The following is a 114,155-nucleotide window of genomic DNA, read 5'->3' on the forward strand; positions in this document are numbered from 1 at the left end:
GCACCGTGAGGGCCGAGGGAGCATCGCAGCGAGCGCCGGCGAGCGAGGAGCGGATCGAGGCCGGTCCTCACGCCCTGGGCAGCTGGGCATGAGCGACTTCTCCGTCACCGTCGTCGGCGTCGGCGCCGACGGCTGGGACGGCCTCTCCCCGGTCGCCCGCCGGGTGATCTCGGGGGCCGAGGTGCTGCGCGGCAGCGCTCGCCAGCTGGCGCTGCTGCCCGCGGACGTCGTCGCCGAGCGGGTGCCCTGGCCCTCGCCGATGGCGCCCGCCCTGGCCGCCTTGCCCGAGGCGCACCCGGGCCGGCGGGTGGTCGTGCTCGCCAGCGGCGACCCGATGCTCTCCGGCGTCGGCACCTCGCTGGTCCGGCTGTTCGGCGCCGACGCCGTGGACGTCGTGCCGCACCCGTCGTCGGTGACCCTGGCCTGCGCCCGGCTGGGCTGGGCGGTGGAGGGGGCGACGGTGGTCTCCGTGGTCGGCCGGCCGGTGTCGCTGGTCCTCCCGCACGCCACGCCCGGGCGGCGGCTGCTGGTGCTGGGCTCGGACACCGGGACGCCGGCGGAGCTCGCCGCCCTGCTCGCCGGGGCCGGGTACGGCGCCAGCCGGCTCACCGCCCTGGCCGAGCTCGGCGGCCCCGCCGAGCGCCGGTTCACCGGCACCGCGGCCGACTGGCCCCACCCGGAGACCGACCCGCTCGTGCTCACCGCCGTCGAGGTCGTCGCCGACCCCGGCACCGTGCCGCTGCCGACCGTGCCGGGCCTGCCGGACGACGCCTACTCCTCCGACGGTCAGCTGACCAAGCGCGACGTCCGGGCGGTGACGCTCTCCCGGCTGGCCCCGCTGCCTGGCCGGCTGCTCTGGGACGTCGGCGCGGGCGCCGGCTCGATCGGCATCGAGTGGATGCGGGTGCACCCCTCCTGCCGGGCGATCGCGGTGGAGTCCGACCCCGTGCGGGCCCAGCGGATCGGCCGGAACGCCGGCCGGCTCGGGGTGCCCGACCTGCAGGTGGTCGAGGGCGAGGCGCCCGACGCACTGCTCGGGCTGTCGCAGCCGGACGCCGTCTTCGTCGGGGGCGGGGCGACCACGCCGCTGCTGCTGGACACCGTCTGGGAGGCCCTCGCCCCGGGGGGCCGGCTGGTGGTCAACGCGGTCACGGTGCAGAGCGAGGCCGTGCTCGCCGAGTGGCACGGCCGCTGCGGCGGCTCGCTGACCCGGCTGTCGGTCGCCCAGGCCGAGCCGGTCGGCGGCTTCACCGGCTGGAAGCCCGCCATGCCCGTGACGATCTGGAGCGTGACCCGATGACCGTCCACTTCATCGGCGCCGGGCCCGGTGCCGCCGACCTCGTCACGGTGCGGGCCGCGCGGCTGATCGCATCGTCCCCGGTCTGCCTCTACGCCGGCGCGCTCGTGCCCCGCGAGCTGCTGGACACCGCACCGCCGGGGGCCCGGCTGGTCGACACCGCGGACCTCGACCTGGACCAGATCACCGCGGAACTGGTCGCCGCGCACGAGGCCGGGCTGGACGTCGCGCGGCTGCACTCCGGCGACCCCTCGGTGTACAGCGCCATGGCCGAGCAGATGCGCCGGCTGGACGCGGCCGGGGTGCCCTACGACGTCGTCCCCGGGGTGCCCGCGTTCGCAGCGGCGGCCGCGTCGCTGAAGCGCGAGCTGACGGTGCCGGGGGTGGCGCAGACCGTCGTCCTCACCCGGACGTCGGCGCGGTCGACGCCGATGCCACCGGGGGAGACCCTCGCCGCCTACGCGGCGACCGGCGCGACCCTGGTGCTGCACCTGGCCGTGCAGCGGATGGACGACCTCGCCCCGGAGCTGGCCGCGCACTACGGCGCGGACTGTCCGGTGGCGGTGGTGGCCAAGGCCAGCCGGGACGACGAGCTGGTGCTGCGCGGCACGCTCGCCGACATCGCCCAGCAGGTGAGCGACGCCGGGGTGCGGCGGACGGCGGTGGTGATCGTCGGCCGGGTGCTGGCCGCCGAGCAGTTCCTGGACAGCCACCTCTACTCGACCACCCGGACCCGATGAGCTCAGGCGCGGCCGACGATGGTGCCGGCGCGGTCGATCACCACGACGTCGACCTCGACCGGGGCGCCGAGCAGCACGCCCTCCGCCGTCCGGCGGGCGCCCGCGGCCACCAGGTCGCCCAGCGGGAACCCGGCGGCGGTGCACTGGTGCAGCGCGTCCAGCGCGGTGTTCGCCTCCCGCACGCCCTCGACCAGCTCCGGTGCGGCGCCGGCCTCGGCGACCAGGGTGGCCAGTGCGGTGAACGACACCTGCGACCGGGCCGAGTGCAGGTCCAGGTGCCCCTCGGCGAGCTTGGCCAGCTTGCCGATTCCCCCGGCCACGGTCAGCCGGGGCACGGGGTGGCGGCGCAGGTACTTCAGCACCGCGCCGGCGAAGTCGCCCATGTCCAGCAGCGCGTCCTCGGGCAGGCCGTGGAGCTCCTGGGCCACCCGCTCGCTGGTCGACCCGGTGCACCCGGCGACGTGCTCACGCCCGGCGGCGCGGGCCACGTCGATGCCGCGGCGGATGGAGTCGATCCAGGACGAGCACGAGTAGGGGACGACGACCCCCGTCGTCCCGAGGATCGACAGGCCGCCGAGGATGCCCAGCCGCGGGTTCCAGGTCTTGCGGGCCAGCTCGGCGCCGTTCTCCACCGACACCTCGACCACGACGTCCCCGCTGCCGCCGTGCCGCTGCGCGACCGCGGCCACGTGTTCGCGGATGAACTGGCGGGGCATCGGGTTGATCGCCGGCTCGCCGACGGCCAGCGGCAGGCCTGGCTTGGTCACCGTGCCCACGCCCTCGCCGGCCCGGAACAGCACGCCGCTGCCCGGTTCTCCGCGGGTGACCCGGGCGCTCACCAGCGCGCCGTGGGTCACGTCGGGGTCGTCGCCGGCGTCCTTCACGATGCTCGCGCTCGCCTCGTCGCCGGCCAGGTGCTCCTTCGCGAGCGCGAAGGTCGGGTGCCTGTCGTTGGGCAGGTCGATCGAGACCGGGTCCGGGAACTCGCCGGTCAGCAGCGCGGTGTAGGCCGCGGTGGTGGCCGCGGTCGCGCAGGCGCCCGTCGTCCAGCCGTGCCGCAGCCCTGCGCTGCCGTCCCTGCTCACGGGACCATCCTCCACCGCGATCGACCGACGACCCGTCGACGCCTCGCTCGCCGGGCAGGCGTGCACGACCCGACACTCGGCGACGGGGGAACGACGTGACCGGTCAGGTGCTCCTCCTCGGGGGCACGGGGGAGGCCCGGCGGCTGGCTGCCGCGCTGGTCGCTGCGGGTGTCGACGTGCTGTCCTCGCTGGCGGGACGGGTCGTCGACCCGGTGCTGCCGCCCGGCGCCGTGCGGATCGGCGGGTTCGGTGGCGCCGACGGGCTGACCGCCTGGCTGGCCGAGCACCGGCCGCGGGCGGTGGTCGACGCCACCCATCCGTTCGCCGCGCAGATCACCGCCTCGGCCGCGGTCGCCGCGGCCGCGCAGGGGACCCCGCTGCTGCGGCTGCAGCGGCCCGGCTGGACGGCGCAGCCCGGGGACCGCTGGCGACATGTCGACTCGTTGGCCGCGGCGGCCGAGGCGGTGGCCGGGTACCGCAGCGTCTTCCTCACCACCGGCCGGCAGGGCGTCGGTGCGTTCGCCGCGCTGCCGGGCCGGGTGCTGGTCCGCTCGGTCGACCCGCCGGACGAGCCGCTGCCGGCCGGGGCGACCCTGCTGCTGGACCGCGGGCCGTTCAGCCTGGCCGACGAGCTGGCGCTGCTCCGCGAGCACGACGTGGACGTCGTCGTCACCAAGGACTCCGGCGGTGCCCTGACCGAGGCCAAGCTCGTCGCCGCCCGCCAACTCGGCCTCCCGGTCGTGCTGGTGCGCCGGCCACCGCTGCCGGCGGGAGTGCCGACCGTGGGGACCGTCGAGGAGGCGGTCGCCTGGCTGGACGAGCGGCTCAGGCCAGCGGGCTCGGGCTCCGCTGGAACGCCCAGGCCGTGAGCCAGACGGTGCCGACCGCCAGGACGAGCGACTCGGGGACGTGGGCGGCCATGTTCCCGGCGTCGCCGATCCATGCCTGCGCGAAGCCGGCGACGAACACGGCGGCGGCCACGACCACCGGCCACCGCGCCCCGCCGGCGCGGGCGTGCAGCAGCGTCGCCACCACCAGCAGGCCGCCGACCACGTGCAGCGCGATCGCGCCGGCGCCGTGCGCGTCCATCGCGTCGGCCTCGGACATGAGCTGCCCCGCCGTCCCGAACTGCCAGAGCAGCACCACCACGGAGACCACCGCCGTAGCCCGGACGGCTTGGATCGACCCGGCCTCGCGAGCGACGGGGGGCACGGGCTGGGTCCGGGTCATCACGAGGTCCCTCCAGAGGAGAACTACTTGAAAGCTCATACAAGCAGGTCCGGTGGCGATGGGGAAGGGGGCGGCCGACTGGTGCTCTTCGACCTCGACGGCACCCTGGTCGACTCGTCCCCGGGCATCTGGGCCTCGATCCGGGTCGCCGCGACCGAGCTCGGCTTGCCGGAACCGACCACCGACCAGCTGCGGTCGATGGTCGGGCCGCCGCTGTGGGAGGGGTTCGCCGGCGCCTTCGGCATCGGTGGGGACGACGTCGACCGGGCGGTGGCCGCCTACCGCGCGCACTACACGGCCGGGGCGATGCTGGCGGCGCCGGTCTACCCGGGCATCGCGCAGCTGCTGTCGGGGCTCCGGGCCGACGGCGCCACGCTGGCCGTGGCGACCAGCAAGCCCGAGCCGTTCGCGCTGCGCATCCTGGCGCACGTGGGGCTGTTGCCGGAGTTCGCGAGCGTGCACGGCGCCACGCTGGACGGCGCCGTGCGGCACAAGGAACAGGTGGTCGCCGCGGCGCTGGCCGCCCACCCGGACGGCGACCGGCCGGTGCTGATCGGCGACCGGTCGCACGACGTGCTCGGTGCCCGGGTGCACGGCCTGCCCTGCATCGGCGCCGGCTGGGGGCCGGCCCCGGCCGGTGAGCTCGCCGGCGCCGGCGCAGCAGCGATCGCCGCCACCCCGGCCGACGTCCGGGCGGCGCTCGCCAGCATCTGAGCCGCCGTGGGCTGCCGGCGTGGCAGGAAGACCGTCCGCGGCAGCGCGGCCGCTGCGGCTGAGGGAGGACTCGGCGGAGCTGCCGGGCACCGACCGCCGCTGGTCCAGCGTCGCCATCGCCGCGGCGTCGGTCTCCGGCGTCCTGTCCCTCGGGCACGGACAGCCCCGGTGGCCGCACCACGTGCTGGGGATCGCGGTGCTCACCCGGTCCGCCGGGCCTCCCGCCACGGACCGTCGGACCCACGGTGCACAGTGGGAGGCGACGGGGGTGGTGCGCAGTGCTGGGAGAACCGCGGGCGGTCGACCTCGACCCGCTCGACCTGGAGAGCGCGCTGCTGCGCGCTGCGGTCGGTGACTACGCGGCCGAGGCGGCGGTGCTGCTGCTGGCCGACTCCGGCCACTGGCTGCCCCGGTTGCAGGTGGCCGGCCTGATCGCCATCGCGCTCGACGCCGACGCGGCCGACGGTGGGCCGTGGGCGGCCGTCCAGTGGGCCGACCTGGACGGCGCGCTCCGGTCGGGCGTGATCGGCGGCAGCGGCGGGCAGCTGCGGCTCCTGCGGGCGGCGGCGAGCCTCGCTGAGGGCCAGCCGCTCGACCTGGCCGACCTGACCGCGGGGCTCGACCGCGAGGAGCTGGTCCTCCTGCTGGCTGCCCTGTCCCATGCGGCCGGCAGCCACGAGCACGACGACGGGGACGGCGCCTCGGCCGGCCCGGTCGTGCCCTGGCCGCTGCGCGACTGACCGGGCCTCAGCCGGCCGAGGGGTGGGCGGTCGGCGTCCCGGGCAAGATCCCCGGCATGACCACCCCGCTCGGGCTGCCCGATGCCCTGCAGCAGCTGCGCGACCGGGTCGCGGCGGCACCGCTCGGCCTGGCAGTCCCGGGCCGGGACGCTGCCGCCCGCACCGCCCGCTCGGTCGTCGACCAGGTCGACGACTACCTGCTGCCCCGGCTGCGCGACCTGGATGCCCCGCTGCTCACCGTGGTCGGTGGCTCGACCGGCGCCGGCAAGTCCACCCTGGTCAACAGCGTGCTGGGCACCCGGGTCACCACCCCCGGCGTGCTCCGCCCGACGACCCGCGCCCCGGTGCTCGTCTGCGCCCCCGCCGACCGGGCTGCGTTCGCCGGTGACCGCGTGCTGCCCGGGCTGACCCGCACCACCGGCGGGGAGGCCGGCCCCGGCGGGCTTCAGCTCGTCGTCTCCGAGGCGCTGCCGGCCGGGCTCGCCCTGGTCGACGCCCCGGACGTCGACTCGGTGGTCGAGGCGAACCGAGACCTGGCCGGGCAGCTGCTGGCCGCGGCCGACCTGTGGGTCTTCGTGACGACGGCGGCCCGCTACGCCGACGCCGTCCCCTGGGACCTGCTGCGCACGGCTCAGGAGCGGGGGACGGCGCTGGCCATCGTGCTGGACCGGGTGCCGCCCGAGGCGGTGGTCGAGGTCGCCGACGACCTGGCCGGGATGCTGCGCCGGGCCCGGTTGGAGGGCGCCCGGCTGTTCGTGATCGAGGAGCGCCCGCTGGCCGACGGGTTCCTGCCCGAGGACCAGGTCGCGCCGCTGCGCGAGTGGCTGCACGCGCTCGCCGCCGACGCCGAGCAGCGGGCCGCGGTCATCCGGCAGACCCTGGCCGGCGCGCTGGGGAGCCTGCACGACCGGGTCGACGTCGTCGTCGCCGGCGTCGGCGAGCAGGCGGTCGCCGCCGAGGCGCTGCAGGCCGCCGCGGACGCCTCCTACGCCCGGGCGCGGGCGGCCGTCCACGAGGCGGTCGGCAACGGCAGCCTGCTGCGCGGGGAGGTGCTCGCCCGCTGGCAGGAGTTCGTCGGCACGGGGGAGTGGATGCGCAGCCTGCAGGGGCACGTGGGCCGGCTGCGCGACCGGGTCACCGCCGCCTTCACCGGCCGCAACAACCCCGCCGACGACCTGGCCGGGGCCCTGGAGTCCGGGGTCGAGCTGCTGTTGCGGGCCGAGGCCGACCGGGCCGCGGAGAAGACGGTCATCAGCTGGCGCACCCTGCCCGGCGGGATCGACCTGCTCGACGGCCGGGAGATCGAGCTGGACGGCGTCTCGCCGTCCTTCGCGGGCGCCTCCGCCGACGAGGTGCGCGACTGGCAGGGCACCGTGCTGGAGCTGGTGCGCAGCGAGGGTGCGGGCAAGCGGTCGCGGGCGCGGCTGCTGTCCTGGGGGGTCAACGGCGCGGGCGCGGTGGTGATGGTCGCCGTCTTCGCCTCCACCGCCGGGTTGTCCGGTGCCGAGGTGGCCATCGCCGGTGGCACGACCGCGGTGGGCCAGCGGGTCCTGGAGGCGGTGTTCGGGGACGCTGCGGTGCGCGAGCTGGCCGCCCGGGCCCGGGCCGACCTCGACGCCCGCGCCGACCGGCTGCTGCACGCCGAGCAGCGGCGCTTCGACGTGCTGCTCGCCGACGCCGCCCCGGCGCCGGGCGCCGACGCCGAGCTCCGGTCGGCCGCGCAGACGCTGGCTGCCGCCCAGGGAGCGGGCGCGTGAGGCTCGGGCGGCGCGGCGAGCTGTCCCTGACCGACCGGCTGGCTGCGCTGCGCGAGGCGGTCGAGGTCGCCGAGGAGCGGCTGGAGGTGCCCGAGGTGGCCAGCGCCCGCACGCTGCTGGCCAAGGCCGGCGCCCGGGAGGCGCTCGGTGACGCCACCGTCGTGGCGCTCGCCGGGGCGACCGGCAGCGGGAAGTCCACCCTCTTCAACGCGCTCAGCGGCAGCGAGGTGAGCACCCCGGGCGTGCGCCGTCCGACGACCGGGGTGGCGCACGCCAGCGTGTGGGGCCCGGACGGCGCGGACCGGCTGCTCGACTGGCTGCAGGTCCCCCGCCGGCACCGGGTCGAGGCGGGTGACGCCGCGCTCGACGGGCTGGTGCTGCTCGACCTGCCCGACCACGACAGCGTCCGGTTGGAGAACCGGCTGGAGGTCGACCGGCTGGTGGAGCTGGTCGACGTGCTCGTGTGGGTGCTCGACCCGCAGAAGTACGCCGACGCGGCGGTGCACTCGCAGTACCTGGCGCCGCTGGCCGGGCACGCGGGCGTGCTGGTCGTGGTGCTGAACCAGGTCGACCGGCTCGACGAGCCAGCTGCCCGCGCCTGCCTGGCCGACCTGCGCGGGCTGCTGGACCGGGAGGGCCTGGGGGCGACCCCAGTGCTGCCCACCGCGGCCCGCACCGGCGCCGGCCTGCCCGAGCTGCGGGCCGAGCTGGGCCGCCGGGTCGCCGCGCGCCGGGCCGCCACCGACCGGCTGGCCGCCGACGCCCGCGCCGCAGCCGGTGCGCTCGCCCAGCACTGCGCGCCCGACGCCGGCCCCGACCGCAGCCGGGACCCCGACGAGTGGGCGGGGCTGACCGAGGCGCTCGCCGACGCCGCGGGCGTGCCGGCCGTGGTCGGTGCCGTGGAGCGCTCGGCCCGCCGCCGCGGTGCCGCGCACACCGGGTGGCCGGTGCTGCGCTGGACGGGCAAGCTCCGGGCCGACCCGCTGGGCCGGCTGCACCTGGGCAACGAGGCGGCGCGCAGCTCGCTGCCCCCGGCCGGCGCCGTGCAGCAGGCCGCGCTGGTCGCGGCGCTGCGCCGGGCACGGGACGCCGCCGGGCAGGGGCTGCCGCAGGCCTGGCGGGACGAGCTGCGCCGCACCGCCGAGTTCTCCGAGGAGCGGCTGGCCGACCGGCTGGACCGGGCGGTCACCGGCACCGACCTCGGCCCGGACCGCACGCCGCTGTGGCAGCGGGCCGTCGGCGGGCTGCAGTGGCTGCTCGTGCTGACCGCGCTGGCCGGCGCGCTCTGGCTGCTCGGACTGGTCGGCCTGGGGCTGCTCCAGCTGGACGACGTCGTCCCGCTGCCCCGGGTGGAGGGCATCCCGCTGCCGACGCTGCTGTTGGCCGGCGGCCTGCTCGCCGGGCTGTTGCTGGCGCTGCTGGCCCGGCCCCTGGTGCACGCCGGCGCGCGGAGACGAGCCAGACAGGTGCGGCGGCGACTGCTGGACCGGGTCGGTGAGGTGACCGACGAGGAGGTGGTCGGGCCGCTCACCGAGGCCCGCGAGGACCACTCCCGGTTCTGCGCGGCGGTGACCCGCGCCGGCAGCTGAACCGGGGTCCTCCGAGTGCTTGTGCTCTGCTCACCAGGGGTGAGCAGAGCACGAGCACTCGGCACCAGGCTCAGTCGAGCGCGGCGGCGGGAGCCCGGTGAGCGGGCTCCGGGACGGCGGCGGGACGGCGGGCGTGCAGGGTGAGGCCGCCCACCGCCAGCAGGGCCAGCACGATGACCGCGACGCCGTAGACCTGCGCCGTCCGCTCCAGGCCGACGTGCCCGGCCGCCACCCCCGCGGCGATCGCCGGCACGCTGAACGCGAGGTAGCTGACGGTGAAGACCGCGGACAGCAGGGCGGCCCGCTGGCCGGGGGCCACGCCCTGGGTGACGGTGGCCATCGCACCCAGGAAGGCGGTGCCGAAGCCGAAGCCGGAGACGACCGCCGCGACGAAGAACAGCGACAGGGAGCCGGTGGTCAGCGCGGTCACGGTGCCGGCCACCCCGACGGCGAAGACCAGGGCGCCGATGACCATCGACCGGGCGGGCGCGACGGTGCGCATCGAGAGCGACCCGACCAGGCCGGTGCCGTTGAGCGCGAGGATGACCAGGCTGCCGACGACGTGGTCCTGCACGTCGAAGACGCCGGCCACCAGCGACGGGCCGAGCGAGGCGTAGAGCCCGCCCAGCGCCCAGGTGGCGACCAGGCAGGGCAGGACGACGACGAATGCGCGGCGCTGCGAGGCCGGCACCTGCACGCTGGGCCGCAGCGACCGCGCCGCGCCGGGCAGCCGGGGGGAGGACTCCGGCAGGAACACCCAGACCCCGGCGGCGGCGGCCACGCACAGCACCGTGAGGACGCCGAAGACCCAGCTGGTCGGCGCGGGCAGGAACTCGACCGCCAGCCCGGCGCTCACCGCGCCGACGGAGAGCCCCACCGCGGGGGACGCCGAGTTGACCAGGGCACCCAGCGGCCGGTCCGGGCGCTGCAGGTCCAGCAGCGCCGCGCCGAACGCGCCGGTCAGCGCCCCGGTGGCCAGCCCCTGGACGATGCGGGCGAGCAGCAGCCACCCGACCCCGTCGGCGGTCAGGAACAGCACCATCGAGACGGCCTCGAGCAGCAGCGCGGCGGCGAGCACCGGGCGGCGCCCCACGTGGTCCGACAGCGCCCCGACCACCAGCAGCGACAGCAGCAGGGCGAAGGCGTAGACGCCGAAGACGACGGTGATCAGGCCCGAGCCGAAGCCGAACTCCTCCGCGTAGACCCGGTAGAGCGGCGAGGGCACCCCGGACGCGGCCAGCATCAGGGTCAGCAGCACCGCCACCGACCAGAAGGCGGCGGGGCGGGAGAGCTCACGGCGCGGCACGAACCGGTGCAAGCCGCAACGAGCCGGTCGTGTTCCCACCGTCACGCGGTGAGCCGGCCGTCCGAGGTCGCCGTGAGCACAGGCAGCACGGTCCACTCGCCGCAGCCGGGCCCGTTCGGCCGGGTCACCTCGGTGTCGACCGGTGCACTGACCGACCACAGCCGTGTGCCGGCCGGGTCGCGCAGTGTCAGGGAGACCTGCACCTTCTCGACGTCCGGGATCTCCCGTTCCCACCAGACGCCCTGGGACGAGCGCGGGTCCGCGCCGACCTCCACGCCGGTGCACTCGTCGTCCAGGCAGACCTCCGCCGTCGTCCCGGCGGGCAGGTCCAGCGCGCTGGTGTCGACGGCGACGACGGTGAGCGCCGCCATCTCGGTGCACCCCTGCGGCTGGCCGGCGCAGCCGGCGAGCGCCGCCACCAGGAGCACGAGGACGGCGCGCATCAGGTCATCCGGGGTAGCGGCGGGAGGTGTAGACCTGGCCGGACGGCGTCACCCGGGTCTGGGTGGAGCCGACCATGACCAGGCAGCGCATGTCGACCGTGTCGGGGTCGAACTCGCCGAGGGTGGTCACGGTGACCGACTCCTCTGCACCGCCGACGTCCCGGCCGATGACGACCACGGTCTCCGGCTTCTTGACCTCCAGCAGCGCCTGGTGCGCCTCGCCCAGCTGGTGCGGGCGCGCCTTGGAACGTGGGTTGTACAGCGCGAGCACCAGGTCGGCGGCGGCCGCGTGCCGCAGCCGGTCCAGCACGACGTCCCACGGCTTGAGGACGTCGGACAGCGAGATGATCGCGAAGTCGTGCCCGAGCGGTGCTCCCACCCGGGAGGCGACCGCCTGCGCCGCGGTGAGCCCGGGCAGCACCCGGACCTCGACGTCGGCGAACTCCGGCTGGGCCGCCACCTCGAGCACCGCGGCGGCCATCGCGAACACGCCGGGGTCGCCGCTGGAGACGACCGCCACCCGCCGTCCGGACTGCGCCAGCCGCAGCGCCGCCGCCGCCCGCTCCGCCTCCACCCGGTTGTCGCTGGGGTGCCGGGTCTGCCGGGGGTTGACCTCCACCCGGTCCAGGTAGGGGCCGTAGCCGACCAGGTCGTCCGCGCGGGCCAGCGCCTCGGCGGCCTCCGGGGTCGTCCAGCTGCGCTGCCCGGGGCCCAGGCCGACGACCACGACCTCGCCGCGCCGGGGCCCGTCGTCCTCGGCCCGTTCGGGGTGGTTGCCCGGCCCGGTGAGCTCGCTGGGCAGCAGGGCGAGGGAGAAGTAGGGGACGGTGGCCGGGTCGACGTCGGCGAGCGGTTCGACCCGCTGCCGGTCGGTGGTGGCCCGCTCCACGTACCAGGCGCGGTCGAGCACGCCGGCGGCGTCGAACGCCTCCCGGACGTTGGCGAAGGTGCGGCCCAGCTTCAGCACCGCGGCCGAGTCGGTGGTCGACAGCCACTCGGCGAGCTCGTCGGCGGGCAGCGTGCCGGGCAGCACGGTGAGCACCTCGTCCCGCTCCACCAGCGGCCGGCCGAGCACCGCGGCGGCGCCGCTGACGCTCGTGACGCCGGGGACGACCTCGGTGGGGTACCGGTGGGCCAGCCGCTTGTGCATGTGCATGTACGAGCCGTAGAAGAACGGGTCGCCCTCGGCGAGGACGACGACGTCCCGGCCGGCGTCCAGGTGCGCGGCCAGCCGGGCGGCGGCGGCCTCGTAGAACTCGTCGATCGCCCCCTGGTAGCCGCCGGGGTGGTCGGTGGTCTCGGTGGTCACCGGGTAGACCAGCAGCTCCTCGACCTGGCCCTCGCGCAGGTACGGCGCGGCCAGCCCGCGGGCGACCGAGCGGCCGTGCTGGGCGGCGTGGAAGGCGACGACGTCGGCCGCGCCGATCAGCCGGGCGGCCTTGACCGTGACCAGCTCGGGGTCCCCGGGCCCCAGCCCGACCCCGTACAGCCGCCCGGTCACCGGTGCGCCCCGTCCACCAGGATGGCCATTGTGGTGGTCATTCGGTGTTCCCCGCGGTCGCCGTCCGCTCCGCTCCTCGCTCGTCCCTCGCTGCGATGCTCACTCCCGGCGCCGCTCACTCCTGGGCGCTCGCGATCGCGTTGACCGCGGCGGCGGTGATGGCGCTGCCGCCCCGGCGGCCGCGGACGGCGAGGAACTCCAGGTCGGTGGCCGCCAGCGCCTCCTTGGACTCGACCGCACCGATGAAGCCCACCGGGATGCCGATGACGGCGGCTGGTCGCGGGGCCCCGTCGCGGACCATCTCCAGCAGGTGGAAGAGCGCGGTGGGGGCGTTGCCGATCGCGACGACGGCCCCGTCCAGCCGGTCACCCCACAGGTGCATCGCCGCGGCGGTGCGGGTGGTGCCCATCTCCCGGGCCAGGTCGGGGGTGCGCGGGTCGTTGAGGGTGCAGACGACCTCGTTGAACGCCGGCAGTCGCTTGCGGGTCACCCCGGAGGCGACCATCGTGGCGTCGCACAGCACCGGGGCGCCGGACTCCAACGCCTTGCGGCCGGCCCGGACGACGTCGGGGGAGAAGGCCACGTCGGCGGCCAGGTCGACCTGACCGCAGGCGTGGATCATCCGGACCGCGACCTGGGCGACGTCCTCGGGAAGGCCGGACAGGTCGGCCTCGGCGCGGATCATGGCGAAGGACTGCCGGTAGATCTCGGCGCCGTCGTGCTCGTAGGAGTACATCAGTCCTCTTCGATCCGGATGTCGTAGCCGGACGGCGTCGCGACGACGTCGACGACCCCGCCCTGCGGTCGGCCGCAGCGGCGCTCGCAGCCGGCCCAGTGCTGTCGGGCGCCGCCGGCGGGCAGCGTCCGGGTGGAGACGGCGGTGACGGCGTCGGCGCGGACGTCAGCGAGCGACTTGGCGCAGCCCGGGCGGCCGGCGCAGGTGGTCACCTGCAGCCAGGGACTCGCCTCGTCGAACACCATGCCGGTGCGGAACAGGTCGACGGCGGCGTCGTCCACGGCGTCCTCGGCGAGGTCGGGCACGACCACGCTGCGCCACGGGGTCAGCTGCACCTCGGCGGCGAACCGGGCGAGGAGGTCGGCCTGGTCGGCGGTCAGCCGGCCCAGCGGGACGACGCCGATCAACGCCGTCCGGCCGTCGAGCTGCGTCTCCGCCCCGACCGGCCCCACGACCGGCGCCCCCGGCACCTCCACCGAGGGGCCAGAGTCGCGACTTCGGCCCCTGAGGCGGGCGGCGACGCGGGCGGGGCCGTCGGCGAGCTCGGTCAGGCGCCAGGCGGTCGAGCCCTGGGCCGTGCGCTCCGCGAGGAAGGCGCGGGTGGCGTCCAGGGCCCGCGCGACCGCGGCGTCCGGAGTGCAGCGCAGGCCGGAGTCCACGCCGCCGAGCAGTAGGGCCACCGAGTCGGCGGAGCGGGCCAGCAGGCCGACGTCCCCGCCGAGACCGGCGACGTCGCCCCGCCCGTCGTCCAGGGTCAGCAGGAAGCGGCCGGGCAGCTCGGCCAGCGTCGGGTCGGCGCAGAGCCCGGCGTCGAAGGCGCCGACCCACGGCCGGACGTCGACGTGTCCGCCTGTGGTGCGCCCGGACAGGGTGCTCGCCAGCACGTTGCGCACCCGCTCGTGCGTGGCGCTGGGCAGCAGGCCGGCGGCGGCCAGCCGGTCGCCGAGCTCTGCCTCCGCGCCGGCCGGCAGCCCGCGCAGTTGCACGTTGCCCCGGCTGGTCAGCTCCAGGTGCCCGTCACCGAGCTCCCGGGCCGCCGCCCCCAGCGCCTGCAGCTGCCCCGCGCCGATCGCCCCGCCCGGCACCCGGACCCGGGCCAGCCCGCCGTCGGCGGCGGCGTGGGTCTGCAGCGCGCCGGGGCAGGCGTCGGCGCGCTCGCGTGGAGCGGAGAGGGAGGTCGCGGGGAGAGACATGGCGTCCGCGAGGCTACTTCCCGACGGCCCCGCCGCACCGGGGCCGTCGCGCCGGCCCCGCCCGGTCAGGTCAGCGACGTCCGGTCGAAGGACATCCAGACCCGCCGACGGTCGGCCCGGGTGCGCACCTTCGCCATCGCGTCCACCCGGCGCTGCTGCTCGGCGGTGGCGCGGTGCTCGACGACGGCGAGCTCGGCCTCCCGCATGTCGTGCTCGGCCGCCGCCTCCGCCGAGGTCTGCGGCAGCTGCGGGTCGAGGTCCTCGGGGGAGACCTCCGGACCGGTGTCCTCCCGGTAGGGGCTGTCGGCCGGCAGGTTGCCGCTGACCCGGCCGTAGGCGCCCAGCGTCAGCAGCACCAGGCCGGCGCAGATGGAGAAGATGACGTTGGCCATCGAGAACGCCAGCAGGTTGAGGTCGCTCTCCAGCACCGCCAGGTTGGCCAGCGCCGAGATCAGGAACAGGATGCCGAGCAGCAGCATCGTGTTCGACGCGGCACGGGGTCCGAGGAACGCGGTGACCACCAGCACCAGCGCGGTGACCACCGAGATCGTCGAGAGCAGGCCGTTGGAGGACAGGCCGGCCACCTCGCCGCCGTCGGTGGAGAAGTAGGCCAGCCCGTCGGCGAAGCCGAGCAGGCCGAAGGTGAGCAGGATCAGGGCCACGACCACCGCGCCGACGCGCTGCACGGTGTAGACCACCGACCCGCCACCCTCGTCGGTCTGGTTCGCGTCGTCCGACCGGTTCGGCCGACGGTGTCGCAGGTTCTCGCGTACGCCCATGGGTTGCCTCCGTCGTGTGGATGACCAGACGTCGGTGCTTCGTCGGCGACTGCCCGGGCGGATGCGCGGAGTGCGCGACACGCGGGGAAGAGCCGTGGGGGCGGCGCTGTTGCGGGGCGGTGGAAGGAGCGTCATGACCCAGCCGTACGAGATCGACCTGCACTCGGAGTACCTGCGCGCGGACCTCTTCTTCGCGATGGGACAGCCCGCGGAGGCCGCGCGCGTCCTGGAGGCGGTGCTCGCCGCCGAGCCGGAGAACCAGGCCGCGCTGGAGCTGCTGGCCCGCAGCTACTTCGGTTCGGCCCAGCTGAGCCGCGCGGAGGAGGCGCTGGCCCGGCTGGTGGAGCTGGCCCCGGCCAACGGGTGGGCCCGCCGTGCACTGGCCCGCACCCTGGAGCGGCAGAACCGCGGGGCGGACGCCGCCGTCCACCACCGCGTGGCCGACGCCCTCGGCGCCGGGTGACCGACGCTCACTGAGCTCGTCGTCCGGCGGGTGCTCCCGGTCAGGAGCACCCGCCGGAGCGACGGGTCAGCGGTCCTCGACCGAGGGCGGCGGGGTCGCGTTGGTGCCGTCGACGCCCGTGGTGGCGGCGGTGCTGCCGGTCGACGGGGTGGGCTCGATGCCCCGCTCGGCGACCGGCAGGAGGGCCCCGTCGGCCAACCGCTCGCGGTAGCCGAAGAGCTCCCGCTTCACCACCCGGCTCAGGATGTAGAGGCCGATGATGTTCGGCAGCGACATCAGGAAGATCATGCTGTCGGAGAAGCCGATCACCGCGTCGAGGGTCGAGGAGGCCCCGATGACGACGAAGATGCAGAAGATCAGCTTCCAGGTCCGGTCAACGAACATCGACTCGCCGAACAGGTAGGTCGATGCCTTGAGCCCGTAGTAGCTCCAGGCGAGCATCGTGGAGTAGGCGAAGAGGATCACCGCGATCGCCAGCACGATCGGGAACCAGTCCGCCACCGTCTCGAAGGCGGCCGAGGTCGTCTCCACGCCCGGGGCACTGGCCTCGTCCGCCCAGGTGCCGGTGATCACGATGGCCAGCGCGGTCATCGTGCAGATGACCACGGTGTCGATGAAGGGCTCGAGGACGGCGACGTGGCCCTCGGTCGCCGGCTCGTTCGTCTTCACCGCGGAGTGGGCGATCGCAGCCGACCCCAGCCCGGCCTCGTTGCTGAACGCCGCCCGCCGGAAGCCCTGGATGAGCACGCCGACGACGCCGCCGAACCCGGCCTCGGGGCTGAACGCCGTCCGGAGGATCTCCCAGAGTGCATCGGGGATCTGGGTGAAGTTGGCGAACAGCACGGAGAGGCACGCGATGACGTAGAAGACGGCCATGAACGGGACGAGCTTGTCGGTGACGCGGGCGATGCTCCGGATCCCGCCGATGATCACCGCGCCGACCAGGATCGCGAGCACCAGGCCGAAGACCGCGCCGGCCGCCCCGAACCCGAGCCAGCCGTCCTCGCCGCCGGTCACCGACTGGGCCTGGGCGAAGGCCTGGTTGGACTGGAACATGTTCCCGCCGCCGACGGCCCCACCCAGGGTGAAGATGCAGAACAGCACCGCGAGGACCTTGCCCAGCGTGCCCTTGCCCTTCTCCTTCAGCCCCTGGCTCAGGTAGTACATGGGGCCACCGGAGACCCGGCCGTCGGGGTACACCCGGCGGTACTTGACGCCGAGGGTGCACTCGACGCCCTTGGTGCACATGCCGACCAGGCCGGCGATGATCATCCAGAACGTCGCCCCCGGTCCGCCGAGGGAGATCGCCACCGCGACCCCGGCGATGTTCCCGAGGCCCACCGTCCCGGAGACGGCGGTCGCCAGCGCCTGGAAGTGGGTCACCTCCCCGGCGTCGTTCGGGTCGTCGTACTTCCCCTTGATCAGCTGGATCGCGTGGCCGAAGGCCCGGAACTGGAAGCCCTTCAGGTAGATGGTGAAGAAGATCCCGGCCAGGACGAGCCAGACCACGATCAGCGGCAGCACGACGCCTTCGTCGATGAAGTTCAGCGGCACGCTGTAGAAGACGATCCCGACGATGAAGTCCGAGATCGGCGCGAAGACGTCGTTGACCTGCTCGTCGAACGTGGCGGCCTGCAGGGAGGAGAGCGACGTGTTCACGGGACCACCAGGACCGGGATCGGGGAGAGTTGGATGAGGCTGCTCGGGGTGGACCCGAACAGCAGCGTGCGGACCCGGCTCTGACCGACGCGGCCGACGATGATCCAGGCGGCGTCCTGTTCGCGGGCCAGGGAGACGAGCGTCTCGGCGGGGTGGCCGTGCCGGACGACGCCCTCGACGGTCAGGTCGCCGGCGGCCGACAGCCGGGCGACCGCCGGGTCGAGCACCCGCTCGCGCGCCGACTTCGCCTCGCGTTCCTTGTCGATCGTGCGGCGTTCGTTCTCCTCCGCCGTGGAGAACGAGTAGGGCGACCAGGGGACGACGCAGGCGAGCACCAGGCGCAGGTCGTGTCTGCGCGCCGCGTCGGCCGCGGCATCAGCCGCTCGCCCGCTCGCCTCGCTTCCGTCGAGCCCCACGATGATCGATGCGGACATTGGGTGACCCCCAGCCGTCGCGGACGTTGCGGGAAAGCTAGTGCCAAGGAACGCCGTACCGCCAGACGGAACAGGGCTTCACCGTCCGAGCTGTGATGTGCTGGTGACCGCACGGCCGGCGTCCTGACCGGCTGGCCGCGCCGAATGCCCGCCCCGACTCGAGCACCTGCTCGGCCAGGAGAGCCCCATGGACCACCGCACCGTCCGCCGCACGCTGCTCGCCCTCCCGCTGTCGATCGCCCTGTCACTCCCGCTCGCCGCTTGCGGGAGCGACGAACCGGCGGAGTCGGCCGAAGTGGCGGTCGAGGAGGTGGCGGCCGAGATCTCCACCGACCTGAGCGTGCGCCCCGAGGTGTCGGCGTCGGACGCTCAGGTGCCGACCGAGCTCCTGCTCGAGGACGTCGTCGTCGGGGACGGTGCCGAGGCCACCGAGGGCGCCACCGCGCAGGTCAAGTACGTCGGCGCCTTCTACGAGACCGGCGAGGAGTTCGACGCGTCCTGGGACCAGGGGGAGGACTACACGCTGCCGGTCCCCCTCGGTGCGGGCCGGGTCATCCCCGGCTTCGAGCAGGGCATCGAGGGCATGCAGGTCGGCGGCCGGCGGGTCATCGCCATCCCCAGCGAGCTCGCCTACGGCGACCAGCCCCCGCCGGGCATCCCCGCCGGCGCCGACCTGGTCTTCGTCGTCGACCTCGTCTCGGTGGACTGACCCGGGACCCGGTGGTCGCCGATCCGCACCACCGCCCCGGTTCGGGGCGCTGGTGGGCCCGCGGGCTGCTGGCCGGCTACCTGGCCCTCGGCGCCTTCGTGACGCTGCGGCCCACCCCGATGGGCCGGTTCTCCGGCCCGATCACCCGTGCGGTGGTGGAGGTCACCGGCCTCCCCTGGTCGGTGGCCGTCCCGCTGGTCGAGCGGGGCGGCAACGTGCTGCTGTTCGTCCCGCTGGCGGTGTTGCTGTGCTGGTCGCTGCCCCGATGGCCCCGGTGGGTGGTCTGGTCGACGTGCGTGGCCGGGTCGGTGGGCATCGAGCTCGTCCAGGCGCTGTTCCTGCCGGCGCGCTACCCGTCCCTGGTCGACATCGGGACCAACAGCACCGGTGCCGCGATCGGCGTCGGGCTGCACTGGCTGCTCACCCGCCGTCGCTGAGCGATGGGTCGACGAGACCACGTGCACGACGGGCACCGGCACGCCGAGCACGACGGCCACTACGACGAGCACTGAGCCTGCGGGTCAGTAGCGGTACCACTCGGGCAGCCGGGTGCGCCGGTCCACCCGCAGGGTGACGAGTTGCCGGCCGTCGGAGGTGAGGGCCTCGGCGGTCGGTGGCTGCTTGCCGCCCCAGACCACCACCAGGTGACCGTGCCGGGGCACCGGGATCTCCCGCCCGCTGACGACGACCCGGTCGACCGCGGAACTCGCGCGCAGCACGGCCTGCGAGACGTGGCGGGCGCCCCAGGGCATCGACCGCCCGGCGTTCCGCAGCGTCGAACCCCCGCCGGTCCGGATCAGGTGGCCGCCCAGGGCCGCCGCCCCGGGGCGGTCGGTCAGGTCCTCCTCATCGAGGCTGCTCCCGCCGCCACCGAGCACTGCCCACTCCTGCCCCCGTCGCGCGAGGGCCCAGGTCTCCGCGGCCACGTGGCCGACGCTGCGGCGGGCGAAGAGCGTGCAGGCGACGTCTCCCTCGACGTCCACCGCCAGGGGGACGAACCGGCGGCGTCGGCTCAGCCGGGGCGGGGCCTCCGGCACGCCCTGCTCGATGAGCGCGATGCTCTCCGCGAGCGGGTCGTAGGCCACCGCCGCAGGCTAGGCGCCGGCTGATCGGGCGGAAGGGGATCCGGTCGGTGCCGTATCGCTCGTTCTGCGGACCGCCCGCCGGCACCTACCGCAGCGACGGGAGCACGCCGTGGACCGTCACGTGGCCAGCACCGCCTCGAGGACCTCCCGGCGCAGGAACGCCAGCCGCGCCCGCTTGGTGGGCAGCTGCACCTCCGGACCGAGCTCGAAGCCCGTCCGGCGCAGCCGCTCCAGGGCGACCTCGTTCCCGGCGTCGGGCTCGACGACGACGCGCCGTATGGTCGGGTCCGTGAGCGCGACCGCCCCGAGGGCGGCGGCGAGCCGGAGGGTGAACCCCGGCTCCGGGGTCGTCGCGGGGGCCAGCAGCACGTGGATCCCGAGGTCGCCGGGTTCGACGGCGTACACCTCGCCCACCGGGTCGGCGGCCGGCTGGTAGGTCTGCAGCAGCCCGACGGGCCGGTCGTCCACGGACACCAGCCAGGCGTGGTGGGTGTCCAGCGAGTCGACGTAGGCGTAGATGTCGCGCACCTGCTCCTCGGTGTGGTCGGTCATCCCCCAGAACCGGGCGCGCTCCTCCCGCACCCAGGAGTGCACGAGCGGGGCGTCGCGGTCGGGGTCCAGGCGGCGCACCTCGAGGGTGCGGCCGTCCCCGAAGGGGTGGGTGCCCTCGGCGAGGCGGGCATCGGTCACGGGATCTCCTCCGGTCGGGCGGGTGGGACGGGGACGAGGTCGGCGGATGGGACGGGGATCAGGGAGCCGCGGGCCCAGAGCGGCGTCTGGTCCTCGGCGTGCGGGCCGGGGACACCGTCGGCGCCCAGCGGGACCACCCAGCGGCTGGCGTCGCGGTCGGCCAGGTCCCAGACGTAGCGGGCCACCGGTCCGCGCAGGCACAGGTCGGTGAGCCCGGGCAGGCTCGCGGTCGCCAGGACGCAGTCGGTGTCCCCGGCCAGCGGCAAGCCGTCGGCGGGCCGGACGACGGTCTCCTCCCAGCCGGTGCCGTCGAGGGAGTGCACGGTCCGCAGCCGGTGCGTCGCCCCCCAGTCCGGCGCATGCGTGGTCGCGGCGTCGGCGAGGGCGTCGCGGACCAGCGCGTCGACGTCGACGCCGTGCCGCGGGAGGACGTCGAGCAGTCGCCCCAGCGCCGTCCCGACCCGTTCCACGGGGGAGAGCCACGGGGCCAGCACCTCAGGGGCGCCGGTCGGGTGGTGCAGCGGGGCGAGCAGCGGCAGGTCCAGGACCCGCCGGACCAGGGCGCTGCGCCAGGCGGCGAAGGCCCCGGCGCCGTGGCTGCGGGCGTCCATCCGGCGGTCCCAGGCCAGCAGCTCCGCGCGCAGCCGGGCGGCGGGGGTGCCCGTCGCGGGGGCGGTGGCCCGGCGGAGGGCGTCGAGCAGCCCGGTGGCGGGGGAGGCGGTGTCGACCAGCAGCTCGGCGAGGTCGTCGACCCGCAGGCCGGTGCGCTCGCCGACGAGGGCGCGGAGCCGGGCGGCGCGGTGCGGTGCGGCGAAGACGGTGCCGTACGGGACGACGTCCGGGCGCGCGTCGTTGGCGGTCACCGCGACGCCGTCCCACGGTGCGCCGTCGGAGACGCGCAACCCCGTCGGGGGCGGGCAGGCGCCGCGCCAGGTGTGCGCGCGGTCCCACGCCGGGACCGGGTGCCAGCGGTTGCCGGCCGCCCGGTCGGGCACCCGGCCGGCGACCAGCTGGCGCACGTCGCCGGTGGTGTCAGCGACCAGCACGCTGTTCACCGGCTCGACCCACGAGGTGAGGGCGGCCTCGACGTCCCCGGCGGTCCGCGCGCGCAGCAGCCGCGGGAGCGCCTCGAAACCGAGGCTGGCGTCCACCCGGCTCGGTGCCCGCAGGCTCAGCGCCTCGGGCTCCTCGCCCCCGGACCAGGACGGCACGACCACCGGTCCCCGGGCGGTCTCCACGGTCTCCACGGTCACCGGCTCGCCGTCGCGGACGGCGAGCCGGACCGTCGCCGTCTCGGCCGGCTCCCAGCCGTCCGGCCCGAGGGCCAGCAGCCGGTCGCCGTCGCGGCGCAGCCGCTCCCGGTAGAGATCCTGGTGCACGGCCATCGCGTTGGTCACCGCCCAGGCCACCGTGCCGGTGTGGCCGAAGTGCGCGACCCCCGGGACGCCGGGGAAGGCGAGCCCCACCACGTCGAGGGCCGCAGGGCCGTCCACCACCAGGCGCACCTGCTGGTAGACGCCGGGGCGTTCCAGCAGCCGGTGCGGGTCGCCGGCGACGATCGGGAGCCCGGAGGCCGTCCGGGACCCGGCCACCGCGACCGCGTTGCTGCCGTCCGGCGGCCCCAGGCCGAGCGCGGCGGCGAGGTCGGGTCCGAGCCGGGGCCCGAAGGACCGCAGCAGGTGCCCGCGCCAGACCGTCGTCCCCAGCGACCCGAACAGCACGTGGTGGACCAGGAAGATGCCCAGCGGGGTCCACGGCTGCCAGCCGCCGTGCCCACCCCGGGGCAGGCCGAGGGCCTGCAGCTCCGGTGACCGTGCGGCGCCCTCGGCCAGGCCCTCGTGCACGCCCGCCACGTAGGCGGCGACCCACCGCCGGGTCGCCGGGTCCAGCGCGTCGTGGCAGCGGCGGGCGGTGTCGTCGAGCCGGGCGCGGGCGGCGAAGGTGTCCCAGGGCAGCCCGGTGGCGCCGACGTGCGCGGCCAGCGTCGCCTCGCTCCGCCAGCGCTCGACCTCCAGCTGCCACGCGCGGTCGACGGCGGTGACCCGCCCCTGCGCCCAGGCGAGGTCGTCGAGCGACCCGGCCCGCACCGTCGGCACGCCCCACGGGTCCCGGGTCACCCCGGCCGGGGCGGTCACCGGTGCGGGGCCGGTGCGTGCGGCGCGACCGGGTTGGCCAGCGTGCCGGCGTACTGGAGGGAGGACGCCTGGTCGGCCAGGTCGACCATCTGGAGCGTGTTCCGCAGCTGCAGCCGGTTCAGGCAGGAGTGCTGGAACTCCGGGGTGAAGAGGTCGAAGCGCCGGTGCAGGTCGGGGTGGGCGTCCCGGTGCGCCAGCAGGCAGTCGGCGACGCAGCGCCAGACCTCGTCGGCGGGCAGCAGCCCGTCGGCGTCCAGCACGCCGGCGAGGTAGCGCAGGAACCCGTCGAAGACGTCGGTGAAGACCGACAGCAGGCGCACGTCGTCGTCGTAGGCCACGCGCACCCGCTCGACGCCCGGGGGCAGCGGCCGGTCCCCGAAGACGGCGACCTCCTCCCCGACGTCCTTCATCAGGACCCGGGTCGGGACCGAGTCGCGCAGCACGAGGATGACGTTCTCCCCGTGCGGCATGAAGGCGAGGTCCTGGGCGAGCAGGCAGTGCACGACCGGGCGGAGGTAGGCGTCGAGGTAGCGCCGCAGCCAGGTGCGCGGGTCCAGGCCCGAGTCGGTGACGAGACCGCCCACCAGCGAGCGGCCCTCGGCGTCCCGGTGCAGCAGCGCCGCCATGGTCATCGCCCGCTCGTCCGGTGCCAGCCGCGGCACCGGGCTCTCCCGCCACAGCGCCGCGACCATCCGCTGGTACGGCGAGCGCAGCCCGCGGGCGGCCATCCGGTGGTAGGCGTCGCCGGTGTAGCCGACCGAGGCCAGCTCGCGCAGCACGCCGAACCCGCTGGCCACCAGCTCGGGGTCACCGGTGACGACCTCGGCGACCCAGTCGTTGATCGCCGGGGTCGCCCGCATGTAGGCCGGCGAGAGCCCGCGCAGGAAGCCCATGTTCTGGATCGCCAGCGCCGTCTTGACGTAGTGCCGGTCGGGGCGGTCGAGGTCGAAGAACGTCCGGATCGACTGCTGGGCCTGGTACCGGTCCTCGCTCTGCCCCACCGGCACGAGGTCGCGCCGGCCGACGTCGGCGGCGAAGGTGACCGCCAGCCGGTGGTCCCACTGCCACGGGTGCACCGGCAGGTAGATGAAGTCGGCCGGGTCCAACCCCAGCGACCGCAGCCGGCCGGCGAAGCGCGCGAGCAGTTCCTCGCCGAGCTGCCCGGCGTAGAGCTGCTGCTCGTCGACGCCGTCGCCGCAGGCGAGGTGGGTGTGCTCCCGGCGCGCCGCCAGCCAGACCAGCCGGACCGGGGCCCCCGCCTCGGGGGCGTAGGCGGCGGCGTCGGCCAGCCCGAAGCCGATCCGCCCGTTGTTGGCCACGAACGCCGGGTGCCCCTCGGTCATCGACCGCTCGACGGCCTGCAGGTCGGCGCGGGCCAGCTCCCCGGCGTCGGTGCGGCGGTGGTGCAGCTTCCACGCCGCCCCGGCGAGGGTCGCGCTGACCTCCTCCAGGTAGGTGCCCAGCAGCTGGTCGGGGATGCCGAGGTCGTGCTGCAGCTCGTCGACGAGGGCCAGCGCGTCCAGCGGTGCGTCGGCGCCGTCGACCGTGCGGGTGACCGAGGCCGGGTCGACGTCCCAGTGCTCGAGCGGCAGCACCCGCGCGGCGAACCGGTACCGGACCCCGGGGGCGGTCCGCAGTGACCACCGGGTCCGCCTGAGGTCGTCGGCCGGGCCGCCGTCCGCCTCGGGGGTGACGAGCCGCTCGTGGCTGAACTCCGACAGCGCCTTGGTGACGACGTGCCGGTGCGCCCGGGCCATCGCCACCGGCTCGAGGTGTTCGGCGCCGAGCGGGACGGCGTCCGCCGATGTCAGCTCGGTCGTGGACGCGGTCATGCCAGCACCCCGCCCAGCTCGCTCGCCGCGAAGGACGCCGGCGTGCAGGTGCTCACGGCCGCCGTCTTGTGCCCCAGGTCGACCAGGCCGCGCTCGACGAACCCCGCCGCCCGGTTCTTGGCCCTGATCGCGGCGTTGCGCGCGTCCGGCTCGACGACGACCCGGCGCGCACCCGGGCGGTCCAGGGCGAAGCACACGACCGCCGCCATCACCGCCGAGGTCAGGCCGCGGACGGGCGGGGCGCCCTCGGCCGGCGGGGCGACGAGGACGTGCATGCCGACGTCGCCGGGCTCGGCCGCCCAGACGCCGACCAGCTCCCGGTGGCGGGGGTCGTAGGTCTCGGCGAGGAACGCCGGGGTCCCGTCGACCCGGCCCAGCCACGCGTCGTGGTGCGGGTCGACGGTGATCGCGGCGTAGGCGCTGCGGACCGCTGCCGGCGCGGCGCCCTGCATCAGCCAGTAGACCGAGCGCGGGTGGGTGACCCAGGAGTGCAGCAGGTCCAGGTCGCGGTCGACGTCCAGCGGTTCCAGCGTCAGCACCCCGACGGTCGTGCGGACCGACCAGGAGGGCGCGGCCGGGGCGGCGCTCATCGGAGGGCTCCGGTGGCCGCCAGCCCCGCCGGGTCCGGGGTCGCGCCGTCGTCGTCCTGGAGCTCCACGCCGAACTCCTGGTAGGCGATGTGCTGCTCGACCGGGTAGACCTCGCGGCCGCACATCGCGTTGAGGATCACCGAGTTCCGGTACGGGCCCATGCCCAGGTCGGGCGCGGTGAGGCTGTGGGTGTGCTCCTCCGCGTTCTGCACGAAGACCTCCCGGCCGGTGGTGTCCACCGCGTAGTCCAGCGCCACGTCGTACCGGCCCCGCGCGTCCCAGCGGATCCGGTCACGGACCGGGTCGAGGAACGCCGGCACCCGGGATCGGTAGCCGGTCGCCAGGACCAGTCCCTGGGTCGGGCGGGTGACCGTGCGCCCCTGCTCGGCGTGGTGCAGCCGCAGCTCGTAGCGCCGCTGCTCGGCGTCCCAGCGGGCGCCGACCACCTCGACGCCGGTGTGCAGCGACGAGGGCACCTCGCCGCGCCGTCCCGTGCGGTAGAGGGTGTCGTAGATGGCGTCCACCAGGGTGCCGCTGATGCCCTTGTAGAGGTGGCGCTGCTCCCGGGCGAGGGCGTCACGGCGCCCCATCGGCAGGGCGTGGTGGTACCGGGCGTACTCCGGCGAGGTCATCTCCAGGGTCAGCTTCGTGTACTCCATCGGGAAGAACCGGGGCGAACGGGTGAGCCAGTCGACCCGGTACCCGAGCCGGTCGGCGTCGGTGAGCAGGTCGAGGTACACCTCCGCCGCGCTCTGCCCGCTGCCCACGACCGTCACGTGCCCGAGGGTCTGCAGCTCCTCCTTGTGCTCCAGGTAGCGCGAGCTGTGCCAGGCCGGGCCGGGCAGGTCGCGCACCGGCTCGGGGACCCACGGCGCCGTCCCGACGCCGAGGACCAGCCGCCGGCCCAGGTGCACCTCCGGCTCACCCGAGCGGACGTCGCGGGCGTGCACCCGGTAGACGCCCGCGGCGGCGTCGTGCTCGACCCGCTCGACGCGCCGGCCCCACCGCAGCCCGGGCACCCGCTCGGCGACCCAGCGGCAGTAGGCGTCGTACTCCGCGCGCAGCGGGTGGAAGTCCTCGCGGATGTAGAAGGGGTAGAGCCGGCCGGTCGCCTTCAGGTGCGCCAGGAAGGAGTACGGCGAGGTCGGGTCGGCCATGGTCACCAGGTCGGCGAGGAACGGGACCTGGAGCGTGGTGCCCTCGATCATCATCCCGGGGTGCCAGGAGAACTCCTCGTGCTCGTCGAGGAAGACGCCGGACAGGTCGGGCACCGGGGCGGTGAGCGCGGCCAGGCCGAGGTTGAACGGCCCGATCCCGATGGCGACGAAGTCGTGCACGGGGTCGGTGCTCACGGGTGTGGCGCTCATGCCCGGGCCTGCCCGCCGGCCAGCACCAGCGCTGCGGGCGCCTCTGCTGACTCCGCGAGCAGGTCCGCACCGGCCGCCCGCACCAGGTCGATCACCGCGCGGACGTCGGCCCGGGTGGTCGCCGGGTTCAGCAGGGTCAGCTTCAGCCACGGGCGCCCGTCGACGACGGTGCGCGCGACGACCGCCTCCCCCTCGTCGAACAGCCGCTCGCGGATGCCGGCGACCAGCCGGTCGGCGGCGGCCGGGTCGAGCGGGCCGTCCGGGCCGGTGGGGCGGTGCCGGAACAGGACGGTGCTCAGCGTCGGTTCGCTGTGCACCTCGATGTCCGGGTCGACGCACAGGTCCTCGTGGACCTGGACGGCCAGGTCCAGGCACGCGTCGAAGGCCGCACCGATCGCGTCGGCCCCCATGGCGCGCAGCGTCACCCACAGCTTGAGCGCGTCGAAGCGCCGGGTGGTCTGCAGGCTGCGGTCGACCTGGTTCGGCGCCCGCTCGCCGCGCGGGTTGAGGTAGGCGGCGTGGTGGGTGACGTGCCGCAGCGTGGCGGCGTCGCGCACCAGCACCGCCGAGGACGCCACCGGCTGGAAGAAGGTCTTGTGGAAGTCCACGGTCACCGAGTCGGCGCGCTCGATGCCGTCGAGCAGGTGCCGCCGGCGGCGGGACACCAGCAGCCCGCCGCCGTACGCGGCGTCGACGTGCAGCCACGCGCCGATCTCCGCGCAGACGTCGGCCACCGCGGGGAGCGGGTCGATCCGGCCGAGGTCGGTCGTGCCGGCGGTGACGGACACCGCCATGACGACGTCGCCGGCGGCGCGGACCCCCGCGGCGACCTGCCTCAGCGCGGCCGGGTCCATCCGGTGCCGGGCGTCGGTGGCCACCGGCAGCACCGCGTCGGCGCCGAGCCCGAGCAGGCGCGCGGCCTTGCCGACGCTGAAGTGCGCCTGGTCGGTGGCGAGGACCCGCAGCCGGGCGCCGGGGGCCAGCACGCCGCCCGGCAGCGCGGCCAGCGCCTCGTCGCGGGCCAGCAGCAACGCGTGCAGGTTGGACTGGGTGCCGCCGCTGGTGAACACGCCGTCGGCGTCGGGGCCCAGGCCCGCGCGGCCGGCGGCCCAGGCGATCAACCGGCGCTCGATGAGGGTGGCCGTCGTCGACTGGTCGTAGGTGTCGACCGAGGTGTTGACCGCGGAGGCGAGCAGGTCGGCCGCCAGGGCCGGGATCGCGACCGGGCAGTTGAGGTGGGCCACGTAGCCGGGCTCGTGGAACCAGACCGCATGCTCGAGGTAGAGCCGGGAGGTCTCCTTGAGGGCGGAGAACGTGTCGCCGAGGGGCGCCTCGAGGTCGACGCCGGCCACGAGCTCCTCGAGGTCCTGCTGCGGCGCCCCCGACCGGGGGCGGCGGACGACCCGCACGCGGTCGGTCAGCGCGCCCAGCGCGGCGGTGACGACCGCGGCGTAGTGGTCGACCGTCGACCCCGAGAACAGGTGTGCGGTCGGCGTGTGCTCCGTCACGAACGAGCCCCTTCGTAGGTTAGCCTCCCCTAAACACGGCGGACGGTACACGGGGCTCGGACCCGGTGCGCGGGGGTCCTGCCGGGGTGACGGCGAGAGGGACGAGCGATGCAGCACGGCTGGGAGGGCGTGGTCCTCAAGGCGATGCGCGGTAAGGACTTCGTCCTCACCGTGAGCGGGAACGAGCAGGTCAGCGAGCAGTACCAGCGGGTCCGGGTCTCCGACGGCGGGCTGCTCGCCGCCTGCCCGCCGCACCCCGCGATGTGGGTCCGGCTGTGGTTCTCCCACGACGGGCGCCCCCACCAGCGGGCCTACACGCTCGTCGACCCCGACCCGGTGGCGGGCACCTTCGACCTCGAGTTCGCCCTGCACGACGGCCCGGCCGCGCACTGGTCCGTCGCGGTGCAGCCCGGCAGCACCATCGAGGCGACGGTGCAGGGCACCCGCGAGGCCCAGCCACCGTCGGCGACCCGGGTGGTGCACCTCGTCGGTGACCCGGCGTCCCTGCCGGCGGTGAACTCGCTGTTGGACGCCCACCCGACGACGCCGGCGCGGGTCTGGCTCGAGGCCGGCCACCCGGCCGACCGCGACCTCCCCGTGCGCGCCCGGGCCGGGCACGAGGTGGTGTGGGTCGACCGCGACGGCGCCGCCCCCGGAGAGGCGCTGCAGGCCGCCGTGACGGGTGCCTGGGCCGCGGAGGCGGCAGCCGACCCGGCGCAGGACTGGTTCTGGGTGGCCTGCGAGGCCGCCGCCACCCGGGCGCTGACCCGGCACCTGCGTCGCGAGCTCGGCGTCGGCAAGGACCGCGTGTCCTCGCTCGCCTACTGGCGCACGACGTGACCGCCCCGTCCACACCCGCCGTCGCCGAGACGTCGCCGGTGGCGGCGGGCCGACCGCCGTGGGCGCTGCTGACGACCCTGTGGGTCACCCAGTACGTCGGCATCGGCTTCCTCACCGTCGGGCTGGTCGCGATCCTGCGGGCCGACGGCGTCTCCCTCGCCGACCTCTCGCTCATCTCGCTGCTCGGTCTCGCCTGGCCGCTCAAGCTCCTCTGGGCACCGCTGCTGGACCGGTACGGGTCCCGGCGGCTCGGGCACCACCGCTCCTGGTTGCTGGCCCTGCAGAGCGGCATGGTCCTCGCGCTCCTCGCGCTGCTGCCGTTCGAGGACCCGGCCGCCTCGCTCGGCCCGCTCGTCGTCGTCTGCGCCGTCTACGTGCTGCTGTCGGCGACCCAGGACGTGGCGGCCGACGCCCTGGCCGTGCGGCTGCTGCGCCCGCAGGACCGCGGGCTGGGCAACGGCGTGCAGGTGGGCGCCAGCTACCTGGGCACCGTGCTCGGCGGCGGTCTCTGCGTGCTGGTGTACGACCGCGCGGGATGGACCGCGGCGGTGCTGCTGCTCGCGGCCCTCACCGTGGTCGCGCTCGCGGTGGTGCTCCGGTTCCGTGAGCCGGCCCGCGACCCGCGGCCACCGGGCAACGCCGCCTGGGGCGCGTTGATCGGGGTGTTCCGCCGCCCCGGCGTGCCGGTGTGGGCGCTGGGCGTCGTGCCCCTCGTCTACGGGGGCGCGGCCGGGGTGTACGCCCTGCCCAGCGCCGCGCTGGTCGACGCCGGGTGGTCGCTCACCCGCATCGGCGTGGTCACCGGCGTCGTGATCAGCGTGCCCGCGGCGCTGGCCGGCCCGCTCGCGGGGTGGCTGGTCCGCCGCTGGGGCCGGGCCGCGGTGCTCGTCGGCGGCGGTGCCGCCCTGGCGGTCTCCACGGCCGGGCTGGTCCCGCTGCTCCTCGGGTCGGCGCCGCTGGTCGGCACGGTCGTGGCGCTCAGCGGCTTCCTCGTCGCCTACACCGCGCTCAACGTCGTGGTCTACACGGTGAGCATGGACCTCTCCCGCCCGGCCACGGCGGGCACCGACTTCACCACGCTCACCACGGTCCCGCTGCTCGCCTCCTTCCTCACCGCCTCCGCCGCGCTCGCCACGGCGGCGCTGGTCGGGTACGTCGCCTCGGCGGCCGTGTGGTGCGGGGTCACCCTGCTCGGGGTCGCCCTGGGCGTGCGGTGGTTGCGAGCCGCACCGCTCCGGTGACCACTGCCCCCAGCGAGCGGCCTGCCCTCCCGCCCCGGCGGTTGCCGCTGCTCGCGGTGGAGGCGGCGACGCTGCTCTCCGGCACGGCCAACGGGGTCACCGCCGTCGTCCTGCCGTGGCTGGTCCTCGAGCGCGGCGGCGGCGCGGCCGGCGCCGGTCTGGTCGCCGCCGGGACGGCGCTGCCGCTGGTGCTCACCGCGGTGCTCGCGGGCGTCGTCGTCGACCGGGTCGGCCGACGCCGGGTGTCGGTGGTCTCCGACGTCGTCTCCGCGGCGGCGGTCGCCGCCATCCCGCTGCTGGAGCTGGCCACGGGCGGGCTCGGGCTGGGGACGGTCGTCGCGCTGGCCGCCCTCGGGGCACTGCTCGACCCGGCCGGGGTGACCGCGCGCGAGGCGATGCTCCCGGAGGCCGCGGCGGCCGCCCGGCTCCCGCTCTCCCGGGTCAACGGCGTCCACGAGGCGGTGTGGGGGTCGGCGTTCTTCATCGGGCCGGCGATCGGGGGCGTGCTGATCGGCCTCGTCGGCACGGTCCCGGCGCTGTGGGCCACGACGGTCGCCTTCGTGCTGTCGGCCGTCGTCGTCGCCCTCGTCCGGGTCCCCGGCGGGGGGCGGCCGGACCCCCGGGCGGAGTCCTCCGGCAGCGCGGTCCGGCGGGTCCTCACCGACACCGCCGAGGGGATCGCGGTGCTCCGCCGGGACCGGCTCGTGCTGTGCGCCGCCGCGGTCGCCGTCCTCGTCTCGGCGACCTACCTGCCGATCTCGGCGGTGCTGCTGCCGGTGCTGTTCGAGCAGCAGGGCGCCCCCGGCCGGCTCGGTCTCCTGCTGCTGGTGATGAGCGGCGGCTGGGTGCTCGGCAGCCTGCTCCAGGGCGCGCTGGGCCACCTGGTGCCCCGCAGCGTCGTGCTCCGGGTGGCCACCGTGGGGGCGTCCCTGGCGCTCGTCCCGTTCGTGGCCCTGCCGCCCTACCCGGTCCTGCTCGGCTGCGGTGCGCTCGCCGGGCTGCTGTTCGGCCCGATCAACCCGCTGGTCAACCTGGCGTTCCAGCGGCGGGTGCCGCCGCACCTGCGCGGGCGGGTGCTGGGGATCGTCGCCTCCGGCGCCTACGCCGCGGGGCCGGTCGGCCACGTCGCGGCCGGCGTGCTGGTCGACTCCACCGGGTTGCGCACGGCCTTCGCGGTGTTCGTCGGCGCCGTCGTCCTCGCCGCCCTGTCGGCGCTGGCGATGCGTCCGCTCCGGGAGCTCGACGACCTGCCGGACGGGGAGGGGACGCCGGTGCCCGGGCCGCCGCCCGCCGGGACCGGACCAGTGCTGCCCGGGCCCCGGGAGCCCGCAGCCCGGTAGCGTCACCGGCACATCACGGCAGTGCGCGAGGAAGCCGGTGCGAACCCGGCGCGGTCCCGCCACTGTGAGCCTCGGCGTCGACGACGCGGAGGCGAGCCAGACACTCCGGCTGCCGTGCTCGACGACCCGGGGCGCGGACCCCGAGGGAGGCACCATCGTGAGCTCACGCACCTTCACCCTGCTCTCCACCTCCGACACCGACCTGCTGTCGGCCCGCTCCAGCGCGGTCGAGTGGCGGCTGGGCAACCCGTCCCGGCTCGGTGCCGAGGGGATGGTGCAGCTCGCCGCCGGCAGCGACCTCGTGGTCGTCCGGATCCTCGGCGTCCGCCGGCAGTACGAGGAGGTGCTCGCCCCGCTGCTCGCCGGGCCGGCGCCGGTCGTCGTCCTCGGCGGGGAGAACGTGCCCGACGCCGAGCTGATGGAGCTCTCCACCGTCCCGATGGGCGTGGCCACCGAGGCGCACGGCTACCTGGCGCAGGGCGGCCCGGACAACCTCGAGCAGCTGCACCGCTTCCTCGGCGACACCGTGCTGCTGGACGGCGAGGGCTTCGAGCCGCCGTCGGTCGCGCCGGAGTGGGGCGTGCTGGAGCGGGAGTCGCGGGGGAGTGGGCCGACCGTCGCCGTCCTCTACTACCGGGCGCACCACCTCTCCGGGAACACCGGCTTCGTCGAGGCGCTGTGCACCGCGATCGAGGACGCCGGCGGCCGTGCGCTGCCGGTGTTCACCGCGTCGCTGCGCACCGTCGAGCCGGGCCTGGTGGAGGTGCTGCGCACCGCTGACGCGCTGGTCGTCACCGTGCTCGCGGCCGGCGGCTCCAAGCCGGCCACCGCGCAGGCCGGCGGGGACGACGGCGCCTGGGACGTCGGCGAGCTGGCGAAGCTCGACGTCCCGGTGATCCAGGGGCTGTGCCTGACGTCGAGCCGTGCCCACTGGGCGGCCAACGACGACGGGCTCTCCCCGCTCGACGTCGGCAACCAGGTCGCGATCCCGGAGTTCGACGGCCGGCTGATCAGCGTGCCGTTCTCCTTCAAGGAGGTCGACGCCGACGGCCTGACCTCCTACGTCGCCGACCCCGAGCGGGCCGCCCGGGTCGCCGGCACCGCCGTGGCGCACGCCCGGCTGCGGCACACCCCGCCGGCCGAGCGCCGGATCGTGGTGATGCTGTCGGCCTACCCGACCAAGCACGCCCGGATCGGCAACGCCGTCGGCCTGGACACCCCGGCCTCGGTGGTCCGGCTGCTGGCCGCGATGCACGGCCAGGGCTACGACATCGGCCCGTTCGACGGCGAGGGCGCGCTGCCCGGCGTCGCCGAGCTGGACGGCGACGCGCTGGTGCACGCGCTGATCGCCGCCGGCGGGCAGGACGAGAACTGGCTCACCGAGGAGCAGCTGTCCGGCAACCCGGTGCGGATCTCGGCCGCCGAGTACCGCAAGCACTTCGACACCCTCCCCGCCGAGCTGCGCGAGGCGATGGTCGAGCACTGGGGCGAGGCGCCGGGGTCGCTGTTCGTCGACGACGACCACATCGTCTTCGCCGCGCTGCGCGCCGGGAACGTCGTGGTCATGGTCCAGCCGCCGCGCGGCTTCGGGGAGAACCCGATCGCGATCTACCACGACCCGGACCTGCCGCCGTCCCACCACTACCTCGCCGCCTACTGGTGGCTGCGGTCGGGTCGGGATGCTGGAGGATTCGGCGCGCACGCGATGGTGCACGTGGGCAAGCACGGCAACCTGGAGTGGCTGCCCGGCAAGACCGTGGGGATGTCGGCCGGCTGCGGCACCGACGCCGCGATCGGGGACCTGCCGCTGGTCTACCCGTTCCTGGTCAACGACCCGGGCGAGGGCACCCAGGCCAAGCGCCGGGCGCACGCCACCCTCGTCGACCACATGGTGCCGCCGATGGCCCGCGCCGACTCCTACGGCGACATCGCCCGGCTGGAGCAGCTGCTCGACGAGCACGCCAACATCGCCGCGATGGACCCGGCGAAGCTGCCCGCCGTCCGGCAGCAGATCTGGACCCTGCTGCAGGCCGCCAAGCTGGACCACGACCTGGGCCTGAACGAGCGGCCCGAGGACGACCACTTCGACGAGATGATCCTGCACGTCGACGGCTGGCTGTGCGAGATCAAGGACTCCCAGATCCGCGACGGGCTGCACGTGCTCGGGACCCCGCCGTCCGGCCAGAACCGGGTCGACCTGGTGCTGGCCATGCTGCGGGCCCGGCAGATCTGGGGCGGCGCCGTGGCGCTGCCCGGGCTGCGGCAGGCGCTCGGGCTGACCGAGGACGGCACCGCCGGGCTGAAGGAGACCGACCGGGTCGAGGCGCAGGCCGAGGCCCTGGTGTCCGGGATGGAGACCCGCGGCTGGACGGCGTCGGCCGTCGCCGACGTGGTCAGCGGCGTGCTGGGTGCGAACGACGACGAGGTGACCGCGGTCCTGCGGTTCGCCGTCGACGAGGTCGTGCCCCGGCTGGAGCGCACCACCGACGAGCTGGACATGACGCTGCACGCCCTCGACGGCGGCTACGTGCCGGCCGGGCCATCGGGCTCGCCGCTGCGCGGACTGGTCAACGTGCTGCCGACCGGCCGGAACTTCTACTCCGTCGACCCCCGGGCGATCCCCTCCCGGCTGGCCTGGGAGACCGGTTCGGCGATGGCCGAGTCGCTGGTCGACCGCTACCGCGCCGACCACGACGGGCAGTTCCCGCCCTCGGTGGGGCTCTCGGTGTGGGGCACGTCGGCGATGCGGACGGCGGGGGACGACGTCGCCGAGATCCTGGCGCTGCTCGGCGTCCGCCCGGTCTGGGACGACGCATCTCGGCGGGTCACCGGCCTGGAGCCGATCGACCTGGCCGAGCTGGGCCGCCCGCGGATCGACGTGACCGTGCGGATCAGCGGGTTCTTCCGCGACGCCTTCCCGCACGTGGTGACCATGCTGGACGACGCCGTCCGGCTGGTCGCCGAGCTGGACGAGGCCGCCGAGGCCAACTACGTGAAGGCGCACGCCGACGCCGACACCGCCACGCACGGCGACCGGCGGCGGGCGACCACCCGGGTGTTCGGCTCCAAGCCCGGCGCCTACGGGGCCGGCCTGCTGTCGCTGATCGACTCCCGCAACTGGCGCGGGGACGCCGACCTCGCCGAGGTCTACGCGGTGTGGGGCGGCTACGCCTACGGCCGGGACCTCGACGGCGTGCAGGCGCGCCCGGACATGGAGGCCGCGTACAAGCGGATCGCGGTGGCGGCGAAGAACATCGACACCCGCGAGCACGACATCGCCGACTCCGACGACTACTTCCAGTACCACGGCGGCATGGTCGCCACGGTCCGCGCGCTGACCGGCTCCTCCCCGGAGGCCTACATCGGCGACTCGACCCGGCCGGAGCAGGTCAAGACCCGCTCGCTGGTGGAGGAGACCTCCCGGGTGTTCCGCGCCCGGGTGGTCAACCCCAAGTGGCTGGCCGCGATGCGCCGGCACGGCTACAAGGGCGCCTTCGAGCTCGCCGCGACGGTCGACTACCTGTTCGGCTACGACGCCACGACCGGCGTCGTCGCCGACTGGATGTACGAGAAGCTCGCCCAGACCTACGTGCTCGACCCGGAGAACCGGGAGTTCATGGAGAAGTCGAACCCCTGGGCGCTGCACGGCATCGCCGAGCGGCTGCTGGAGGCGGTCGACCGGAAGATGTGGGCAGAGCCCGACCCCGCGCTGCTGGCCGAGCTGCAGCAGGCCTACCTGGACACCGAGGGGGACCTGGAGGGCGGGGAGACCCCGGCCCAGCAACCGGTCTGAGCGCTGGTCGGCTGGTACGGGACCGGGGAGCTAGTGCTCTGCTCACTGGTGGTGAGCAGAGCACTAGCTCCCCGATGTACACCCGGCAGCCCGACGCCGATGAGTTCCGCCGGATCACGGAGTCTTCTGCTGCATGGCGACGACTCTGTTGGCGATCGGCACGCGCAAGGGGCTCTGGCTCGCGACGAGTGAGGACCGGCGCGACTGGTCGCTGTCCGCACCGCACTTCCTGATGACCGAGGTGCCGAGCATCGGCATCGACACCCGCGACGGGCGCCGCCGGCTGATGGTGGGCGTCCGGTCGGAGCACTTCGGGCCGACGGTCCTGCACTCCGACGACCTGGGCGAGACCTGGGACGAACCGGCCGGCGGCGCGATCGGCTTCCCGGCGGACACCGGCGCCGCCGTCGAGCGGATCTGGCAGCTGCAGCCGGACTCCGCCGACCGGCCCGGTGTGGTCTGGGCCGGCTGCGAGCCGATCTCGGTCTGGCGCTCGGACGACGGCGGGGAGTCCTTCGCACTGTGCCGCGGGCTCTGGGACCACCCGCACCGCGCTGAGTGGGGCGCCGGCTACGGCGGGGCGGCGGCGCACTCCGTCGTCCCCGGGCCCGAGGGCACGGTGCACGTCGCGATGAGCACCGGCGGCGTCTACCGGACGCGGGACGGCGGGGGCTCGTGGCAGCCGCGCAACTCCGGCATCTCCGCGTACTTCATGCCCGGGCCGGCGCCGGAGTTCGGGCAGTGCGTGCACAAGATCGCCCGGGACGCCGCCGATCCGCGGCGGCTGTATGCGCAGAACCACCACGGCGTGTACCGGTCCGACGACGACGGCGACTCGTGGACGTCGATCGCCGACGGGCTGCCGTCCGACTTCGGGTTCGCGATGCTCGCCGATCCGCGCCGGGGCGGGCGGATCTGGGTGGTCCCGCTGGTCGCCGACGGAGAGCGGATCCCGCCGGGCGGCGAGCTGGCCGTGCACCGCAGCGACGACGCCGGTGCGACCTGGCGCCGGCTGGCCACCGGGCTGCCCACGCACGAGTACAACGCCGTGCTCCGGGACGCCGCCGCGGTCGACGCCGGGGACCCGGTGGGCGTCTACGTCGGCACCCGCGGGGGCGAGGTGTACGCCAGTGCGGACGAGGGGGAGTCGTTCCGTACCGTCGCCTCCCACCTGCCCGACGTGCTCTGCGTGCGGGCGGCGGTGCTGCCGTGACCGTCCGGGTGCTGTTGCCGCGGCTGCTGGCCGACTGCACCGGCGGCCGGACGTCGATGTCGCTGGACCTGCCCGAGGACGGGACCGTCCGGGCCCTGCTGGACGTCCTGGCCGCCGAGCACCCGGTGTTCGACCGCCGGGTGCGGGACGAGACCGGCGCGCTGCGCCGGCACGTCAACGTCTACGTCGACGGGGAGGAGGTCCGGCGGCTGGCCGGCCTGGTCACCCCGGTACCGGCCGGGGCGGAGGTGATGGTCGTGCAGTCCGTGGCCGGTGGCTGAAGGCGACGACCCGCCGGACTCCGGGCGAACCGCCGGTTGCGGGTTGGCGACGCTGGTCACACCCCCGCCATGAGCATCCTCGGCAAGCTGATGGGAACCGCAGGGAAGGCCTCTGGACGGGGCGCACGTGGTGGACGCGCGGCCACCCGGGGCACCGCGGGTCGGCGCCGGGCCGGGGGCGGGAGGCGGCGAGGCCGGGCTGCCTCGCCTGCCGCCTCCGGCGGCCTGAGCCGGGTCCTCGGCTCGCTCACCCGTCGCCGGTGACCGCGCTCAGCTGAGCAGGATGGCGGCGGCGAGCAGGGTGACCGCCGCCGTCACCTCGCCCATGGCGCCCATGACGTCGCCGTTGACCCCGCCCAGCCGGGTGCGGGCCCGGGAGAACAGGGCCTCGGACGACCCCAGCCCGGCGGCGACGGCGGCGACCAGCCCGAGGGCGGCGACGGGGCCGCCCCGGCCGACGAGCAGCCCGCCCCCGGCGGCGAGCGCAGCGGTGACCAGCGCCGCACCGGCCAGCCAGCCCGGGGAGACGGTGCCGGCCACCGCCCGGCCCAGCGACGACCCCTGCGCGATCGGCACCCCCCGCAGGCCGGTGCGGGCCATCGCCACCCGGGCTGCGACGGCGGCCACCGGCAGGGCCAGCCAGCCGCCGTCCAGAGTGAGCAGGTGCGCCAGGCAGCCGACCTGCAGCAGCACGGTGAGCACGAGCGTGACGACGCCGAAGGGGCCGACGTCCCCGGCGCGCATCACCGCCAGCGCCTTCTCCCGCCCACGCAGCGGACCCAGCCCGTCGGCGGTGTCGGCCAGCCCGTCCAGGTGCAGCCCGCGGGTCAGCGCGGCCAGCACGGCGATCGCGAGCACCGCGCCGACCAGCGGGCTGACGGAGCGGCCGGCGGCCCAAGCGACTGCGGCCGCCGCGGTCCCCAGGACCAGGCCGACCAGCGGCGCCCAGGGCAGCACGCCCTGGGCCGAGGTCGCTGCCGGCACCCGCAGGCTGGTCAGCAGGGCGAAGGACTCCGCCGGCCCGGTCCAGGGGCGGCGGGTCGCCGGCTGGTCCGGGGAGCTCATCGCAACCGCTGGGGCAGCCCGGCGACCACGAACCAGACCTCGTCGGCGGTCGCGGCCAGCCGCTGGTTCACCGTGCCCAGGGTGTCCCGGAACAGCCGGCCGGCCCGGGTCTCGGGCACCACGCCGAGGCCGACCTCGTCGCTGACCGCCACCACGTGCGCCGACGTCATCACCCAGCTGTCGACCAGCGCGTCGCAGCGCCGGGCGAGCCGGTCGCGGGCCGCTGCGGCGTCCGTCAGGGAGCCGGCGGCATGGGCGCCGGTCGCGTCGACGGCGTCCCAGACTCCGGTCTGGTCCATCAGCGCGGCCACCCAGGTGGTCACGCTGTCGACCAGCACCGCCCCGGAGCGCAGCAGCTCCGAGGGCGCGGTGGTCTCCACCGTCGTCCACCCGGCCGGGCGGCGGGCGCGGTGGGTGGCGACCCGGGCCGACCACTCGGCGTCGGCCTCGTCGACGACGGAGGTGGCCAGGTAGGTGACCTCCGCCCAGTCCGCCAGCAGCTGCTCGGCGTGCACCGACTTGCCCGAGCGGGAGCCGCCGAGCACGAGCACCCTGGTCACGTCAGCACCAGCTTCGTGACCGTGCCGTTGTGCGGGGTGACCGCCGGCATCCGGTCCGGCCCGAGACCGGCCACCACCGCCTGCAGGGCCCGGATGGTGTCCCCGTGGGTGACCAGCGCGACGACCTGGGCCGGCGGGTCGGCGCGCAGCCGGTCGAGGTAGCCGGCGACCCGGGCGTGCAGCTGGGCGAGGCTCTCCCCGCCCTCGGCCGACCAGTGCGGGTCGCTCCAGTCGACGACGTCCCACAGCTCGCGGGAGGGCCGCCCCTCGAGCACTCCGTAGCCCTGTTCGCGCAAGGCCGGGGTGGTGCTGAGCGGCAACCCGGTGGCGACGGCGCAGTGCTCGGCGGTCTGCACGGCACGGTGCAGGTCGCTGGAGAGGAGGGCGCCGGGGCCACCGCCGTCCCGGGTGAGCGCGGCGAGCTCGGCGGCGGCCTGCGCCGCCTGCTGGTGGCCGAGCCCGGTCAGCGGCACGTGGGCGGTCTGCCCCTGCATCAGGCCGGCGGCGTTCCACTCGCTCTGACCGTGGCGGACGAGCAGCAGGGTCAGCGGTCCGGCCATCGTGCCCAGCCTAGGCGGCGGGCCGGCAGCTGCCCTCCGAGGGCCGATCCTGGTCAGGAACGTACAAGCCGGTGGGCTTGCGGAGGAGGGATGGTGGCGGGATGACGACACCCGCCCCGGTGAACCTGACCGCCGCCCTGGCCACCTTCGATGAGGTCTACAGCCCACGCATCGTGGCCCGGGTCAACGACTACGACGTCCGGATCGCGCACACGGCGGGCGAGCACGTCTGGCACGTGCACGAGGCCACCGACGAGTTCTTCCTCGTCCTGGACGGCCGGTTCGACGTGGCGCTGCGCGACCCCGACGGCACCGAGACCACGGTGCGGTTGCACCGGGGCGACACGTTCGTGGTGCCGCGCGGCACCGAGCACAAGCCGTCCTCGCCCGGCGGCGCGATCCTGATGTTCGAGCCGACCGGCACGGTGACCACCGGGGACACCGACGTCACCGTCCCCGCGCACGTGGACCGGACCGCCGGCCACCAGCTCTGAGCGACGGTGGGCGGTCGATGACCAGCGGGGCGCGGCTCGTACCGTCGCAGGCGTGACGATCCCGCTCCGCCCCGGCGCCGGCCGGGCCCCCCGGCCCGCGGCCCGCCCGACCGGCCCCGACCCGCTCGCGCCGCTGCTGGACCTGCCCGGCGTCGCCGCGGCGGCCGAGGAGGCGCGCGCCGCGGTCGACCGGCTGCTGGGCCACAAGGTGCTGCGCCGGGAGTCCGCCGGGGTGAGCGCGGAGTCGGCGCTGCGCGGTGCCCGGGCGTCGGCTGCCCTGCAGGGCGTGGACCGGTCGCTGGCGGACCTGCGCGCCGGTGAGGTCACCGACCCGGTCGTGCAGGGCGCGCTGCGGGTCTCGGTGGGCCTCGGCTCGATGGTGGAGACCTGGGAGCGGGCGCCCGGGCAGGTGCTCGCCCGGCTGCACGTCCTCGCCGCCACCGACCTCGCCGAGCCGGCGGACCTGGGCCGCCCCAGCGGTGCGGCCGGTCCGCGGCTGGGCGGGCTGTTCTCGCTCATCACCGGCGCGACGGCGGTACCGGCGGTCGTGGTGGCCGGGGTGGTGCACGGCGAGCTGGCAGCGCTCGCCCCCTTCGGCGTGCAGGACGGCGTGGTCGCCCGCGCCGCCGGCCGGCTGGTCATCATCAGCCGGGGCCTGGACCGCAAGGCGGTCTCGGTGCCCGAGGTCGGGTTCGCCGAACTCGGCCGGGACGCCTACGACACCGCCCTGGAGGGCTACCGCACCGGCGGCCCGGCGGGGGTGGCCGGCTGGCTCGTGCACTGTTGCCGCGCCACCGAGCACGGCGCCACCGAGGGCCTGGCGATCTGCGAGAGCCTGCTCCGCGGCTGAGCGCGGGCGCCGCCCGGCGCCGCCGTGCCAGCACGACCAGACTGGGCGGATGCGCTTCCTCGAGGTCGACGGTCTGGGACAGGTCAGCCGGGTCGGACTGGGCACCTGGCAGTTCGGCTCGCGGGAGTGGGGCTACGGCGACGAGTACGCCGTGGGCGCGGCGCGCGACATCGTCCGGCGGGCCCGGGAGCTCGGGGTCACGCTCTTCGACACCGCCGAGGTGTACGGCTTCGGCCGCAGCGAGAAGATCCTCGCCGAGGCGCTCGGGGCCGACCGGGCCGAGGTGGTCGTGGCCAGCAAGGTCCTCCCGGTGGCGCCGTTCCCCGCGGTCGTCCGCAACCGCGCGACCGCGAGCGCCCGCCGGCTGCAGCTGGACCGGATCCCGCTCTACCAGGTGCACCAGGCCAACCCGCTGGTGCCGGACTCGGTGATCATGCCGGGCATGCGGGCCCTCCTCGACGAGGGCGTGATCGGGGCCGTCGGGGTCTCCAACTACTCGCTGGCGCGCTGGCAGGCGGCCGACCGCGCGCTGGGCAGCCCGGTGGTGAGCAACCAGGTGCAGTTCTCCTTGGCGCACGCCGGGCCGCTGGCGGACCTGGTGCCCTTCGCCGAGCGCGAGAACCGGGTGGTCATCGCCTACAGCCCGCTCGCCCAGGGCCTGCTGGGCGGCAGGTACTCGGCGGAGAACCGACCCGGGGGCGTCCGGGCGATGAACCCGCTCTTCGGCACCGAGAACCTGCGCCGGGCCGAGCCGCTCCTCCAACTCCTCCGGGACGTGGCCGCCGCACACCAGGCGAAGCCGGCGCAGGTGGCGCTGGCCTGGCTCCTCGGCCTGCCGCAGGTGGTCGTGATCCCGGGGGCGTCCAGCGTCGAGCAGCTGGAGTCCAACGTGGCGGCCGCCGAGTTGGAGCTGACGCCGGAGGAGCAGCGGGCGCTGACCACCGCGGCGCAGGACTTCCAGCCGGTCTCCACCGGCCGCACGGTCCTGGACCAGGTGCGCGAGAAGGTCGCCGAGGTGCGCAGCCGCGTCGGCGGCTGAGCAGCCGGCAGTGGCCGAGCCGGCGGTCAGGCGCCGCGGCGCCGACGGCGAACGGTGGGGGACACCACGACCGGAGCCGCGAGCGTGCTGCCGGCAGCTGGGAGGGCGCGCAGCGTGCGCCGCCGGGCGTACCAGGCCAGCCCGGCCATGGCGGCCCCGACGCCGACCGCGGCGCTGGTGACCACCGGCGTCCGGGCGCCGGCGAACCGCGAGCGCAGGGTGACCGGGCGGGTGAACTCCAGCACCGGCCAGCCGCGCTCGACGGCGGCCTTGCGCAGTCCCTTGTCGGGGTTGACGGCGGTGGGGTGCCCGACCGCCGCCAGCATCGGCAGGTCGGTGACCGAGTCGCTGTAGGCCCAGCAGTCGGCCAGGTCCCAGCCCTTCTCGGCGGCCACCTCGCGCATCGCGGCGGCCTTGTTCTCGCCGTAGGCGTAGAAGTCGATCTCGCCGGTGTACTTCCCGTCGACGGTGACCATCCGGGTGGCGACGACGCGGTCCACCCCGAGCATCTCGCCGATCGGCTCGACCATCTCCGCACCGCTGCTGGAGACGATGACGATCTCCCGGCCGGCCGCCTGGTGCGCCTCGATCAGGTCGGCCGCCTCGGCGTAGACCAGCGGGTCGACGATCCCGTGCAGGGTCTCGCGGACGATCTCGTGCACGACGGCGACGTCCCACCCCGTGGTCATCGCGGTGATCTGGCTCCGCATCCGCTCCATCTGGTCGGCGTCCGCGCCGGCCAGGGAGAAGACGAACTGCGCGTAGGCGCCCTTGAGGACGGCTCGCCGGTTGATCAGCCCACCCTGGAAGAACGGTCGTCCGAAGGCCAACGTGCTGGACTTCGCGATGACCGTCTTGTCCAGGTCGAAGAACGCCGCAGCGCGGGTCACATCGCACACGGTAAGGGGATCGGCAGTCCGGGGGGTCGGGCGCACCGTCGTCCACACCCGGAGGGGTCGTCCACAGATGCCGTCCGGGGCTGGGCCGGGGTCGGCCGGCCCGCTGGGCTGGGCAGGTGTCTGCTGCCTCGCGCGCCCTCGGCTCCGCGCCCCCTGCCCCCGCCCACCCACTGGTCCTGAGCACCGACCCCGACCTGCTGGACGACCTGCTCCGGCTGCTCGCCGCCGCCGGTGCGACCGCCGAGCTGGCCACCGGGGGAGGTGCACTCCGCCGCGCCCACCGGGACGCGCCGCTGGTGCTCCTCGGCGCCGAGGTGCTGGGCAGTGCGCCGGTGCGGGCGCTGCCGCGGCGCCCGGGTCTGCTGGTCGTCGCCACCGGCGAACCCGCGGCCGAGGTGTGGCCGGCGGCCGTCGAGCTCGGCGCCGAACGGGTGGTGGTGCTGCCCCGGGACGAGGCCTGGCTGGTGGAGCGGGTGGCTGCGGCGGTGCAGGCGCCCGCCCGGCCGGGGTGGCTGACCGTGATCGGCGGCGCCTGCGGTGGTGCCGGGGCGAGCACCCTGGCGACGGCGCTCGCGGTGGCCGCCGGAGGTGCCGTCGACGGCGGGGTGCTGCTGGTGGACGGCGACGGCTGGGGCGCGGGGCTGGACCTGCTGCTCGGAGCCGAGCGGGAGCCCGGTCTGCGCTGGCCCGAGCTGGTCGGGGTGAGCGGACGGGTGGCCGGCCCGGCGCTCGCCGCCGCGCTGCCCGAGGCCGCCGGGGTGGCGGTGCTGTCCGCCTCCCGGGAGGACCCGCAGGAGCCGCCGGCCGAGGCGCTGCTCGCCGTCTGCGCCGGTGCCCGGGCCAGCGGGTGCGCCGTCGTGCTCGACCTGCCCGTCCGGAGCCCGGCCGCCGAGGCGCTGCTCGCCGAGGCCGACCTCGGTGTCCTGCTCGTCCCGGCCCGGCTGCGGGCGGGGGCCGCCGCCCGCGCCCTCCTGGAGGGCGACCCGCGGCCCTGGTCGGCGGCGCTCGTGGTCAGCCGGCCCGTCCCCGGCGGGCTCAGCCGCGGCCAGGTGGCCGACGTGGTCGGCCGGCCGGTCTTCGCCGAGCTCGCCGCCGACCGGTCGGCAGCGCCCCGGAGCGAACGGGGCGAACCCCCGTCCGTGGCCGCCCGGTCCCCGCTCGGTGGGCTCAGCCGGCTGATCCTCGCCGAACTGGCCGGGCGGGCGGCGTGACCGCGGGGTCGGCGCCACCGCTGGTGGAGCGGGTGCGCGCCCGGCTGGCCACCGGCGTCGGCGCCCCCAGCCCGGCGGCCGTGGCGGCCCTGGTCCGGGAGGAGTCCGGCGGCCTGCTGGGCGACCGCGGGGTGCTCGACGCCGTCCGGGCCGCCACCGACGAGCTCGCCGGGGCCGGCGTCCTGGAACCGCTGCTGCGCACCCGCGGGGTCACCGACGTGCTGGTCAACGGGCCGGACGAGGTGTGGGTCGACCGCGGCGAGGGCCTGGAGCCGGTCGACGTGCGGTTCCCGGACGAGGCCGCCGTCCGCGGGCTCGCGGTCCGCTTGGCCGCCGCTGCCGGCCGCCGGCTCGACGACGCCGCGCCGTGGGTCGACGCCGGTCTGCCCGACGGCACCCGGCTGCACGCCGTCCTGCCGCCGGTGTCGGGGTCGGGTACCTGCCTGTCCCTGCGGGTGCTTCGCCGGGCGGTGCTCTCCTTCGCCGACCTCTCCGCCCGGGGCGCCCTGCCCGGCGCCAGCGCCGACCTGCTCGCCGCCGCCGTCCGGGCGCGGCTGGCGTTCCTGGTCACCGGCGGCACGGGCACCGGGAAGACGACGGTGCTCGCCGCGCTGCTCGGGCTGGTCGACCCCGGGGAACGCCTGGTGCTCTGCGAGGACGCACCGGAGCTGACCCCGCAGCACCCGCACGTCGTCCGGCTGCTCACCCGGCCGCCCAACGTCGAGGCCGCCGGTGCGGTCACGCTGCGCGACCTGGTGCGGCAGGCCCTGCGGATGCGGCCGGACCGGCTGGTGGTCGGGGAGGTCCGCGGGGCCGAGGTGGTCGACCTGCTCGCCGCCCTGAACACCGGCCACGACGGCGGCTGCGGCACCGTGCACGTGAACCGGGCAGCGGACCTGCCGGCCCGGCTGGAGGCCCTCGGCGGTGCGGCCGGCCTGGGCCGGGCCGCGGTGCACAGCCAGGCGGCGGCCGCGCTCGCGCTCGTCGTGCACCTGCGGCGGAGCCCGGCGGGGCGGGGCGTGGCCGAGCTGGGCGTCGTCCGGCGACAGGGGGAGCTGATCGAGGTGGCCGCCGGGTGGCGGGCCGACGGCGGCCCCACCCCGGCGCGCGGGGAGCTGGCCGACCTGCTCGGCGTGCGGGTGCCCGGATGAGCCCGGTGCTGCTGCTCCTGGGGGCAGCGCTGCTGGCCTGGCCCTCCGGTGCCGCCGCCCGGTCGCGGCGGCTCGCGGTGCAGCGGCGCGGCGGGGTGCGCCCGGACCTCCGTGCCCTGGCCGGGGGCGCCGGGGGGCCGTGGGTGCTCACGCTGGCGGGCGGGGGAGCCGCGGCGCTGCTGTCCACCCCGGTCGTGGCCGCGCTCGCGGCCGTCTGCGGTGCCGTCGCCGGCCGAGCCCTCCAGGCGCGAGGCCGGACGGCCGCCGCCGACCGGCGGATCCGGGCTCTCGTGGAGGCCCTCGGCGTGCTGGCCGCGGAGGTGCGCGCCGGGCGGCCGCTCCGGGAGGCGGCCGCGGCTGCGGTCGGCGGCTGCCCGGACCCCGGCACGGCGCGGGCGCTCGAGCCGGTCCTGCGGCTGGGCGCCCCGCCGGCGGGGGAGGCGGACGACGAGTCGAGTCGTGCGCTCGTGCGGATCGCGGCCGCGGTGCGGCTGAGCACCCGCACCGGGTGCTCGCTGGCCGGCGTGGTCACCGCCGTCGAGGACGACCTGCGGGCCCGGCTGCGGGTCGGCGAAGAGCTGCGCTCGGCGGTCGCCGGACCGCGGGCCAGCGCCACCGTGCTCGCCGGGCTCCCGTTGCTCGGCCTGCTGATGGGCAGCGGGGTGGGCGCCGACCCGTGGCGGGTGCTCACCACCACCGCCGCCGGGACGGCGCTCCTGGTGCTGGGCGTGGCCCTGGAACTGGCCGGTCTGACCTGGTCGGCCCGGCTGGTCCGGCGGGCGGTGGCCCGATGAGCGGTGGCGCGGTGGACGCCGCCCTGCCGGTCCTGGTCCTGGCCGGAGCGGTCCTGCTGTGGGTGCCGCCCGCGGCCGGCCGCCGGGACCGGGTGCGGTCCGTGCTGGCCGCTCCGGGTGAGTCCGCTCGGTCCTGGCCGAGCCGCCGGGCGACCGGCCCGCCGGGGACGGCGCGACGGCGGGTGGAGGCGGGCCTGGGTGGGCTGGCGGCCTTCCTGGTGCTCGGGGCCGGGCTGCCGGCCGCGCTCGTCGGACTGGGCGTGGCCGCCGGGCTGGACCGGCTGCTCCGGCGGTCCGGTGCGCCACCGCCCGAGGCCGACTCCCTCGCCCGGGACCTGCCGGTGGCCTGCGACCTGCTGGCCGTCTGCCTGGCGGCCGGCACCCCGGTCGGCGCCGCCGTCACAGCCGTCGGGGAGTCGGTGCCGGGTCCGCTCGGCGACCGGCTGGCCGAGGTGGGCGCGCTGTACCGGCTGGGCGCCGCCCCGCGCCGGGCCTGGGCCGGTGCGCCGCCGCCGGTCGACGCGCTGGCCCGCACGGTGGTGCGGGCCGGGGAGTCGGGGTCGGCCGTCGTCCCGGCCCTGCAGCGGCTGGCCGCCGACCTCCGCAGCGCCGGCCGCAGCCGTACCGAGGCCGCGGTGCAGCAGGCGGGGGTCTGGGTGCTGGCGCCGCTGGGGCTGTGTTTCCTGCCGGCCTTCCTGTGCCTGGGCGTCGTCCCGATGGTGCTGGGCATCGCCGGCGACGTCTTCGGTTGAGGAGCTCGGGGCCGGTGCCGGTCGGTGTCCACAACGGCGGGTGCCCTCCACAACCTGGCTGCGGTGGCCGGCGAGCGGCCCTGCCGACAGCAGTCTCGGGTGGACGGACCGGCAGGCGGTCCGGTGGAGGAGGGGACATGGACCAGCAGTCGCAGGTCGACGAGCGAGACGGCCGGCCGGTCGCACGGGCCCGGACGTGGGCTGCGACCCACGTGTCGGACGAGCAGGGGATGAGCACCGCGGAGTACGCCGTCGGCACGGTGGCCGCCTGCGCGTTCGCCGCCGTGCTCTACCAGGTGGTCACCGGTGGGTCGGTGGTCGCGGCGCTGGGCGAGCTCGTCCAGACCGCGCTCGCCACGCTCACCTGAGTCGACGTGTCGACAGCCGACCGCGGCCGGCGGGCCGGTGTCTCCCGGGAGGCCGGGATGGTGACCGCGGAGACGGCCGTGGTGCTGCCCGTGCTCCTGCTGGTGCTGGCCGCTGCGGTCTCGGCGGTCGTCGTGGTCGGCGCCCAGCTGCGCTGTGTGGACGCCGCCCGGGAGGGGGCTCGGGCGGCGGCCCGCGGTGAGCCGGTGGCCACGGTGCACGAGCTGGCGGCGCAAGCCGCCCCCGACGGTGCGACGACGGAGCTGGACGTGGGGGAGACGGTGCGCGTGACCGTCGCGGCGACGGTCGAACCGCTCGGGCCACTGCCCTGGCGCGTCGAGGTCTCGGCGACGGCGACGGGGCTGCGCGAACCGGCAGCGGGTGGCTCGCCGTGACCGGCCGCCAGCCGGACGACGGTGAGCGCGGCTCCGCCACGGTCTGGATGGTCGCTCTGGCGGGGCTGCTGGCCCTGGTCGGTGTGGCCACCCTCCTCGTCGGCGCCGCCGTCGTGGCCCGGCACCGTGCCACCTCGGCCGCCGACCTCGCGGCCCTGGCCGCCGCCGGCCGGGCCGTGCTGGGCGACCCGGCGGCCTGCGCGGTCGCCGAGGAGGTCGCTGCGGCGAACAGCGCGACGCTCGACTCCTGTCAGGTCGGTGCGGGTGCCGTGGTCGAGCTGCACCTGCACGTCCCCGTGCGGCTGGGGCCGCTCGGCGTCCTCGACGCCCCCGCCCGGGCCCGCGCCGGCCCGGCGCCGCCGGGGACCGGGTCAGAAGACGAGGTCGTCGGGGTCGGGACCGGCCCCCGCCTCGGTGGCGGGCTCGGCCTCCGTCGTGGTGGGGGTGCTGGCGCCGAAGAGGGCGGGCCGGAGCGCCGGCCGCCGGGTCACCTCCAGCTCCTCGGCCGTCAGCTCCGGGGCGTGCGCGAGTTCATCGAGGACGACGTCGAGCACCCGGACCGCGCCGGCCTTGTCCAGCGGGTCGTTGCCGTTGCCGCACTTGGGCGACTGCACGCACGACGGGCAGCCGGACTCGCACTCGCAGCTGGCCACCGTCGCCCGGGTGGCCTGCAGCCAGTCCCGGAGCACCGCGTACCCCCGCTCGGCGAAGCCGGCGCCACCCGGGTGGCCGTCGTAGACGACGATCGTCGCCGCGCCGGTGTCCGGGTGCAGGGCGGTGGAGACCCCGCCGAGGTCCCAGCGGTCGCAGGTGGCCAGCAGCGGGAGCAGGCCGATCGCGGCGTGCTCGGCGGCGTGCAGCGAGCCGGGCAGCGCGGCGTCGTCGACGTCGGCGCGGTCGATCGCCCGCTCGTCCAGCGTCAGCCACACCGCCCGGGTGCGCAGCTGGCGGGGCGGCAGGTCCAGCGGGAACTCGGCGAGCACCTCGCCGGTGCCCAGCCGCCGCCGCTGGTAGGCGACGACCTGGTTGGTGACGTCCACGACGCCGGTGTGCGCGGTGACGGTGCCCAGCGGGCGAGTGCGGTCGGTGGCGACGATCGACAGGTCGACGGTGTCGCGGGCCACCGTCGTCCACTCCGGGCTCTCCGGGTGCACCACGGCGCACGCGTCCTCGACGTCGAGCTCGTCGACCACGTAGGTCTCGCCGCGGTGCACGTAGAGCGCGCCGGTGTGCACGGTCGCGTGCGAGGCGTCGCCGTCGACGGTGCCCAGCAGCCGGCCGGTCGCGCCCTCGATGATCGACACCGGCGCGGCACCGCTGCCGCGGATGTCCACGTCCGGCCGGCCCCGTCCGGCCCAGTACCAGCCGGTGGGGCGGCTGCGCAGCAGCCCCTCGGCCACCAGCTCCCCGACCTGCGCCTCGGCCACGTCGCCGCCGAAGTCGGCCAGGTCGGCATGGGTGAGGGGCAGCTCGGCGGCGGCGCAGCACAGCTGCGGCCCCAGCACGTAGGGGTTGGCCGGGTCGGTGACGGTCGCCTCGACGGGCCGGCCGAACACCGCGCGCGGGTGGTGGGCCAGGTAGTGGTCGAGCGGGTCGTCCCGGGCGACGAACACGACCAGCGACTCGCGCTGGGCCCGTCCGGCCCGGCCGGCCTGCTGCCACATCGAGGCCAGGGTGCCCGGGTAGCCGGCGAGCACGACGGCGTCGAGCCCGGCGATGTCGATCCCGAGCTCGAGGGCGTTCGTGGTCGCCACGCCCAGCAGGTCGCCGGTCGACAGGGCCCGTTCCAGCTCCCGGCGCTCCTCGGGCAGGTACCCCCCGCGGTAGGAGTCCACCCGGGACACCAGGTCCGCCCGGCCGCGGGACCGCAGGATCACCCGCGCCTGCTCGGCGACGGACTCCGCGCCGCGGCGGGAGCGCACGAACGCCAGCGTGCGGGCGTTCTGCTCGACCAGGTCGGCCAGCAGCCCGGCCGCATCGGCTGCCGCCGACCGGCGCAGGGGAGCGCCGTGCTCACCGGTCCGCTCGGTCAGCGGTGGCTCCCAGAGCGCGAAGGTCGCGCCCGGACGCGGCGAGCCGTCCTCGGTCACCGCCGTCACCGGGGCACCGACCAGCCGGCCGGCGGCCAGCGCGGGGTCCGCCACGGTCGCCGACGCCAGGACGAACACCGGGTCGGCGCCGTAGCGGCGGCAGATGCGCCGCAGCCGGCGCAGCACGTGCCCGACGTGCGAGCCGAAGACGCCCCGGTAGGCGTGGCACTCGTCCACGACCACGTAGGCGACCCGGCGCAGCGTGCTGGACCACTTCTGGTGGGCCGGGAGCACGCCGCGGTGCAGCATGTCCGGGTTGGTCACGATCCAGCGCGAGTGCCGCCGCACCCACTCGCGCTCCTCCATCGGGGTGTCGCCGTCGTAGGCCGCCGGTCGCACCGAGGGGTCGGCCAGGGCAGCGACGGAGGCCAGCTGGTCCCGGGCGAGCGCCTTGGTGGGGGCGAGGTAGAGGACGCACGCCCGCGGGTCGTCGGCGAGCGCGGTCAGCGCGGGCAGCTGATAGGCCAGGGACTTCCCCGACGCCGTCCCGGTGGCGACGACGACGTGGCTGCCGGCCCGGGCCAGCTCGGCCGCCTCGACCTGGTGGCTGAACGGCGCCGGCACCCCGCGCTCGGCCAGCCGGTCCCGCAGCGGTGCGCCGACCCAGTCCGGCCACGCCGCCAGCCGGCTGGGGCGGGCCGGCAGCCGGTGGACGTGGGTCACGGGGTCGTCGTCGGCATCGGTGCCGGACAGCAGGGCCTCGAGCAGGTCGGTGCCGGGCAGTGCTCCACCGGCCGGGTCGGGCGCCGGCTCCGGTGGCACGTCCGCCGATCGCCGGACGGAGCGCAGGGACGTCACCACCCCACTGTCACACCGGCGCGCAAGCCGCTGCCGGGACAGCGGGCCGAATGACGCTGAGTGTGAACGGGATCACATCGGGGTCTGGCGGCGGGCCCACCTCCTGCGGCACAGTGCGTCCCACGCCGGGCCCTCCCGAGCGAGAGCCCGGGGGCGGCTGGCCGGTGCGCGCCCCGCCTCGCCTCGGAGGAACACATGCCCGACGCCGACCTGTCCGGAGGAGACCTCGCCCTGGTGGCGATCGCTCTCCTCATCTCCCTCGCCGCCCTCGGCTTCGCCGCCTGGCTGGTCCGCGCCGTCCTGGCCGCAGATCAGGGCACGGCGTCGATGCAGGAGATCGCGAAGGCGATCCAGGAGGGCGCCGGGGCCTACCTGAGACGGCAGTACCGGACCCTGGCCGTGTTCGCCGTCATCGTCTTCGGGTTGCTGCTCCTGCTCCCGGTCGCCGAGGGCGGGCTGGGCACCCGGTTGGGTCGCGCGGCCTTCTTCCTCGTCGGTGCCGGGTTCTCCGCCGCGGTCGGGTTCATCGGGATGACCCTGGCCACCCGCGGCAACGTCCGGGTGGCGGCCGCCGCGGCCGCCGGCGGGCACCGGCCGGCCTTCCGCATCGCGTTCCGCACCGGCGGCGTCTGCGGGATGATCACCGTCGGGCTGGGGCTGTTCGGGGCCTCGCTGGCCCTGCTGCTCTTCCAGGAGACCGCCCCGATCGTGCTGGAGGGGTTCGGCTTCGGCGGGGCGCTGCTGGCGATGTTCATGCGCGTCGGCGGCGGCATCTTCACCAAGGCCGCCGACGTCGGTGCCGACCTGGTCGGCAAGGTCGAGGCCGGCATCCCGGAGGACGACCCGCGCAACGCGGCGACGATCGCGGACAACGTCGGGGACAACGTCGGCGACTGCGCCGGCATGGCCGCCGACCTCTTCGAGTCGTACGCGGTGACGCTGGTGGCCGCGCTGATCCTCGGCCAGATCTTCTTCGGTCCCGTGGGGATGGTGTTCCCGCTGGTGGTGGCCGCGATCGGGGTGATCGCCTCCGTGGTCGGCATCCTGGCCAGCAACCCCGGCAGCAACGACCGGAACTGGATGGTGCCGATCAACCGCGGCTTCTTCGTCTCCGCCGCCGTCTCCCTGGTGCTGGTCGCGGCGGCGGCGTTCACCATCCTGCCGACGATCTCCGACGGTCTGGACATCGCGGTCAGCCCGCAGGTCCTCGGCTTCCTCTCCGTGCTCATCGGCATCGTGCTGGCCGCCGCGATCCAGCAGCTCACCGGCTACTTCACCGAGACCTCCCGTCGACCCGTCCGCGACGTCGGCCGCAGCTCGCTCACCGGCCCGGCCACGGTGATCCTCTCCGGCATCTCCCTGGGCCTGGAATCGGCGGTCTACGCGGCGCTGCTCATCGGCACCGCCGTCTACGGCGCCTTCCTCATCGGCGGCGCCGCGGCGCTGTACGCGGTCGCGCTGGCCGGCTGTGGGCTGCTCACCACCGCCGGGGTGATCGTCTCGATGGACACCTTCGGCCCGGTGAGCGACAACGCGCAGGGCATCGCGGAGATGTCCGGGGACATCGACGCCGAGGGCGCCCAGGTGCTCACCGACCTGGACGCGGTCGGCAACACCACCAAGGCGATCACCAAGGGCATCGCGATCGCCACCGCCGTGCTGGCGGCCACCGCCCTGTTCGGCTCCTACAACGCCAGCCTGATCGTCGCGCTGGACGAGGCCGGGTCAGACCTCGGGAACGCGCTCACCCTGGTCTCCCCGAACAACGTCGTCGGCGCCGTCGTCGGCGCCGCCGTCGTCTTCCTCTTCTCCGGGCTGGCGATCAACGCGGTGTCGCGTGCCGCCGGCCGGGTCGTGTTCGAGGTGCGCGAGCAGTTCCGCACGCACCCCGGGATCATGGACTACAGCGAGCGCCCCGACTACAGCCGTGTGGTCGACATCTGCACCCGGGACTCGCTGCGGGAACTGACCACCCCGGGCCTGCTCGCCGTCCTGGCGCCGGTCGCGGTCGGCTTCGGGCTCGGGTTCGGCCCGCTGGCCGCCTACCTGGTCGGTGCGATCGCCACCGGGACCCTGATGGCGGTGTTCCTGGCCAACTCCGGCGGAGCCTGGGACAACGCCAAGAAGATGGTCGAGGACGGCGCGCACGGCGGGAAGGGCAGCCCGGCGCACGAGGCGACCATCATCGGCGACACCGTGGGCGACCCGTTCAAGGACACCGCCGGCCCGGCCATCAACCCGTTGCTCAAGGTGATGAACCTGGTGGCGCTGCTCATCGCCCCGGCCGTCGTCGGACTGTCCGTCGGCGAGGGCGCCAACACCGCGCTGCGGCTGGCGATCGCCATCGGTGCGGTCCTGGTGATCGTGGTGGCCGTCGTGGTCAGCAAGCGGCGTTCCAGCGTCGTGGGCGACGAGAGCGGCAGCGAGTCGGAGACGCTCACCTCGGAGGCGTACTGACCGGCTGCCCCGGCGGGTTGTGGAGAGCGGCACCGGGTGTGGACGACGGCACCCGGGAGGTGTGCCGAGCTCCCTAGCGTCCCTCCCGCCGGTCCCGCCCGGGGCCGTGGTCCGCCGCCGGGAGGCACGTGTGTCCGATCTGATCGACGTCCACCTGGATGCCCTCGGGGCACTGCTCGGTGAGCTGACCGCACTCGGCGCAGACCTCGGCGAGGACGCCCAGCTGTGCGCCTCGGCGGGGCGGGCGCTGGGCACCGCGCTGGAGGGGGAGGCAGGGGAGTCGGCAGCCGCGACCGGCGCGGCGTGGACCGACCTGGTCACCACGCTGGCCGCGCGCACCCTGGCCGTCGCCGCCACCCTGGCGGCCGCGCTGGAGTCCTACCGGGCGATCGACGTCGGCCTGGCCGGGCAGCTCGGTGGCGACGGCGCCGGGCAGCTCGGTGGCGGTGCCGGCGGTGGCCGGGTCCGGGTGCCGCGGTGACGACGACGGCAGTCGTCGCCGGCTGGGACGTCCCGCAGCTGCGGGGAGCGGTGGTCACCCTCGGGGTGCTGACCGATCGACTGGAGCCCTGGCGGGGGAGGCTGGACGAGCTGGGTCGTCAGCTCGGGGCCGCGGGGTCCTGGTCGGGTCCGGCCGGCACGGCGGCCGCGGCGGCGCTCGTCGAGCTCTCCACGATCACCTCCGGCGTCGGTGGGGCGCTGGCCGCCTCGCTGGCCGACCTGACCGGGCTGTCCGCCGCGGCGGACGAGGCGCAGGAACTGGCCGCCGAGGCCCTGGCGGTCGCCGCCGCCGGCGGGGTGGGTCTGGACGGCGCCGGTCGGGCGGTCGGGGTCCCCGCCCCACCCCACCCGGCCATGGCACCGGACCAGCTGGCCGACGTGGAGGCCGCCCGCGGCGCCGCAGTGCTCGCCGAGGAGAGAGCCGAGGAGGCCCGTGTCGCGGCGGCCCGGGCGGTGGCGTGCGCCGCAGCTGCCCTGGAGCCGCTGCGCCGGCTCGGTGCGGTCGCCGTCCCGGTGCCGGACCGCGTCGCCGACCTGGTGGACCGGTTGCGGCCGGTGCGGGCGCCACAGGTCCCGGTCACCGCGGACCCCCAGGGCGCCGCGGCCTGGTGGGCCGGTCTGACGGCGGCCGGGCAGCTGCAGGCGATCGACGGGCAGCCGGGTGCGGTCGGCGCCCTGGACGGTCTGCCGGCCTGGGCCCGCGACCGGGCGAACCGGGGGAACCTGGCCGCGGCGCTGCAGCACCTCCCGCCGGGGTCGGTCGGCCACGACACCGCCCGCGTCGTGCAGCGCACCCTGACCGGGCTGGTGGACGCCGGCTCCGTGGCGCAGCTCCTCCAGTTCGACCCCGTCACCGGCCTGGTGGCGCTGTCCGTCGGCGACCTGGACACCGCTGCCGCCGTGGGTGTCCTGGTCCCGGGGGTCGAGACCACGGTCGGCGACGACCTGCCCGGTCTGGTCGGTGACGCCCGGGACGTCGCGGCGGCCGCTGCGGTGGCTGCCCCGGGCCTGGCCGTGGCGACGGTCGCCTGGCTGGGCTACCGGACACCCCGGTGGTTCACCTCGGTCTCCGGGCACACCTCCCGGCGCGGGGGCCGCGACCTGGACGGTGCGCTGGACGGGCTGGCCGCCAGTCGTGCTGCCCGGGCCGCCGGGCCGGCACCGCGGACGACCGTGCTGGCGCACAGCTACGGGACGGTCGTCACCGGGGAGGCGGCGCGAGCGCCGGGACGGCTGGCCGCGGACGCCGTCGTCCTGCTGGGCAGCCCCGGGACGGGCACGGGCACCGCGGCGGGGCTGGAGGTGGCGGAGGTCTACGGCGCCTGGTCGGCGGCCGACCCGATCGCCTGGTCCGGCTGGTACGGAGCCGGCCCGTTCGACACGAGGTTCGGCGACGTCCCCCTGCCGACCGAGCCGACCCAGGGACACACCCAGTACTACGACCGCGACCGCCCGACCCTGGCCGCCGTCGGCGCGGTCGTCGCCGGCCCGTGGGCGCCGCGATGACCTGCGGATCGGTGCCGGGAACAGTGAGCGACGTCATCCGTTGGAGGTGGACCAGCCGGGGCGTTCCGGTTCACCGCTCGGCCTCCTGGTCCGGTCGTGGCCTACCGTGGCGTCGCCGAGCGGGTACAGCTCGCTCTGCCCCGTGCGCCGCCGGGTCCTCCCCGGTGAATGCACCAGCACCCTCGACAGGAGCACCGTGCCGCCCACCAAGACCACGAAGTCAGCCACCAGCACCGGCGACCGCGCGCCGCGCAAGCGTGCCGTCGCGGCCGGAGGCAAGCCGCTGGTCATCGTGGAGTCGCCGACCAAGGCGAACAAGATCGCTGGGTACCTCGGCAGTGACTACGTCGTCGAGGCCAGCGTCGGGCACATCCGTGACCTCCCGCGCAACGCCGCCGACGTGCCCGCCGCACACAAGGGCGAGTCCTGGGCCCGGCTCGGTGTCGACGTCGACCACGGCTTCGCCCCGCTCTACGTGGTCAGCCCGGACCGGCGGCAGCAGGTGACCCGGTTGAAGCAGCTGGTCAAGGAAGCCAGCGAGATCTACCTCGCCACCGATGAGGACCGCGAGGGCGAGGCCATCGCCTGGCACCTGATCGACACGCTCAAGCCGACCGTGCCGATCCGCCGGATGGTGTTCCACGAGATCACCCGCGAGGCGATCGCCCGCGCCGTGGCGAACCCGCGGGAGCTCGACACCGCGCTGGTCGACGCCCAGGAGACCCGCCGGATCCTCGACCGGCTCTACGGCTACGAGGTCTCCCCGGTGCTGTGGAAGAAGGTCCTCCCCAAGCTGTCGGCCGGCCGGGTGCAGTCGGTCGCCACCCGCATCGTCGTGGAGCGCGAGCGCGCCCGGATGCGGTTCACCGCCGCGGACTACTGGAGCCTCGACGGCGTCTTCGAGGTCGCCGAACGGCGCGCCGCGACCGACGCGGGGGAGCCGACCACCCTGCGGGCCCGGCTGGTGACCGTGGACGACAGCCGGGTCGCCACCGGCCGCGACTTCGACGCCGACACCGGCACCGTGACCAGCGACGTCGTCCACCTGGACGAGGCCGGTGCCCGCGGCCTGGCGGCACGCCTGGAGGGCCGGCCGGTCGCGGTCAGCCGGGTCGACGAGCGGGACTACACCCGCAAGCCCTACGCCCCCTTCATCACCTCCAGCCTGCAGATGGAGGCCGGCCGGAAGCTCGGCTGGTCCTCCGCCCAGGTCATGCGGGTTGCCCAGCGGCTCTACGAGAACGGCCACATCACCTACATGCGGACCGACTCGACCAACCTGTCGAACGAGGCGATCACCGCCGCCCGCCGGCAGGCCGCCGAGCTGTACGGCGACGCCTACGTGCCGGCGGAGCCGCGCCGGTACGACAAGAAGGCCAAGGGCGCCCAGGAGGCGCACGAGGCGATCCGCCCGGCCGGTGACTCCTTCCGCACCCCCGGGCAGCTGGCCGGCCAGCTGGCCCGCGACGAGTTCCGGCTCTACGAGCTGATCTGGCAGCGCACCATCGCCTCGCAGATGGCCAACGCCGTCGGCAAGACGCTGAGCATCCGGCTCGCCGGCAGCTCGAGCACGGGTGAGGCCGTCGAGTTCACCGCCTCCGGGCGGACGATCACCTTCCCCGGGTTCCTGCGGGCCTACGTCGAGGGCAAGGACGAGGGCTCCGGCAACGAGGACGAGGCCGACGACAGCGAGCGCCGGCTGCCGCGCGTCGAGCAGGGGCAGCGGCTGGACACCCGGGAGCTGGACCCCAAGGGGCACACCACCAGCCCGCCGGCGCGCTACACCGAGCCGAGCCTCACCGCCCGCCTCCAGGAGCTGGAGATCGGCCGGCCCTCGACGTACGCGTCGATCATGCAGACGATCCAGGACCGGGGGTACGTCTGGAAGAAGGGCTCGGCGCTGGTCCCGTCCTTCGTCGCCTTCGCCGTGGTGAACCTGCTCGAGCAGCACTTCGCTCAGCTGGTCGACTACGACTTCACCGCGTCGCTGGAACGCGAGCTCGACGAGATCGCCGCCGGGCAGCTGGGCCGGGTCGACTGGCTCACCGAGTTCTACTTCGGTGGCGAGGGCCGGCACGCCGGCGGCATCGGTGCCTCCGGTGGGCTGAAGTCCGTCGTCGGCCAGCGGCTGGAGGAGATCGACGCCCGCGGCGTCAACTCCATCCCGTTGCGGGCGGTGGCGCCCGACGGCGAGCCCGTGGTCGTGCGGGTCGGCCGGTACGGCCCCTACCTGCAGGCCGGCGGCGAGGACGGCGCGCGGGTGAGCCTCCCCGAGGACATCGCGCCCGACGAGCTGACGACCGAGCGCGTCACCGAGCTGCTGAACGCCCCCTCCTCGGACCGGGAGCTGGGCACCGATCCGGAGTCCGGTTTCCCGGTGGCGGTGAAGGCTGGCCGCTACGGCCCCTACGTCACCACGGTGGTGCCCGAGGGCAGCAAGGAGACCTCGCGGACCGCCAGCCTGTTCAAGACGATGACGCCGGAGACCGTCACCCTGGAGCAGGCGCTGCAGCTGCTCACCCTGCCGCGCACCATCGGCAAGGACGCCGAGGGGGCGGAGATCCAGGCGCTCAACGGCCGGTACGGGCCCTACATCAAGAAGGGCACCGACTCGCGCTCGCTGGAGAGCGAGGACGCGCTCTTCACGATCACCCTCGACGAGGCGCTGGCGATCTTCGCGCAGCCCAAGCAGCGGGGCCGGGCTGCGGCCAAGGCGCCGCTCAAGGAGCTGGGCGCGGACCCGGTCAGCCAGGGGCAGGTCACGGTGCGCGAGGGCCGCTTCGGCCCCTACGTCACCGACGGTGAGGTCAACGCCAGCCTGCGCAAGGGCGACGAGGTCGAGACGATCACCCTGGAGCGGGCGGCCGAGCTGCTCGCCGACCGCCGTGAGCGGGCGCCGGTGAAGAAGAAGGCGGCCAAGAAGACCGCTGCGAAGAAGGCGCCGGCGAAGAAGGCCACCGCCAAGAAGGCCACCGCGAAGAAGACGACGGCGAAGAAGACGGCCGCCGAGCCGGCACAGGCCACCACCGAGGTCGAGGAGCGGGTCCCGGCCGGCAGCTGACGGGGCCGGACGGGCAGGCCGGAGGGAGGCCGGGTGGAGGGCTGGGATCAGCGGCGGACGTCGTTCGGTGCGGTCGCGGCCGACTACGCCGCCCTCCGGCCCACCTACCCGGCCGACGTGGTCGGGTTCCTGCTCGGCGGCGCCCCACGCCGGGTGCTGGACCTGGGGGCCGGGACCGGCCTGCTCACCGACCGGCTGGTGGCCGCCGGGCACGAGGTGGTCGCCGTCGACCTGTCCGGGGAGATGCTGGCGCAGCTGCGCGAGCGGTTGCCCGGGGTGCGGGTGGCCACCGGGGGAGCGGAGTCGATCCCGCTGCCCGACGCCGACGTGGACGCGGTCGTCGCCGGGCAGGCCGCGCACTGGTTCGACGTCGCCCCCGCAGCTGCCGAGCTGCGCCGGGTGCTCCGGCCGGGCGGGGTGGTCGGCCTGGTCTGGAACACCCGGGACGAGCGGGTGCCATGGGTCCGCGCCCTCGGTGAGCTGCTCGCCGACGAGGCACGCGACCACGAGGCCGACCAGACGGTGGTGGCCCGGTTCGCTGCCGAGCTGCCCGCCGAGGTGGAGGTCCTCGACTCCGCCGTCGCCCAGCGGCTGACGCACGACCAGGTCGTCCGCGGCATCGGCACCCGCAGCTACGTCGCGACGATGGACGGCGCCCGGCGGGTGGAGTTCCTCGGCCGGGTCCGGGAACTGCTGTCCACCCACCCCGACACCCGCGGCCGCACCCAGCTCGAGCTGCCGTACACCACCCGCGCCCACCGGCTCTCCCCGCGCTGAGCCCAGCACGCGAGCGGGTCGGACAGCCGGGGGCGCGCGGCCCGGACGAGTCGTCGACCGGACGGATTCGTCGGTCCGGACCGGTACGGTGACCACGCCGAGGCCATGACACGGCCATGTCCCGCGGCGCTCCGGTGCCGCCACACCCCGGGGGTCCCCGATCAGCTCCGACCCGACGGGTCACCGTCCCGCGGACGACCCGTCCGCCGACCGGCCGTCCCCCGATGGCCCGCTGGCCGCACCCGGCGGGGGCCTCGACGACACCACCGGCGACGGCACCACGGGCGACGGCACCACGGGCGACGGCGTCGCCGGCCCCGCCCCCGTGGCCCCAGGCGACGGCCTGCCGCCCGCCGGGGTGCCGACCCCGGAGGACGCCGCGACCCTGCCACTGGCCGGGCTGGCCGACGGACTCCCGGCAGACGGACCGCAGCCCTCCGGCGCCGAGGCCCCGTCCGAGGACGCAGGCCGGGACGGCGCGGACCTCGACGAGTCGGCGCAGGCCGGTGCGGGCGAGGTCGGGCTGATGGCCCGGATCCGGGCGGTGCTCCGGGTCCGCGACTTCCGCAAGCTGTGGCTGTCGATGTCGCTGTCCAGCTTCGGCGACTGGCTCGGCCTGCTGGCGATCACCGCGACCGCCACCACGCTGGTCGACGGCTACATGGCCAGCAACCTGGCACTCAGCGGCGTCCTGCTCTTCCGGCTGCTGCCGGCGCTCGTGCTCGGGCCGCTGGCCGGGGTCTTCGCCGACCGGTTCGACCGGCGCAAGACGATGGTGGTCACCGACCTGTTCCGGTTCGGCCTGTTCGCCTCGATCCCGGTGGTCGACAACCTGGTCTGGCTGTTCATCGCGCAGTTCCTGATCGAGGTGGTCAGCCTCTTCTGGACCCCGGCCAAGGACGCCGCCGTCCCGAACATGCTCCGCAAGGACCAGTTGGAGCCGGCCAACCAGTTGTCGCTGGTCACCACCTACGGGATCACCCCGGTGCTCGCCGGTGGCGTCTACGCGGTGCTGAACACCTCGGGTGGCCGGCTGAGCCAGTTGTTCCCCGGGCTGGACCAGATCGCCCTCGCCCTGTACTTGAACGCGCTGACCTTCCTGGTCGCGGCCGTCGTCATCTGGAACCTCCCCTCGATCAGCGGTCGCCGGGCCACCCGGCCCGAGGTGCCGCAGGAGAGCTTCCTCGGCTCGCTGAAGGCCGGCTTCTCCTTCGCCGGGCACACCCGCCTGGTCCGCGGGCTGATCCTCGGGATCGCCGGGGCCTTCGCCGCTGCCGGTGCGATCATCGCGACCGGGCAGTTCTACGTGAACGCCCTGGGCGGGGGGCAGGCGGCCTACGGGCTGCTGTTCGGGGCCGTCTTCGTCGGCCTCGGTCTGGGCATCGCCGTGGGCCCCAGCATCGCCCACGACCTCGCCCGGGAGCGGATCTTCGGGGTGGCCATCGTCGGCGCCGGGATCGCCGTGCTGTTCATGTCGTGGATCGCCACCTTGTGGGTGGCGCTGCTGCTGGTCGTGTTGATGGGCTTCTTCGCCGGCATCGCCTACCTGGCCGGCTTCACCCTCCTCGGCACCGAGGTCGACGACGCGATCCGCGGCCGCACGTTCGCGATCGTCCAGTCCCTCGTCCGCGCCTCGTTGATCCTCTCCCTCGCGACGGTGCCGATCGGCGTGGGCGTGATCGGTCAGAACCAGGTCGACGTCGGCATCCTGACGCTGGCGGTCACCGGGGAGCGGGTCATGCTGTTCGTCGCCGGCCTGCTGGCCGTGGGCGTCGGCGTGGTCGCCTACCGGCAGATGGACGACGGCCGCCCGGTGCCGCTGCTGGCCGACGTGGTGACCGCACTGCGCCGGGACACCACCGCACGCCGCCGGCTGGCCGGCGGTGGGGTGTTCATCGCCTTCGAGGGCGGTGAGGGGGCCGGCAAGTCGACGCAGGTGCGCCGCCTGCAGGAGTGGCTGACGGGGGAGGGCCTGGTCGCCCGGACCACGCGCGAACCGGGCGGGACGGCGCTGGGTGGGAAGGTCCGGGCGCTGCTGCTGGACCCGGCCAGCGCCGGGCTGTCGCCGCGGGCCGAGGCGCTCATGTACGCCGCCGACCGCGCGCAGCACGTGCACGACGTCCTCCGCCCGGCACTGGACGCCGGCGAGGTGGTGATCACCGACCGGTTCGTGGACAGCTCGCTGGCCTACCAGGGCGCCGGCCGCACGATCCCGATGGACGACGTCCGCTCGATCTCCCGCTGGGCCACCCAGGGGCTACGGCCCGACCTCACCCTGCTGCTGGACCTGCCACCCGAGGTCGGCCTGGCCCGGGCCCGGGGGCGGGCCGCCGCCGACCGGCTGGAGTCGGAGTCGCTGGACTTCCACCAGCGGGTCCGCCGGACGTTCCTCGCCCTGGCCGAGGCGGAGCCCGACCGCTACCTGGTGCTCGACGCCCGCCGGTCGCCGGAGGAGATCGCCGCCGCCATCCGCACCCGGGTGAGCGTGCTGCTGGAGGGCCTGCCGCTGCAGCAGCTCCCGGCCGACGTGCCGGTGCCGCACAGCCGACGCGGCAGCGACCACGTCCAGACGGGGCCGACCCCTCAGTTGCACCCTTGAAGGACCCCGTCCTCCGCACCCCTCGCAGGCTCGGGGCGAGCCTCTGGACGGGGCCGGGACCGGCTGAGAGAGGATGGGCGACGTGACGGTCGGTGGGGTGTGGGCCGACGTGGTGGGGCAGCCGGCCGTGGTGGCCGAGCTGCAGGCCGCGGTGGCCCAGCCGGCGGCGATGACGCACGCCTGGCTGTTCACCGGGCCGCCCGGCTCCGGTCGCTCGGTCGCCGCCAGGGCCTTCGCTGCCGCGCTGCAGTGCCCGGCCGGCGGCGACGGCACCTGCCACGCCTGCCGCACCGTGCTGGCCGGCAGCCACGCCGACGTGCACCGGGTGGTGCCCGAGGGGCTGTCCATCGGGGTCGCCGAGGTGCGGCAGATCGTCCGCACCGCGGGCCGGGCGCCGTCGCAGGGGCGCTGGCAGATCGTGGTCGTCGAGGACGCCGACCGGATGACCGAGCAGGCCTCCAACACGGTGCTCAAGATGCTGGAGGAGCCGCCGCCGCGGACGGTCTTCCTGCTCTGCGCGCCCTCGCTGCACCCCGACGACGTGCCGGTCACCATCCGCTCCCGTTGCCGGGTGGTGGCCCTGCGCACCCCGCGGATCGAGGCGGTCACCGAGGTGCTGGTCCGCCGGGACGGCATCGACCCGGCTCTGGCCGCCTGGTCGGCGGCGGCCGCCGGCGGGCACGTCGGCCGGGCCCGGCACCTCGCCCGGGACGAGTCGGCCCGGCTGGCCCGCAAGGCGGTGCTGGACATCCCGCTGTCGCTGGTCTCACTGGCGGCCTGCCTGCACGCCGCCGACGACCTGGTCGGGACGGCCAAGGACGAGTCGGACAAGACCGTCGCCGAGGTCGACGCGGTCGAGACCGACGCCGTCAAGGCCAGCCTGGGCGTGGGCGCGCGCGGGCCGGGGGTCGCTGCGGCCAGTCGCGGGGCCGGGCAGCTCAAGGAGCTGGAGACACGGCAGAAGCGGCGGGCCACCCGGATCGGCCGGGACTCCCTGGACCGAGCGCTGGTCGACCTGGCGGCGCTCTACCGGGACGCGCTGGTGATCAGCTCGGCGGGCGGCCCGCCCGGGGAGCTGACGCTGCCGCTCGCCCACCCCGACCGTCGGGCGGACGCCGTCGAGCTGGCCCGCCGGATCGGCGCCGAGGGTGCGCTGCGCCGGATCGACGCCGTGCTCGCCGCACGCACGGCGCTGGAGCAGAACGTGAAGCCGCAGATCGCCGTGGAGGCGCTGACGGTCGCGCTCCGGCTGCCGGCCTGATCCGCGCCGCCACATCGCAGGGGCATCGCAGGACGAGCGCGGCGGTGCCGTAAGCTCACTCGCGCAGTCCGCCGCCTTAGCTCAGTCGGTAGAGCATCTCACTCGTAATGAGAAGGTCGTCGGTTCGATTCCGACAGGCGGCTCTCCCACCTCCCTCTCCCCGCCTCGGCCGGCGCACGTGTCGTGCGCTGCTGCGGGACGCCACCGTCGCCCGCCGTTCGGTGGATGTGGAACGGCGGCGCACCCGATGGGTGCGCCGCCGTCTGGTCGGGTGCGTGTTCGGCGAGGTCCGCCGGTGGGGTCAGTGCTGCCGGGGGGTGTCGATGGCGCGCTGCCGGGAGGCCTCGATCTCGGCCTCGGCCTCGGCGCGCCCGACCCACTCGGCGCCCTCGACCGACTTGCCCGGCTCGAGGTCCTTGTAGGTCTCGAAGAAGTGCTGGATCTCCAGCCGGTCGAACTCCGAGACGTCGTTGATGTCCTGCAGGTGGGCCATCCGGGGGTCGGTCGCCGGGACGGTGAGGACCTTGTCGTCCCCACCCGCCTCGTCGGTCATCCGGAACATGCCGATCGCCCGGCAGGTGATGAGGCACCCGGGGAACGTCGGTTCTTCCAGGAGCACCAGGGCATCGAGCGGGTCACCGTCCATTCCGAGCGTCTCCTCGATGTACCCGTAGTCGGCGGGGTACCGGGTCGAGGTGAACAGCATCCGGTCCAGGCGGATGCGTCCGGTGGCGTGGTCCAGCTCGTACTTGTTCCGCTGGCCCTTGGGGATCTCTACCGTCACGTCGAACTGCACGCCGATAGTGTGGCGTACGACCGTCCGTCCCGTCGGCGGAGGTCACTCCAGGGGGTGGGGGAGATCTCGTCGAGTCCGGGTGCAGAGCAGCCTGGGGTGCCTGCGGGCGACCCGGAGGTGCCGCCCTCGGCGGCTGACGGCGGCGACGGGACGACGCCCGATCCGTCGGTCCCGGCCGACGCGGCGCCCGCCGCGACCACCCCGGACGCCGCCGCGGGTCCGGCGGCGGAACCGGCACGGCCGGTGCGGGAGCCGGCCGAGCAGGGACCCCAGGCGGCCACGGCCCCGGTCGAGCAGGCTCCCGAGCCGCCGGCCACCGAGGAGCCGCCCCCGGAGGCGGCCGGCGAGGCTGCCGAGGCGCGCCGCGCCGCCGCGGAGCAGGCAGCTGCCGACCTGGCCGCGGTGAAGAGGTGGGCGGCCGAGCGGGCTGCCGCCGAGCGCGCAGCCGCCGAGGAGGCCGAGCGCGCTGCGGCCGCCCAGGCGGAGCTCGACCAGGCCGACGTCGAAGGTGCCCGGGCCGAGCAGGCTGCCGCCGACCTCGCCGCCGTCCGGGAGTGGGCGGCCCAGCAGGCCGCCGCGGCGCGGGCCGCCGAGGACCACGCTGCCGCCGAACGGGCCGTGGCCGACCAGGCAGAGGCGGCGCGCGCCGAGGCCGAGCGCGCGACGGTCGAGCGCGCGGAGGCCGACCGCGTGGCCGCCGAGCAGGTCGAGGCGGGTCGGCTGGCGGCAGAACGAGCGGCCGCTGAGGAGGCCGACGGGCAGCGGGCCGCCGCGGCTGCGGCGATGGCCGCCGAGCGCACGGCCATCGAGCACGAGACGGCCGAGCGAGCCGCGACCGCGCGCGCCGCAGCAGCCGAGCGCGCCGCGGTCGAGCGCAGGGCGGTGGCCGAGCGGGCCGCGGCAGCAGAGCGCGCGGCGGCCGAGCGCGCGGCGGCCGAGCGCGCGGCGGCTGAGCGCGCGGCGGGAGAGCGCGCGGCGGGAGAGCGCGCGGCAGTCGAGCGCGAGGACCTGGCGCGGGCACAGGCCGAGCGGGTGACCGGTCGCCGGGCGGCCCCCGAACGCGCTGCCCCTGCGGCGGGCGCGACCGCGGTCACCTCCGGCCGGCGGGCGGGGTCCGGCGCTGGGAGCAGTGGCCGGCTGGTGAAGGTCCTGGTCGCCGCCGTCCTCGCCCTCGTCCTGGTCGCGGCCGGGGTGGTGCTGGCCCTCGACCTGACCGGCGGCGACTCCCCGGTGGCCGTGGACGCCGAGCAGGTGCCCGACGCCGTCCTGCCCGACCTCACCGAGCCAGGCCCGGTGCTCACCCCGCTCTCCGCGGAGGCGCCGGTGCCCGACCCGGCGGCGCTCGCGGCCGTGCTCACCCCGCTCCTCGGGTCCCCGGCGTTCGGCAGCGGTCTGTCCGCACAGGTCGTCGACGTGGCCACCGGGCAGGTGCTCTTCGACCGGGACGCGGCCGACCCGGGCACGCCGGCCTCCACAGCGAAGCTGCTCACCGCCCTCGCCGCGCTCACCACCCTGGAGCCCACCGACACCCTGACGACCACCGTGGTGGCCGGCAGCACGCCGGGGGAGGTCGTCCTGGTGGGCGGGGGCGACCCGACCCTGTCGACGACCGCGCCCTCGGTCGACTACCCCGGTGCGGCGACCATCGCCGACCTGGCCGCCCAGGTCCAGCAGGCGCTCGGTGGTCAGCCGGTGACCAGCGTCGTCGTCGACAACTCGTTGTTCAGCGGCCCGCTCACCGCCCAGGGCTGGGGGGCCGACGACGCACCGTCGACCTACGCCGCCCCGGTGACCGCCACCGCCGTCGACGGCGCCCGGCAGACTCCCGGCCGCACCCCCCGCAGCGGGTCGCCGGGCACCGACGCCGGTGCCGCACTGGCCGCGGCGCTGGGCGCCCCGGACGCGGCCGTCAGCCTCGGTGCCGCACCGGCCCGCGCACGCACGCTGGCCAGCGTCGAGTCCGCGCCCGTCGCCCGGCTGGTCGAGCAGGCGCTCACCGCGTCGGACAACCTGCTGGCCGAGTCGCTGGCCCGGCACGTGGCCATCGCCCGGGGGCTGCCGGCCACCTTCCAGGGCGCCGGGCAGGCGATCGGCGCCGCGCTGGCCGAGGCGGGTCTGGACACCACCGGGCTCGCCCTCTCCGACGCCAGCGGTCTGTCCCGCGACGACCGGGTGCCCGCCCGGCTCCTGGTCGACGTCGTCCAGGCCGCCGCGGACGGGAGCGTCCCCGACGCCGACGTGCTGCTCTCCGGCCTCCCGGTCGCCGGGTACGACGGCACCCTGACCGACCGCGCGGTCGCCGGCCAGGGCATCCCCGGGTCGGTGCGGGCCAAGACCGGCACGCTGCTGGGCGTGAACGACCTGGCGGGCACGGTGCAGACCGCAGACGGCCGGCTGCTGGCGTTCGCCATCCTGGCCGACGGGGCCACCGGGAGCCTGGAGGACACCGAGACCGCACTGGACGTCGTGGCGGCCGCGCTGGCCGGCTGCGGCTGCCGCTGACGGCGGCGGGCCGGAGGGTGCTGCCGGGTACGGTGAGGCGATGAGCCGCTCCTCGTCCCTGGTCGACTGGGACCTCGCCGGCCGCACCGCCCGTCGCCTGGTCGGGGCCGGCCCGGAGACCTCCCGGGAGGAGGCGGCGGGCGTCGTCGCGGAGCTGCACCGCGCGGCCGCGACCGCCGTCGCGCACGTCGAGGCGCTCACCGGGCTGCGCCCGGTCCCCGGCGGCCCGGAGCCCACGGTGGCGGTCGTCGACCGGCCCGGCTGGATCGACTCGAACACCATGGGCATGGCCGCCCTGCTCGACCCGCTCGCCGACCGGCTGCAGGCGGCGCAGGGCACCACGCCGGGGCCGCTGGCCACCGCGATCGGCTCGCGGGCGACCGGGGTGCAGGCCGGCGGGGTGCTGGCCTTCCTCTGCACCCGCGTGCTGGGCCAGTACGAGGTGTTCGGCAGCGGCGGCCGGCTGCTGCTGGTGGCGCCCAACATCGTCGAGACCGAGCGCCGGCTCGGCGTCGACCCCACGGACTTCCGGCTGTGGGTCTGCCTGCACGAGGTCACCCACCAGCTGCAGTTCACCGCCGTGCCGTGGCTGCGTGGCCACCTCGAGGCGCAGATCGCCGCCTTCGCCGAGGCGACCGACCTGACCCCGGACGTGCTGCGCGAGCGGCTCACCGACGTGCTGCGCAGCCTCACCGACGTCGTCCGCGGCACCGGTGCCGACGACGACGCCCCGCAGGGCCTGATGGCGCTCATCCGGGACCCCGAGCAGCGCGCCGTGCTGGACCGGGTCACCGCGGTGATGAGCCTGCTCGAGGGGCACGCCGAGTACGTGATGGACGGCGTCGGCCCCGACGTCGTCCCGTCCGTGCGCACGCTGCGCAAGCGCTTCGCCCAGCGCCGCAAGGGCCGTGGACCCATCGATCGGGTGCTCCGCCGCCTGCTCGGCTTGGAGCAGAAGATGCAGCAGTACGCCGATGGCCGGGTCTTCGTGGCCGGGGTCGTCGAGCTGGTCGGCATGGACGGGTTCAACCAGGTCTGGGCCGGGCCGGAGAACCTGCCGTACAAGGACGAGCTGACCGAGCCCGCCCGCTGGGTGGAGCGGGTGCTGGAGACCCGGCCCGCCTTCCCCGCCTGAGCCGGCGCGCCCCGCCCCCGGTGGTCGGACCCGACCCCGCCGTCGCGGCGCTGCGCAGCGCCGTGCGCCCGGGGTTGCAGACGGGCACGGGCCCGGTGCTCGCCGCCTGCAGCGGGGGAGCGGACTCGGTGGCCCTGGCCGCCGCGCTGGCCTTCGAGGCACCCCGCGCCGGCCGCCCGGTCGGCGGGGTCACCGTGGACCACGGACTGCAGCCCGGGTCGGCCGAGCAGGCCGAGCGCACCGCCGGCCTGCTCCGGGCCATCGGACTCTCCCCGGTGCTGGTGCTCCGGGTCGACGTCGGGGTCGAGGGCGGGCCGGAGGGCGCGGCCCGGGTGGCCCGCACGGCGGCGCTGGCCGGGGCGGCGGGCGAGCACGGGGCGGCGGTCGCGCTGGGCCACACCCTGGACGACCAGGCCGAGACCGTCCTGCTCGGGCTGGCCCGCGGCTCCGGGCCACGCTCGGTCGCCGGCATGGTCGAGCACCGCCCGCCGTTCTGGCGCCCGCTGCTCGACGTCCGGCGGTCGACCACCCGGGCCGCCTGCGCGGCGCAGCAGCTGCCGGTGTGGGACGACCCGTGGAACAGCGACCCGGCCTACACCCGCGTCCGACTGCGCACCGAGGTGCTGCCGCTGCTGGAGGAGGTCCTCGGCGGGGGCGTTGCGGGCGCGCTCGGCCGGACCGCGGCGATGATGCGGGAGGACCTCGACACCCTGGATGCGCTGGCCGAGGCCGAGCTGGCAGCGCTGGCCGGCCAGGACGGCGACCTGCCCGCCGCCCCGCTGGCCGAGCTGCCCACGGCCCTGCGACGCCGGGTGCTGCGCGGCTGGCTCCGCCGCGCCGGGGTGCCCGACCTGCAGGGCGTGCACCTGTCGGCGGTCGACGCGCTCGTCACCCGGTGGAGGGGCCAGGGACGGGTGGACCTCCCCGGCGGTGCGGGAGTGCGGCGCGCGTCTGGCAGGCTGACCGTGCAGCCCGGCGGTCCCCCCGGTCGCGGGACCGGTCCGCGCCCGGCTGCACCAGATGTCGTCCCCCCTGAGGAGCCCTGACCGTCGTGAGCGAGCCCGCCATCCCCGCAGCCGGCCCGTTGGGCCCGGACCACGGCTACGGCCCGGACATCGACCACGTGCTGCTGTCCGAGGAGCAGATCCAGGGCAAGATCGCGGAGCTGGCCGCACAGATCGCCCACGACTACGCCGGCCGCGAGGTGCTGCTGGTCGGCGTCCTCAAGGGCGCGGTGCTGTTCATGTCCGACTTCGCCCGGGCGCTGCAGCTGCCGACCCAGATGGAGTTCATGGCGGTCTCCTCCTACGGCAGCGCCACGAGCTCCTCCGGCGTGGTGCGGATCCTGAAGGACCTGGACCGCGACATCGCCGACAAGCACGTGCTGGTGCTCGAGGACATCATCGACTCCGGGCTCACGCTGTCCTGGCTGCTGAAGAACCTGGGCAGCCGGCGGCCGGCGTCCCTGGAGGTCTGCACGCTGCTGCGCAAGCCGGACGCGGTGAAGGTCGACGTCCCGGTGCGCTACATCGGCTTCGACATCCCCAACGAGTTCGTCGTCGGCTACGGGCTGGACTACGCCGAGCGGTACCGCGACCTGCCCTACATCGCCACGCTCAAGCCCGAGGTCTACTCCGGCTGAGGAAGGACCTGGCTGCACCCACGACCCGCTTCGCTCGCCGCGGGTCCCTGCAGCCAGGCCGAACAGCTCGAGAGCAGCAGGGGCACAGGTCCACCGGTGTACCTTCGACCCAACGACGTCGCCCCGCGGCGGGGCGTCCCCCAGGGTCGCGGGCGGCGTCCAGCGACGATCAGGAGGGTCGACGGGCAAGCCGGGTCCACCCCGGCGCCCGGCCACGGTGTATGGAACGTAAGAAGATCTTCCGGAGCGTCTGGTTCTGGATCGCCATCGTCGTCCTGCTGGCCTTCGTCGGCTCCAGCTTCTTCCGCAGCGACCCGGAGTACCAGGAGGTCTCGACCTCCACGGCGCTCGCGCAGTTCGCCGAGGGCAACGTCGACTCGGCCACCATCAACGACCGCGAGCAGACCGTCGACCTCGACCTGATCGAGCCGGTGGAGGGCAGTGACCAGGTCACCGCCTTCTACCCGGTCGGTGCCGAGGAGGACGTCTTCGACCTGGTCAGTGGCCTGGGTGAGGGTGAGGGCGTCGACTTCGACACCAACGTCTCCCAGGACAACCTGCTGGTCAGCATCCTGGTCAGCTTCCTGCCCTTCGTGCTCCTCCTGCTGCTGCTCTTCTGGTTGTTCAGCTCCATGCAGGGTGGCGGCCGGGGCGTGATGGCCTTCGGGAAGTCCAAGGCCAAGATCGTCAGCAAGGACACCCCGAAGACGACGTTCGGTGACGTGGCCGGTGCCGACGAGGCGATCCAGGAACTCCACGAGATCAAGGACTTCCTGCAGAACCCGGTCAAGTACCAGGCGATCGGCGCGAAGATCCCCAAGGGCGTGCTGCTGTTCGGTCCGCCCGGCACCGGCAAGACGCTGCTGGCCCGCGCGGTCGCCGGTGAGGCCGGCGTGCCGTTCTACTCCATCTCCGGGTCGGACTTCGTCGAGATGTTCGTCGGCGTCGGGGCCAGCCGGGTCCGCGACCTGTTCACCCAGGCGAAGGAGAACGCTCCGGCGATCATCTTCATCGACGAGATCGACGCCGTCGGCCGGCAGCGCGGCGCCGGCATGGGCGGCGGGCACGACGAGCGCGAGCAGACGCTGAACCAGATGCTCGTCGAGATGGACGGCTTCGACGTCAAGGGCGGCGTCATCATGATCGCCGCCACCAACCGGCCGGACGTCCTGGACCCCGCACTCCTGCGTCCGGGCCGGTTCGACCGGCAGATCCCGGTCGACCGACCCGACCTGCTGGGTCGGACGGCGGTGCTCAAGGTGCACGCCACCGGCAAGCCGCTCGCCGACGACGTCGACCTGGAGACGGTGGCCCGGCGCACGCCCGGCTTCACCGGCGCCGACCTGGCCAACGTGCTCAACGAGGCCGCGCTGCTCACCGCCCGCCAGGACGAAACGGTCATCACCGACGCCACCCTCGAGGAGGCGATCGACCGGGTGCTGGCCGGCCCGGAGCGGAAGACCCGGGCGATGAGCGAGAAGGAGAAGAAGGTCACCGCGTACCACGAGGGCGGTCACGCCCTGGTGGCGCACGCGCTCCCGAACACCGACCCGGTGCACAAGGTGACGATCCTGCCGCGCGGCCGCTCGCTGGGGCACACGCTCATCCTCCCCACCGAGGACCGGTACACCCAGACACGTTCGGAGATGATCGACACCCTCGCCTACGCGCTGGGCGGACGGGCGGCCGAGGAGCTGGTCTTCCACGAGCCGACCACCGGCGCCGGCAACGACATCGAGAAGGCCACCTCGCTGGCCAAGTCGATGGTCACCCAGTACGGGATGAGCGCGAAGCTCGGTGCCGTCAAGTACGGCAGCACCGACTCCGAGCCGTTCCTCGGCCGGGACATGGGCTCGCGGTCGGACTACTCCGACGCCGTCGCCGCCGACATCGACGGCGAGGTGCGCGCGCTGATCGAGGCCGCGCACGACGAGGCCTGGGAGATCCTGGTCGAGTACCGGGACGTCCTGGACCGGCTGGTGCTGGAGCTCCTGGAGAGGGAGACCCTCTCCCGGGAGGACATGGACCGGATCTGCACCGGGGTGGTCAAGCGCCCGTCGATGGCGCCGTACAACGGCTTCGGCAAGCGCACCCCCTCGGAGCGTCCGCCGGTGCTGACCCCGGCGGAGGTGGCCGCCGCGAACGGTGGGTCGCACGCGTCGACCAACGGCGAGCCGAAGCTGCCGGTCGGCGACGTCGGCGCCCCGGTCCAGGGCCGGTGAGCGACGCGGTCGGGGGTGTGGCCCCCGGCGGCGTGGCACCTCGCAGAGCCGGACTCGACGGTGCCGTGCCCGCGGCGGCCGACGGCCACGGCACCGTCCGGCGCGCGCCGGTGGACGGCGTCGGCCAGGACCCCCGGACCGGTGACCCGGTGGCCGACCTGCCCGAGGGGCAGGTCGACACGGCCCGGATCGAGGCCGCCGTCCGGGAGATCCTGATCGCGATCGGGGAGGACCCGGACCGGTCGGGCCTGGTCGACACCCCGGCGCGGGTCGCGCGGGCTTACGGGGAGACGTTCGCCGGCCTGGCCCAGGACCCTTACGACGTCCTGGCCACGACGTTCGACGAGGACCACGACGAGCTCGTGCTGGTCAAGGACATCCCGATGTACTCGACCTGCGAGCACCACCTGGTGCCCTTCCACGGCCGGGCGCACGTCGGCTACATCCCCGGCACCGACGGGCGGGTCACCGGGCTGTCGAAGCTCGCCCGGCTGGTCGAGGTGTACGCCCGGCGGCCGCAGGTGCAGGAACGGATGACCCGGCAGATCGCCGACTCGCTGTTCGAGGTGCTCAAGCCCCAGGGCGTGATCGTGGTCGTGGAGGCCGAGCACCTCTGCATGGCGATGCGCGGCATCCGCAAGCCGGGCTCGTCCACGATCACCTCGGCGGTGCGCGGCATCTTCCGGGAGAACCCGGCGACCCGCAGCGAGGCGATGAGCCTCATCCTGCAGCGGTGACGGCGGAGTGAGCGCCGTGCTCCTGCCGCGCCCGGGCCGGTGCCTGGTGATGGGGGTCCTGAACGTCACGCCGGACTCCTTCTCCGACGGCGGCTGCTACGCCGACGCCGGCGCCGCGATCGCCCACGGTCTGGAGATGCACGCCGCCGGCGCGGACTACGTCGACGTCGGCGGTGAGTCGACCCGGCCGGGCGCCGACCGGGTCGACGCGGCCGAGGAGTGCCGGCGGGTCGTGCCGGTGGTCCGGGAGCTGTCCGCCGCAGGCGTGCGGGTCAGCGTGGACACCACCCGCGCCGAGGTCGCCGCCGCCGCCCTGGCGGCCGGCGCCGTGCTGGTCAACGACGTCAGCGGCGGCCTGGCCGACGAGGGCATGGCCCGGCTGGTGGCCGACACCGGGGTGCCGTGGGTGCTGATGCACTGGCGCGGGCACAGCCGCGAGATGTACGCGGCGGCGCGCTACGGAGACGTGGTCACCGAGGTCGGCGCAGAGCTGACCGCCCGGGTCGAGGACGTCGTCGCCGCCGGCGTCGACCCCGCCCAGCTGGTGCTCGACCCGGGGCTGGGGTTCGCCAAGAACGCCGAGCACAACTGGGCGTTGCTGGCCGGGCTGGACCGGCTGGTCGCCCTCGGGCTGCCGGTGCTGGTCGGGGCCTCGCGCAAGACGTTCCTGGGTCGGCTGCTCGCCGGGCCCGGGGGCGAGCTCCGCCCGGTCGAGGGCCGGGAAGCGGCGACCGTGGCGATCTCGGTGCTGGCCGCGCAGGCCGGTGCCTGGGGCGTCCGGGTGCACGACCCGGTGCAGTCGCTGGACGCGATCGCCACCCTGGCCGCCGTGCGGGCGGCCCCCAGCGCAGGAGGACACCGTGGCTGACCCGACGCCGGACCGGATCACGGTGCACGGCCTGACCGGGCACGGCTTCCACGGCGTGTACCCGGCCGAGCGCGAGAACGGCCAGACCTTCCGGGTCGACGCGGTGCTCGAGCTGGACACCGCCCCGGCGGCCGCGGACGACGACCTGACCAAGACCGTCCACTACGGCGAGCTGGCCCAGCAGCTGCACGCCGTGCTGGTCGGCGAGCCGGTCGACCTGCTGGAGACGCTGGCCCAGCGGCTGGCCGACGTGTGCCTGGCGTACCCGGTGGTGGACGCGGTGGAGATCACCGTGCACAAGCCGGAGGTCGACCTGGGCGTGCCGGCCCACGACGTGACGGTCGCGATCCGGCGCGAGCGCTGATGAGCCGGGCCGTCCTCTCCCTCGGCGGGAACCTCGGCGACCGGGCGGGCACGCTGCGGCGGGCGCTGGTGGCGCTGAAGGAGCACGGCCTGGTGGCCCGCTCGACGCTCTACGAGACGCCCCCGTGGGGGCCGGTCGAACAGCCGCGCTACCTGAACGCGGTCGCCGTCGTCCGGGGTGAGCGGGACGCCGCCGGCTGGCTCGCCCTGGCGCAGGAGCTCGAGCAGGCGGCTGGTCGCACCCGGGACGTCCGCTGGGGAGCCCGCACGCTGGACGTCGACGTCGTCACCGTCACCGCGGACGACGGGACGCCGGTGGTCTCGGCCGACCCGGCGCTGACCCTCCCGCATCCCCGGGCCGCGGAGCGGGCCTTCGTGCTCGTCCCGTGGCTCGCACTGGACCCCGCGGCGACCCTGCCCGGGCACGGCCGGGTGGCCGATCTCGTCACGGCCCTCCCGGCCGACGAGGTGGCCGCGGTCGTCCGCTGGGAGCAGCTGGCGTGACCTCCGTCCGCGGCCGGGACCTGGTGGCCCTCGTGGTCGGGCTGGCGTTGGCCAGCTGGCTGCTGGTCCGGGCCGGCTACGGCTCGCTGCCGCAGCTGCAGTGGTGGCTGCCGGTGCCGCTGGGCGTGCTGGCGGTGGCCGAGCTGCTCGGCGCCCGGGCGCTGGCGGCCCGGCTGTCCGCGCAGCGCGACCGCCGTCCGCCGCCGGGCCGGAGCCCGGCCGCCGCCCGACCGGTCGAGCCGATGCTGGTGGCCCGGGTGGCGGTGCTCGCCCAGGCCAGCGCCTACGTCGGCGCGGTGCTCACCGGCTGCTGGGCGGGGCTGCTGCTGCACACGGTGCCTCAGTTGGGCCGGCTGTCCGCGGCCACCGCCGACACCGTCACCGGCGTCCTCGGCGTCGTCTTCGCCGCCGGGCTCACCGGTGCGGCGTTGTGGCTGGAGCACGTCTGCAAGGTCCCGCCCGACGAGGACGACGCCGCCAGACCTCCCGCCCGCGCCTGAGGCGGTCCGGCCGGGTGGGCGGAGCCCGCCCGGCCGGACCGCCGACGGGTCAGGGCTGCTCGGCCAGGTCGGCGATCGAGGTCAGGCCGTACTCCTCGGCGGTCTCCCGGGTCACGACGATGGCGTCCTTGTCCTGGGCCTCCGACTGCTCGAGCACGGTCAGGTTCTCCGGCAGGGCCTCGGGGAGCGCGGCGTAGACCTCCTCGGAGCTGACCGCGGTCGCCTCCTCGTCGAAGTGCTCCAGCAGCACACCGGAGTACTCCGGGATCAGGTCGATCGACCCGTCCTGCAGGGCGGGCATGTAGACCTCCCGGCTGCCGATGTTGAGCTGGGTCTCGACCGTCGCGCCCTGGGCCTGCAGCGCCTGCGCGTAGATGTTGGCCAGGGTGATGTTCTCCGGGAAGTTGGCCGACCCGATGGTGAGGTCCGTCCCGGCGGCCTGCGTGCCCGTCGCGTCCAGGCCCTTCTCGGCCAGCCACTGCCCGGCGACCGCGGCCGGGTCCTGCCGGTCGATGATCACCTGCTCGTTGAGCGCGATGAGGTCCTCGGTGGTGAGCTCCGCGGACACCGCGTTCAGCACGGCGGCGACGCCGTCGGTGGCCTCCTCGGTGCTGATCAGCGGGACCACGTTCTGCGCGGCGAAGAGGTTCTCCGGGTCCTCGAGGACGACCCAGTCGTTGGCCGCGATGTTCGGGTCGGTGGTGAAGACGTCGGCTGCGTCGATCTGGCCGTTGGCCAGCGCGTTGATGGTGAGCGGGCCGCCGGCGTCCAGGCTGCGGAACTCACCGAAGGTGACGCCGTAGACGTCCTCCAGGCCGGGGACGCCGTCGGGTCGGGTCTGGAACTCCGGCGGCCCGCCGAGGACCAGCTCGGCGGCGATGGTGTCGCCGCCCCCGGCGGGGGTGCTCTCGCCCCCTCCCGCACTGCTGCTGCCGGACTCTCCGCACGCGGTCAGCGCGGTGAGCAGGGCGGTCCCGCCGGTCAGCGCCGTGGCGATCCTGCGGTTCATGTGGTCTCTCCTGGGGTCGGCCGCGGCGCGGCGCGCCGGGTCACTGGGTGCCGGGTGGCGGGTGCCACCCGCGGAACGGGGGACCGGGTCACCTCGAGGTGTGGTCGCCGGAGGGGGTCAGGTCAGCGGCCGCGGTGGTCGCCTGCCGTGGGGACCGGCCACCCTCGGGCCCGCCCCTCGGTGGCTCGGGGCGCACCACGGTCACCGAGGCGCTGCGGCTGTCGCGGGTCGACCGGCGGGAGAACCGGCCGGAGACGCCGCGTGAGACGGTGGCGCGCTGCAGCAGCGAGAGCGCCAGGTCGACCAGCAGGGCCAGCGCGGCGACCAGGATGGCGCCGCCGGCCATCTGGCCGAAGTCCCGGCTGGCCAGCCCGTCGTACACGTAGCGGCCCAGGCCACCGAGCCCGACGTAGGCCGCGATCGTCGCGGTGGCGATGACCTGCAGTGCGGCGCTCCGCAGGCCGGAGAACACCAACGGGAGCGCGTTGGGCAGCTCGACGCGGAACAGCACCTGCCGGCCGGTCATGCCCATGCCGCGGGCCGCATCGCGGGCGTCCGGGGACACGTTGCGCACCCCGGCGTAGGTGTTGGCCAGGATCGCCGGCAGGGCCAGCAGGACCAGGGCGATCTCCGTCGGCACCAGGTAGACGGCGTCCCCGCGGCCGCTGATCAACGGCGAGACCATGACGTACAGGAGGATCAGCAGGCCGACCGTCGGCAGCGCCCGCAGCCCGTTGGCCACCGAGACCAGCCAGGACGCCCGGCCGGTGTGGCCGAGGACGAGCCCCAGCGGGAAGGCGATCACCCCGGCGATCGACAGGGCGATCGCGGTGTAGGCCAGGTGCGCGGAGGCCTGCTCGACGATGCCGGGGGTGACCCGGGTACCGGTCCAGTTCTGCGGGTCGTTGAGCCACAGGAGCACGTCGTTCATCGGGCCGCCGACACCCGCTGCCACGGGGTGATGAGCCGGGCGCCGAGGACGATGGACCGGTCGAGCAGCAGCGCCAGCGCGACGGACAGGACGATGCCCAGCACGATCGGCGGGTAGTAGGGGCCGGTCACCGACAGCTGGAACCCGGTGATGAACAGCTGGCCGAGCTGGGGGATCCCGATGGTCGCCGCGATGGCGACCAGGCTGACGTTGGCCACCATGGCCACCCGCAGGCCCGCGGCGATGACCGGGACGGCCAGCGGGAGCTCCACGGTCCGCAGCCGCTGCAGGCGGGTGAAGCCCATCGCGGTGGCCGCCTGCACGGCGTCCTCGGGGACGGCGGCCAGGCCGTCGGCGACCACCCGCACCAGCAGCGCGACGGTGTAGATCGTCAATGCGATGACCACGTTGACCGGGTCGAGGATCTGGGTGCCCAGCAGGGTCGGCATGACGACGAACAACGCCAGCGAGGGGATGGTGTACAACAGCCCGGACACCGAGACGACCGGCGGGTACGCCCACCGGTACCGGCGGGCGAGCCAGCCGATCGGGAAGGCCACCAGCAGGCCGACGACCACGGGCAGGACCGAGAGCCAGGTGTGCGCCCACAGCAGGTCCAGCACCTCGGCGCGGTGGTCGGCGAAGTAGCCGAACACGTCCCAGGGCGCCGATCCGGTCTCCGAGTTCATGGCCTGACCTGGGCCGAGGGGTCCGCGGTCGCGGCGTGCAGGTGCTCCAGCACGGTGCCGGCCCGGACCGAGCCGACGAGCCGCCCGCCCTCGTCGACCACCACACCCCGGCCGCTGGGTGAGGAGAGCGCGGCGTCCAGGGCCTCGCGCAGGGTGCCGCCGATCGGGGACAGGGTGCCGCCCAGGTTGAGCAGGCCGGGGGTGACGACGTCGCCCGGCGCGGGTCCTGGGCCTCCGTCGGGGTGGGCCCGGAGGTGCAGCCAGCCCTGCGGGAGGTCCCCGTCGTCGACCACGAGCACCCAGTCGTCGACGGCGACGTCGTGCGCCCGGGCCACGGGCGAGCCGAGGGTCACGGCCGGCTCGGTCGCCACGGCCACCTCGGCGGAGATGAACCCCAGCGCCCGGTAACCGCGGTCGCGACCCACGAACTCGGCCACGAAGGGGTCGGCGGGAGTGGCCAGCAGGTCGGCGGGGGCGGCCACCTGGGCCAGTCTCCCGCCGACGGCCAGGACCGCGACCCGGTCGCCGAGCGTGATGGCCTCGTCGATGTCGTGGGTGACGAACAGGATCGTCTTGCCCAGCTCGCCCTGCAGCCTCAGGAACTCCTGTTGCAGCTGGTCGCGGACCACCGGGTCGACGGCGCTGAACGGCTCGTCCATCAGCATGACCGGCGGGTCGGACGCCAGCGCCCGGGCAACGCCCACCCGTTGCTGCTGACCGCCGGAGAGCTGGGCGGGATAGCGGTCGGCGAAGGAGGCCGGCAGTCCGACCAGCTCCATCAGCTCGATCGCCCGCCGGCGCGCCTGCCGACGGCCCGTCCCGGTGAGCATCGGGACGGTGGCCACGTTGTCCACGACGGTCCGGTGCGGGAACAGCCCGGCGTGCTGGATGACGTACCCGATGCTCCGGCGCAGGTCGGTGGCGGGCACCGAGGTGACGTCGCGGTCGTCGATCGTGATCGTGCCGGAGGTCGGCTCGACCATCCGGTTGACCATCCGCAGGCTGGTGGTCTTGCCGCAGCCGGACGGTCCGACGAGCACGGTGATCTGGCCCGAGGGTGCCGTCAGGCTCAGTTCGTCGACCGCGACGGTCCCGTCGGGGTATGCCTTCGACACCGCGTCGAAACGGATCATCGGGGTCCTCCCTGCGGCTGGGGTGCACTGGGCCGGAGTCGACGGTGGTGGGTGGGCGGTGCGCTGCTGTGGGTGTCCGTCGTCCGCACGGAGATGGGTGTGGCCACCGGCACTCCTCGATCGACGGGCGGCTGCGGCAGGTTCGACCGGTGCTGCCCCGAGGGGGTTCGCAGCGCGGGCACCATCGAAACACATCGCGTCGTGCACGACCGATCCGTCGGCGTCGACGTGCTCGTCCTGGGCCGGTGGCTCTTGCCCCGCGGCAGTGGTCCTCGCCCCGCCGACCTGGCGGAGAGACACCCGGCGCGTACGGAGCGGAGTTGACCGGTGTCGGCGGCAGCCGCCCGTAGGCTGCCGGCATGGGAGGTCGCCGCGACGACGGAGTCCCCGCCCGCAGTCCTCTCCCGCCCGTGCCGTCCCGCCCGGCCGCCGTCCGGGTGACGCCGTCGGTCGTCGAGCCGGTACAGGGGTCCGCGGCCCAGCGGGTGTGGTCGGGCATCGCTCTGCTGCTCGCCGTGCCGGCCACGGCCGCGGCCTTCCTCACCGAGGACCCGCTGTACCTGCGGGTCGCGCTGCTCGCCGTCTGCTGGGCCTTCGTGATCGCTGCGTTCCTGGCCGGCAGCCGGCGTGCCGACCGGATGGCCGCGACCGCTCGGGAGGCCGAGCTCCAGCACGCCTACGACCTGGAGCTGGCGCACGAGGTCGCCGCCCGGCACGAGCACGCGGCCGAGCTGGAGAACCGGCTGCGGCGCGAGGCAGAGCAGTCCATGACTGGAGAACTCGGTCGGCTGCGCACCGAGCTCGCCGCCCTGACCGGGCTGCGCAGCGAGCTGAGCGGGCTGGAGCAGCTGCGCACCGAGCTGGCCGGGCTGGGCGAGTTGCGCGGTGACCTCGGGCGGATGCGCAGCGAGCTGACCGAGCAGCTGTCCGGTGAGCTGCTGATCGAGCGCATGGTGATGCGAGCGCAGTCCGTCCGTGGACCGGCACAGACCGCCGACGTCGGTCGCACGGTGGAGGGTGCCCCGCCGGCGTGGCAGACCTCCGTGTGGACGTCCTCGCCGGCCGGGCCGGACGCACCCGCCGAGCCCGGCCGGGTCCTCCCGGTGTCGGTCGCCGAGGCCCTCGACATCCCCGCGCCGTCGATCAGCAGGGCTCCTGCGCCGCCGGAGGAGTCGGCGGACCGGCACCGGCCGCCCTCGCCGCTGGAGTGGCTGGTCGAGGAGGCGGTGCTCGAGCCGTGGGTCGAGCCGAGCCCGAAGTCGCCGCTGGCCTGGCTGGGGGAGAAGGCCCTTCTCGACGCGGCCGGCCGTCCGGCCGCTGAGGTGCCGGTGGTGCCGATGCCGTCCCGGCCGCCACTGCCCGAGCCTGTCCTGCGCGTGCCCGAGCCCGCCCTGCGCGTGCCCGAGCCGGTCCTGCCCGAGCCGGAGCTCGCCGTGCCCGAGCCCGAGCCCGCCCTGCGCGTCCCCGAACCCGACCCCGAGCCTGCTCCGCGCGTGCCCGAGCCGGCGCTCCGCGTGTCCGACCTCGTGGCTGCGATGTCGGACCCCCTCGAGCCGCCGCGGCATCGGCACCGCCGGGCTGCGGAGCCCGACGAGGCGGCCGGCGTCGCCCCCTCGAACGGCCGCCGGCGCAGCCATGCCGCACCGGAGGAGCAGGCCGCGGCGAGCCCCAGCTGGTCGGACTGGGCGACTGCGTCCGCCGGCTCCGGGTCCGGCACACCGGGAGCGGAGACCCCGTCGTGGGCGTCGCCCGCCGAGCCGCCCGTCATCGCGACGCCGTCCGAGGGCCGGTCGCCCGCGGAGGAGCCGTCCGGCGGGTCGCCGGCCTGGGCGTCGTACGGGACGCCGTCGGTGGAACGGCCCTCGTGGGAGCGGGCGATCGAGCCGACCTCGACGGGTGCCGCACCCTCGGTGGAGTCGCCGTCCTGGGAGCCGACCCCGTGGTCGGCCGCCCCCGTCACCCCGGCGGCCGCGGAGCCGGCGCCGCGGGCTACGGCGACGACGCAGGGGGCGACGGCGCAGGGGCACGCCCGGCTGGAGCAGATCCTGGCCGAGAGCGGGGTCTCTGCGCCCAGCGGCGGGCGGTCCCGGCGCCGCCGCTACCGCGAGGAGGGCGAGGACGCCGGCGACGACGTCCTCGCCCGGGTGCTCGGCCGCACCTGACCGCCCCCCGCAGGTGCGGTTCCGGCCCCTCTGCAGGGCCCCGCGCCGAGCTCGCGAGGCGTGGGGGGCAGAGGGGTCCTTCGTCAGATGGGGCCGCGGGACAGGGCTCCGCCGTCGAGGACCAGCGTCTGGCCGGTGACCCAGCCGGCCTGGTCGCTCAGCAGGTACGCGGCCGCCTCGCCGATGTCCTCGGGCACACCGAGCCGCCCGACCGGGTACTGGCCGCCCAGCTCGTCCTCGCGGCCGGTGAACAGGGCCTCGGCGAACCGGGTCTTCACCACGGCCGGGGCGACGGCGTTGACCCGCACCTTGGGGCCGAGCTCCACGGCCAGCTGCGTGGTGAGGTTGATCAGCGCGGCCTTGCTGACGCCGTAGGCCGCGATCCCCTCGCTGGACTTCAGCCCGGCGACCGACGCCACGATCAGCACCGAGCCGCCGTGCTCGGACATCCACGCCTTCCAGGCCTCCTGGACCAGGCCCAGACTGGAGACGACGTTGGTGTCCAGGATCTTGCGGAAGGCGTCCAGCGGGGCGTCCATCAGCGGGCCGAAGACCGGGTTGATGCCGACGTTGCCCACCAGCACGTCCAGGCTGCCGAAGGTGTCGATCGCGGTGCGGACGGCCTCGGCGCGGTGTTCGGGGTCGCCGACGTTGCCGGCCACGGCGACCGCCTTCTCCGGGCCGCCGAGCGCCTCGACCGCCTCGGCGAGCGCGTCGGGCTTGCGGGCGGTGACCACCACCCGGGCGCCTCGCTCCACCAGGCTCTGGGCGATCGCCAGGCCGATGCCCCGGCTCGCGCCCGTGACCAGTGCCGTGCGTCCCTCGAAGCTGCTCACCGTGCTCCTCCTGCTCACCAGAGCCGGCTCCGCTGCCGGCCGGCCCCACCCAATCACGGGCAGATCCGGCTCCGGTGATGACCCGGGTGAGTCAGGACACACCCCGGCGGCGTTGCCCGGGGCGGCCACGGGTAACAGACTCGCCATCGGCGGTACACCCGCGTGACACGTCCCCCGGGTCGGTTGCAGCAGGTGGCTCGCCGGGACCGACCGCTCCACCACACGGCCCACGACGACGTGGGTCGACGCGACCTGAGTCCGGTACCCGCGAGGGACTGGAACGAGAGGTGCACCGGGATGCCCGACCGTCCCCGCGCGCTGCCTGCGCGCCCTGCCGCCCTGCCCGCGGGCCTGCCCGCAGCGGCCGAGGCCCCCGCCCGTCTGCGGGTCGGGATCGTCGGCGCCGGCCGGGTCGGTGCCGTGCTCGGTGCCGCGCTCGCCGCTGCCGGCCACGAGGTGGTCGCCGCCTCCGGGGTGTCCGCCGCCTCCGCCGAACGCGCGGCCCGCCTGCTCCCCGGTGTCCCGCTGCTGCCCGCCGACGAGGTCGTCGCCGCCAGCGACCTGGTGGTCCTCGCCGTGCCCGACGACACCCTCGCCGGCCTGGTCGCCGGCCTCGGCGAGACCGGTGCCTGGCGGCGCGGTCAGCTGCTCTTCCACACCTCCGGTGCGCACGGCCTGGCCGTGCTGCTGCCGGCCGAGCGCCGCGGGGTCCTGACCCTGGCGCTGCACCCGGCGATGACCTTCTCCGGCGCCCCCGAGGACGCCGCCCGGCTGGTGGCCGCGCCGTTCGGGGTCACCAGCCGGCCCGAGCACCGCCCGGTCGCGGAGACCCTGGTGCTGGAGATGGGCGGCGAGCCGTTCTGGATCGACGAGGCCGACCGCGGGCTCTACCACGCGGCGCTGGTCACCGGCGCGAACCACCTGGTCACGCTGGTCGCCGAGGCCGCCGACCTGCTCCGGGCTGCCGGCGTGGACGAGCCGGGCCGGGTGCTCACCCCGCTGCTGACCGCAGCCCTGGACAACGGGCTGCGCCGCGGCGACCGCGGGCTCACCGGCCCGGTCAGCCGCGGCGACGTCGGCACCGTGGCCGCGCACCTGGAGACGCTGAGCGAGCGCGCGCCCGCCGCGGTCGACGCCTACGTGGCCCTGGCCCGGCGCACCACCGAGCGGGCGCTGGCCGCCGGCCGGCTCAAGCGGCACGAGGGGGCTCCGCTGCTGGAGCTGCTCGACGCGGCCGAGGAGGCGGCGCGATGAGCCTGTCCCTCCGGTCGCCGGTGGTCGCGGAGACGACCGCGGAGCTGCGCCGGCTGCGGGCCGACCTGCCCGGGCCGGTCGTGCTCGTGCCCACCATGGGCGCGCTGCACGAGGGGCACCGCACGCTGGTCCGCGCCGCCCGCGAGCACGGCGGCAGCGTCGTCGTCTCGGTGTTCGTCAACCCGACCCAGTTCGGCCCCGGCGAGGACTTCGACCGCTATCCCCGTACCTGGGACGCCGACCTGGCCGCGCTGGCGGAGGAGGGCGCCGACCTGGTGTTCCACCCGCCGGTCGACGAGGTGTACCCACCCGGTGCGCAGGGGGTCACCGTGCGCCCCGGGCCGCTGGGGGAGGTGCTGGAGGGCGCCGTCCGCCCCGGGCACTTCGCCGGCGTGCTGACCGTGGTCGCGAAGCTCTTCGGCCTGGTCCGCCCGGACGTCGCCGTCTTCGGCGAGAAGGACTACCAGCAGCTGACGCTGATCCGGGCGATGGCCCGCGAGCTGGCGCTGGGGGTGCAGGTGGTCGGCGTCCCGACGGTCCGCGAGGACGACGGCATGGCGCTGTCCTCCCGCAACCGGTTCCTCTCGGCGGAACAGCGCAGGGCCGCTGCCGCGTTGTCCGCAGCACTGCGTGCCGGTGTCCAGGCAGGCCCGCAGGGCGCCGACGCCGTCCTGGCCGCGGCCCGCGCCGTCCTGGCCGAGGCCCCCGACCTGCTCCAGGACTACCTGGAGCTGACCGATCCAGATCTGGGACCGGCGCCCGTCGCCGGACCCGCCCGGCTGCTGATCGCCGCCCGCGCCGGCAGCACCCGCCTGATCGACAACACCGCTGTGGAACTGGGGTAACGCTGATGATGCGCACCATGCTCAAGAGCAAGATCCACCGGGCCACGGTGACCCAGGCCGACCTGCACTACGTCGGGTCGGTCACCGTCGACGAGGACCTGATGGACGCCGCCGACCTGCTGGCCGGTGAGCAGGTGGCGATCGTCGACGTCACCAACGGCGCCCGGCTGGAGACCTACGTCATCCCCGGCGAACGCGGCACCGGCGTGCTGGGCATCAACGGTGCCGCCGCGCACCTGGTGCACCCGGGCGACCTGGTGATCCTGATCAGCTACGGCCTGATGGACGAGTCCGAGGCCAAGTCCTACCTGCCGGCGGTCGTGCACGTCGACGCGGAGAACCGCGTCGTCGAGCTGGGCGCCGACCCCTCCGCCCCGGTGCCGGGAGCGCCGGACCAGCAGCGCAGCGACCTCGGCGTCCCGGTCCGGTGAGCCTCTCCGCAGAAATGGCCATTTCTGCGGACCTGGGCCCGGGGCTGCCGCTGCGGCTACGTGCCCCCGCCCCTGGCTGGGAGCTGACCGCCGACGTCTGCGTGGTGGGCTCCGGGGTCGCCGGGCTCTGCGTGGCCCTGCACGCCCGCGCGGCGGGGCTCTCGGTCGCCGTCGTCACCAAGGTGGAGGTGGACGACGGCTCGACGCGCTGGGCGCAGGGCGGGATCGCCGCGGTCCTGGACCCGGCCGACACCCCGGCCGCGCACGCCCGGGACACCGAGGTGGCCGGGGTGGGGCTCTGCGACGCCGACGCCGTCCAGGCGCTGGTCACCGAGGGGCCCGAGCGGCTGCACCAGCTGATCAGCTGGGGGGCCGCGTTCGACCGGGGCCCGACCGGGCGGCTGCTGCTGACCCGGGAGGGCGGCCACTCCACCGACCGGATCGTGCACGCCGGCGGCGACGCCACCGGGGCGGAGGTCCAGCGGGCGCTGCGCGACGCGGTGGCCGCCGACCCCGGCGTGACGCTCGTCGAGCACGCGATGGTGCTCGACCTGCTGCGGGACGCCGACGGCCGCGCCGCCGGCGTCACCCTGCACGTGCTCGGCGAGGGCAGCGCGGACGGAGTGGGCGCCGTGCGGGCCCGGGCCGTGGTGCTCGCCACCGGCGGGATGGGCCAGGTGTACGCCGCCACCACCAACCCGGCCGTCTCCACCGGCGACGGCGTCGCCCTGGGCCTGCGGGCCGGGGCGGTCGCGACCGACCTGGAGTTCGTCCAGTTCCACCCCACCGCCCTCTACCTGGGCCCGGACGCCCGCGGCCAGCAGCCGCTGGTCTCCGAGGCGCTGCGGGGAGAGGGCGCGGTGCTTCGTGACGACGCGGGCGAGCGGTTCATGCCCGCCGTCCACCCGCTCGCCGAGCTGGCCCCGCGGGACGTGGTGGCCAAGGCGATCACCCGGGTGCAGCTGCGGGACGGCGTCGACCACGTCTGGCTCGACGCCCGCGGGCTCCCCGGGCTCGCCGAGCGGTTCCCGACCATCGTGGCCCGCTGCCGGGAGGCCGGCATCGACCCGGTGACCGAGCTGGTGCCGGTCACGCCGGCCGCGCACTACGCCTCCGGCGGGCTGGCCACCGACCTGACCGGGCGGACCACGGTGCCCGGCCTCTACGCCTGCGGCGAGGTCGCCTGCACCGGCGTGCACGGGGCCAACCGGCTGGCGTCGAACTCGCTCCTGGAGGGGCTCGTCTTCGCCGGGCGGATCGGTGCAGCACTGGCCCGGGAGCTGCCGGTGCCCGCCGCGGCGGCGCCGGAGGACCCCCGGCCGGCCGGGCTGGTCGACGTGGCCGCCCGCGCGCCGCTGACCACGACGATGTCGGCCCGCGTCGCTGCGCTGCGCAGCGGTCCGGGGCTGGCCGAGGCCGCCGAGCAGCTCGCGACGCTGGGGGAGTGGACCACCGCCGTCCCCGGGGTGCCCGGCTGGGAGACCACCGACCTGCTGACCGTGGCCACCGCGATCACCGCCGCGGCCGCCGCGCGCCAGGAGACCCGCGGCTGCCACTGGCGCGAGGACCACCCCGAGGCCGTCGAGGAGTGGCAGCTGCACCTGGACGTGCAGCTCGCCGACGACGGGCGGGTCCGGCTGACCCGCCGCCCGGTCGGCGAGCCCGTGGCGGTGGACTGGTGAGCGAGCATGTGCCGGTGACCACCCCGGCGAGCCGACCGCTGCCCACCGACGCCACCGACCTCACCGGCACCGGTCTGAGCGCCGCCTGGGTCGCCGAGCTCGTCGAGCGCACGCTGACCGAGGACCTGACCGGCGGCGCGCCGCTGCCCAGCGCCCCCGACGTCGCCGTCGGCTACGACGTGACCAGCGCCGCGACCGTCCCCGGCGCCCAGTTCGGGACGGCGGACCTCGTGGCCCGGGCCGACGGCGTGGTCGCCGGCCTCCCGGTGGCCGCCCGGGTGTTCGCCCGGCTGGCCCCCGGCGCCACGCTGACCGCGGGTGCGGCCGACGGCGACCGGGTGCGCCGCGGCGACGTCCTGCTCACCGTCCGCGGCCCGGTGCGGGCGCTGCTGGCCGCCGAGCGCAGCGCGCTGAACATCGCCAGCCGGGCCAGCGGCATCGCCACCGCCACCCGAACCTGGGTCGACGCCGTCGCCGGCACCGGCGCGGTGGTGCTGGACACCCGCAAGACCACCCCCGGGCTGCGCCCGCTGGAGAAGTACGCGGTGCGCTGCGGCGGCGGGGCGAACAAGCGGATGGGCCTCTACGACGTGGCGATGATCAAGGACAACCACGTCGCCGCGGCCGGGTCGGTGGCCGCCGCGGTGGCGTTGGTCCGGGAGCGCGCTCCTCGGGTCACCGTGCAGGTCGAGTGCGACACCCTCGACCAGGTCGGCGAGGCGCTGGACGCGGGTGCGGACTTCCTTCTGCTGGACAACATGACCCCCGACCAGCTCCGGCAGGCCGTGGCGCTCGTCGGTGACCTGGACGTCGATCTCGAGGCCACCGGCGGGCTCACGCTCGAGGTCGCCCGGGAGGTGGCCGACACGGGCATCGACTTCCTCTCCGTCGGTGCGCTCACCCACTCCTCGCCGATCCTCGACCTCGCGCTCGACCTGCGGGCAGGCTGACGTGCTGCTGACCGTCGACGTCGGCAACAGCCAGACGGTGCTGGCGACCTTCGACGGCGCCCGGCGGCTCGACTGCTGGCGGGTGACGACCCAGCCCCGGGCCACCGCCGACGAGCTGCACATGCTGTGGCGCGGGCTGCTGCGGGACACCGCGGTCACCGGGGTCGCCGTCTGCTCCACCGTGCCGGGGCTGCTCCCGGCGCTGCGGCAACTGCTGGACCGGCTCGCCGTCCCGGTCACCCTGATCGGGCCCGGGGTGCGCACCGGGGTGCCGCTGCACGTGGACAACCCGCGTGAGGTGGGCGCCGACCGGGTGGTCACCGCGCTGGCCGCCCACGAGCTGTACGGCCGGCGCCCCGACGGCACCGGCCGGCCGGTGGTGGTGGTGGACTTCGGCACCTCCACCACCGTCGACGCGGTGGGCCCGGACGGGCAGTTCCTCGGCGGCGCGCTCGCGCCCGGCGTCGAGGTGAGCCTGGATGCGCTGGCTGCCCGAGCCGCACAGCTGCGCTCGGTGGAGCTCACCGTCCCCACCCAGGCGATCGGCAAGAACACCGTCGCCGCCCTGCAGTCCGGTATGGTCCTCGGCTTCGCCGGTCTGGTCGACGGCCTGGTCGCCCGGATCGCCGCCGAACTGGTCGCGCAGTTCGGGGCGGCACCGGTGGTGGTGGCCACCGGCGGACTGCACCCGCTGCTCGTCGACAGCTGCCGGTCGATCGGGGAGCGTGAGCCCGATCTCACCGTGCACGGCCTGCGACTGGCGTTCGAGCGGCACCAGTCCTCCGGCGGGTCCGGCGGTGGCGGGACGTCGTCCGGCCGCCCGTAGGCTCTGCTCGTGAGTGAGGAACCCCCCGGCCCGCCCGAGGACGAACTGCCCGAGCAGCTGCGGGTGCGGCGGGCCAAGCTGGACCGGCTGCGCGAAGCCGGTGTCGACCCCTACCCGGTCACCGTCGCCCGCACGACCACGCTGGCCGAGGTGCGCGCTGCGCACCCCGACCTGGAGCCGGACACGATGACCGGCGAGCAGGTCGGCGTCACCGGGCGGGTCATCTTCTCCCGCAACACCGGCAAGCTGTGCTTCGCGACGCTGCGCGAGGGCGACACCGAGCTGCAGGTCATGCTCTCCCGTGACCGGGTCGGCGAGGAGCCGCTCGCCGCCTGGAAGTCCGACGTCGACCTCGGTGACCACGTCCTGGTCACCGGCGAGGTGGGGACGTCGCGGCGCGGGGAGCTGTCGGTCTTCGCCGACTCCTGGCAGCTGGCCGCCAAGGCGCTGCGACCCCTGCCGGTGGCGCACAAGCCGATGAGCGAGGAACTGCGGGTCCGCCGCCGCTACGTCGACCTGATCGTCCGGGACGAGGCGCGTCGCACGGTGCACCAGAGGTCCACCGTGATGAGCACCCTGCGTTCCGGTCTGACGGCGCGTCGCTTCCTCGAGGTCGAGACGCCGATGCTGCAGACCGTGCACGGCGGCGCCACTGCCCGACCCTTCCGCACGCACATGAACGCCTTCGACCTGGACCTCTACCTGCGCATCGCGCCTGAGTTGTTCCTGAAGCGCTGCATCGTCGGCGGACTGGACCGCGTCTTCGAGATCAACCGGAACTTCCGCAACGAGGGTGCCGACTCCTCGCACTCCCCGGAGTTCGCGATGCTCGAGGCCTACGCCGCGTACTGGGATTACCAGGAAATGGCCCGGATGACGCAGGAACTGGTCCAGGAGTGCAGCACGGCGCTGTTCGGTGACCACGTCGCCCGGCACCACGACGGCACCGAACTCGACCTCTCCGGCGACTGGCCGCAACTGTCGCTCTACACCGCGGTCTCCGACGCCGTCGGTGAGGAGATCACCCCGCAGACGACGGTGCAGCAGTTGCGCACGATCGCCGAACGGCACGACATCGGCGTCGACCCGGCCTGGCTGCCCGGAAAGGTGGTCGAGGAGCTCTTCGAGGCGCTGGTGCAGGACGGGCTGCAGTCGCCGACGTTCGTCATCGACTACCCGGTGGACACTTCACCGCTCACCCGCGCCCACCGTTCGGAGCCGGGCAAGGCCGAGAAGTGGGACCTCTACATCGGGGGGATCGAGCAGGGCACCGCCTACTCGGAGCTGGTGGACCCGGTCGTCCAGCGGGAACGGTTCACCGCGCAGGCGCTGCTGGCCGCCGCCGGGGACCCGGAGGCAATGGCGTTGGACGAGGACTTCCTCGAGGCCCTGGAGTACGGGATGCCACCGACGGGCGGTCTCGGGTTCGGCATGGACAGGCTCATGATGACGCTCACCGGATTGGGGATCAGGGAGACGATCCTGTTCCCTTTGGTGCGCCCTCTCCATCAATGACTCACCTGTCCGGGGGCATTCGTCGTGAAATTGCCCCGGAATTGGCCTGAATGCCGTAGTTCGTGGTGCAATGGGCTCGTCGATCACGGGGGAGCAGTGACGACAGTCCACGGCCCCGCAGCAACAGGAGTGAACAGACAATGGCACGTAAGGTCCAGGTGATCCTGAGCGACGACCTCGACGACAGCATCTCCGCTGACGAGACGGTCACGTTCTCCCTCGACGGGACGACGTACGAGATCGACCTGTCGGACAAGAACGCTGCAGAGATGCGCGACGTGTTCGGCAAGTACGTGGCGGCGGCCCGCAAGGTGAGCAGCCGTGGCACCCGGGCGTCGGGCGCCGGTCGGTCACGGGCCACCGGTGGCGGCGGCCGGATGGACCGCGAGCAGGCCGGCGCGATCCGCGACTGGGCCCGCAGCAACGGCCACCAGGTCAGCGACCGCGGCCGCATCCCGGCCAGCGTGGTCGAGGCCTTCGAGGCAGCGCACTGACGTAGGCCCGTCTCCTGCTGCACTGCAGGAGGGCCACCACGACGGCCCGGCACCTCCCTGGGGGTGCCGGGCCGTCGTGCGTCCGCTCATGGCGTAACCGTGGGGGAACACCGTTCCCGGGAGGACAGTTGTCTCCATCGAGCCCCCCGGACGGTTCGACGGCCTGTTCTCGACGCCGACCGGGTGGTGCGAACTACAGTGGAGCGACCGGTGCCCCAGCGCGCCGACGTACGTCGGGTGTCCACCGTCCCCTGCCGGGGACACGAGCACAGCAGGTCCAGCCGGTCAGAGGGAGATACAGCAGATGTTCGAACGGTTCACCGACCGAGCCCGTCGCGTGGTCGTCCTGGCCCAAGAAGAGGCCCGGATGCTCAACCACAACTACATCGGCACCGAGCACATCCTCCTGGGTCTGATCCACGAGGGTGAGGGTGTCGCCGCCAAGGCGCTCGAGTCCCTCGGCATCTCGCTGGAGGGCGTCCGCCAGCAGGTCGAGGAGATCATCGGGCAGGGCCAGCAGGCGCCGTCCGGTCACATCCCCTTCACCCCGCGGGCCAAGAAGGTGCTGGAGCTGTCGCTGCGCGAGGCGCTGCAGCTCGGCCACAACTACATCGGCACCGAGCACATCCTGCTGGGCCTGATCCGTGAGGGCGAGGGCGTCGCCGCCCAGGTCCTGGTGAAGCTCGGCGCCGACCTCAACCGCGTGCGCCAGCAGGTCATCCAGCTGCTGTCCGGCTACCAGGGCAAGGAGCCGGCTGCCGCCGGCGGGCCCGCCGAGGGCACCCCGTCGACCTCGCTGGTCCTCGACCAGTTCGGCCGCAACCTGACCCAGGCCGCCCGCGACGGCAAGCTCGACCCGGTCATCGGCCGGGCCAAGGAGATCGAGCGGGTCATGCAGGTGCTGTCCCGCCGCACCAAGAACAACCCGGTCCTGATCGGCGAGCCCGGCGTCGGCAAGACGGCGGCCGTCGAGGGCCTGGCCCAGGCCATCGTCAAGGGCGAGGTGCCCGAGACGCTGAAGGACAAGCAGCTCTACACCCTCGACCTCGGTGCCCTCGTCGCCGGTTCCCGCTACCGCGGTGACTTCGAGGAGCGGCTGAAGAAGGTCCTCAAGGAGATCCGCACCCGCGGGGACATCATCCTGTTCATCGACGAGATCCACACCCTCGTCGGGGCGGGCGCTGCCGAGGGCGCGATCGACGCCGCCAGCATCCTCAAGCCGATGCTGGCCCGTGGTGAGCTGCAGACCATCGGTGCCACGACGCTGGACGAGTACCGCAAGCACCTGGAGAAGGACGCCGCTCTCGAGCGCCGCTTCCAGCCCATCCAGGTCAGCGAGCCGACCCTCGCCCACACCATCGAGATCCTCAAGGGCCTGCGGGACCGCTACGAGGCCCACCACCGGATCAGCATCACCGACGGCGCCCTGGTCGCCGCGGCGACGCTGGCCGACCGGTACATCTCCGACCGCTTCCTGCCCGACAAGGCGATCGACCTGATCGACGAGGCCGGCGCCCGGATGCGGATCAAGCGGATGACCGCCCCGCCGGACCTGCGCGAGTTCGACGACCGGATCGCGGCCATCCGCCGCGAGAAGGAGTCGGCCATCGACGGGCAGGACTTCGAGAAGGCCGCGTCTCTCCGGGACAAGGAGAAGCAGCTGCTGGGCGAGAAGTCCGAGCGCGAGAAGCAGTGGAAGGCCGGTGACATGGACGTCGTCGCCGAGGTCGACGACGAGCAGATCGCCGAGGTCCTCGCCAACTGGACGGGCATCCCGGTCTTCAAGCTGACCGAGGAGGAGACCACCCGGCTGCTCCGCATGGAGGACGAGCTCCACAAGCGGATCATCGGCCAGGAAGAGGCCATCAAGAGCGTCAGCCAGGCGATCCGGCGCACGCGGGCGGGCCTCAAGGACCCCCGTCGTCCGGGTGGCTCGTTCATCTTCGCAGGCCCCTCGGGTGTCGGTAAGACCGAGCTGGCCAAGGCGCTCGCGCAGTTCCTCTTCGGCGAGGACGACGCCCTCATCCAGATCGACATGGGCGAGTTCCACGACAAGTTCACCGTGTCGCGGCTCGTCGGTGCCCCTCCCGGCTACGTCGGTTACGACGAGGGTGGCCAGCTGACCGAGAAGGTGCGGCGCAAGCCGTTCTCGGTGGTCCTCTTCGACGAGATCGAGAAGGCGCACGCCGATGTCTTCAACACGCTGCTGCAGGTGCTGGAGGACGGCCGGCTGACCGATGGCCAGGGCCGGATCGTGGACTTCAAGAACACGATCCTGATCCTGACCACGAACCTCGGGACGCGGGACATCTCCAAGGCCGTCGGCCTCGGCTTCCAGGCCGGGAACGACAGCACCAGCAACTACGAGCGGATGAAGCTCAAGGTCAACGAGGAGCTCAAGCAGCACTTCCGGCCGGAGTTCCTCAACCGCATCGACGACATCGTCGTGTTCCACCAGCTCACCGAGGACGAGATCGTCCACATCGTGGACCTCATGCTCGCCCGGCTGGAGACGCAGCTGTCGAACAAGGACATGTCGCTGGAGGTCACCCCGGCGGCGAAGAAGCTGCTCGCCGCCCGTGGCTTCGACCCGGTGCTGGGTGCCCGGCCGCTGCGCCGCACCATCCAGCGCGAGATCGAGGACACGCTCTCGGAGAAGATCCTCTACGGCGAGATCGCCTCCGGGCAGATCATCGTGGTGGACGTCGAGGAGGACGCCGACCCGACGGCCTCGCGCTTCACCTTCCGCGGTGAGGCCAAGCCGATCGACCTGCCCGACACCCCGCCGGTGGCGCTCTCGGGCGTCGACGGCGAGGCCGAGGGTCCGGCGGCCACGCAGGCCGAGTGATCGACGACCTCGTCCGCTGACGAGACAGGGGCCGCCCTCCGCATCCGCGGAGGGCGGCCCTTCGTCGTCTCGGCGGCCTCGGCCGCCGGCGTCCCCGCTCGGAGTGGAGCGGCGACGCCTCAGCCGGGGAGGGAGAAGCGACCGTCCGGGGTCTGCTCGACCAGCCCGTCCACGAGGAGCGCGTCCAGGCAGCGCGAGCGCTGGACGGCGTCGTCCCACACCGGCGTCAGCGCCTCGGCCGCCACCGGCTCCGGGGCGGCCCGCAGCACGTCGAGCAGCCGGCCACGTACCTGACGGTCGGTGCCGGCGAACTTCTGCACCCGGCGGGCCGGGCCGTCGTGCGCCGGTGACCCGGCCAGCCGCCAGGCACACCGGTCCCGCACCGGGCAGATGCTGCAGCGGGGGGTGCCGGCTACGCAGACGAGTGCACCCAGCTCCATGATCGCCACCGAGAACCGCACGGCGCGGGCGTCGTCGACCGGCGCCAGTGCGGCGATGTCGGTCAGGTCCGATGCCCGGGCCGGTGCCGCCTCGGCGCGGCCGTGCACCAGCCGTGCGACGACCCGCCGCACGTTGGTGTCGACGACGGGCTGGCGGCTGCCGTACCCGAAGCAGGCGACCGCCCGGGCGGTGTAGGTGCCGATGCCCGGCAGGGCCTCCAGCTCGGCGACGTCGGCGGGCACCGCACCGCCGTGGCGTTCGGTGATCGCGACAGCGGCCTCCCGCAGCCGGAGCGCCCGGCGCGGATAGCCCAGCTTGCCCCAGGCCCGGATCACCTCGGCCGGGCTGGCAGCCGCCAGGTCCGCCGCGGCAGGCCAGCGGGCCAGCCACTCGCGCCAGACCGGCTCCACCCGGCGCACCGGCGTCTGCTGGAGCATGACCTCGCTGACCAGCACCGCCCACGGATCGGTGCCGGGGGTGCGCCACGGCAGGTCCCGGGCGGCGTCGGCGTACCAGTCGACGAGGAGGTCACCGACGGCGTCTCCGGCGGGTGCGGGGTCCTGGCGCGCGGCGTCGGTCGAGGTGGTGCTCACGGGGATCCAGTCTGCCTCGGCGCACGAGCGCCCCGCCGCAGGAGTGTCAGGGAAACCGGCTCGACACTCTGCGTCACCACCCGCCGGGCCGGTGGCGGTCCGGGGCCACTCCGGGGCTACGGGCCTCCCCAGGTCAGGGCGTGGCGCGCGGTCGGCGTCCAGCCGGCCGGTTAGCGTCGCCGACGTGCTGCACCCGGTCGGCCCGTTGCCCGCTGTCGTCTACTGGCGACGGCGCCTGCTGGTCCTCGGCTGCGCGGTGGGCGTCCTCGGTGGCGGCGGGTGGCTCGGGGTGGCGGTGGCCACCGGATCGCCTGACGAGGACGTCGTCCTCACGACCGCCGGAGAGGAGCCCGCGCCCGCGCCAGCGCTGGACCAGATCGTGCCGTCGCTCGCGGCGGTCCAGCTCCCGACGGCCCCGCCCACGGCCGACCCTGCCGAGGAGCCGGCGGCCGATGAGCCGCAGGACGACCCGCCGGCTGAGCCGGCGGCCGTGGACGGCGGACCGTGCAGCAACGACATGATCGGCGTGGAGGTGCGGCCCACCCCGGCCAGCAGCCCGGTCGGCAGCAAGCCGACGTTCGACCTGGTGGTCACGAACGTCTCGCCGGTCTCCTGCGTGCGGTCGCTGGACAAGGGGCTGCAGGAGATCGTGATGGTCGACGGGGCCGGCACCCGGGTCTGGGGGAGCAACGACTGCTTCCCGGAGGAGACGACGGACCCGCGGACGCTGCAGGCGGGGGAGTCCGTGGTGTTCCCGGTGGTGTGGGGTGGGCTGAGCAGCACCCCGGGGTGCGCCGCGGAGCGTGTGCCACCGCCACCGGGGGACTACGCGCTGCGCGGACGGTTGGACACGGCGACCAGCCCCGACGCTGCCTTCACGTTGACCTGAGGGGAGCCCGTGCCCACTCGTCCCTCGCGAGGGACGAGTGGCCCCGTTCCGGGTCCCGGGCTGAGCCTGCTCAGCCCGGGGAGAACGGGGTCCTCCTTCAGCTGTAGCGGTCGAGGATGGAGGTCTCGGCGAGCCGGGACAGCCCCTCGCGGATGCCGCGGGCCCGGGCCTCGCCGACCCCCTCGACGGCCAGGAGGTCCTCGATGGTCGCCGCGAGCAGCTTCTGCAGCCCACCGAAGTGCGCGACCAGCCGGTCGATGATGCCGGCCGGCAGCCGGGGGACCCGGGCCAGCAGCCGGTAGCCGCGCGGGCTGACCGGGGAGTCCAGGGCGTCCGGGGAGGTCGGCAGGCCGTAGCAGCGGGAGACGGCCGAGAGGTCGAGCAGCTCGGTGGCCGACAGGGCGCGCAGGTCGGCGAGCACCTCCTCGCCGGAGCGGTTCCGGCGACTGCTCGGGAGGTAGTCGCGGACCAGCAGGCCGCGGTCCTCCTCGACCCCGGCGAGCATCTCGTCCAGCTGCAGGGCGAGCAGCCGGCCGTCGGTGCCCAGCTCGACGACGAAGCCCTCGATCTCGTCGGCGATCCGGCGGACCATCTCGAGCCGTTGGCTCACGCTCATCGCGTCACGGACCGTGACGAGGTCCTCGATCTCCAGCGCGGAGAGCGTGCTGGCGACCTCGTCGAGCCGGAGCTTGTAGCGCTCCAGGGCGGCGAGGGCCTGGTTGGCGCGCGCGAGGATGGTCGTGGGGTGTTCGAGGGTGTACCGGCGGCCGGCCACGTACACCGAGATGATGTGCATCGACTGGCTCACGGAGATGACCGGGAACCCGGTCTGCAGCGCAACGCGCTCGGCGGTGCGGTGTCGGGTGCCGGACTCCTCGGTGGGGATCGTCGGGTCGGGCATCAGGTGCACCCCGGCCCGGACGATCCGGGTGCCGTCGTAGGAGACGATCACCGCGCCGTCCATCTTGGCCAGCTCCCGCAGCCGGGTCGCCGACAGCGCGACGTCCAGGGCGAACCCGCCGGTGCAGAGCGACTCGACGACGCGGTCGTAGCCCAGGACGATGAGTGCTCCGGTGCGGCCGGCCAGGATTCGCTCCAGACCGTCCCGGAGGGCGGTACCGGGGGCGATTCGACCGAGCAGTTCCCGCAACGCGGCCTCGGGGTCCACAGCGGGGGACACGGGAGCTCCTGACGGTCGGGTGGTACGGCGGCCGATTCTACGGGTCGGAGGGACGGGGTCGGTCACCACGGGTCCCCCATCGGAGCGCTCGCCTGGTGGCGGTCGCACTGTGTCACCACAGCCGGGTCACCACAGCCGGGTCACCACAGCCGGGCGAAGGCCGCTCCCAGGTCGGGCACCTCGATCAGCCGGATCCCCTTCGGCGCGGGACCGGAGTCCTCGGGCACGAGCGCGGCCGTGTACCCCTGGCGGGCGGCCTCGGCCAGCCGTCGTCCGGTGCCCCCCACCCGTCGGATCTCCCCGGACAGCCCCACCTCACCGATCGCGACCAGACCGGCGGGCAGTGGCCGGTCCTTCGAGGCCGAGGCGATCGCCAGGGCCAGCGCCAGGTCGGCGGCGGGCTCGGCGATCCGGACGCCGCCGACGGAGGCGGCGAAGACGTCGGCGTCGGCCAGCCGGACCCCACCGCGGCGTTCGACCACGGCGTTGATCATGGCGACCCGCTGGGAGTCCAGCCCACTGACCGCACGGCGGGGCGAGCCGCCCCCGCCGGCGGTCGCCACGAGGGCCTGCACCTCGGCGAGCAGCGGCCGGCTGCCCTCCATCGTCACCGTCACGCAGCTGCCCGGCACCGGCGCGGACCGGCGGGAGACGAACAGGTGCGAAGGATCGGGGACGCCGACGACGCCGCCGTCGCCGATCTCGAAGCAGCCGATCTCGTCGGCCGGGCCGAAGCGGTTCTTGGTGGCCCGCACCAGGCGCAGTGTCGAGTGGCGTTCGCCGTCGAAGGAGATCACCACGTCGACCAGGTGCTCCAGCGCCCGTGGCCCGGCGATCGCGCCGTCCTTGGTGACGTGGCCGACCAGGATGGTGGTCATGTTCCGGTTCCTGGCCACCGCGCTGAGGGCGCTGGCCACGGCGCGCACCTGGGTGGCCCCGCCGTCGGTGCCGTCGACGGCGGGTGACCGGACGGTCTGCACGCTGTCGAGCACGAGCAGGGTGGGGGCCACGTCCTCCACGTGAGCGAGCACCGCGGAGAGCTCGGTCTCGGCGGCCAGGTAGAGCTGGTCGTGCAGGGCGCCGATCCGCTCGGCCCGCAGCCGGACCTGCGCGGCGGACTCCTCGCCGGAGACGACCAGCGTCGGGCCGTTGGCCGCGGCCACCCGGTGGGCGACCTCCAGGAGCAGTGTGGACTTGCCGACGCCGGGCTCGCCGGCCACCAGCAGCACGGCGCCCGGTACCAGGCCACCGCCGAGGACCCGGTCGAACTCGGTGATCCCGGTGGGCACGGCCCGGGCGCCGGCGAGCTGCACCTGACCGATCGGGAGCGCCTTGGCGGTGACCGGGCCGGCGGAGACGGCGCGCAGCGGCGAGCCGACGGCGCCGACCTCCTGCACGCTGCCCCAGGCCTGGCACTCCGGGCAGCGCCCGACCCACTTCGCGGAGGTGTAGCCGCACTCGGTGCAACGGTGGGCGGGGCGGGTGGACTTCACACCGGATGCTGGCACGCCGTCATGGTGACGGCGGGGTACGACAGTCCGAGGAGAGGCGGGTCAGCCCTCCTCGTCGGCCGACTCCCGCTCGCGGGCCTCCTGGCCGGGGTTCTCCTCGACGGAGCCTTCCTCGCCGGCGAGCTCCTCCTCCCCGTGGAAGTCGAACTCCTCACCGCGGGGCAGGTCACGCGTGGGCACGCCGACGGGCACCGGGATGGTGACCTCCCCGGCCTCCTCGAACGTGAAGGTGACGTCGATGGCCTCGCCGGCGCCGATCGTCTCGGCGAGGTCCACCAGCGCGACCGTTGGGCCGTCGCCGCTGCTCAGGTAGAGGATGCCGTTGGGCGGGATCGTGAGGCCCAGGTCCTCCGACGTGCTGCCGTCGGCCGCCAGCTCAGCGGCGTCGGGGTCGATGACCTCCACGCTGTCGAAGGCCTCGCCCTCGATCGACACGAGGGTGTCCCCCTCCAGACCCGTGCTGGCGATGGCGCCGACCAGTCGGGCGTCGCTCCCGCTCGCGTACTGCCCGCCCGTCGGGTACGGCAGGGTCAGGGCCCGCAGCTGCAGGTCCTCCAGGTCGGCCTGGTTGCCCACGTTCGGCTCCTGGGTCGCGGTCTGCGTGACCTGCCCGGCGCTGCAGGCGGTGAGCGCGATCGGGGTGAGCAGCAGGACACCCATCACAGCAGCGCGCGGTGCGCGGTTCACAGCGTCGACCTCCAGAGACGTGCCGGCCACCGAGGACGCCGGTGGCACGAGTCGCGCTGAGCCTAACCGCCACCCCAGGATGTCCGCTGGGAGGTGAGGGCCGTGGCGGCACGTGCGGGCGGTGACCTGCCGGGGTCCGACGACCCCGCGCTCGCCGACTTCCCAGCTCAGGACCCCCACAGTCGCCGCTGGTGCTTCGCCGACCAGCTCGGGCCGCACTTCCTCGACGCGCCGGGCCAGCCCGTGCTGCTGGTCGAGGCGCGCAGCGTCTTCCGCCGCCGCCGGTTCCACCGGCAGAAGGCGCACCTGCTGCTGTCGGCCCTCCGGCACCGTGCGGCCGAGCTCGGCGAGCAGGCCACCTTCCTGAAGACCGAGACCTACACCGAGGCGCTGGACCAGGTCCACGAGCGCCTGTCGGTGTGCGCGCCGACCACCTGGCCGGCGCGCGACCTCGTGCTGCGCCGTCCCGACGTGACCGTGCTGGAGGCCCGCGGCTTCGTGACCCGGCAGGCCGACTTCCGGCGCTGGGCGGCGGGCCGTTCGCGGCAGCGCCTGCTGATGGACGACTTCTACCGGGTGGCCCGGCGGGTGCACGACGTCCTGATGGACGGCGCCCAGCCGGTCGGTGGCACCTGGAACCTCGACCACCAGAACCGTGAGCCCGCACCGGCCGACGGGCGGGTCGGCGTCCCGCCTCCGTGGCTGCCCGTCGAGGACGAGATCGACGAACAGGTGCGCGCCGACCTGGACCGCTGGGTGGCCGACGGCGACGTGGCGTTCGTCGGGGACGACGGCCCGCGGCTCTTCCCGGTCACGCACGCCGAGACCGAGGAGCGGCTCGAGGACTTCCTCACCCACCGGCTGCGCGCCTTCGGTCCGCACGAGGACGCGATGCTGGCCGGGGACCCGTGGCTGGCGCACTCGATGCTGTCGGCGTCGCTGAACCTCGGGCTGGTCGACCCGTCGGACGTCGTCACCCGGGCCGACCAGGCGTACCGCGACTCGGTGGCGGCCGGTGACCCGCTCCCGCTGAACTCGGTCGAGGGCTTCGTCCGGCAGGTGATGGGCTGGCGGGACTGGATCTGGCACCTGTACTGGCAGCTGGGCCGGGACTACCGGCACGGCAACGCGCTGGCGGCGCACGAGGAGGTGCCGCCCTGGCTGGCCGAGCTGGAGGCCGAGGCCGTGGGCGCGAACTGCCTGTCCTCCGTGCTCGCCGACGTGCGGGCGCGCGGCTGGGTGCACCACATCCCGCGGCTCATGGTGCTGGGCAACTACGCACTCCAGCGCGGGATCGAGCCGCTGGCGATGACCGACTGGTTCCACCGGGTCTTCGTCGACGGCTACGACTGGGTGATGGTGGCCAACGTCGTCGGGATGAGCCAGCACGCCGACGGCGGGGTGCTGGCGACCAAGCCCTACGCCGCCGGCGGTGCGTACATCGACCGGATGAGCGACTACTGCGGCGGGTGCCGGTACGACCCGAGGAAGCGGCTCGGCGAGGACGCCTGCCCGTACACCGCCGGCTACTGGGCCTTCCTGGAGCGCAACCGGGAGCGGCTGGCCGACAACCGGCGGATGCGCCAGCCACTGGCCGGGCTGGGGCGGCTGGAGGACCTCGAGGCCGTCGTCGAGCAGGAACGTGACCGGGGCACCGACCCCCGCTGACGGCGGCCCTCGTGCAGGGCCCGCCGCGAGCGTGCGGGCGCTGGGGACGGGAGGCGTCTCCCTCAGGTGATCGCCGCACCGCCGGCCAGCAGCAGGGCGACGTCCAGCACGGTCAGCAGCAGCACCGCCGGGAAGGCGAGCCGCCGGCCGCGCCGACTGCCGGCGAGTGCTGCGACGACCACCGCAGGGGCGGCGAACGCGCAGGCCAACAGACCGAGTGCGCCCGGTGGGCCGGGTGGCCCCAGGACCAGCAGCAGGGTGGCCGCGCCGAGCAGGACCGCGCCGGCGACCGCAGAGGGCACCGCGCCGACCCGGTGGGGGAGTCCGCGGACCCCGGTGGCCAGGTCGTCGTCGACGTCGGGCGCGACGTTCGCGACGTGCGCCGCCCCGCCGAGCGCGGCCCCGGCCGCGATCAGCCACCACGGTGCACCGGGGCTGCCCGGCGCCGCGGCGACCACGCCGGCGGGGAGCGCGCCGAAGCCGGTCAGGTAGGGCAGCGGGGAGAGCGCGGTGCGCTTGAGGCCGGCGTCGTAGGCGAGCCCGCTGGCGACCAGCACGAGCAGCAGCAGACCCGGCACGAGGCCGAGCGCCAGGGACGTGCCGACGGCGACGGCGACGGCGACGGCCGTCGCCCTGCGCAGCAGCGTCGGGGTGACCACCCCCTGGACGACGGGCTTGTCCGTCCGGCCGACCGCCCGGTCGCGGTCGGCGTCCAGCCAGTCGTTGCACCACCCGATCGAGGCCTGTCCGGCCAGCACCGCGACCCCCACCAGCACGGTTCGCCCGGCCGGGACGCCGGCGGTGACGGCGAGCAGGACGGCGACGGTGGTGACCGCCAGGGTCGGCTCCAGGTGGGTCGCGCGGGCCATCGCCACGGCCGTCGCGATGGGCCCGGAGCGGTGCCCGACGCCGTCCGACTGCACACCGACCACCTCCCTGTCAACCCCATGTGGACCTCGATCACGCCGCTGACCTGCACTTTTGTCGGACTCTGCCGAGCCGGGGGGCATTCTTCCGTGCTAACCTGGGGTGAGCGAAAGGGGTCACATACACATGGGCTTCACTGTTGGCGAGACCGTTGTCTACCCGCACCACGGCGCAGCGCTCATCGAGGCGATCGAGCAGCGCACCATCAAGGGCGTCGAGAAGTCGTACCTCGTGCTCAAGGTCGCCCAGGGCGACCTGACCGTCCGCGTACCGGCCGACAACGCCGAGATCGTGGGCGTCCGCGACGTCGTCGGCCAGGACGGCCTGAACAAGGTCTTCGAGGTGCTGCGCGCGCCGCACACCGAGGAGCCGACCAACTGGTCGCGGCGCTACAAGGCCAACCTCGAGAAGCTGGCCTCCGGTGACGTGAACAAGGTCGCCGAGGTCGTGCGCGACCTCTGGCGCCGTGACAAGGACCGTGGCCTGTCCGCCGGCGAGAAGCGCATGCTCTCGAAGGCGCGGCAGATCCTGGTCAGCGAGCTCGCGCTCGCCGAGGGCACCAACGAGGACAAGGCCGAGGTCCTCCTCGACGAGGTCCTGGCTTCCTGATCGCCCAGCTCCACCCCAGAGACACCCAGACCACTCCCGTGCATGCTGTCGGCATCGTCGCAGCGGCCGGGAGTGGTCTGCGTCTGGGGGCAGAACTGCCCAAGGCCCTGGTGCCCCTCGGTGGCCGGCCGCTGGTCTGCTGGGCGGTCGAGTCGCTGCGTGCCGGCGGGGTCGATCAGGTGGTGGTCGCCGCCCCGGCGTCGCAGCAGGCGGCCTTCATCGCGGTGCTCCCCGACGACGTGCACGTCGTGGTCGGCGGGGACACCCGCACGGCGTCGGTCCGCGCGGCCCTCGCCGCCGCCCGTGAGCACGCCTCGGACCAGGAACGCACCGCGGTGCTCGTCCACGACGCCGCCCGGCCGCTGACCCCGCCCGACGTCGTCGCCCGGGTGCTGGCCGCCCTCGCCGGCGGCGCCCGCGCCGTCGTCCCGGTGCTGCCCGTCGTCGACACCACCGTGGTCGTCGACGGTGACGGGGTGGTGACCGCCGACGTCCCCCGCGCGCCGCTGCGCCGGGTGCAGACCCCGCAGGGCTTCGACCGGGCCACCCTGGCGGCCGCCTACGCCCACGCGCAGGGCACCGCGGCCGAGTTCACCGACGACGCGTCGGTGGTCCGGGCCGCCGGGATCACGGTGCAGACCGTGCCCGGCGACGAGCGCGCGGCCAAGATCACCGTCGCGCACGACCTGCGGATGGCCGAGCTGCAGACCGAGCGGCCCCGATGAGCCCGCAGCTGCCCCGGGTCGGCATCGGCACCGACGTGCACCCGATCGAGGCCGGCCGCCCGTGCTGGCTCGCCGGGCTGGAGTGGCCGGGCGTCGACGGCTGCGCCGGGCACTCCGACGGCGACGTCGTCGCCCACGCCGTGACCGACGCCGTGCTGTCGGCCGCTGGCCTCGGCGACATCGGTGGGCTGCTGGGCACCGACGACCCCCGCTGGGCCGGCGCCCGTGGCGCGGCCGTGCTGGAGCACGTCCGCGAGGTGCTCACCGCGGCCGGCTGGCAGGTCGGCAACGTCTCGGTGCAGCTGATCGGCACCACGCCCAAGGTCGGCCCCCGCCGGGCGGAGGCGGAGGCGGTGCTCTCTGCTGCCCTCGGTGCGCCGGTCAGCGTCACCGCCACCACGACCGACGGGCTGGGCCTCACCGGCCGCGGCGAGGGGCGGGCAGCGGTGGCCACCGCCCTCGTGGTCCGGAGCACGCCCCCCGCGCCCGTAGAATCCACCCGGTGAGCCTCCGCCTGTACGACACGGCCGCACGCGCCGTGCGCGACTTCACGCCTCTGCGTGCGGGACGGGTCTCCATGTACGTCTGCGGGCTGACCGTGCAGGGCCCGCCGCACATCGGCCACGTCCGGTTCGCGATCGCCTTCGACGTGCTGCGCCGCTGGCTGCTGCACCAGGGCAACGAGGTCACCTACGTCCGCAACGTCACCGACGTCGACGACAAGATCCTCAGCAAGGCCGCGGCGGCCGGCGTCCCGTGGTGGGCCTGGGCGTACGAGAACGAGCGCGCCGCCACCCGCGCCTACGACGTGCTGGGCACGCTGCCGCCCAGCTACGAGCCGCGGGCCACCGGGCACGTGCCGGAGATGGTCGAGCTGATCGAGCGGCTCATCGCCGGCGGGCACGCCTACGACGTCGACGGCGACGTCTACTTCGACGTCCGCTCCTTCCCCGGCTACGGCGAGCTGACCGGCCAGAAGCTGGGCGATCTGCAGCCGGCCGCGGACACCGAGACCGACGAGCGCAAGCGCGACCCCCGGGACTTCGCGCTGTGGAAGTCGGCCAAGGACGGCGACCCCGCCACCGCGTCCTGGCCCACCCCCTGGGGCCGCGGGCGCCCGGGCTGGCACCTGGAGTGCTCGGCGATGGCCGAGAAGTACCTCGGTCCGGAGTTCGACGTCCACGGTGGTGGGCTGGACCTGCGCTTCCCGCACCACGAGAACGAGCGGGCCCAGTCGCAGGCCGCCGGGGACGGGTTCGCCCGGTACTGGCTGCACAACGGCTGGGTCACCATGGGCGGCGAGAAGATGAGCAAGTCGCTGGGCAACACCGCCCTGGTCGACGAGGTCGTCCAGCGCGTGCGCCCGGTGGAGCTGCGCTACTACCTGGTCGCCCCGCACTACCGCAGCACGATCGAGTTCACCGAGCCGGCGCTGGAGGAGGCGGGGGTCGCCTACCGGCGGCTGGAGTCCTTCGTCCGGCGCGCGGCCGAGGTGGTGGGGGAGGGTGCCGGCAAGCCGGTGCTGCCTGCCGAGTTCACCGCCGCCCTGGACGACGACCTGAGCACGCCCGCCGCGGTCGCGGTGGTCCACGAGTTCGTCACCCAGGGCAACAGCGCGCTGGCCGCCGACGACGCCGAGGCGCTCGCCGCCGCGCTGGGCGCGGTCCGGGCGATGCTGGGTGTGCTCGGGCTCGACCCGCTCGACCCGCAGTGGGCCGACGCCGGCGGCGACCGCCGCCTGGCCGAGGCCACCGACGGCCTGGTCGCGCTCGCGCTGGAGCAGCGCACCGCGGCCAGGGCCCGCAAGGACTACGCGTCAGCTGACGCGATCCGGAACCAGCTCGGCGCCCTGGGCGTGCAGGTCGAGGACACACCCCAGGGCACACGATGGGAGCTGACCTGATGGCCGGCAACAGTCAACGCCGCGGCCGCTCGGCCGGCGCAGGCAAGAAGACCGCGACCTCCGGGACCGGCGGCAAGAACCGCCGGTCGCTGGCCGGGCGGGGCGCCACCCCGAAGGCCACGGACCGGCCGCACCACCCTGCGTACAAGGCGGCGAAGGCTGCCGCGGCCCGCCAGGACAACCGGCAGCGGGTGCAGCGGCGCAACGCCGAGGCCCCCGAGCTGCTGCTGGGCCGCAACCCGGTGCTGGAGGCGCTGCGGGCCAGCATCCCGGCGACGGCGCTCTACGTCGTCACCGGTGACACGAGCCGCGGCGGGACCGACGAGCGGATCGCCGAGTCGGTGCAGCTGGCCGCCGACCGCGGGCTGCCGCTGCTCGAGGTGGGCAAGGCCGAGTTCGACCGGATGAGCGATCACGCGCTGCACCAGGGCATCGGCCTGATGGTGCCGCCCTACGACTACGCGCACCCGGACGACCTGCTCGACATCGCCCGCGACTCCGGCCGCCCGCCGCTGATCGTGGCGCTGGACGGCGTCACCGACCCGCGCAACCTGGGCGCGGTCATCCGCTCGGCCGCGGCCTTCGACGCCCACGGTCTCGTCGTGCCCGAGCGCCGCGCGGTGGGCATGACCGGCTCGGCCTGGCGCACCAGCGCCGGCGCGGCGGCCCGGCTGCGCGTGGCCCGAGCCGTCAACCTGGGCCGCAGCCTGGCCTCCTACCAGGACGCCGGCCTGCAGACGGTGGGCCTGGCGGCGGACGGGGACATGGGCATCCACGAGTACGACGGGTTCGCCGACCCGGTCGCGCTGGTCGTCGGTGCCGAGGGCGCCGGGCTGTCCCGCCTGGTCCGCGAGCGCTGCGACGTCGTCCTGTCCATCCCGATCACCAAGGACACCGAGTCGCTGAACGTCAGCGTCGCGGCCGGGATCGCGCTCTACGCCGCGGCCTCCGCCCGCCGGTGACCGGACCGGCCGGGCCTGCTGCGCAGGACCGGCCGGCGGCCGGGGCGAGGGTGAGCCGCGTCCCCGTCGGGTGAGCCGCCGCCTGACGCGGCTCGACGGTCGCGGAGATGGCTCGGCCTCGGGGCGCGGTCACCCCAGGAGCTGGGCGACGGTGTAGATGACCAGGCCGGCCAGGCCACCGACCACCGTGCCGTTCACCCGGATCCACTGCAGGTCACGCCCGACCTGGAGCTCGATCCGCCGGCTGGTGTCCTCGGTGTCCCAGCGGGCCACGGTGGTGCCCACCAGGTCGGCCACGTCGCCGGAGAACCGCTCGACGGCGTACCCGGCGGCCCGCTGGGTCTGCCGCTGCACCAGTTCGCGGATGGTCGGGTCGGTCTGCAGCAGCTGCGCGCCGGACCGGATCAGCCCGACCACCCGCGCCCGCAGCTCGGAGTCCGGGTCGGCCGCGGCGGTGACGACGGCGTTCTTCGCGGTGCTCCACAGCGACCCCGACCAGGTGCGCACGGCCGGGTGGTCCAGCAGCTCCTCCTTGAACCGCTCGACCCGGGCTGCGGCCTCGGGGTCGGTGCGCAGCGTGTGCACGTAGGCCCGCAGCCGCTTGTCGTAGCTGCGGCGCAGCTCGTGCCGGGAGTCCTCGCCCACCTCGGCGAGGAAGCCCTGGAGCAGGTCGAACACCCGGTCGAACACCCGGTCGTCGACCCAGTCGGGCACCCAGGCGGGGGAGGCGTCGCCCAGCCGGGTGCGGAACACCAGCCGGTTGTCGGCCAGGAAGTTCGCCAGCCCGGTGAGCGCCGCGGAGAGCACCTCCTGGTGCCGGTCGCCGTCGACGACGAGCTCGATGCCCCGGGCGACGGCCGGTGCAGCGGGGGTGTCGCGGAGCTTGCGGTCGACGAAGGCGGCGACTGCGGGCTGCAGCTCGTCGTCCTTCAGCAGGTCGGTCAGTCCGCCGAGGGCGGCGCCGGCGTCGCCGGCGAGCCGCTCGGCGCGACCGGGGGAGGCCAGGAAGGCGCCCAGCCGACCAGGGACGTCGACGGTCGCCAGCCGCTCGTCGACGACCGCCCGGGTCAGGAAGTTCTCCCGCACGAAGGTGCCCAGGCTCGTGCCGATCTGGTCCTTCTTGCGGGGGATGATCGCGGTGTGCGGGATCGGCAGCCGCAGCGGGTGCCGGAACAGCGCGGTGACGGCGAACCAGTCGGCCAGCGCCCCGACCATCGACGCCTCCGCGGTGGCCCGCACGTACCCGACCCAGGTGCCGGTCTCCTCGCCCAGCAGCACGCAGACCAGGAACACCAGTGCCGCGAGCACGAACAGCCCGGTGGCCAGCCGCTTCATCTTCGCCAGGTCGCGGGCGCGCTGGGGGTCGTCGAGCGACTCCACCAGCGGGGTGGTCAGCTGGGGTCCCGGCACCCGTCCGAGACTAGGCGTCGGGTCCGGGCAGCCGTCCTGCGGACGTGCGACGACCCCGGGGCCGAGGGGGCTCGGCACCGGGGTCGTCGGTCACAGGAGGTGGCTCCTCTGCAGGGGCCCGCCCCGAGCTCGCGAGGGGTGGGGGGCAGAGGGGTCCTTCCTCAGTTCGAGGTCTCGTCCAGGGTGACGTCGACCTCGGAGCTGTCCCCGTCGCGGCGGACGGTCAGCGTGATCTCGTCGCCGGGCTGGGCGCTGCGGATCGCGGCGGTCAGCTCGGTGGAGGTCGTGATCGGCCGGTCGCCCACTGCGGTGATCACGTCGCCGGCCTGCAGGCCGGCGTCGTCGGCGGCGGAGCCGTCGGAGACCGTGGCCACCAGGGCGCCCTCGCCCACGGCCGAACCGGAGTCGGCCGCGGTGCGGGCGCTCACCCCGAGCAGGGCGTGCGTGGCCGAGCCGGTGTCGATGATCTGCTCGGCGATCCGCTGCGCGGTGTTCGACGGGATGGCGAAGCCGACGCCGATGTTCCCGCTGGTCGTCTCCTGACCGGGCAGGCCGGTGCTGGCGACCGAGGCGATCGCGGTGTTGATGCCGATGACCTCGCCGTCGGCGTTGACCAGCGCACCGCCGGAGTTGCCCGGGTTGATGGCGGCGTCGGTCTGCAGGGCGTCGATCACCGTGTTCTCGTCCTGCGTCGACCCGGCCTGCACGGCCCGGTTGGTGGCGCTGATGATCCCGTCGGTGACCGTGTTGGTCAGGCCCAGCGGCGCACCGATGGCGACCGCGAGGTCACCGACCTGCACGGCCTCGGAGTCGGCGAAGACCGCGGCGGTCAGCCCGCCGGCGTCGGCCAGCTTGACCACGGCGAGGTCGTTGCTGGGGTCGGTGCCGACGACGGTGGCGTCGTAGACGGTCCCGTCGGAGGTGCGCACCTGCACGGTCACGTCGTCGGTGCCGTTGTTCAGGCTCACCACGTGGTTGTTGGTGAGCACGTAGCCGTCCTCGGACAGGACGACGCCGGAGCCCGACCCCGAGCCCGCGGCGGCGCTCACGTAGAGGGTGACGACGCTGGGGGCTGCTGCTGCGGCCGCGGCCGTCGTGCTGGTGGCCCGCTCGGCGTCCTCGATGACGACGGGCTGCGTGGTCGTCCCGCTGGCGCTGACCACGGCGTCCACGTCGCTCAGCGCGACCACGCCGGCGCCGGCGCCGCCGCCGATCAGCGCACCGGCGACCAGCCCGGCCACGCCCAGCCGCCAGCGCCCGGTCCGCCGCGCCGGCTGGAACGGCGCCGTCCCGGCCGGGAAGGGCTGCGGGCCGTAGGCCGGCTGCGGGAAGGCCTGGGTCTGGGGAGCGGCGGTCTGGAAGGCGGGGGGCACGGCACCGGTCGGTGCACCCGCCCCGGTGGCGCGCTGGTACCCGGGGGTGCCGTAGCCGGCCGGCGGCCACGGCTGGTGGGCCGTCGTCGGGCCGGTCGCCGGCTGGGTGGCCGACGGCTGCGCCGCGGTCGGGAACGTCTCGGTCGGTGCGTTCATCGGCTGCTCGGAGCCGGGGATCTGGTGGGCGGACGCCGGGCGGCTCTGCTGTGGCGCCCAGCCGGAACCGGCACTGCGGTCGGTGCCGTGGCCCGTCTCGTCGGCCGGACGGTTCTGCTCACTCACGGGAAGTCCCTCCTCACGGCAGGACCTCCCCGCCGCGCAGACACCACTGTGCTACCCCGGACTGGCTCGAGACTGGTGGTGAGCTGTGAGTTCCCTGGGTGCCGCGGATCCACTCGGCTGGCGGGCGGTCGTCGCCTCGCCACCTCGGCAGGGGTGATCAAGCACGATGCGGGGAAAGAGAGGGCCAGCTCTGCCCACCGCCTGCTCCCTGGAGGCCACCGGTGCCCCTCAGTGCCCTGCTCACCCGCTCCGCCCTGGGCCTGCTCGTGCTGTTCGGCGGTGCGCTGGCGGCGATCGGCGGGGTCTCGCTCGGGCTGCCCGGCCTGATCGCCGTGGCGCTGGCCGCGAGCGTCGCGGCCTGCCTCGCTGCGGGCGTCGCCCGGGACGCGGCGACCCGGGACCCGGGGCAGGCGGCCGTCGACGCCGCCTGGCGCAGCGCGGTGGCCACCGTGGCCGTGCTGCTGGTGCTCAGCGGCTGTGCCGTGGTGGCCGGCGGTGCGATCACGGTGCTGCTCGTGGCGGCCGGGCTGCTGGCCGTGCTGATCCGGTGGGCGGTGCGGTCGCTCCGGGCCGACCGGCGGGACGCCTCAGCTGTCGTGCTGCCACTCCGCACGGACGACGGCTGGGTGCGGGCGCTGTCGGTGCCGGCGCTGGGCCGGGAGTGGGTGCGCACGTCGGCGGCGCTGGCCCAGACCCGCGAGCCGGTGGCCCGGCAGCAGCTGGTGCACCGCCGGCAGGAGGCCCTGGACGAGCTGGAACGCCGCGACCCCGAGGGGTTCGCCCGCTGGCTCGCCGCCGGGGCGACCGTGGACAGCGACCCGGCGCGGTACGTCTCCGGTGACCCTGCGGCCGGTTACGACGCCGCCTGACCCGGCCGGCCGCCGGGTCTCCGGCGAGGTCGCCCGGCCCCGGTAACCTCCTCCGGGTCGCCCCATTAGCTCAGTGGTAGAGCACCCGCCTTGTAAGCGGAAGGTCGTCCGTTCAATCCGGACATGGGGCTCCACCCCGCTCGCGGGTCGCGTCCGGCCGTGCCAGGGTCGAGCCGAGCGCTGCCGCCCGGGCAGCCGGCGTCGAGGAGTCCGTCGTGAGCGACCACGTGTACCGGCTGAGCGAGATCGTCGGCAGCTCCACCACCAGCGTGGACGATGCCATCCGCACGGCCGTGCGCAAGGCCTCGGAGACGGTGCGCCACATCGAGTGGTTCCAGACCCAGGAGATCCGCGGCCACGTCGTCGACGGCGAGGTCGCCCACTTCCAGGTGACGATGAAGATCGGCTTCCGCGTCGAGGAGTAGCGGTGCCGCGGGGCAGCGGTCAGGCCAGCACGACGTCCCGGCCCTGCACCGCCACTCCGATCGGGGTCAGCGGCTCGGTGGCCGGCCCCTGCAGCACCTGGCCGGTGGCGGGGTCGAAGGCCGAGCCGTGGCAGGGGCAGGCCAGTCCGTCGGCGGTGGCGCGGACGGTGCAGCCGGCGTGCGGGCACTCGGCGTCGAACGCGGCCACCGTGCCCGCCGACGGCTGGGTGACCACCACGGCCCGCCCGTCCAGCGACACCTCGTAGCCGCCGCCGACCGGCACGTCGGCCAGCGCCACCACCGGGTCGCCCGGTCCGGCGCCGGTCACCTCGGCGAACTGCGGCCCGCGGGCGCAGGCGGCAACGCCGAGTGCGGTGCCGCCAGCGAGGAGCAGCGACCGGCGGGTCGTGTGGCCCCCGTGCAGGGGCCCGCCGCGAGCGTGCGAGGGGTGGGGGGCACGGGGGGCCTTCATCAGTCGAAGCTGCCTGCGCCGCCCGAGCGGTACCGGGCCTGGCGCTCGATCCGCTCCCGTTCGGCCCGATCGGCGCGCCGTGCGGCCGTGGTCCCGGGTGGCCAGCCGGCCTTCACCGCGCGGTGCTCGGTGGTCTCGGTCATGTAGGCCGCCGAGAACAGCAACCCGATGACCACCCCGCCGAGGGTCGCGGTGAGCCGGATGTCGAAGGGGACGGGCGGGACCAGCAGGCACAGCAGCAGCACCGGGGCCAGTTGCACCAGGGCGCGGGTCAGGTGCCGCCAGACCCAGGTGTGGCGGGTCGTGTCCTCGAGCACCCAGTCCGACAGCGACGGCGGCAGGCCACCGCCGTAGGCGTACCAGAGCCACTGAGCCGGGTTGGGGCGTCCCGCGTGCACGTCGACCACGGTAGGCCCGTGGGGGAGGGAGGAGGGCGGTGGCCGCGGGCGTACGGTGCGCCGGTGGACGAACGGCGCGTGGGGGTGCTCGCCGGGCTCGGCGCCTACTCCCTGTGGGGTGTGTTCCCGCTCTACTTCCCGCTGCTCGAGCCGGCCGGGGGTCTGGAGATCGTCGCGCACCGGGTGGTCTGGTCGCTGCTGTTCGTCGGCCTCCTGCTGACCGTCCGGCGGAACTGGACCCAGGTGCGCGCCGTGGTCACCGACCGGCGGGCGCTGCTCGTGCTCTCGGTCGCCGCCGTGCTGATCGCGGCGAACTGGCTCATCTACGTCTACGCGGTCAACTCCGGGCACGTCGTCGAGGCGTCGCTCGGCTACTTCATCAACCCGCTGGTCAGCGTCGTGTTCGGGGTGCTGGTCTTCCGGGAGAGGCTGCGCCGGCTGCAGTGGGTCGCCGTCGCGATCGCGGTGGTGGCGGTCCTCGTCCTGACGGTCGACTACGGCCACCCGCCGTGGATCTCCCTCGCCCTGGCCGTGAGCTTCGGCCTCTACGGCCTGATGAAGAAGCTGGTCCGGGTCGACGCCGCGCCCGGCCTGTTCGTGGAGACGGCCGTGGTGTTCCTGCCGGCGCTGGCCGTCATCACGGTGATGGGCGCGCAGGGCGACGCCGCCTTCGGGACGGCGGGCGTGGGGCAGGCGCTGCTGCTGGTCAGCTCGGGGCTGGCCACCGCCGTCCCGCTGCTGCTGTTCGCCGCCGCCACCAGCCGGGTCCCGCTGTCGACGATCGGGCTGCTGCAGTACGTCACGCCGCTGATGCAGCTGTCCATCGGCGTCTTCGTCTACGGCGAGCCGATGCCACCGGCCCGGCTCGTCGGGTTCGCCGTCGTCTGGCTCGCGCTGGCCGTCTTCACCGTCGACACGCTGCGCAACGCGCACAGCAACCGGCGGGCCGCCGCCCCGCTGCCGGCCGGCATCTGACCGGTCTCCACGGGCCGGCGGCGCGCCCGGGTGTCCCGCTCCGCAGGGGCGGTGGCGCGACTACCGTCGAGGGGTCCGGATCAGCCCTGCCGGTGCCAGGCGCAGGCCCGGCCGACGACCTCCCCGGAGGCAGGACCATGGAGGCAGGACCATGAGCGAGGACCCCGTGCAGCCCGTCGGACCGGCGGCGGACGAGTGCCCGGCAGCGGCCGTGACCGACCCCGGGACGGCGCAGGTCACCGCAGCGGACGGTGCTGCTGTGACGGGCGGGGCGCACGGGGACGACACGACTGTCGGTCTGCCCGCGCGAGAACGGGAGATCCTGGCGTTCGAGCGTCAGTGGTGGCGCTTCCCGGGTGCCAAGGAAGCAGCCATCCGGGAGCGCTTCGGGATGACGTCCACCCGCTACTACCAGGTGCTCAACGCCCTGATCGACCGTCCGGAGGCCCTCGTCGCCGACCCGCTGCTGGTGCGTCGGTTGCGCCGGATGCGGGCGGGGCGGCAGCGTCAGCGCGCCGGCAGGGTCCTGGGCACGGACCTCCGTCACGACTAGCCTGTCTCACTGTGGGGAGGCATGCGGCGCCGTTCGGTGAGGGAAGTCCGCCCGAGGCGACCCCGAGCCCGGGTCGTCGGCGCACCGACCCCGCTGCCCAGCCGCCCGCCGAACCCGGTCGCCAGCACGGGCAGCCGGGCCTGTCGGCGCCCCGCGCGGTGACCCCACGCCCGCCCCAGGGCCCGGGGCCCGACAGCGACACGGCGATGACGCTGCCGAGGCAGAGCCGGGCCGAGCGCCGGCGGGAGGGCCTGCTGCCCGCGGGGGAGGACCCGCTGCTCCGCCGCCCGGCCGGCCGGCCCAGCGCACCGCCCCCGGTCGGCGGACGACGGCGGACGGACCCGGCGACCGCCGGGGGTCGTCCGGCGGTCGCCGGTCCCCAGACGCCCGCGCCGCGGCCGGTGCCGCCGGTCTCCGGCCCGTTGACCGCCGCTACCCCGGCCGCCCACACTCCGTTCGGCTCCTCGCCGGCCATCCCTGCCGTGGAGCCCCGCCGCACGCCGCCGGCGCCTGCCCACCCGGCGTCCGGGCCCACGGATCGGCCCGCCGAGCCCACGGGGTGGCGCATCGAGCCCGCCGGCTCGACGGCGGCCCCGATGACGACGGGCATGCCGACCTGGGCGGCCGAGCCCAGCGCACCACCGGCGGACGTCACCCAGCGGGTCTCCGGGGCGGTGCCGGAGGAGTCGGCGTGGGGCGCCGCACCGGCCACCCCGGCAGCGCCCGTGGCGCCCCTGCGTGCACCACAGCTGCCCGGGCGGGGCAGCAGCCCCGTCGGGCGTGCGCCCACGCCCACCCCGGCCGTGCCCCGGCGCGCCGACGTGCGCACCCCCCGGGCCGAGCCGGCGCCGGAGCAGGGGCCGCCGTCCGGTCCGGCGCGGCGGGCCGTCGACGTCCCCGTGGGTGGCCGGGCCGCCGCCCGGCTGGAGCGGCAGGCCGCCGAGGCCGCCCGGAAGAAGGACGGACGGCGCGCTGCACCGCCGGCCCGGCCCGAGGCCGCGCCGGCGCGCTCCGGCCCCGGCCGTGCGGACCTGCACACCGACGAGGTGCCGCGGGGCCCGCGCCGCGGGGTGCAGGGCCTGCTCGCCGTCGTCATCCTCACCCTCGTCGTGCTGGGCGTCTGGACGTTCACCGGGCCCGGTACCGAGGAGACCTCGGCGCAGACCCCGTTGCCGACCGCCAGCGAACCTGCGGTCGCGCCGGTGCCGGAGAGCGTGCCGGCGCCGGAGGCGGTCACCGCAGAGCCGGTGGGGCCGGTGTTCGCGCCGGTCACGGTGCTGAACAGCACCAGCATCACCGGGCTGGCCGGCAGCATCGGCGACCAGTTCGCCGCAGCCGGCTGGGAGGTGATCGGCACCGCGGGCTCGCCGGTCAGCGACGTGGCGACCACCACCGTCTACTACAGCGAGGGCGACACGGTGCAGCAGCAGGCCGCGGCCCAGCTGGTCGAGCAGTTCCCGGACGTGACCGGCCCCGTCGCGCGCTACTTCGAGGTGCCCGGCGTCGCCGACCCCGGCCTCGTCGTGGTCGCCACCGGCAACTGGCGGCCCTGACCCACCGCGCCGTGGCCGGCTCGCGGAACTCGGGGACCGCGTCGTCCGTTGCCGCCCACGTGCGCACCGCTCCCGGGCCGGCGCGGATCGGCTCGCGCCTCGGCGCCCAGCCGGTGCTCGCCGCCCTGATCGTCCTCCTGCTGGCCCTCCCCGCCCTCGCCGTCGTCCTCGCCGGCACCGACCGGCCTGCCCGGGCCGCCGAGGACGTCACGACCGAGGAGGCCCGGGTCCCGTCCGGCGAGGGCGCCGACGCCGTGGAGCTGGACACCACGCTGTACCTGCCCGACACCGCCGGGCCCGCGCCGGCCGTCCTCCTCGCGCACGGCTTCGGTGGCAGCAAGCAGTCGGTCGCTGCGGACGCGCGCCAGTTGGCCCGCCGCGGCTTCGTGGTGCTGACCTGGTCCGCGCGGGGCTTCGGCACCAGCAGCGGGCAGATCGGCCTCAACGACCCGCGCTACGAGGTGGCCGACGTCAGCACCCTGATCGACCTGCTCGCGACGCGGGACGACGTCGTCCTCGACGCCGCCGGTGACCCGCGGGTGGGTGTCGCCGGCGCCTCCTACGGTGGCGCCGTCTCGCTGCTGGCGGCCGCCTACGACGAGCGGATCGACGCGATCGCCCCGCAGATCACCTGGAACTCGCTGACCACGGCGTTCTTCCCCGACCAGGCCGCGGTCGTGGCGGCCGGCACGCCCGCCGCCGTGCCGCGCACCGACGACGCCGGGGTGTTCAAGCGGACCTGGGCCGGGCTGTTCTTCGGCAGTGGTTCCCTGCCCACCGGCGACGGACGCCCCGGGGCCGGTGGCGACGGTGCGGCGTCCCTGGCCGACGGCCTCGACCCGGCGGCTGTGCAGGCGCTGACCTGCGGGCGCTTCCGGGCGGACATCTGCGCGGCCTACGAGACCGCGGCCTCGACCGGCGAGCTCAGCCCCGAGGTCGCCGCCGTCCTGGAGCGGAGCAGCCCGGCGGGCGTGCTCGACCGGATCACCGCGCCCACGCTGCTGCTGCAGGGCACCCAGGACTCGCTGTTCGGGCTGGGCGAGGCCGACGCCAACGCGCGGGGCATCGCCGCCAACGGCACCGACGTGCGGATGGTCTGGTTCGCCGGCGGCCACGACGCCTCGCCCTCCGACCGGGTCACCGCGGAGCTGCGGGACGAGGTCGCCGACTGGTTCGACGTCCACCTGAACGGCGCCGACGGCGAGCCCGGCGGCTTCCGCTACCCGGCCCCGACCGGCCTGGGCGCCGGGGTGGGGCGGGTGCAGGGCGGTTCCCAGATCGTCACGGTCGACGAGTACCCGGGTCTGGCCGACGGCGAGCCCGTCGAGAGCCGGGTGCTCGAGCTGGCCGGCCCCACCCGGCCGGTCGTCACGCCGGCCGGTGGCAGCCCGGCCGCGCTCACCACCATCCCCGGCCTCGGCTCCGTCGGCGCCGCGCTCACCGGGACCACGCTGGAGATCCCGGGGCAGTTCGCCGCGTTCGAGAGCCCGGAGCTCACCGAGGCCCTCGAGGTGGTCGGGGCGCCGACCACCACCCTCGCCGTGTCGGCTCCGGACGGGACGGCGACGCTGTTCGCCAAGCTCTACGACGTCGGCCCGGACGGCACCACGACCCTGCCCAACGGGCTGGTCGCGCCGCTGGAGCTGACCGGTCTCTCCACCGACCCGGCCGCCCCGACCGAGGTGCCGGTGACCCTGCCGGCCGTCGTCCACCGGTTCGAGGCCGGCCACACGCTGCGGGTGGTCGTCTCCTCGACCGACCAGGCCTACGCCCTGCCGGCGTCGTCGGAGGTCTCGACGGTCGGTCTGGCCGGCGGTGCGGCGGTTGCTGCGCCGGTGGTGCCGGGCGAGGTGCAGGCCACCGCCGGCTCGGCCCGCTGGTGGGTGCTGCTCGCCGTCGTGGCCGCCCTCGGGGCGCTGGGCTGGCTGGCCGCCGTCCTGATCGGCCGGCGCCGGCGCCGGCGCGTGTCGGTGTCCTCGCCGGACGGGGAGGACGTGCCGTTGCGCTTCGAGGGGGTGACCAAGGCCTACGGGGACGGGTTCGTCGCCGTCCGGGACCTCTCCTTCGAGGTCCGCCGCGGCCAGGTGCTCGGCCTGCTCGGCCCGAACGGGGCGGGGAAGACCACGTCGCTGCGGATGCTGATGGGGCTGATCCGCCCGACCGAGGGCCGGATCGAGGTGTTCGGCCACGCCGCCGGGCCGGGTGCGCCCGTGCTGTCCCGGCTGGGGTCCTTCGTGGAGGGCACCGGCCTGCAGCCGCACCTGTCCGGGCGGGACAACCTGACCCTCTACTGGGCCGCCACCGGCCGTCCGCTGGCCGATGCCCACCTGGAGGAGGCGATCGAGATCGCCGGGCTGGGCGTCGCCCTGGACAAGCGGGTGCGCAGCTACAGCCAGGGGATGCGGCAGCGGGTCGCGATCGCCCAGGCGATGCTCGGCCTGCCCGACCTGCTGGTGCTCGACGAGCCGACGAACGGACTGGACCCGCCGCAGATCCACGCGATGCGCGAGGTGCTCCGGTCCTACGCCCAGACCGGCCGCACGGTGATCGTCTCCAGCCACCTGCTGTCGGAGATCGAGCAGACCTGCAGCCACGTCGTGGTCATGGCCAAGGGGCAGAAGATCGTCCAGGGCACGGTCGAGGAGATCGTCGGCACCGGAGGAGCGGTGCTGGTCGGGCTGGCCGATCCGGCCGACACCGACCGGGCGGTCGCCGTCCTGGCCGGGTTGCCCGGGGTCGGTGAGGTGGAGCGGAGCCCGGATGGCCTGGTCGTGGACCTGGGTCCGACCGCCCGCGCGATCGCGCTGACCGCGCTGGTCGAGGCGGGCATCGGGGTCGACCAGCTCACCCCGCGCCGCCGCCTGGAGGACGCGTTCCTGTCACTGGTGGGGGAGTCATGAGCCGAGCTGGGTCCGAGGTAGCGGCGCCGCCGCAGGCGACGGGAGCGGCGGCGGGGTACCGGCCGGAGCGGACGCTGCGGCTGGGCGTCGAGCTGCGCCGTCAGTTCAAGCGTCGCCGCACCCTCGGCGTGTTCGCGCTGATGGCGGCGTTGCCGCTGATCCTCATCGGCGCCCTGCAGCTGGGCGGCACCGAGGAGGCGGAGGAGAACAGCCGGATCAACCTGGTGGACGTCGCCTCGGCCAGCGGGCTGAACCTCACGCTGTTCACCCTCTTCGCCACCACCGGCTTCTTCCTGGTCGTCGTCTTCGCGCTGTTCTTCGGCGACACGGTGGCCAGCGAGGCGTCCTGGGGATCGCTGCGCTACGCGCTGGCCACGCCGGTGCCGCGGGCCCGGCTGCTGCGGCAGAAGTGGCTGGCCGCGCTGGTCCTGTCGGTCGGTGCGATGGTGCTGCTGGTCGTCGTCGCCGTGGTCGCCGGCGGGATCGCCTTCGGCTTCGGC

General features: G+C 75.2%; 103 protein-coding genes, 2 tRNA genes, 1 pseudogene and 1 riboswitch (1 of these 107 only partly in view). Of the genes and pseudogenes, 69 read left to right on the plus strand and 37 right to left on the minus strand.

What is annotated here, in order from left to right; genetic code table 11:
• Positions 1-88: 88 nt before the first annotated feature.
• Together cbiE and cobM are read left to right on the plus strand one after the other, a co-directional pair.
• On the plus strand, positions 89-1,300 hold the full coding sequence (gene cbiE / locus O2W18_RS01995; RefSeq protein WP_269185903.1) for a precorrin-6y C5,15-methyltransferase (decarboxylating) subunit CbiE: 1,212 nt from the start codon (positions 89-91) through the stop codon (positions 1,298-1,300).
• Complete coding sequence (gene cobM, locus O2W18_RS02000) at positions 1,297-2,037, plus strand: precorrin-4 C(11)-methyltransferase (RefSeq protein ID WP_269185904.1); 741 nt, start codon at positions 1,297-1,299, stop codon at positions 2,035-2,037. Before cbiE ends, cobM begins: the two co-directional genes overlap by 4 nt.
• Before the next feature lie 2 nt (positions 2,038-2,039).
• On the opposite strand, the gene O2W18_RS02005 is transcribed toward cobM, so the two are convergent.
• Positions 2,040-3,122, minus strand: a complete 1,083-nt coding sequence (locus O2W18_RS02005) for a cobalt-precorrin-5B (C(1))-methyltransferase (RefSeq protein ID WP_269185905.1) — start codon at positions 3,120-3,122, stop codon at positions 2,040-2,042.
• 95 nt (positions 3,123-3,217) lie between these two features.
• On the opposite strand from O2W18_RS02005, the gene O2W18_RS02010 reads away from it, so the two are divergent.
• On the plus strand, positions 3,218-3,991 hold the full coding sequence (locus O2W18_RS02010) for a cobalt-precorrin-6A reductase (protein ID WP_269185906.1): 774 nt from the start codon (positions 3,218-3,220) through the stop codon (positions 3,989-3,991).
• On the opposite strand, the gene O2W18_RS02015 is transcribed toward O2W18_RS02010, so the two are convergent.
• Positions 3,948-4,334 (minus strand): hypothetical protein, encoded by a 387-nt coding sequence (locus tag O2W18_RS02015; RefSeq protein ID WP_269185907.1) that lies wholly within the window; start codon positions 4,332-4,334, stop codon positions 3,948-3,950. The genes O2W18_RS02010 and O2W18_RS02015 overlap by 44 nt on opposite strands.
• A 99-nt stretch (positions 4,335-4,433) precedes the next feature.
• Between O2W18_RS02015 and O2W18_RS02020 the strand changes: the two genes are divergently transcribed.
• The 4 genes from O2W18_RS02020 to O2W18_RS02035 all read left to right on the plus strand — a co-directional run bounded on the left by O2W18_RS02020 (position 4,434) and on the right by O2W18_RS02035 (position 9,152).
• Positions 4,434-5,066 carry an HAD hydrolase-like protein gene (locus O2W18_RS02020; RefSeq protein WP_269185908.1) on the plus strand — a complete coding sequence of 211 codons (633 nt, stop codon included), beginning with the start codon at positions 4,434-4,436 and terminating at the stop codon, positions 5,064-5,066.
• 278 nt (positions 5,067-5,344) lie between these two features.
• A complete protein-coding gene (locus tag O2W18_RS02025) occupies positions 5,345-5,806 on the plus strand; it encodes a hypothetical protein (RefSeq protein WP_269185909.1) in 462 nt (153 codons plus the stop codon).
• A 56-nt stretch (positions 5,807-5,862) separates the two neighbouring features.
• A complete protein-coding gene (locus tag O2W18_RS02030) occupies positions 5,863-7,563 on the plus strand; it encodes an ABC transporter (RefSeq protein ID WP_269185910.1) in 1,701 nt (566 codons plus the stop codon).
• The gene (locus O2W18_RS02035) at positions 7,560-9,152 is read left to right on the plus strand and encodes a YfjP family GTPase (RefSeq protein ID WP_269185911.1); all 1,593 of its coding nucleotides are present in this window, start codon (positions 7,560-7,562) and stop codon (positions 9,150-9,152) included. The genes O2W18_RS02030 and O2W18_RS02035 overlap by 4 nt, the downstream gene beginning before the upstream one ends.
• A gap of 70 nt (positions 9,153-9,222) precedes the next feature.
• Here the strand turns inward: O2W18_RS02035 and O2W18_RS02040 are convergent, their stop codons facing one another.
• The 6 genes from O2W18_RS02040 to O2W18_RS02065 all read right to left on the minus strand — a co-directional run bounded on the left by O2W18_RS02040 (position 9,223) and on the right by O2W18_RS02065 (position 15,110).
• The gene (locus tag O2W18_RS02040) at positions 9,223-10,470 is read right to left on the minus strand and encodes an MFS transporter (protein ID WP_269185912.1); all 1,248 of its coding nucleotides are present in this window, start codon (positions 10,468-10,470) and stop codon (positions 9,223-9,225) included.
• Between the two features lie 29 nt (positions 10,471-10,499).
• Positions 10,500-10,901: a hypothetical protein gene (locus tag O2W18_RS02045; RefSeq protein WP_269185913.1), complete on the minus strand. Its 402-nt coding sequence runs from the start codon at positions 10,899-10,901 to the stop codon at positions 10,500-10,502.
• Between the two features lie 4 nt (positions 10,902-10,905).
• Positions 10,906-12,402: a precorrin-2 C(20)-methyltransferase gene (locus O2W18_RS02050; protein ID WP_269185914.1), complete on the minus strand. Its 1,497-nt coding sequence runs from the start codon at positions 12,400-12,402 to the stop codon at positions 10,906-10,908.
• A gap of 115 nt (positions 12,403-12,517) precedes the next feature.
• Positions 12,518-13,138: a precorrin-8X methylmutase gene (locus O2W18_RS02055; protein ID WP_269185915.1), complete on the minus strand. Its 621-nt coding sequence runs from the start codon at positions 13,136-13,138 to the stop codon at positions 12,518-12,520.
• Positions 13,138-14,331, minus strand: a complete 1,194-nt coding sequence (locus O2W18_RS02060) for a precorrin-3B synthase (RefSeq protein WP_269185916.1) — start codon at positions 14,329-14,331, stop codon at positions 13,138-13,140. Before O2W18_RS02060 ends, O2W18_RS02055 begins: the two co-directional genes overlap by 1 nt.
• Before the next feature lie 65 nt (positions 14,332-14,396).
• Positions 14,397-15,110 carry a DUF4383 domain-containing protein gene (locus O2W18_RS02065; RefSeq protein ID WP_269185917.1) on the minus strand — a complete coding sequence of 238 codons (714 nt, stop codon included), beginning with the start codon at positions 15,108-15,110 and terminating at the stop codon, positions 14,397-14,399.
• Between the two features lie 133 nt (positions 15,111-15,243).
• Between O2W18_RS02065 and O2W18_RS02070 the strand changes: the two genes are divergently transcribed.
• Positions 15,244-15,573 carry a tetratricopeptide repeat protein gene (locus O2W18_RS02070; RefSeq protein WP_269185918.1) on the plus strand — a complete coding sequence of 110 codons (330 nt, stop codon included), beginning with the start codon at positions 15,244-15,246 and terminating at the stop codon, positions 15,571-15,573.
• A 66-nt stretch (positions 15,574-15,639) separates the two neighbouring features.
• On the opposite strand, the gene O2W18_RS02075 is transcribed toward O2W18_RS02070, so the two are convergent.
• Both O2W18_RS02075 and O2W18_RS02080 read right to left on the minus strand, forming a co-directional pair.
• On the minus strand, positions 15,640-17,232 hold the full coding sequence (locus tag O2W18_RS02075) for an alanine/glycine:cation symporter family protein (protein WP_269185919.1): 1,593 nt from the start codon (positions 17,230-17,232) through the stop codon (positions 15,640-15,642).
• On the minus strand, positions 17,229-17,666 hold the full coding sequence (locus O2W18_RS02080) for a universal stress protein (RefSeq protein ID WP_269185920.1): 438 nt from the start codon (positions 17,664-17,666) through the stop codon (positions 17,229-17,231). The genes O2W18_RS02075 and O2W18_RS02080 overlap by 4 nt, the downstream gene beginning before the upstream one ends.
• A 187-nt stretch (positions 17,667-17,853) precedes the next feature.
• Here O2W18_RS02080 and O2W18_RS02085 point away from each other — a divergent pair, with 187 nt between their 5' ends.
• Positions 17,854-18,375 carry an FKBP-type peptidyl-prolyl cis-trans isomerase gene (locus O2W18_RS02085; RefSeq protein WP_269185921.1) on the plus strand — a complete coding sequence of 174 codons (522 nt, stop codon included), beginning with the start codon at positions 17,854-17,856 and terminating at the stop codon, positions 18,373-18,375.
• Positions 18,376-18,386: 11 nt separating this feature from the next.
• Complete coding sequence (locus tag O2W18_RS02090) at positions 18,387-18,812, plus strand: VanZ family protein (RefSeq protein ID WP_269185922.1); 426 nt, start codon at positions 18,387-18,389, stop codon at positions 18,810-18,812.
• 84 nt (positions 18,813-18,896) lie between these two features.
• Here the strand turns inward: O2W18_RS02090 and O2W18_RS02095 are convergent, their stop codons facing one another.
• The 7 genes from O2W18_RS02095 to O2W18_RS02125 form a co-directional block, all read right to left on the minus strand.
• Positions 18,897-19,460 (minus strand): hypothetical protein, encoded by a 564-nt coding sequence (locus O2W18_RS02095; RefSeq protein WP_269185923.1) that lies wholly within the window; start codon positions 19,458-19,460, stop codon positions 18,897-18,899.
• A 117-nt stretch (positions 19,461-19,577) separates the two neighbouring features.
• Positions 19,578-20,150 carry a GNAT family N-acetyltransferase gene (locus tag O2W18_RS02100; protein ID WP_269185924.1) on the minus strand — a complete coding sequence of 191 codons (573 nt, stop codon included), beginning with the start codon at positions 20,148-20,150 and terminating at the stop codon, positions 19,578-19,580.
• Positions 20,147-22,285, minus strand: coding sequence for a penicillin acylase family protein (locus tag O2W18_RS02105; RefSeq protein ID WP_269185925.1), 2,139 nt, complete (start codon positions 22,283-22,285; stop codon positions 20,147-20,149). The genes O2W18_RS02100 and O2W18_RS02105 overlap by 4 nt, the downstream gene beginning before the upstream one ends.
• Positions 22,282-24,117: an IucA/IucC family protein gene (locus O2W18_RS02110; protein ID WP_269185926.1), complete on the minus strand. Its 1,836-nt coding sequence runs from the start codon at positions 24,115-24,117 to the stop codon at positions 22,282-22,284. The genes O2W18_RS02105 and O2W18_RS02110 overlap by 4 nt, the downstream gene beginning before the upstream one ends.
• On the minus strand, positions 24,114-24,707 hold the full coding sequence (locus tag O2W18_RS02115) for a GNAT family N-acetyltransferase (RefSeq protein ID WP_269185927.1): 594 nt from the start codon (positions 24,705-24,707) through the stop codon (positions 24,114-24,116). The genes O2W18_RS02110 and O2W18_RS02115 overlap by 4 nt, the downstream gene beginning before the upstream one ends.
• On the minus strand, positions 24,704-26,074 hold the full coding sequence (locus O2W18_RS02120; RefSeq protein ID WP_269185928.1) for a lysine N(6)-hydroxylase/L-ornithine N(5)-oxygenase family protein: 1,371 nt from the start codon (positions 26,072-26,074) through the stop codon (positions 24,704-24,706). Before O2W18_RS02120 ends, O2W18_RS02115 begins: the two co-directional genes overlap by 4 nt.
• On the minus strand, positions 26,071-27,582 hold the full coding sequence (locus tag O2W18_RS02125) for a pyridoxal phosphate-dependent decarboxylase family protein (protein ID WP_269185929.1): 1,512 nt from the start codon (positions 27,580-27,582) through the stop codon (positions 26,071-26,073). Before O2W18_RS02125 ends, O2W18_RS02120 begins: the two co-directional genes overlap by 4 nt.
• Before the next feature lie 108 nt (positions 27,583-27,690).
• On the opposite strand from O2W18_RS02125, the gene O2W18_RS02130 reads away from it, so the two are divergent.
• From O2W18_RS02130 to O2W18_RS02155, 6 genes are all read left to right on the plus strand, one after another.
• Positions 27,691-28,422, plus strand: coding sequence for a siderophore-interacting protein (locus O2W18_RS02130; RefSeq protein WP_269185930.1), 732 nt, complete (start codon positions 27,691-27,693; stop codon positions 28,420-28,422).
• A complete protein-coding gene (locus tag O2W18_RS02135) occupies positions 28,419-29,663 on the plus strand; it encodes an MFS transporter (RefSeq protein WP_269185931.1) in 1,245 nt (414 codons plus the stop codon). Before O2W18_RS02130 ends, O2W18_RS02135 begins: the two co-directional genes overlap by 4 nt.
• Positions 29,660-31,003: an MFS transporter gene (locus tag O2W18_RS02140; protein ID WP_269185932.1), complete on the plus strand. Its 1,344-nt coding sequence runs from the start codon at positions 29,660-29,662 to the stop codon at positions 31,001-31,003. The genes O2W18_RS02135 and O2W18_RS02140 overlap by 4 nt, the downstream gene beginning before the upstream one ends.
• A 27-nt stretch (positions 31,004-31,030) precedes the next feature.
• Positions 31,031-31,109, plus strand: a riboswitch (cobalamin riboswitch).
• 51 nt (positions 31,110-31,160) lie between these two features.
• Complete coding sequence (gene cobN, locus O2W18_RS02145) at positions 31,161-34,796, plus strand: cobaltochelatase subunit CobN (protein ID WP_269185933.1); 3,636 nt, start codon at positions 31,161-31,163, stop codon at positions 34,794-34,796.
• Positions 34,797-34,929: 133 nt separating this feature from the next.
• Complete coding sequence (locus O2W18_RS02150; protein WP_269185934.1) at positions 34,930-36,009, plus strand: WD40/YVTN/BNR-like repeat-containing protein; 1,080 nt, start codon at positions 34,930-34,932, stop codon at positions 36,007-36,009.
• Positions 36,006-36,290, plus strand: coding sequence for a MoaD/ThiS family protein (locus tag O2W18_RS02155; protein ID WP_269185935.1), 285 nt, complete (start codon positions 36,006-36,008; stop codon positions 36,288-36,290). Before O2W18_RS02150 ends, O2W18_RS02155 begins: the two co-directional genes overlap by 4 nt.
• Before the next feature lie 270 nt (positions 36,291-36,560).
• On the opposite strand, the gene O2W18_RS02160 is transcribed toward O2W18_RS02155, so the two are convergent.
• From O2W18_RS02160 to O2W18_RS02170, 3 genes are read right to left on the minus strand one after another with little or no spacing between them, the layout of a single operon-like run.
• Positions 36,561-37,355 (minus strand): adenosylcobinamide-GDP ribazoletransferase, encoded by a 795-nt coding sequence (locus O2W18_RS02160; protein ID WP_269185936.1) that lies wholly within the window; start codon positions 37,353-37,355, stop codon positions 36,561-36,563.
• Positions 37,352-37,915 (minus strand): bifunctional adenosylcobinamide kinase/adenosylcobinamide-phosphate guanylyltransferase, encoded by a 564-nt coding sequence (gene cobU, locus O2W18_RS02165; RefSeq protein WP_269185937.1) that lies wholly within the window; start codon positions 37,913-37,915, stop codon positions 37,352-37,354. The genes O2W18_RS02160 and cobU overlap by 4 nt, the downstream gene beginning before the upstream one ends.
• Complete coding sequence (locus O2W18_RS02170; protein ID WP_269185938.1) at positions 37,912-38,475, minus strand: histidine phosphatase family protein; 564 nt, start codon at positions 38,473-38,475, stop codon at positions 37,912-37,914. The genes cobU and O2W18_RS02170 overlap by 4 nt, the downstream gene beginning before the upstream one ends.
• A gap of 101 nt (positions 38,476-38,576) precedes the next feature.
• Here O2W18_RS02170 and O2W18_RS02175 point away from each other — a divergent pair, with 101 nt between their 5' ends.
• The 3 genes from O2W18_RS02175 to O2W18_RS02185 are packed head-to-tail and all read left to right on the plus strand — an operon-like array spanning position 38,577 to position 40,858.
• A complete protein-coding gene (locus O2W18_RS02175; protein WP_269185939.1) occupies positions 38,577-38,969 on the plus strand; it encodes a cupin domain-containing protein in 393 nt (130 codons plus the stop codon).
• Positions 38,970-39,021: 52 nt separating this feature from the next.
• Entirely contained in the window at positions 39,022-39,819 is a 798-nt protein-coding gene (locus O2W18_RS02180) for an oxidoreductase (protein ID WP_269185940.1), read from the plus strand.
• A gap of 49 nt (positions 39,820-39,868) precedes the next feature.
• Entirely contained in the window at positions 39,869-40,858 is a 990-nt protein-coding gene (locus O2W18_RS02185) for an aldo/keto reductase (RefSeq protein ID WP_269185941.1), read from the plus strand.
• Between the two features lie 26 nt (positions 40,859-40,884).
• Here the strand turns inward: O2W18_RS02185 and O2W18_RS02190 are convergent, their stop codons facing one another.
• The gene (locus O2W18_RS02190; protein ID WP_269185942.1) at positions 40,885-41,748 is read right to left on the minus strand and encodes an HAD family hydrolase; all 864 of its coding nucleotides are present in this window, start codon (positions 41,746-41,748) and stop codon (positions 40,885-40,887) included.
• A gap of 125 nt (positions 41,749-41,873) precedes the next feature.
• Between O2W18_RS02190 and ssd the strand changes: the two genes are divergently transcribed.
• From ssd to O2W18_RS21670, 7 genes and pseudogenes are all read left to right on the plus strand, one after another.
• A complete protein-coding gene (ssd, locus tag O2W18_RS02195; protein WP_269185943.1) occupies positions 41,874-42,968 on the plus strand; it encodes a septum site-determining protein Ssd in 1,095 nt (364 codons plus the stop codon).
• Positions 42,965-44,119 carry a TadA family conjugal transfer-associated ATPase gene (locus O2W18_RS02200; protein ID WP_269185944.1) on the plus strand — a complete coding sequence of 385 codons (1,155 nt, stop codon included), beginning with the start codon at positions 42,965-42,967 and terminating at the stop codon, positions 44,117-44,119. The genes ssd and O2W18_RS02200 overlap by 4 nt, the downstream gene beginning before the upstream one ends.
• Positions 44,116-44,913: a type II secretion system F family protein gene (locus O2W18_RS02205; RefSeq protein WP_269185945.1), complete on the plus strand. Its 798-nt coding sequence runs from the start codon at positions 44,116-44,118 to the stop codon at positions 44,911-44,913. The genes O2W18_RS02200 and O2W18_RS02205 overlap by 4 nt, the downstream gene beginning before the upstream one ends.
• Positions 44,910-45,665 (plus strand): type II secretion system F family protein, encoded by a 756-nt coding sequence (locus O2W18_RS02210; protein ID WP_269185946.1) that lies wholly within the window; start codon positions 44,910-44,912, stop codon positions 45,663-45,665. Before O2W18_RS02205 ends, O2W18_RS02210 begins: the two co-directional genes overlap by 4 nt.
• A gap of 137 nt (positions 45,666-45,802) precedes the next feature.
• Positions 45,803-46,033, plus strand: coding sequence for a DUF4244 domain-containing protein (locus tag O2W18_RS02215; RefSeq protein ID WP_269185947.1), 231 nt, complete (start codon positions 45,803-45,805; stop codon positions 46,031-46,033).
• Between the two features lie 6 nt (positions 46,034-46,039).
• Positions 46,040-46,426: a TadE family type IV pilus minor pilin gene (locus O2W18_RS02220; RefSeq protein ID WP_269185948.1), complete on the plus strand. Its 387-nt coding sequence runs from the start codon at positions 46,040-46,042 to the stop codon at positions 46,424-46,426.
• Positions 46,423-46,767 (plus strand): annotated as a pseudogene (locus O2W18_RS21670) (Rv3654c family TadE-like protein); the annotation flags it as partial. The gene O2W18_RS02220 and the pseudogene O2W18_RS21670, both read left to right, overlap by 4 nt.
• 30 nt (positions 46,768-46,797) lie before the next feature.
• On the opposite strand, the gene O2W18_RS02225 reads toward O2W18_RS21670, so the two are convergent.
• Positions 46,798-49,314 carry a DEAD/DEAH box helicase gene (locus O2W18_RS02225; protein WP_269185949.1) on the minus strand — a complete coding sequence of 839 codons (2,517 nt, stop codon included), beginning with the start codon at positions 49,312-49,314 and terminating at the stop codon, positions 46,798-46,800.
• Between the two features lie 195 nt (positions 49,315-49,509).
• Between O2W18_RS02225 and O2W18_RS02230 the strand changes: the two genes are divergently transcribed.
• From O2W18_RS02230 to O2W18_RS02265, 8 genes are all read left to right on the plus strand, one after another.
• Positions 49,510-51,771 (plus strand): sodium-translocating pyrophosphatase, encoded by a 2,262-nt coding sequence (locus O2W18_RS02230; RefSeq protein ID WP_269185950.1) that lies wholly within the window; start codon positions 49,510-49,512, stop codon positions 51,769-51,771.
• Positions 51,772-51,901: 130 nt separating this feature from the next.
• Positions 51,902-52,252: a hypothetical protein gene (locus tag O2W18_RS02235; RefSeq protein ID WP_269185951.1), complete on the plus strand. Its 351-nt coding sequence runs from the start codon at positions 51,902-51,904 to the stop codon at positions 52,250-52,252.
• Positions 52,249-53,778: an alpha/beta hydrolase gene (locus tag O2W18_RS02240; RefSeq protein ID WP_269185952.1), complete on the plus strand. Its 1,530-nt coding sequence runs from the start codon at positions 52,249-52,251 to the stop codon at positions 53,776-53,778. The genes O2W18_RS02235 and O2W18_RS02240 overlap by 4 nt, the downstream gene beginning before the upstream one ends.
• 196 nt (positions 53,779-53,974) lie before the next feature.
• Positions 53,975-56,839, plus strand: coding sequence for a type I DNA topoisomerase (topA, locus tag O2W18_RS02245; protein WP_269185953.1), 2,865 nt, complete (start codon positions 53,975-53,977; stop codon positions 56,837-56,839).
• Positions 56,840-56,872: 33 nt separating this feature from the next.
• Positions 56,873-57,616: a class I SAM-dependent methyltransferase gene (locus O2W18_RS02250; protein ID WP_269185954.1), complete on the plus strand. Its 744-nt coding sequence runs from the start codon at positions 56,873-56,875 to the stop codon at positions 57,614-57,616.
• Positions 57,617-57,941: 325 nt separating this feature from the next.
• Positions 57,942-60,215 (plus strand): dTMP kinase, encoded by a 2,274-nt coding sequence (gene tmk, locus O2W18_RS02255; RefSeq protein WP_269185955.1) that lies wholly within the window; start codon positions 57,942-57,944, stop codon positions 60,213-60,215.
• 73 nt (positions 60,216-60,288) lie between these two features.
• Complete coding sequence (locus O2W18_RS02260; protein ID WP_269185956.1) at positions 60,289-61,476, plus strand: DNA polymerase III subunit delta'; 1,188 nt, start codon at positions 60,289-60,291, stop codon at positions 61,474-61,476.
• 70 nt (positions 61,477-61,546) lie between these two features.
• Positions 61,547-61,619 (plus strand) — tRNA-Thr (locus O2W18_RS02265).
• 158 nt (positions 61,620-61,777) lie between these two features.
• Here O2W18_RS02265 and O2W18_RS02270 read toward each other — a convergent pair.
• A complete protein-coding gene (locus tag O2W18_RS02270; protein ID WP_036334013.1) occupies positions 61,778-62,272 on the minus strand; it encodes an inorganic diphosphatase in 495 nt (164 codons plus the stop codon).
• Positions 62,273-62,368: 96 nt separating this feature from the next.
• Here O2W18_RS02270 and dacB point away from each other — a divergent pair, with 96 nt between their 5' ends.
• From dacB to O2W18_RS02320, 10 genes are all read left to right on the plus strand, one after another.
• Positions 62,369-64,774, plus strand: coding sequence for a D-alanyl-D-alanine carboxypeptidase/D-alanyl-D-alanine endopeptidase (dacB, locus tag O2W18_RS02275; RefSeq protein ID WP_269185957.1), 2,406 nt, complete (start codon positions 62,369-62,371; stop codon positions 64,772-64,774).
• Between the two features lie 40 nt (positions 64,775-64,814).
• On the plus strand, positions 64,815-65,909 hold the full coding sequence (locus O2W18_RS02280; RefSeq protein WP_269185958.1) for a zinc-dependent metalloprotease: 1,095 nt from the start codon (positions 64,815-64,817) through the stop codon (positions 65,907-65,909).
• 20 nt (positions 65,910-65,929) lie between these two features.
• The gene (gene tilS / locus O2W18_RS02285) at positions 65,930-66,955 is read left to right on the plus strand and encodes a tRNA lysidine(34) synthetase TilS (protein ID WP_269185959.1); all 1,026 of its coding nucleotides are present in this window, start codon (positions 65,930-65,932) and stop codon (positions 66,953-66,955) included.
• 5 nt (positions 66,956-66,960) lie between these two features.
• Positions 66,961-67,551, plus strand: a complete 591-nt coding sequence (gene hpt / locus O2W18_RS02290; RefSeq protein ID WP_331254053.1) for a hypoxanthine phosphoribosyltransferase — start codon at positions 66,961-66,963, stop codon at positions 67,549-67,551.
• A 221-nt stretch (positions 67,552-67,772) separates the two neighbouring features.
• Positions 67,773-69,773: an ATP-dependent zinc metalloprotease FtsH gene (gene ftsH, locus O2W18_RS02295; protein WP_269172193.1), complete on the plus strand. Its 2,001-nt coding sequence runs from the start codon at positions 67,773-67,775 to the stop codon at positions 69,771-69,773.
• Between the two features lie 32 nt (positions 69,774-69,805).
• Positions 69,806-70,510, plus strand: coding sequence for a GTP cyclohydrolase I FolE (gene folE, locus O2W18_RS02300; protein ID WP_269185960.1), 705 nt, complete (start codon positions 69,806-69,808; stop codon positions 70,508-70,510).
• A gap of 7 nt (positions 70,511-70,517) precedes the next feature.
• Entirely contained in the window at positions 70,518-71,378 is an 861-nt protein-coding gene (gene folP, locus O2W18_RS02305) for a dihydropteroate synthase (protein ID WP_269185961.1), read from the plus strand.
• Positions 71,371-71,742 carry a dihydroneopterin aldolase gene (gene folB / locus O2W18_RS02310; RefSeq protein ID WP_269185962.1) on the plus strand — a complete coding sequence of 124 codons (372 nt, stop codon included), beginning with the start codon at positions 71,371-71,373 and terminating at the stop codon, positions 71,740-71,742. The genes folP and folB overlap by 8 nt, the downstream gene beginning before the upstream one ends.
• Complete coding sequence (folK, locus tag O2W18_RS02315; protein WP_269185963.1) at positions 71,742-72,245, plus strand: 2-amino-4-hydroxy-6-hydroxymethyldihydropteridine diphosphokinase; 504 nt, start codon at positions 71,742-71,744, stop codon at positions 72,243-72,245. The genes folB and folK overlap by 1 nt, the downstream gene beginning before the upstream one ends.
• Complete coding sequence (locus O2W18_RS02320; protein WP_269185964.1) at positions 72,242-72,745, plus strand: DUF3180 domain-containing protein; 504 nt, start codon at positions 72,242-72,244, stop codon at positions 72,743-72,745. The genes folK and O2W18_RS02320 overlap by 4 nt, the downstream gene beginning before the upstream one ends.
• Before the next feature lie 49 nt (positions 72,746-72,794).
• Here the strand turns inward: O2W18_RS02320 and O2W18_RS02325 are convergent, their stop codons facing one another.
• The 4 genes from O2W18_RS02325 to O2W18_RS02340 all read right to left on the minus strand — a co-directional run bounded on the left by O2W18_RS02325 (position 72,795) and on the right by O2W18_RS02340 (position 76,507).
• Complete coding sequence (locus tag O2W18_RS02325) at positions 72,795-73,754, minus strand: glycine betaine ABC transporter substrate-binding protein (RefSeq protein ID WP_269185965.1); 960 nt, start codon at positions 73,752-73,754, stop codon at positions 72,795-72,797.
• Between the two features lie 88 nt (positions 73,755-73,842).
• Positions 73,843-74,685 (minus strand): ABC transporter permease, encoded by an 843-nt coding sequence (locus tag O2W18_RS02330; RefSeq protein WP_269185966.1) that lies wholly within the window; start codon positions 74,683-74,685, stop codon positions 73,843-73,845.
• Positions 74,682-75,374, minus strand: coding sequence for an ABC transporter permease (locus tag O2W18_RS02335; protein ID WP_269185967.1), 693 nt, complete (start codon positions 75,372-75,374; stop codon positions 74,682-74,684). The genes O2W18_RS02330 and O2W18_RS02335 overlap by 4 nt, the downstream gene beginning before the upstream one ends.
• Entirely contained in the window at positions 75,371-76,507 is a 1,137-nt protein-coding gene (locus tag O2W18_RS02340) for an ABC transporter ATP-binding protein (protein ID WP_269185968.1), read from the minus strand. The genes O2W18_RS02335 and O2W18_RS02340 overlap by 4 nt, the downstream gene beginning before the upstream one ends.
• A 410-nt stretch (positions 76,508-76,917) precedes the next feature.
• Between O2W18_RS02340 and O2W18_RS02345 the strand changes: the two genes are divergently transcribed.
• Positions 76,918-78,669 carry a DUF6779 domain-containing protein gene (locus tag O2W18_RS02345; RefSeq protein ID WP_269185969.1) on the plus strand — a complete coding sequence of 584 codons (1,752 nt, stop codon included), beginning with the start codon at positions 76,918-76,920 and terminating at the stop codon, positions 78,667-78,669.
• Positions 78,670-78,752: 83 nt separating this feature from the next.
• On the opposite strand, the gene O2W18_RS02350 is transcribed toward O2W18_RS02345, so the two are convergent.
• On the minus strand, positions 78,753-79,505 hold the full coding sequence (locus O2W18_RS02350; RefSeq protein ID WP_269185970.1) for an SDR family oxidoreductase: 753 nt from the start codon (positions 79,503-79,505) through the stop codon (positions 78,753-78,755).
• A gap of 297 nt (positions 79,506-79,802) precedes the next feature.
• On the opposite strand from O2W18_RS02350, the gene O2W18_RS02355 reads away from it, so the two are divergent.
• The 9 genes from O2W18_RS02355 to O2W18_RS02395 all read left to right on the plus strand — a co-directional run bounded on the left by O2W18_RS02355 (position 79,803) and on the right by O2W18_RS02395 (position 90,350).
• Positions 79,803-80,759, plus strand: a complete 957-nt coding sequence (locus tag O2W18_RS02355) for a Rossmann-like and DUF2520 domain-containing protein (RefSeq protein ID WP_269185971.1) — start codon at positions 79,803-79,805, stop codon at positions 80,757-80,759.
• Positions 80,756-81,604, plus strand: a complete 849-nt coding sequence (gene panC / locus O2W18_RS02360) for a pantoate--beta-alanine ligase (RefSeq protein ID WP_269185972.1) — start codon at positions 80,756-80,758, stop codon at positions 81,602-81,604. The genes O2W18_RS02355 and panC overlap by 4 nt, the downstream gene beginning before the upstream one ends.
• Before the next feature lie 17 nt (positions 81,605-81,621).
• Positions 81,622-82,035, plus strand: coding sequence for an aspartate 1-decarboxylase (gene panD, locus O2W18_RS02365; protein WP_269185973.1), 414 nt, complete (start codon positions 81,622-81,624; stop codon positions 82,033-82,035).
• A gap of 14 nt (positions 82,036-82,049) precedes the next feature.
• On the plus strand, positions 82,050-83,717 hold the full coding sequence (locus O2W18_RS02370; protein WP_269185974.1) for an L-aspartate oxidase: 1,668 nt from the start codon (positions 82,050-82,052) through the stop codon (positions 83,715-83,717).
• Entirely contained in the window at positions 83,714-84,667 is a 954-nt protein-coding gene (nadC, locus tag O2W18_RS02375) for a carboxylating nicotinate-nucleotide diphosphorylase (protein ID WP_269185975.1), read from the plus strand. The genes O2W18_RS02370 and nadC overlap by 4 nt, the downstream gene beginning before the upstream one ends.
• 1 nt (position 84,668) lies before the next feature.
• Positions 84,669-85,493, plus strand: coding sequence for a type III pantothenate kinase (locus O2W18_RS02380; protein ID WP_269172177.1), 825 nt, complete (start codon positions 84,669-84,671; stop codon positions 85,491-85,493).
• A 9-nt stretch (positions 85,494-85,502) separates the two neighbouring features.
• Positions 85,503-87,008: a lysine--tRNA ligase gene (lysS, locus tag O2W18_RS02385; RefSeq protein ID WP_269185976.1), complete on the plus strand. Its 1,506-nt coding sequence runs from the start codon at positions 85,503-85,505 to the stop codon at positions 87,006-87,008.
• Between the two features lie 140 nt (positions 87,009-87,148).
• Positions 87,149-87,502 carry a histone-like nucleoid-structuring protein Lsr2 gene (locus O2W18_RS02390; protein ID WP_269172175.1) on the plus strand — a complete coding sequence of 118 codons (354 nt, stop codon included), beginning with the start codon at positions 87,149-87,151 and terminating at the stop codon, positions 87,500-87,502.
• Positions 87,503-87,806: 304 nt separating this feature from the next.
• Positions 87,807-90,350: an ATP-dependent Clp protease ATP-binding subunit gene (locus O2W18_RS02395; protein WP_269185977.1), complete on the plus strand. Its 2,544-nt coding sequence runs from the start codon at positions 87,807-87,809 to the stop codon at positions 90,348-90,350.
• A gap of 119 nt (positions 90,351-90,469) precedes the next feature.
• On the opposite strand, the gene O2W18_RS02400 is transcribed toward O2W18_RS02395, so the two are convergent.
• Complete coding sequence (locus O2W18_RS02400; protein WP_269185978.1) at positions 90,470-91,384, minus strand: A/G-specific adenine glycosylase; 915 nt, start codon at positions 91,382-91,384, stop codon at positions 90,470-90,472.
• Positions 91,385-91,568: 184 nt separating this feature from the next.
• Between O2W18_RS02400 and O2W18_RS02405 the strand changes: the two genes are divergently transcribed.
• Entirely contained in the window at positions 91,569-92,273 is a 705-nt protein-coding gene (locus tag O2W18_RS02405) for a MucR family transcriptional regulator (protein ID WP_269185979.1), read from the plus strand.
• Between the two features lie 97 nt (positions 92,274-92,370).
• On the opposite strand, the gene disA is transcribed toward O2W18_RS02405, so the two are convergent.
• The 3 genes from disA to O2W18_RS02420 all read right to left on the minus strand — a co-directional run bounded on the left by disA (position 92,371) and on the right by O2W18_RS02420 (position 95,651).
• Positions 92,371-93,453: a DNA integrity scanning diadenylate cyclase DisA gene (disA, locus tag O2W18_RS02410; RefSeq protein WP_269172171.1), complete on the minus strand. Its 1,083-nt coding sequence runs from the start codon at positions 93,451-93,453 to the stop codon at positions 92,371-92,373.
• A gap of 140 nt (positions 93,454-93,593) precedes the next feature.
• On the minus strand, positions 93,594-94,961 hold the full coding sequence (gene radA, locus O2W18_RS02415) for a DNA repair protein RadA (RefSeq protein WP_269185980.1): 1,368 nt from the start codon (positions 94,959-94,961) through the stop codon (positions 93,594-93,596).
• 45 nt (positions 94,962-95,006) lie between these two features.
• The gene (locus O2W18_RS02420) at positions 95,007-95,651 is read right to left on the minus strand and encodes a copper chaperone PCu(A)C (protein WP_269185981.1); all 645 of its coding nucleotides are present in this window, start codon (positions 95,649-95,651) and stop codon (positions 95,007-95,009) included.
• Positions 95,652-95,753: 102 nt separating this feature from the next.
• On the opposite strand from O2W18_RS02420, the gene O2W18_RS02425 reads away from it, so the two are divergent.
• A complete protein-coding gene (locus O2W18_RS02425) occupies positions 95,754-97,319 on the plus strand; it encodes a cryptochrome/photolyase family protein (RefSeq protein WP_269185982.1) in 1,566 nt (521 codons plus the stop codon).
• Positions 97,320-97,381: 62 nt separating this feature from the next.
• On the opposite strand, the gene O2W18_RS02430 is transcribed toward O2W18_RS02425, so the two are convergent.
• Positions 97,382-98,242 carry a UbiA family prenyltransferase gene (locus O2W18_RS02430; RefSeq protein WP_269185983.1) on the minus strand — a complete coding sequence of 287 codons (861 nt, stop codon included), beginning with the start codon at positions 98,240-98,242 and terminating at the stop codon, positions 97,382-97,384.
• A gap of 130 nt (positions 98,243-98,372) precedes the next feature.
• On the opposite strand from O2W18_RS02430, the gene O2W18_RS02435 reads away from it, so the two are divergent.
• The 5 genes from O2W18_RS02435 to rlmB are packed head-to-tail and all read left to right on the plus strand — an operon-like array spanning position 98,373 to position 102,445.
• Positions 98,373-98,855, plus strand: coding sequence for a CarD family transcriptional regulator (locus O2W18_RS02435; protein ID WP_166753741.1), 483 nt, complete (start codon positions 98,373-98,375; stop codon positions 98,853-98,855).
• A 38-nt stretch (positions 98,856-98,893) separates the two neighbouring features.
• Positions 98,894-99,580 (plus strand): 2-C-methyl-D-erythritol 4-phosphate cytidylyltransferase, encoded by a 687-nt coding sequence (gene ispD, locus O2W18_RS02440; protein ID WP_269185984.1) that lies wholly within the window; start codon positions 98,894-98,896, stop codon positions 99,578-99,580.
• Positions 99,577-100,086 (plus strand): 2-C-methyl-D-erythritol 2,4-cyclodiphosphate synthase, encoded by a 510-nt coding sequence (gene ispF / locus O2W18_RS02445; protein WP_269185985.1) that lies wholly within the window; start codon positions 99,577-99,579, stop codon positions 100,084-100,086. The genes ispD and ispF overlap by 4 nt, the downstream gene beginning before the upstream one ends.
• Positions 100,083-101,483, plus strand: coding sequence for a cysteine--tRNA ligase (cysS, locus tag O2W18_RS02450; protein WP_269185986.1), 1,401 nt, complete (start codon positions 100,083-100,085; stop codon positions 101,481-101,483). The genes ispF and cysS overlap by 4 nt, the downstream gene beginning before the upstream one ends.
• Positions 101,468-102,445: a 23S rRNA (guanosine(2251)-2'-O)-methyltransferase RlmB gene (gene rlmB / locus O2W18_RS02455; RefSeq protein WP_269185987.1), complete on the plus strand. Its 978-nt coding sequence runs from the start codon at positions 101,468-101,470 to the stop codon at positions 102,443-102,445. The genes cysS and rlmB overlap by 16 nt, the downstream gene beginning before the upstream one ends.
• Before the next feature lie 129 nt (positions 102,446-102,574).
• On the opposite strand, the gene O2W18_RS02460 is transcribed toward rlmB, so the two are convergent.
• Positions 102,575-103,855, minus strand: coding sequence for a DUF445 domain-containing protein (locus tag O2W18_RS02460; RefSeq protein ID WP_269185988.1), 1,281 nt, complete (start codon positions 103,853-103,855; stop codon positions 102,575-102,577).
• A gap of 161 nt (positions 103,856-104,016) precedes the next feature.
• A complete protein-coding gene (locus O2W18_RS02465; RefSeq protein WP_269185989.1) occupies positions 104,017-105,510 on the minus strand; it encodes a trypsin-like peptidase domain-containing protein in 1,494 nt (497 codons plus the stop codon).
• Between the two features lie 221 nt (positions 105,511-105,731).
• Between O2W18_RS02465 and O2W18_RS02470 the strand changes: the two genes are divergently transcribed.
• From O2W18_RS02470 to O2W18_RS02480, 3 genes are all read left to right on the plus strand, one after another.
• Positions 105,732-106,379 carry a hypothetical protein gene (locus tag O2W18_RS02470; RefSeq protein WP_269185990.1) on the plus strand — a complete coding sequence of 216 codons (648 nt, stop codon included), beginning with the start codon at positions 105,732-105,734 and terminating at the stop codon, positions 106,377-106,379.
• Between the two features lie 59 nt (positions 106,380-106,438).
• Positions 106,439-106,513 (plus strand) — tRNA-Thr (locus tag O2W18_RS02475).
• An 81-nt stretch (positions 106,514-106,594) separates the two neighbouring features.
• Complete coding sequence (locus O2W18_RS02480) at positions 106,595-106,804, plus strand: dodecin (protein WP_269185991.1); 210 nt, start codon at positions 106,595-106,597, stop codon at positions 106,802-106,804.
• A gap of 19 nt (positions 106,805-106,823) precedes the next feature.
• Here the strand turns inward: O2W18_RS02480 and O2W18_RS02485 are convergent, their stop codons facing one another.
• Complete coding sequence (locus O2W18_RS02485; RefSeq protein WP_269185992.1) at positions 106,824-107,276, minus strand: Rieske (2Fe-2S) protein; 453 nt, start codon at positions 107,274-107,276, stop codon at positions 106,824-106,826.
• Entirely contained in the window at positions 107,276-107,674 is a 399-nt protein-coding gene (locus O2W18_RS02490) for a DUF5313 family protein (RefSeq protein ID WP_269185993.1), read from the minus strand. Before O2W18_RS02490 ends, O2W18_RS02485 begins: the two co-directional genes overlap by 1 nt.
• 63 nt (positions 107,675-107,737) lie before the next feature.
• Between O2W18_RS02490 and rarD the strand changes: the two genes are divergently transcribed.
• From rarD to O2W18_RS02515, 5 genes are all read left to right on the plus strand, one after another.
• Positions 107,738-108,649, plus strand: a complete 912-nt coding sequence (gene rarD, locus O2W18_RS02495; RefSeq protein ID WP_269185994.1) for an EamA family transporter RarD — start codon at positions 107,738-107,740, stop codon at positions 108,647-108,649.
• 151 nt (positions 108,650-108,800) lie between these two features.
• Complete coding sequence (locus O2W18_RS02500) at positions 108,801-109,202, plus strand: DUF3263 domain-containing protein (RefSeq protein ID WP_269185995.1); 402 nt, start codon at positions 108,801-108,803, stop codon at positions 109,200-109,202.
• Between the two features lie 206 nt (positions 109,203-109,408).
• The gene (locus O2W18_RS02505) at positions 109,409-110,755 is read left to right on the plus strand and encodes a LytR C-terminal domain-containing protein (protein ID WP_269185996.1); all 1,347 of its coding nucleotides are present in this window, start codon (positions 109,409-109,411) and stop codon (positions 110,753-110,755) included.
• A 59-nt stretch (positions 110,756-110,814) separates the two neighbouring features.
• Positions 110,815-113,655, plus strand: coding sequence for an alpha/beta fold hydrolase (locus O2W18_RS02510; protein WP_269185997.1), 2,841 nt, complete (start codon positions 110,815-110,817; stop codon positions 113,653-113,655).
• Positions 113,652-114,155, plus strand: partial view of an ABC transporter permease gene (locus O2W18_RS02515; RefSeq protein WP_269185998.1) — the 5' portion only. It continues 384 nt past the right edge of the window; the window shows 504 of its 888 coding nt (coding positions 1-504); it begins with the start codon at positions 113,652-113,654; its stop codon lies beyond the right edge, outside the window. Before O2W18_RS02510 ends, O2W18_RS02515 begins: the two co-directional genes overlap by 4 nt.

The organism is Modestobacter sp. VKM Ac-2983, from assembly GCF_026967885.1.
Taxonomy (GTDB): Bacteria; Actinomycetota; Actinomycetes; order Mycobacteriales; family Geodermatophilaceae; genus Modestobacter.

Bases quoted from the DNA above. Each gene is read 5' to 3' on its own strand.
- O2W18_RS02485 (WP_269185992.1), bottom strand. From the start codon at position 107,276: ATGAAGGCCCCCCGTGCCCCCCACCCCTCGCACGCTCGCGGCGGGCCC.
- O2W18_RS02120 (WP_269185928.1), bottom strand. From the start codon at position 26,074: ATGAGCGCCACACCCGTGAGCACCGACCCCGTGCACGACTTCGTCGCC.
- cbiE (WP_269185903.1), top strand. From the start codon at position 89: ATGAGCGACTTCTCCGTCACCGTCGTCGGCGTCGGCGCCGACGGCTGG.
- O2W18_RS02175 (WP_269185939.1), top strand. From the start codon at position 38,577: ATGACGACACCCGCCCCGGTGAACCTGACCGCCGCCCTGGCCACCTTC.
- O2W18_RS02210 (WP_269185946.1), top strand. From the start codon at position 44,910: ATGAGCGGTGGCGCGGTGGACGCCGCCCTGCCGGTCCTGGTCCTGGCC.
- ispF (WP_269185985.1), top strand. From the start codon at position 99,577: ATGAGCCCGCAGCTGCCCCGGGTCGGCATCGGCACCGACGTGCACCCG.
- O2W18_RS02260 (WP_269185956.1), top strand. From the start codon at position 60,289: ATGGGCGACGTGACGGTCGGTGGGGTGTGGGCCGACGTGGTGGGGCAG.
- panC (WP_269185972.1), top strand. From the start codon at position 80,756: ATGAGCCTGTCCCTCCGGTCGCCGGTGGTCGCGGAGACGACCGCGGAG.
- O2W18_RS02030 (WP_269185910.1), top strand. From the start codon at position 5,863: ATGACCACCCCGCTCGGGCTGCCCGATGCCCTGCAGCAGCTGCGCGAC.
- O2W18_RS02500 (WP_269185995.1), top strand. From the start codon at position 108,801: ATGAGCGAGGACCCCGTGCAGCCCGTCGGACCGGCGGCGGACGAGTGC.
- O2W18_RS02355 (WP_269185971.1), top strand. From the start codon at position 79,803: ATGCCCGACCGTCCCCGCGCGCTGCCTGCGCGCCCTGCCGCCCTGCCC.
- O2W18_RS02230 (WP_269185950.1), top strand. From the start codon at position 49,510: ATGCCCGACGCCGACCTGTCCGGAGGAGACCTCGCCCTGGTGGCGATC.
- O2W18_RS02435 (WP_166753741.1), top strand. From the start codon at position 98,373: ATGGGCTTCACTGTTGGCGAGACCGTTGTCTACCCGCACCACGGCGCA.
- panD (WP_269185973.1), top strand. From the start codon at position 81,622: ATGCTCAAGAGCAAGATCCACCGGGCCACGGTGACCCAGGCCGACCTG.
- O2W18_RS02390 (WP_269172175.1), top strand. From the start codon at position 87,149: ATGGCACGTAAGGTCCAGGTGATCCTGAGCGACGACCTCGACGACAGC.
- O2W18_RS02070 (WP_269185918.1), top strand. From the start codon at position 15,244: ATGACCCAGCCGTACGAGATCGACCTGCACTCGGAGTACCTGCGCGCG.
- O2W18_RS02085 (WP_269185921.1), top strand. From the start codon at position 17,854: ATGGACCACCGCACCGTCCGCCGCACGCTGCTCGCCCTCCCGCTGTCG.
- O2W18_RS02115 (WP_269185927.1), bottom strand. From the start codon at position 24,707: ATGAGCGCCGCCCCGGCCGCGCCCTCCTGGTCGGTCCGCACGACCGTC.
- rlmB (WP_269185987.1), top strand. From the start codon at position 101,468: ATGGGAGCTGACCTGATGGCCGGCAACAGTCAACGCCGCGGCCGCTCG.
- O2W18_RS02205 (WP_269185945.1), top strand. From the start codon at position 44,116: ATGAGCCCGGTGCTGCTGCTCCTGGGGGCAGCGCTGCTGGCCTGGCCC.
- O2W18_RS02335 (WP_269185967.1), bottom strand. From the start codon at position 75,374: ATGAACTCGGAGACCGGATCGGCGCCCTGGGACGTGTTCGGCTACTTC.
- O2W18_RS02060 (WP_269185916.1), bottom strand. From the start codon at position 14,331: ATGTCTCTCCCCGCGACCTCCCTCTCCGCTCCACGCGAGCGCGCCGAC.
- O2W18_RS02055 (WP_269185915.1), bottom strand. From the start codon at position 13,138: ATGTACTCCTACGAGCACGACGGCGCCGAGATCTACCGGCAGTCCTTC.
- O2W18_RS02340 (WP_269185968.1), bottom strand. From the start codon at position 76,507: ATGATCCGTTTCGACGCGGTGTCGAAGGCATACCCCGACGGGACCGTC.
- O2W18_RS02065 (WP_269185917.1), bottom strand. From the start codon at position 15,110: ATGGGCGTACGCGAGAACCTGCGACACCGTCGGCCGAACCGGTCGGAC.
- O2W18_RS02395 (WP_269185977.1), top strand. From the start codon at position 87,807: ATGTTCGAACGGTTCACCGACCGAGCCCGTCGCGTGGTCGTCCTGGCC.
- O2W18_RS02080 (WP_269185920.1), bottom strand. From the start codon at position 17,666: ATGTCCGCATCGATCATCGTGGGGCTCGACGGAAGCGAGGCGAGCGGG.
- O2W18_RS02150 (WP_269185934.1), top strand. From the start codon at position 34,930: ATGGCGACGACTCTGTTGGCGATCGGCACGCGCAAGGGGCTCTGGCTC.
- O2W18_RS02110 (WP_269185926.1), bottom strand. From the start codon at position 24,117: ATGACCGCGTCCACGACCGAGCTGACATCGGCGGACGCCGTCCCGCTC.
- O2W18_RS02280 (WP_269185958.1), top strand. From the start codon at position 64,815: ATGAGCCGCTCCTCGTCCCTGGTCGACTGGGACCTCGCCGGCCGCACC.
- O2W18_RS02330 (WP_269185966.1), bottom strand. From the start codon at position 74,685: ATGAACGACGTGCTCCTGTGGCTCAACGACCCGCAGAACTGGACCGGT.
- O2W18_RS02215 (WP_269185947.1), top strand. From the start codon at position 45,803: ATGGACCAGCAGTCGCAGGTCGACGAGCGAGACGGCCGGCCGGTCGCA.
- O2W18_RS02370 (WP_269185974.1), top strand. From the start codon at position 82,050: ATGGCCATTTCTGCGGACCTGGGCCCGGGGCTGCCGCTGCGGCTACGT.
- cobM (WP_269185904.1), top strand. From the start codon at position 1,297: ATGACCGTCCACTTCATCGGCGCCGGGCCCGGTGCCGCCGACCTCGTC.
- O2W18_RS02505 (WP_269185996.1), top strand. From the start codon at position 109,409: ATGACGCTGCCGAGGCAGAGCCGGGCCGAGCGCCGGCGGGAGGGCCTG.
- O2W18_RS02160 (WP_269185936.1), bottom strand. From the start codon at position 37,355: ATGAGCTCCCCGGACCAGCCGGCGACCCGCCGCCCCTGGACCGGGCCG.
- O2W18_RS02130 (WP_269185930.1), top strand. From the start codon at position 27,691: ATGCAGCACGGCTGGGAGGGCGTGGTCCTCAAGGCGATGCGCGGTAAG.
- folK (WP_269185963.1), top strand. From the start codon at position 71,742: ATGAGCCGGGCCGTCCTCTCCCTCGGCGGGAACCTCGGCGACCGGGCG.
- O2W18_RS02325 (WP_269185965.1), bottom strand. From the start codon at position 73,754: ATGAACCGCAGGATCGCCACGGCGCTGACCGGCGGGACCGCCCTGCTC.
- ftsH (WP_269172193.1), top strand. From the start codon at position 67,773: ATGGAACGTAAGAAGATCTTCCGGAGCGTCTGGTTCTGGATCGCCATC.
- O2W18_RS02185 (WP_269185941.1), top strand. From the start codon at position 39,869: ATGCGCTTCCTCGAGGTCGACGGTCTGGGACAGGTCAGCCGGGTCGGA.
- O2W18_RS02170 (WP_269185938.1), bottom strand. From the start codon at position 38,475: ATGGCCGGACCGCTGACCCTGCTGCTCGTCCGCCACGGTCAGAGCGAG.
- O2W18_RS02045 (WP_269185913.1), bottom strand. From the start codon at position 10,901: ATGCGCGCCGTCCTCGTGCTCCTGGTGGCGGCGCTCGCCGGCTGCGCC.